Here is a 115,343-nt window from a genome sequence, read left to right on the forward strand (position 1 = left end):
AATGCCTGGTCGGTGATGGTGACACCGTCCACAACATACAGGTTCTCAAGACCGGAAGCGCCGCCGATGGACGGGTTGTTCGCGCCGGGACCAACCTGGTTCGCCGAAGCGTTCACCTGGCCGGACTGCACACCGGGAGCAGCGTAGAAGATCGCCGTCACGTTACGGGGCATGGGAATCGCGTTGTAGAAGGTGTCGGTCAGCGTCGCGGTGATGGCGGTGCTTTCCGTATCGACCGGCACAGCCTCAGACGTAACCTGAACCGTCGTGGCCTCAGAGCCAACGTTCATCTTCAGGTTCAGCGAAGAGGTCGTGGAAACGTTCACTTCGTTGTGAACGGCGGTGGTCGTGCTGAAACCAGCCTGCTCAACCTTGACGTCATAGTAGCCGGGGCGCAGAGTGGTGGCGCCGAAGCGGCCGTTCTTGTCGGTCGTGGTCGTGATCGAACCCTGCGGACCCGTGATGGTCACCTTGGCGCCGACGATGGCCGCGCCGCTGGGGTCAGTCACGCTGCCGTTCAGGCCGCCGGTAACGGCGGACTGATCCTGCGCGAAGGCAGAGGAGGTGCAGAACACCGTTGGTGCAGAGATCAGGCAGGCTGCAAGCGCCAACCGTACGAATTGCTTGTTCATCAATGGGGTCCTCAGAAAGAACGGATTGGTCGTGAGCGAAAGGGGGAACAACGTGGGCTCCCATCAATTGCTTCAAAAGTCAGTACCTTCGCTATATGCAAGGCCCCTGCCAAACCGAGAATCGGACCCAAATGGCGGCATCTGACATTCAAAACGACCCAATTGGGGCCTATGGACGTTCTGTCTCTACCGTTTTTCATAGAATTTCGCTGGCGGATACTGAAATCTGTTGGCCGTCACTTCACTATTGATTCACTGAGGTTTCATCGATGGCCCTGAAGGTTTCGCTGCTGGCGGTGCGGAATGGCTCCGCGGAGAAGGCGGTTGAGGCGCTTGCGCTTGACTACCTGAAGCGCTGCGGCAAGACGCTGCCTGCTGTCAGCCGCACCTATCGCACCGAGGCGGCTCTGCTGGCCGCAGTGGCCGACGAACGGAAGTCCGGGGCGACGCAGTTCTTCATGGCTGATCTGGGCGGAGCATCACTGGACAGTCTGCAGTTCGCCGAGAAGCTTCGATCCGCTCGCGACGGCGGCGTTCGTCACGTGGTGCTGGCCATTGGACCGGCCAGCGGATGGAGCGAGGAGGCGCGATCGATGGCGGATCTGCGCCTGGCACTGGGCGCCATGACACTGCCGCATGAGCTGGCATGGCTGGTGCTGGCCGAGCAGATCTATCGCGCGAGCACCATTCTGCAGGGCCACCCGTACCACCTGGGCCATTGAGATTGGCTAGAACTCGATGCCGCGCTGGGCGAGGATGCCCCTGGTGTAGGCGTGCTTCACCTCGCGCATCTCGGTCACGGTGTCGGCGAGTTCTACCAGCAGCGGGTGCGCGTTTCGCCCGGTGAGGATGACGTGCAACATCGGCGGACGCGCTTCGAGGGCCGCACCGACCACCGCGGGGTCCAGCATGCCGTAGCCGATGGCGTAGTTGATCTCGTCCAGGATAAGAAGGTCCCACTCGCCGGATTGCATGGCCGCAACGGCATCGTCCCACGCGGCCTGGACCATCCTCAGATCCTCAGGATCGGTTTCGGCACCGCCAACCTTTACGAAACCACGGCCCATCTGCCGGATGACCAGATCGCCACCGAAGCGTTCCGCCGCGTCCAGTTCCCCGTAGTGCCATGATCCCTTGAGGAACTGCAGCACCAGGACGCGCATGCCGTTGCCGGCCGCACGCATGGCGGTGCCCAGGGCTGCAGTGGTCTTGCCCTTGCCCGCGCCGGTGTGGATCAGCAGCAGGCCGCGTCGCTGTGTGCCTGTGGAATCTTCGATTGTCATAAGGGAAGCTTACGGCTGGAGGTCATCCGACGGCAGTGGCAGGAAGACATCGAACAGCGTGCCGTGGTATTTCCCGCCCGTACGGGTTCGGACGCGGACGCTGCCGCGGTGCTTCCCAATCACCTCAGCACTGAGCCACAGGCCGACGCCCGAACCCTTCGAATCCTTCGTGGTGTAGAAGGCCTCGAAGATACGCGGCAGGACTTCCGTGGGGATACCCGGGCCGTTGTCACTGAACAGGAATCGCACCCCCCGGCGCCCTGTTCCCTCTTCCGTGGACGTGATGCACCGCGTTTGCAGCCTGCAGCCGTGACCACCGCCCATGGCATCCAGCGCGTTGGAGACGATGTTGCTAAGCACCTGCCGAATCTCACCGGGATGCAGCATCACGGGTATGTTGCAGTCGGTCTTCATCTCCAGCTCCACCCGCCCGTGGATAAACATGGTCCGGAAGAGCGCGAGGACGCTCTCAAGAATCTCGTCCGAGCGGGTAAGGACAGGCTGCGGAGACCCGCGGTGATAGGCCAGCACCTGCTTGGTGATCTGGCTGATGCGGGTAAGTTCCTCAGACGCCTGGTGAAGATACGCCTCAACATCCCCTGGCGGCGTGGTTTCCATCTGCGCCAGGTACAACAGGTTTTGCATGGCTTCCAGAGGGTTATTGATCTCATGCGCGATCACATGGGCCAACCGGCCCGTTGCCGCCAGCCGCTCGCTCAGCTTCAGCGTCTCCTGCAGCTTCTTCTGGTCGGTGATGTCTGCGATCAGCAGGATCAGGCCACTCTCAACATTGGCATCGTTCAGGATGCGGTCGTAGCGCACACGCAGCCAGCGGTCGCGGTAGACCATCTCCGCCGGCGCGCCGGACCCAGCCTCACGCAGAAACTCGGCAAACGGCTGCCCGAACTTCTCTTCAAAGATCACCGCCAGCGATTTCCCTTCTGCGTCGGAGGAGACCATGTCCATCAGCGACAGGAAGGTGCTGTTCACACGCACAAGAACGCCGTCCGCATTGGCCAGTGCCACGCCGTCGCTCAGCGCGTCGAAGGTCGTCTTCCATTGCAGTGCGGATAGCGAGGAGAGACTTTCAGCCCGGCGCATCCGCAGCAGCGCATTGACCTGCGCGACCAGGACCGTCGGATCGACCGGCTGCGTCAGATAACTGTCTGCACCGCCGTCCAGCGCCTGCACGCGGCTCTCATCGCTAAAGAATGCCGCCGAGACCTGCAGGACCGGGATGTTCAACGTAAGGGGATTCGACTTCAGCCTGCGACTCACGTCATAGCCCAGCATGTCCGGCAGGTTGACGTCGCAGATCACCAGGTCCGGAAGCATCATGGCCTTGGCCAGGCCTTCGCGCCCCGTCTGAGCCTCATCGACCACATATCCAGCACGGCTCAGGATGCGGTGAAAGATGTAGCGCGTGGACTCCTGGTCATCGATGAGCAGGATGCGGCCGACGCCGCGATCGTTAGACATGGCTGCCGTTCGCATGGATGTAGTGGGCGGTGACCGTGCGAATCAGTTCTTCCACGCGCGACGCTGCGTCCGGCGCGGTCAGCATCTGCTTCGGAAAAACCGTAACTCCCTGCGAACGGAAGAACTCCAGCTCGGTGGGTTCGAGGATCTTGGTGGAATGCAATACCACCGGGATGCTCTTCAGCGCTTCATTGCTGCGCAGATCCTTCAACACTTCCATGCCATTCAGGCCCGGCATGTAGAAGTCCAGGAAGATCATCGCCGGACGCACCGTAGCAGCCATGCGGATGCCCTCGCGGCCATCCCTCGCCTCGTGCACGGCGTACTCCGTATCCGCAATCTGACCTCGCAGAACGTACCGTGAGACCTCGTTGTCATCGATCATCAGGATCGGCACGCGGTCTGCAGGCGAGGTCAGGCGCGAGATGACGGCGATCATCTCATCGGGCGTAAACGGCTTGTTCAGATAGGCATCCGCGCCGGCTCCGAAGATGCGTCGCTCGTCATCCACCACGCTGATCACCAGCACCGGCACCGGATTGGGAGCGGACTTCAGCTCCCGCAGGAAGTCCCAGGTCGTTTCCGCTCGCAGCATCACGTCCAGGATGACGGCCGCTGGCTTCACCTTCTCCATGACATTCTTCGCATACTGCACGGAAGGTGCGGCGAAGGGATGGAAGCCGGCGTTGGAGAGGTATCGCGCATAGATGAACGATGTCTCAACATTGTCCTCAACGATCAGGACGACCTTCTTGTCTGAATCGATGCCTGGCAGATCCACTTCGAGCTCCGGCTCCGGAGCGTGGCCTCCGTAGACACCTGGAACCGTCAGCGTGAAGACGGACCCCTCGCCCACGGAGCTCTGCACATCGACCGATCCACCCAGCAGTTCTGCCAGCTTGCGGGACAGTGGCAGGCCCAGGCCTGTGCCCTTCACGCGCTTTTGCAGACTGCTGTCGATCTGACCGAACTCTTCAAAGATGATGTTGAGATCGGTGCGCGAGATACCGATACCCGTATCGGCCACGGCGAACTCGATGTTGCCGTCAGCACCTGCTCGCGCGGACACGCGCACCTCGCCACGGGGCGTGAACTTAATGGCGTTGGAGATGAAGTTACGCAGGATCTGCGAGACCTTCTGTTCATCCGTAAACAGGACCGGCAGTTCTTCCGGTTCCTGAAAGACCAGGTTCAGCGAACTGTCTACCAGCAGCGGCCGCAGCATGCCACGGAGCGCTCCGAATAACTCATCCACGCGAAAGCTTCTGGGCTTCACTTCCAGGCGGCCAGCCTCGACCTTGGCAAGATCGAGCAGATCGTCCACCATCTCACTCAGCTCCTGTGCCGAGCGCTGAACGAAGCGCACCTGCTGCTCCTGGTCGCTGTTCAGTTCGCCATCCATGCGGTCCAGCAGCATGCGCGTCAGCGCAATGATGGAATTCAGCGGCGTGCGGAACTCATGCGACATGTTCGACAGGAAGCTGGTCTTCAACTCAGAGGCACGGCGCAGGTAATCCGCGCGTTCATCGAGCTCAGCGTAGAGCGCCACCACACCGCGGTTGGTGTCCTGCAGCTCCGCATTCAGTTCCAGCAGTTCTTCCTTGCGTTCGCGAAGTTCATTCAACGTCCGCATCAATTCGCGGTTCTGTGTCTGCAGCTCTTCGATGGGTGTGGCCGGATGCTGTCGCGCCAGAATACCCTGCAGCCGCTGCAGCTCGGCACCATCCATGTTGCGTCGATGCGCTGGCAGCGCCTTTGCAAACTGCACTGACGTTCCCGCCGTCGTGGTTTCGATGGTGAATTCATCCATCAGGCGCTTGGTGCCAAGCAGCCCCATGCCCATGCCGGTGGTGGATTTGTAGCTGCCGCCCAGCACCTTGTCCAGATGTGGAATGCCGCCGCCGGTGTCTGTTACACCGATGCGAAACATGCTCGCGTCGGCGTCCACGGCGAATTCCACGGCGCCACCCTTCGCGTAGCGGAAGGCATTGCGCGCGATCTCGCTGACGGCCGTGGCAATGCGGATCTGGTCGTGATGATCGAAGCCAAGCGCTTCGGCAATGGAGCGTCCACGCTGCCGTGCACTGACCACATCACGCTCGTCCGCCAGCATCAGCCGATGCAGTTGCAGGGTCATGCGAATGGAACCTCCGGAGCCCTGCCCACAGGGGCTACCATCACCGTTGCATCGTCGCGGCGGCGGGTGAAATCCCGGTACAACAAACCAGCCATCATCATGGGATGACGATGCTGCACACCGGCATAGCTGCCGAGTTCCGAACGGGTGTTCAGGCCGTCAGAGAACATCAGCAGCAGGGTGTTGGGTTCGACCGGGTAGGTGTACTCCTGCACGTTGCGTGGCAGCACCGCGCCCAGCGTGCCGTTCTGCGAAACCATCGTGCGGCTTGATGATCCCGCGATCAGCACGCCGGTCACATTGCCCACGCCCGCATAGGTGCAGATCTTGCGTTCGTGATCCACGATCGCCACGGACATCGCTGCGCCCCGTGTCTTCTTCAGCGCTTCGTGGGACCGCAGCAGAAGCTCGGCCGCCGTGTCGCCGGAATACTGCCGGACAGTCGCCATCGCTTCCAGCGCCGCTTCGTTCGCGCCGGCGCCGTGGCCGAGACCGTCGACGACCATATAGAGCGAACGTCTGCCGTCCAGATGCAGAACATAGCCGTCACCGCACTTCGTCTCGCCCTTGACGGGAATGCTGACCACGCCGACCTGCGACGCGACGGGCAGGGAACCGAGGTGGAAGCGTGCCCAGTTCACCGTGCCCTTCCCTTCAATGGAGAAGAGCGAAGTCTCATCCGCCAGTCGCTTGACCGCACCCAGGCCCTGCCCGGCGGTGCCTGCAGTGGAGAAGCCATCCTCCATCGCTCGCGCCATGTCACGGATGCCCTGCCCCGCATCGAGCGCCAGGACGTCGAGCCATGAGGGTCCATTCAGTTCGCCGGAGGGACACAAAAGAATCTCGCCACCCTGCCCGTGGATGAGAGCGTTCGTGGCCATCTCTGTAACGGCAATGCCAATGTTGCTGCGGCGCTCCTCATCGAAGCCCAGCGCCAGCGCATGCTGCAACGCCGTGCGGCGAGCCTCACCCACGGAGCTTTGATCGGTGATCGCCGTGGAGCTATGTATCTGCGACAAAAATTCTCTCTCTTACTTCCAACGAATAATCGTCACCGTCGTACCGCGTCCCGGTTCACTCGAAATATCGAATTCGTTCACAAGACGCTTGCTGCCGCTTAGCCCGAGACCCATGCCGCCGCCCGTGGTGTAGCCATCGCGCAGAGCAAGTTCCATGTTCGGGATGCCCGGACCTTCGTCGTGAAAGACCAGCCTGATGCCCTTCTTCGGGCCGTTCTCAACCATGGATGCAGTCATGGTGCCGCCGCCGCCGTGTTCCAGCGTGTTGCGCGCCAGTTCGCTGGTGGCTGTGACGAACTTCGTCATGTCCACCAGGCTGAACTTCAGTTCGGCAGTCCACGACCGCACGATCTGGCGGACGCGAACCACATCATCCGACGTCCTTACCGGAAACGTCTCAGACTTCAACGCCATCAGCTTCTTCCAGCTCGCGATTGTCGCCGATGTACTCAGCCAGCAGCTGCATGCCGCGCTCCACGTTCAGTGCGGTCTTGATGCCTGGCAAAGACATGCCAAGTTCCACCAGTGTGATGGCCACCGCCGGCTGCATGCCGGTGAGGACGGTCTGCGCATCCAGCACGCGGGACATGGCTGCGATGTTCGCCAGCATGCGCCCGATAAAGGAATCGACGATCTCAAGCGACGAGATATCGATCAGGACACCACGGGATGCGTACCTGGAGATCTGCGACGTCAAGTCTTGCTGCAGGCTCATCGCCAGTTCGTCGTGCATGTCTACCTGGATGGTGACCAGCAGACAATCTCCAACCTTGAGGATCGGGATGCGGTCCATGGACTAGGCTTCCTTTTCCTTTGACTTGGCGAGTGATTTCACGGAAACAACTGCCTTGCCAACGCGCTGCAGCGCTACGGCGAAGGCGTCCGAGAGTTTCGCCTTCGTCTGGATGTCCGCCAGGTCGATGCCAAGGTGAACAATTGTTTGCGCGATGGCCGGACGAATGCCGCTCAGGAAGCAATCCGCACCCATCAGGCGAGCCGCCGTGATGGTCTTAATGAGGTGCTGCGCAACCAGCGTGTCAACGGTAGGAACGCCCGTAATGTCGATGATGGCTACCTGGCTGTTGGTCTCTACAATGGCCGACAGCAGCGACTCCATGACGACCTGGGTGCGCGCGGAATCCAGCGTGCCGATCAGCGGCAGCGCCAGAACTCCGTCCCACAGCTTGACCACCGGGGTCGACAGCTCCAGCATCTCTTCCTGCTGGCGGGCAATCGTCTGTTCGCGGTAGCCGATGGCAGTGTCCACCGTCAGCATCGACAGCTTGTCCAGCAGATTGCCTACGGCCCAGTTCTCATCCAGCAACTCCGCCGGGTTCGCTTTCAGCGCATCCCGCAGCGCGTGGAAGATGGGCTGCTTCAGCGACAGCACAAACATCGCTGTCTCAGCCGGAGTGAAGCCACGTTCCATGCGCGACTTCGCAATGTCCTGCAGGAAGGACCGGATCGGCGCAAACGCCTCGGACTGCACGTCCTGGCTTGTGGTCGAGGCCTCGGCAAACAGTTTCAGCAACTCAGCAGCCTGGCTTTTGAGCTCCGTGTTGTTCATCAGGTCGCCGCGCCGGGTAGCCCCGGCCATCTCATCCAACCAGCCGGAAAGGATGGCGGATTCATTCTTCTGGATCACCTGCTGAAAAGCGCTCACTTATGTCATGCCTCTGAAATATCTTTGAGATTGCCTCCGTATTGTAGCGCCGGGAAATCTCATCCCTCCTGAATACCTTTGTCCTCTATCCGCTGCGCTATGGGCTCACAAGCGGGATGAGATGACGGCACAACGTAGCGCCATGCCCTTGTGATCCTCCCCCCACGGCGGGTAAAGTCCGGCTATGCGACGTATCTTCACCCTGGCCACCGCGGCCCTCCTTCTCGCGACTCTTCCCGCACCCGCACAGAAACAAGCCGACGCATCGTTGGCCGCACACGTCCGGGCAGACATGGACTTTCTCGCCTCGGACGAGCTCCACGGTCGCGGCTCGATCACGCGTGATGAGCACCTGGCGGCACAGTATTGCGCTGCCGTCTTCGAAGGCCTTGGCCTGAAGCCTGCCGGAGATGACGGCACCTATCTCCAGAAGATTCCCGTCGACCTGTCCGGCATGAGTGCTCGCGGCAAGCAGCGCCTGGCCGTCTACGAAGACGCGCCACGCAACGAGACGTGGAACGCTGTCGCGATCCTTCCCGGCACCGACCCCAGGCTGAAGGATGAGGTCATCCTGCTGACCGCACACCTGGACCACCTGGGTGTGCTGAAAACGCCGGTGAACGGCGATGCCATCAACAACGGCGCAGACGATGACGCCAGCGGCACGACGGCGGTCCTGAACCTGGCACGCACGCTCGCCGCCGGCAAGGCGCCGAAGCGCACCGTGGTCTTCGCTCTCTTCGGCAGTGAAGAGATGGGCGGGTACGGCGCCAAAGGCTTCCTCGCAAAGCCTCCCGTGCCACTCCAAAACCTCGTCGCCAATCTTGAGTTCGAGATGATCGGCCGCCCCGACCCATTGGTCCCGAACGGCACACTGTGGCTCACCGGCTACGAACGCAGCAACCTTGGCCCGGAGCTCGCAAAGCACGGCGCCAAGCTTGTCGCGGATCCGCACCCGAAGGAAAACTTCTTCATGCGCAGCGATAACATCGCGCTCGCACGCAAGGGCATTGTGGCGCAGACCGTCTCCAGCTTTGGTCTGCACACCGACTACCACCACGTCACCGACGAATTGAGGACGATCGACTTCCCCTACATGACCAGCGCTATCGCGGGCATGGAGACGAGCGTTCGCTGGCTTACCGACACCAGCTGGAGACCCGAATGGCTTCCCGGCGGCAAGCCCGATCCCAACCCGGCACCACCCGCAGCCGCGCCTCCAGTCACGAAGTAAGGCGATGATTCGACCACGGACCGGTGCCCATAGCCTGGCCCCTGAGCCTATTGAGGGGTCTCGCTGCTGGGACGTGGGATCCAGACCGCATTTGCAATGCGTGAAGGCAGAAACGGGTGGTATACCTTTCACATCCCCTGTTTCTGTTGTGCATCTTCGCTTCCCTGGAGTGACGTATGCCGTTCCGGTTCGCCCGCGCCGCTGCTGCCGTCGCCGTTGTTGCCGCAGCTGTTGGGCTGATGGGCCAATACGGCGGTGCGCCCATCTGGTGGGAGGCGGGCAGCAATGAACGGATGCCCTTCTCCTCGGTCTTCAAAAGCGGCTCCGGTGATCTGCTGGTCTATAACGCAGGCGGCGAGACGACGGCAGGCACCCACCCTTTCTTCACGCCCATGGGTTCTAACGGACGTGGATGCATCACCTGCCATCAACTCTCAAACGCGATGAGCGTCTCGACTGATCGCCTGCAGGAACGCTGGGCCACTACGGGTGGTCGCGATGCGGTCTTCGACACGATCGACGGCGCTAACTGTCCCGATCTGCCGCAGCGCAATCGTGCGTCGCACTCGCTGCTGCTGGAGCGGGGTGTCTTCCGCATTGACCAGCGCTGGCCTGCGCGGGGTGTCACGCCGGAGTTCACCATCGAAGTCGTGCGCGATCCCACGGGCTGCAACAGCGGCGCAAAGTACGGCCTGCACGCGACAACGCCGACCATCAGCGTCTATCGCAGGCCACGCATTACCGGCAACCTGAAGTACCTGGACGCGGGCGCAGCCTTCACCGCGGACAACCGCGCCACCACGCTGGAGGCGCAGGTGCTGGACGCGATCCAGAAGCATGAACAGGGAGGGTCCATTGCGCCGGAAGATGTGAAGCGCATCGTCGACTTCGAACGCGAGATCTACGTTGCGCAGGGCCACGACGAGACCGCGGGGGACCTGAGCAGCTTTGGTGCGCCTCCGCTGCTGGGCGCATGGAGCCTTGGTCGCGGCAAGCCGGATGCTTCGTCCACGGGCATGATGACCGTCACGAACTGGGCCGGGAAATCGCCCTCGGCAGAGACGGACTTTCGTCGCTCCGTCGAGCGTGGCAGCGTCCTCTTCAGCACACGCACCTTCGCCATCACGGAGACAGCGAACCTGCACCGAGGCAACGGAAAAGCGCCCGTGGAAGGCACCTGCGCCACCTGCCACAGTGAACGCATGACCGGTGCGAACACGCAGGGTACCGCGATGGACATCGGCACGGCATCGCTCCCGTGGGCGGGCGATCAAAAGGATCTGCCGCTCTTCAAAGTCACATGCTCTGCGCACGCTGCGCCTCACCCATATCTCGGCCGCGTGATCTATACGAACGATCCGGGTCGCGCCCTGGTGACCGGCAAGTGTGCGGATGTGGGTTCATTCGTGATGCAGCAGTTGCGCGGCCTGTCCGCACGCGCACCCTACTTCACCGGCGGATCCGCAAAAGACCTGCGCGCCGTCGTGGACTTCTACGACCGCCGCTTCCACGCACAGTACACCGAGCAGGAGAAGCAGGACCTGGTGAACTTCATGAGCGTGCTCTAGAGCAGCGGCCTAAGAATCCTTCAGTCCACGCAATCGCGAGCAGGCATCATCCAGATCGACATCACGCTTGGCGTAGCAGAAGCGCAGCAGGTTCTCGCCGCCGCCCTTGCGGAAGAACGCCGACCCCGCGACTGCGGCAACGCCAGTGCGCCGGAGGAGATCGCGCGCCTTTTCCGCTGCGGTCGTTCCGTTCAACGGTGTCGCATCAGCCAGGATGTAATACGCACCATCGGGTGTGTGCGGCGTCAGGCCGGCATCGGTGAGTGCAGCGAGCGTCTTTGCGCGCTTTGCCTCATGATCGCTCGCCAGGCCGGTGTAGAAGCTGGGCGGCAGTTGCTCGAGTCCGGCGGCGCAACCATGCTGGAACGGCGCGGGCGCGCAGACGTAGGTCAGATCGTGAAAGTAGCCGATCGAAGGTGTCCACTTCGCGTCCGCCACCAGCGATCCAACACGCCAGCCGGTGACGCTGAAAGTCTTGGAGAAGCCCGAGAGCGTGATGGTTCGACTGCGCATGCCCGGTAGCGTGGCGATGCTGATGTGCTCGTGGCCGGGATAGACGAAGTGTTCGTAGATCTCGTCGGAAAAGACGAACAGGTCATGCTCGATGGCGAGTTCGGCGAGCGCCTGCAGCTCCGTTCGCGTGAAGACCTTACCGGCAGGATTGGAGGGCGTGTTGATGACGATGAGCCGCGTCTTCGGCGTGATGGCCGCGCGGACGACGTCGATGTCGAGCGCCCAGCTTCCATAGGTCAGCGGCACGATGACCGGCGTAACGCTCATGCTGCGCAGCGTACCCGCGTGATAGCCGTAGAGAGGCTCAAACAGGATCGCCTCATCGCCCGCATCCAGCAGCGCCAGCGCGGCGGAGTAGAAGGCGCCCGTCGCACCACTGGTCACCATCACCTCGCGCTCCGGATCGAGCGTGATCGCGTTCCGCCGCTGCCAGTCCGCGGCAATGGCCTTCCGCAGCCGCAGGATGCCGTCCTGTCGCGTGTAGATGTTGTGGCCCTCATCGATGGCTGACTCCGCGGCCTCCCGCACGACGAGTGGAACTTCGGTATCGCAGATGCCCTGCGCCATGTTGATGCCGCCGACCTCGTCGGCCAGCAGACTCATCGCCCGGATCTCGCTCTGCACCGACCCCGGCGCAAGCGCACTGGTTCGCAGCTTACTCATGCAGAGCATCTTACTTGCGGCAGCGCGTTTGGTGAATGGATGGAACTACAACGCGACCGTTTGCGTAAGGGCAGGCATGACCTTCCCGCAAGCTTCTCCTGCAGGCGTCCCGCGCTGGCTTCTCTTGCTCTTCGCTCTGCTGCTTTGCGGCACAGGTATCACCCCTGCACAAACAGTCCCGGCAAACGTTGTGCTGCGGGACCCGGCTCCGAAGACGGCACTCACAAAGTGGGTCAGCAACGGCACCTCTGAACCCATTGCACTGAACCTGGACGGTGGGACCATGCGCGGCTGGAGCTTTCCAGCTGTGCGACCCAATCCTGACATGCCCACGTTGCTCTTCTTCTACGGGAGTGCAACGATCCTGCACGACGAACCCATCTTTGCGGCCATTGCGCGAGAGGGCGCCAACGTCATCGTCTTCGATTACCGCGGCTATGGTTTCAGCAGCGGCACAGCCGACGTCATGCACTTCCGGAAGGACGCGCTGGCGGAGTACGACTATGCCGCCAAGAGAGCAGGTGGCCCCGTCGTCGTCTACGGCTACTCGCTCGGAACCACTATGGCAACCTATGTTGCATCGAAGAGGCCGGTCGCGGGCATCATCCTTGCCGGGGCCATTGCATCCGCGGTCGAAGAGTTCCCGGTCTTCCTGAAGGCCCAGGGACCGGCTGCAACAGATGCTTCTCGCGTTCCATCCGATGAGGCTGTGGAAGCCTTCGATGGAGTCGGCATGGTGAAGAACGCCACCGCGCCGCTCCTGGTGCTGCATGGCGAAGCGGATGAGGTCGTGTCAATCAAGCAGGGCCGCGAGGTCTTTGAGTCCAGCGCCGCCGGTGAAAAGCGCTTTATGGCCTTGCAAGGGATCGGCCACTTCGACATCATCTCCAATGACCAGGCACAGACTGCCGTCGCAGAGTTCCTGCATCGCCTTACGGGCGACTGAGCGACGGACCGGCATTCATCGCAACGCCTGCGTCATCTGCTGGAGCGCGTGCTGTGAGGGAGCGGCGGAGGCGCCGAGCATCTCTAGCGATGCGTTATGCGCAGCCTGCCACAGCGGCAGAGCCTTCGCCAGGCGCTGTCGTCCCTTCGTCGCGAGCACGTAGAGAGTCTGTCGCGCATCTTCGTCACCTTGCCGTGCGGAGATCAGGCCCGCATCAATCAGCGGCTTCACATTGCGAGACAGCGTCGTTTTGCTGAGCAGCAGCCTTTCCGCCAGGACGCGACCGGTACTGGTACCAACTGCCTGCAGCAGTGACAGTGTTTCGAATTGCGCGGCGGTAAGGTCTGCGGGAGCCAGCGCCATGTCATAGCGGGCGGTCAGGACGCGCGCCAACCGGCGTGCCTGTGCGCAATAGCAGAACATTGGTTTCTCGTTTCCCCTTCCCTTGGAAGCTTCTCATTGCGAAGGTTGTCACCCCTGAACGCAGTCGAGGGATGACAGCCATAAGGTTATTTCGCAGCGGGCAGCAGGTAATTCAGTGGACTCAAAGGGCCAATCGGGATGAGGTCGAACTTTATGAGGCCCGCAACACCCAGCGGCAGTTTCTCCAGCAGATCGTGTGCTTCTTCCACGGTAGATACATTCATCAGGAAGACGACACCGCGCGTGTCCTTACGCACATACCAGGAGTCGATCTTGCCTGCGAGATACAGGCGTACGGTCGCCGGAACCTCCTGCGGCATCAGCTTTGTCGCGGCCGGTGCAGCATCCGCGCTGGTCATGCTGCCGATGGCGAGCACCTTGGTGGTGGGCACAGGAGACATACCGGGGAGCGTTGTGGCGGGCGCCTGGGCGTGTGCCGCGGCAGTGGTCCATGCAAGTGAACCTGCAAGCAGTATGTTGAACAAACGCATCGATAGCTCCTTGAATTCCTTGGTAGTTGTATATGCAACTGATTCCACCAGAAGAGACTATCCCGCGACGCGTATCGACTCAAAGAATTATTCGAATTCGAGACCAACTTCGTCGACGTAGCACCAGCCCCAGCTTTCGCCGGGCTCAATCGACTGCATGATCGGATGGTCGGTCGCGCGAAAGTGCTTGGTCGCGTGCTTGCCAATGGACGCGTCGCAGCAGCCCACATGGCCGCATGAGAGGCACAGCCGCAGATGAACCCAGGAGCCGCCGATCTTCAGGCATTCTTCGCAGCCGATGGTGTTCGGCGATACATCCTGGATCTGGTCGGTATGCGTGCAGCGTGCCATGGCGTCTCCTCTCAATCCACTCTAGCGGAAGGACGCCTGCTGGTGTAAGGCGATCATCTGCGTTGCAGCGCAGATAGATTTCGCTTGGCTGGAACACAAAACCGGGCAATAATTGGCCGCTAATTTTTCTTCCGTTTCTGCGTTACAAACGCCTGGAGGCCCCCAAATGGCAAAGAAGATCATCCTGTGTGCGGACGGTACATGGAACGCTCCTGCGGGAGTGGACGACAAAAGCGGCGGGACAAACGTCTGGAAGCTCTACTGCGCTATACCCGACACGCCGGATCAGCTGAAGTTCTACGACAGCGGCGTCGGAACCATGGGCAGTCCTATCGATCACATCACCGGCGGAGCCATGGGCCAGGGTCTGTTTGAGAAGGTGCAGGATTGCTATTCTTACCTCTCTCACGTCCACGATCCTGGCGACAGGATCTACCTCTTCGGCTTCAGTCGCGGCGCCTATACCGCACGCAGCGTCGGCGGCATGATTGCTGGCTTCGGTGTCCCCACCAAAAACCTGTCCAATGCCACCACGCCAGAGATCTTCGCGGCGTACCGCGAGCGCGATCCGCAGAAGCGCGCCGCCCTGAAGGCCAAGGTAACCACGGACTACGGTCTGCAGCCGGTCACCATCGCAATGGTTGGCGTGTGGGATACCGTTGGCGCTCTCGGCATTCCAGGCGCGATATTCCACTTCTTGAACGAGAACGAGTACGGCTTTCTGGATACAAAGCTCAGCGACTGTGTCTCGAAGGCTTACCACGCCATCAGCATTGATGAACGCCGCTCAGCCTTCCAGCCCACACTATGGACTGACCCTGAAGGCGGCTTCCTGAAGAACAGCGAACGTGTCGAGCAGGTATGGTTTACCGGCGTTCACTGCGATGTCGGCGGCAGCTACCCGGAGGCGCAGCTCGCCGACATCACACTGGGATGGATGATGCACAAGGCCATCGAGAACGGCATCGAGCTACTTCCAAGCGCAAACAAATACCTGGAGGTCGATGTCCCGCATCATGCCGGTCCCGCGCACGATGAGTGGAAACTGGTGCCCTGGGGCCTCGCGAAACACCGCGAGATTCCTGCGGGATCGCACCTTGCGAACAGCGTCTATCTGCGTTGCAACGACCCGGCCGATCCGAAGTATCGTCCCAGCAATCTAACGTGGGATGCCGATTCCCTGAAGGGCTACGAGACCACCCAGGTGCTGCCCTACAAGAAACCGGTGTGGAGTTAGTTCCGTAGCTCCACCAGCGTCGCACCCTGGCCGCCTTCGTTATACGGCGGCTCGGTGACGCCGATGACGTGCGGATGCTTCTTCAGATATTCGCGCAGGCTGCGGCGCAGGATGCCCATACCGGTACCATGAACGACACGCACCGAGGGCCGGCCCGCCAGGAACGCCTGGTCCAGAAAGCGTTCGACCTCGTCACGCGCTTCGTCTGCCGTGCGGCCGATCACGTTGATTTCACCCGGCACCATGTCGGGCTCGCGTGCGACGACGTTGATGCCGCGCTTGCTTGCTGCCTGGATCGGGGACTGCTTTGGCGCGGGTACGGTGACGTGTGAGATATCGTCCTTCGGCACACGCATCTTCATGGGACCGATGGAGACCTCGAAGGTCTTCGCGTCGATCACGCGATCCACCTTTGCCTCGCGGCCCATGGACTTCAGCATGACCGTGTCCCCCACCGAAACTTCGCGCACCACGTGAGGCTGCGCGGAGGGAAGCTTCCTGTCAGCGCCGGAGACGTGCGAGACGACGACCTGGTTGAAGCTCTCCTGGAACTCGCGCTTCAGGCGAGCAATGCGGCGATCCGACTCGGCGCTTGCCTTGCGCTGCGCAGTCTTGTCCTCGATGCCCTTCACGCTCTCGCGCATCTGAGCTTCGAACTCCTTCATCAGGGAGCCGAGCTTCACCTCAAGCTCACGCGCACGCTGACGCTGCTCCACCTTGCCTTCGGATTCCAGGCGCTGACGTTCGCGCTCCACCGCGATCTCGCGTGCACGAATCTCCGCGCGTTCCTTGCCGACAGCAGTCAGCTGTGTGTGGAGTTCGTCGAGAAAACGGGCGATGTCTGCGGACTGTGTTGTCACTGAAGCGCGCGCGGCACGGATCATGCCGGCGTCGAGACCGAGACGTTCCGCGATGTTGATGCCGCTCGACGCGCCAGGCACGCCCATGCGCAGTTCGTAGGTCGGCGCCAGCGTGCGTTCGTCGAAGCCCACGGCGGCATTCACCACACCATCATGCTTTGCGGCATAGATTTTCAGCGACGTAAGGTGCGTGGTGATCATGCTCCACGCGCCCATGGTCAGGAAGCGTTCGCTGATGGCCACGGCCAGTGCCGCGCCCTCTTCCGGGTCGGTCGCGGAGCCGAGTTCGTCCAGCAGCACCAGCGAACGCGGATCGGCCTCCCGAGCGATCTGGTTGACGTGGGAGATGTGCGCGGAGAACGTGGACAGGTTGCGCTCGATCGACTGAGCATCACCGATGTCCGCATAGACTGCGGCAAATATTGGCAGACGTGCCACGCGTGCCGGGACAGGCAGACCAGCCTGCGCCATCAGCGCCAGCAGCCCTACGGTCTTCAGCGCGACGGTCTTACCGCCGGTGTTGGGTCCGCTGATGATGAGTTGCTTTGCGATGCCGGGCAGGCCAAGCGTCAGCGGCACGATCTTCGATGGCGAGGAACCGTGGGCCTTCTCCGACCGCATGCGCAGCTCCAGCATGGGGTGTCGCGCGGCTTCAAAGCTCAACGCAGCATCGTCGCTGTGCGGTTTGCCATCGGTAAAGACTGGTCGAACACAATCCAGATCCTGCGCGAATTTGGCATACGCAAAGTGTGCTTCCACCTCCGCCAGCACCTCGGTACCGCGCGAGAGCGAACCTGCCTGCTCGCCGACGGCCTGCGTCATCGCGATGAGGATCCGATGGATCTCGGATTGTTCCTCATCCATCAGCCGGACGAGTTCGTTGTTGAACTCGATGGTTTCCATCGGCTCAACGAAGACGGTCTGGCCGGACGATGAGGAGCCGTGAACAACGCCAGGAACTTTGCGACGGAACTCTGCCTTGACGGGTATGACGAAGCGCTCGCCACGGATGGTGATCAGGTCTTCCTGCGTCCCGCCGGCATCGCTGACAGCACGCAACTGGCGGCGCAAACTCTCCTCAATGGCCTTGTGCTGGCGGTCCATCGCCTTACGAATCCGCGCGAGTTCGGGCGATGCGGAGTCCGCGAGCGTGCCATCCGCCTCGATTTTGCCGCTTATCGCCTGCAGCAGCTTGTAGTAGTTCGCCATCATCACGGGATGCGACAGCGCGGTGATCGTCGGCCACTTGCCTGCGATGTAGTCGGGTGGCTCCGTGACGATGTTGCGCCAGTCGGCGATCAGTTCGGCCAGTTCGGCAATCCGGCGCAGTTCCAGCGGCTCCAGCGCGGCATTGGGGATGCGTGCCTTGTCGAGCAGAACGTCCGCGTCGAAGAGTCCCTGAAAGCCAAGGGTGCCGCCACCGCCCAGGTAGACGCGGAGTTCTGCGGTCAGGTTCTGGGCACGCTCAATGCCATGGATGTCGCGCGAGGGCTCCAGCGCCATGACACGGGCGCGGCCAAGCGGTGATTGGGTGCGACCAGCCAGATGGTCGCGAAGGCGAGTCCATTCCAGCGCGGCGGCGCTGGTCTCGCGCAATGGAGTGATATCCGCCATCACTCCATTGTAGTTCTCGGCCCTCCAATCGCCTGAAAAGGGTGGTGTAAGGGAGAGAAGCATATGACAGATTCGCCTTCTTGCAAAGGGGCAAGAAACCTAAATTCACGGGAACTTTACCGGTAACTAAGCCAGGCGGACAAAGGGACGAAACGCCTTGACACATGGTTTCGCCAACGCGTAGAACTCCCACGGCTAGGAAACGCCATTTCACGACGTTCCGAAAGTCTGAACCTTGTTTGTTTCGCCCTCTTGGAGGCAGTATGTATAGCTCACGATTCCTCGCGAAGTCGCTGTTTGCGGCTTCGATCACTATCCCGCTCGCGCTCAGTGCGGTGGCCCAATCGGATAGCGCGTCGCTGTCCGGTACGGTCACGGATGCTTCCGGCGCCCTTGTCCCGAATGCGAAGGCGACGATTCACAGCGACGCCACCGGTGCGGACAGCGTCGTTACCACGAACGCCAGCGGTAACTTCACTGTTCCAAATGTCCGTCCGGGTTCCTACACGATCAAGATTGAAGTCCCGGGCTTCCAGACAACTACTCTGAACGCCGTCAACGTTGACCCGAGCATCGGTAAGCACGTTGACATCAGCATGAAGGTCGGCGACGCCGGCACCTCGGTGAGCGTCGAAGCCAATATCAACACCGTTCAAACCGAGAGCGCCGTTGTTGGTCAGCTGGTCACGCAGGAACAGGTCAAGAGCATCCAGCTCAATGGCCGTAATCCGCTGTACCTCGCCCAGTTGGAACCTGGCGTCGTACGGAACTCTCCGATGGCATCCTTCTCGTTCGGGCTGGACAATGGGCTGAACATCGGCGGATCGCGCAGCCAGGAAAGCATCATCACACTGGACGGAGCACCGATGGTGCGTACCCGTTCGAACGGTACCAGCGTCGGTGTTGCAGACGTTGACTCCACGTCCCAGGTGCAGATCCTTTCCAGCAGCTACCAGGCTGAGTATGGCCGCACGGCGGGTGGTCAGGTGCGTATGGTGCCCAAGAGCGGCACACAGCAGTTTCACGCGACGGCCTATGAATACCTGCGTAACAACTTCTTCAACGCAAACACCTGGCAGCGCAAACTGCCAACGAACGCGCTGAATATTCAGCAGCATCCTGCGGCCTTCCGCTACAACCAGTTCGGTTACAACATCAACGGACCGCTATTCATTCCCAAGGTCTTCAACAAGAGCAAAGAGCACCTGTTCTTCCTGTTCGCGCAGGAGTTCGTCAAGTACAACAACGCGGACACTGTCTTCCGCAAAGTACCGACTCTGCTGATGAGGCAAGGCGACTATAGCGAGTTGCTTGGACAGAACATCTTCTACGGCACGCCGCAGCAGATCTACGATCCGAACACGGGGACAAACTACACGGGCAACAAGATCCCGACCGCGCAGCTCAGCGCGAACGGTACGGGTCTGCTGAATGCCTTCCCCACTCCTAATGCGAGTGGCAGCAACTATAACTGGGTCGACGCCGACACAGAACGACAGACGCAACGCAAGGACACGCTCGTGGTGGACTATGTACCGGCCGAAGCGCACCGTTTGCGTCTATCGATCCTGAACTACAACTACTACGACTACTCGCCGCACTACGGCAACTTCAACCGCAACCCACGCATCTTCACCCGTCCGAATCAGATCGGTGTCTTCCATTACCAGTGGACGATTTCACCATCCATGGTGAACGAAGCTGTTGTGTCGGCTGCATCGGATCACGTGACGATCGATATCGATAAGTCATCCGGACTGTATGACCGCACACGCTACGGCATCAATTATCCGTTCCTGTATTCTGCCGCGACCAAGACCATTCCAAACAAGATCCCGACAGTTCAGTTGACCGGATTCGATCTGTTGGATGGCGGCCCCTATCCGTCGCGGTCCGGCGGCATCGTGTACAGCTTTGCTGACAACCTGACGAAGGTCTGGGGAAATCACACCACGAAGTTTGGCTTTGTTGCGGAGTACGCGGGTGAGAACAATTTCGATCAGATCACCGTTTCGAACACGCCAGGATCAACGAACAATCAGAACGGTAAATTTACGTTCACTGATTTGCGTGGTCTGAGCGGAACGCGTCCTCGCGGTGAGGCGGGTGTTGCCGCTGCGAACGCTTCGCTCGGCCTGTTCGATTCTTACGGCGAAATAGGCCAGCGCTCTTACACCCTGTATCGCGCCTGGATGTATGAAGGCTTCGCTCAGGATGCATGGCATGTCTCTCCCAACCTGGTCATCGAAGCAGGCGTTCGTTACAGCTTCTACAACCCCTACTACGCTAAGTGGGGCAATCAGTCGGTCTTCAGCCAGACGGATTACAACGCGGGCAATGCGGCATCTGTGAACCGGCTTACCGGTGTTGTTACCGGTACGGACCAGCAGAGACTCAACGGCGTTGTGATTCCCGGCAGTGGCTTTCCATCGAGCGCGAATGGTCACGTCGCACCTGAAATCCTTGCAAACGGGTATGCCTATCTGTTCCGCGGCTATAGCAGCCAGTACTCACCCACGGTAAAGACCAACATCCAGCCGCGCTTCGGCATCACCTACCAGGCACATCCGGGTACAGTGATTCGGGCAGGTGGCGGTCGGTATGTGCAGCGCCTCGGCATCACGGACAATGTCTTCACGGGGGGCAACACCCCCTTCCAGCCATCGTCCACGGTGCAGTTGGGATCGGCGGATGCACCTGGCGGCGTGGGAACGAATAACTTCCCGTTGAACTACTCTTCGCAGGCCTACAACTATCCCAGCCCCGAAGCCTACAACTGGAACCTGACGCTCGAGCAGGAACTCCCCGTGGGTATTCTTACGGTCGCGTATGCCGGCCGCAAGGGCATCCACCTGGAAGAAATCCTCAACGTAAATCAGCTGCAGCCTGGAACTGTGCAGGCAAACCCTGGCGTCAACCAGGATGCCCTGCGCCCCTATAAGGGCTTCAGCAATATCAACCAGGCAACGAATGGTGGCGCATCCAACTATCACTCGCTGCAAGTAAACCTCCGCCGCCGGCTCACCAAGGGTCTGCTGTTCGGCGTGGCGTACACCTGGTCGAAGGCGATGGATTTCGGCTCCGCGAACGGTACCAACCTGCCAAACGCGTATGACAAGAATGGCTTCTACGGCCTCAGCGACTTTGATCGCCGTCATGTCTTTCTTGCCAACCTGGTCTACAACATCGACCAGTTCAACCACAGCACTCACTTCATAAACCGCGCGGCTTTTGGCCACTGGCAGTTCTCCGGCACAGCCCAGGCCCAGACGGGAGCTCCGCTGAGCGTTACCACGACGACCGATTTCGCAGGTGTGGGACCGGGTTCCGGCAATCAGCTTGTACCGCTTGTCCACCGGATGCAAACCTTGAAGTCCTTTGCGGGACAATCAGGGTCCTCGCCTTGGTTTGATACATCGGCCTACCCGGCAACGCGAACGAACGCGTTCCTGTTGTCGAACTATGCCGGACAGTTCGCACCACGTGGAAGCCGCAACCAGATCGTCGGACCCGGCTTTCAGAGCTACAGCGCAGCTCTGAACAAGAGCTGGACCCTCGCCCCGGGACACGAAAACGCACAACTGACCTTCCGTGCTGAATCGTTCAACTTCCTGAACAAACCAAGCGCTGACAACCCTGACCTGACGTTCACGTCCGGAACGTTTGGACAAAGCAAGACCAAAGGCGGCACCTACGATCTGGCGCGTCAGTTCCAGTTCAGCCTCCGGGTCAGCTTCTAACCTCATCAACCCAATGCTCCATCTACCGGGTTCCGCCTTCGTGGCGGAACCCGGTTTCTTTTGCCCGAGTCTTTGCACTGACTTCGTACAATGGACTCATGCACTTTCCTGTTACCCGGATGCGCCGTCTTCGCCGTACCTCAGCCATGCGGTCGCTGGTGCAGGAGACCTTCCTACAGCCTTCGCAACTGATCTACCCCCTGTTCTTGTGCCCGGGCGAGGGTGTGCGGAAGCCCATCAGCAGCATGCCGGGCGTCTTCAACCTGTCGATCGATCAGGCGCTGAAAGAAGCGGCTGAGTGCGCTGCGCTTGGCATTGGCGGGCTGCTGCTCTTTGGCCTGCCCGAGAGCAAGGATGCGGAAGGCAGCGGCGCGTGGGTTGAGGACGGCATCGTGCAGCAGGGCCTGCGCGCACTGAAAGCGGATGCATCCCTGAGTTCGCTGGTGCTGATCGCCGACACCTGTCTGTGCGAGTACACCAGCCATGGTCATTGCGGTCCGCTGGAAGGCGAGGGCGCTGCCTGCACCGTAAATAATGATGCGACCCTGCCCTTGCTGGCGAAGGCGGCTGTCTCCCAGGCTCGAGCCGGCGCCGACATCGTCGCTCCGAGCGACATGATGGATGGACGTGTGGCCGCGATCCGGGAAGCCCTGGATCAGTCAGGCTTTGCCGAAACGCCCATCATGAGCTACGCCGCGAAGTTTGCCAGCGCCTTCTACGGCCCCTTCCGCGAAGCAGCCGATTCGACTCCGCAGGCGGGCGATCGTCGCGGCTACCAGATGCAGAGCGCGAACATTCGCGAAGCGATGCGCGAGATCGAGCTCGACGTGGCCGAGGGCGCGGACATGCTGCTGGCCAAGCCTGCCGGGCCTTACCTGGATGTAATCCGCGCGACGCGCGAACGGTTTGATCTGCCCCTGGGCGCCTACCAGGTCAGCGGCGAATACAGCATGATGCATGCTGCGTTCGAGCGTGGCTGGCTGGACCGCGATCGCACGATGCTCGAGAGTCTACTCGCAATCCGCCGTGCCGGCGCGGACTTCATCGTGACGTACTTCGCGAAGGATGCCGCGATGCTCCTGGGCTAACGGAAACAGGTACACTCGGTCTTTCCGATCCGGCAAGCGCCAACTGGGAGCCAACGCACGTTCGCATGCTGTGCGAGCCGCAAGCTGCTGGCAAAGTCTTCGGCTGCTCCCCCTGACGTGGGATGCTGCGAACAGCTTTTGACGCCTAAGCTGGTTGGGAACTTTATGTATGCCGTGAACCCATCGTGGCCACGGCAACATTTCTCCTTGATAGTTTCCTGAGGTTGGCGCAATTGCAAGCGAACCTTTTTGATCTGGCGCTACTTTCTGTCTTGATCCTTTTCTTTGGGATTCTGCAGGCACACCGTCCCCAGCGTGGGTATCGGATGTGGCTGTGCGCCTGGGTTCTGGTGATGTGCAGCCTGCTCGTCTACCTGCCGAAGGATCTACCGGCAGGATGGCAACTTGCGCAGGAGTGCATTCGCGTTGACCTGCTTGTGCTTGGCGGCCTGATCTTCCTGTTCTCGTTCCTGGGTCGCAAGACAAGCCGTAAGCGCCTGGAGCGGGACATCGCCCTTCTCAGTGCACCCGCATTCCTCATCCTGAACACGCTTTGGATCTCCCCACAACACGTCTGGCTCTGCATGACTGTGATTCTGCTGGGGGAAGGCGTCGTGGTGGCGCTGATCGAACAGCTGCTCGACAAGGGACTGCACAAAAAGATCATCCGGCTGGTGTGTCTCCTGGGCACCTTGGCCCTGATGGAGGCTGTCTGGCATGCGAGTTCGGGCCTGGCGCTTGTCGTCATGCTGGCTGAAATCTTTATCAGCTGCGCGATCCTGCTGGCGATGAATCGCAGCGGTAACCGGGCCGGCAAATGGACAGCGCTGACCGCTTTCCTTGCCTGGGGAATGTTCTACGTTGTGTACCAGGCGTCTGACATCTTTCCGGTGATAAGCGTCGTGCTGGACCGTATTTGGAATCTGCCGAAATACCTGGTCGGCTTCGGCATGATCCTGATGGTTCTGGAAGACGACACCGACCGTATCTCAACCCTGAGCGAAGAGTATCGGCTGCTGTACGAGAACAACCCCCACCCCATGTGGATCTTTGATCCCATCACGGGCCGTTTTCTGTCCGTCAATGATGCATCGACTGAGACCTACGGCTACAGCCGCGCGGAGTTCCTCACGATGTCGCTGTACGACATCCGGCCGGAGGAAGATCGGGAACGCCTGTCGCAGGGACTGACCCAGTTGCAGAGCAGCAAGCAGATTTGGCGGCATCGCCGGAAGAGCGGCGATGTCTTCGACGTAGAGGTTTCGGGCCACAACGTCTTCTTCGGTGGCATGGAGGCACGTTTTGCCATGTGCATCGACATCACCGAGCGGCAGCGGCTGAACGAGGAACTGGTGTACCGCGCGCAGCACGACACCCTGACCGGCCTTGCCAACCGCATGTTGCTGGAGGAGCGCGCACAGCAAACACTGGCACGCACCGCTCGCGACGGCACCAAGATGGCGATCCTGACGATTGACGTCGATCGCTTCAAACAGGTCAACGATACCTACGGTCACCTGGTGGGTGACGAGTGCCTGAAGGGCATTGCGGAGCGCCTGGCAACCTCCGTGCGCGAGGCGGATACGCTGGCCCGCACCGGTGGCGAAGAGTTTACGGTGTTGATCGGCGGTCTCTCCTCCGCACGGGGCGCCCAGGCGGCAGCCGCTTCCCTGCTGAAGACGCTCAACAAGCCTCTGACCTTATCCATAAATGAGATTGCCGTCTCTGTCAGCATCGGGATTGCGGTGTATCCCGATGACGGAGCAGACCTCGAGACGATCCGCACGCGCTCCGACAAGGCACTGTATGAGGCGAAGCGGATGGGGGGCGGCCATGCCGTCCTGACCACGGACGAGCTGGCCGGTGAGGCGCAGTCCGCAATCAACATCGAGTCGGCCCTGCGTGAAGCTCTGCAGACGAATGGGCTTGAACTCTTCTACCAACCCATCTTTGACGCCTTCGGGCGACTGGCGCGTGTGGAAGCCCTGGTCCGCGGCAAGTCGGAGTTTCTTCGCAAAGTCGGTCCGGCAGGTTTCATCCCGGTCGCCGAAGAGAGCGGCCTGATCGTCTCATTGGGCCGGTGGGTTCTGGAAGAGTCATGCCGCCAGATGGCCGAGTGGAGAAACCGCAACCTGCCGCCCTTTGAGCTGGCCGTGAATATTTCCGCTCGCCAGCTGGTGCAGGCCGACTATACCGACCTGGTCCTGCTCGCCCTGGAACGCCACGGCATTGCACCCACACTGTTGCATCTGGAATTGACGGAGACCACGCTGATGCGTGACTTCAGCGCCATGGCTCGCATCATGACGCGACTTTCCGAAGCGGGCGTGCTCTTCTCCATCGACGATTTCGGCACCGGCTACTCGTCACTCGCCCGTCTTAGCGAACTCCCGATCTCAACGCTGAAGATCGACCGGTCCTTCGTCACGAAGCTGCAGGAGAGCGACGCCGCAGTCGGCATCGTGCGCGCTATCATTAATATGTCGCGACATCTGCGGCTGGAAGTTGTGGCAGAAGGCGTCGAACGGGCGGAACACATTAAGCTCCTCCTCGAGCTGGGGTGCCACATGTTCCAGGGCTATTACCTGAGCAGCCCGCTACCGCCGGACGACCTTGAGGCGGCCTTGCAGACGGGTGCCCTTGCCTTTGACTTCGCGCCACTCCATGATTCCGTCCAGCAGGAAGAGCTGGATGCAATCATCCCGGCCTGACCTCGCCACGGCGCTCGTGGTGGGATGCGGATGCATCGTTCGATAATCGCAAGCATCTTGACTCTGGGCGTATTCTTTAGGGGATGCGTGGGCCACGGCCCGCGCCCGCAGGCCGGCCCCGTCAGATCAAGCCCGGCTTGTGATTGGAAAGGGTGTTGTGGCAGATACGATCTTTGATGTGGCCGTCGTCGGCGGCGGCCCGGCCGGTTATTCCTGCGCCTTCCGCGCAGCACAGTATGGGCTGAAAGTAGCCCTGGTTGAGATCAGCGACAAGCTGGGTGGCACCTGTCTGCACGTGGGCTGCGTGCCCACGAAGGCGATGCTGCACTCCGCCGATATCTTCGACCACGCGAATGAAGCGACGATGTACGGTATCGACGGCATCGGTGGCGGCACCGTCAACTGGCCCCAGGTATTGAACCGCAAGAACGACATCATCAACAAGCACGTGGGCGGCCTGAACTACCTGGTCAAGAAGAACAAGGTGACCCTGGTCCGCGGTACCGGCAAGCTCACTGGCCCTGCAAAGAACGGCGTTCACACGCTGGACGTCGCCGGCGTCGACGGCAAGACATCGCAGGTGCAGGCGAAGAAGATCGTCCTTGCAACCGGCAGCGATGCCCGCATGATCCCGGGCTACAAGGCCGGCGAGAAGATCCTGACCAACATCGAGATCCTGTCCCTCGACAAGATGCCGAAATCCCTCATCGTCATCGGTTCTGGTGCGGTTGGTGTCGAGTTTGCGAATGTCTTCAACAGCTTCAAGGCAAAGGTCACCATCATCGAGATGGCAGACCGCATGGTGCCTGCGGAAGATGCGGACATCTCCAAGGAGTTCCTGCGCCAGTACAAGAAGAAGGGCATCGACTGCCACCTCTCCGCGAAGATGGACAAGATCGAGGAGACCAAGGACGGCGTGAAGGTCCACTTCAAGACCAGCGACGGCAAGGACAACATCCTGGAAGCGGACAAGGTGCTCATTGCCATCGGCCGCGCACCGCGTACCGCCGGCCTGAATCTGGAGTCGACGAAGGTCGAGCTGGACCGCACCTCCATCAAGGTGGACGAGTACCAGCAGACCGCAGAGCCGGGCATATACGCCGTCGGAGACATCGTTGCGGGCCTGCCCCTGCTGGCACACAGCGGTTCCATGTGCGGCGCCATTGCAGCAGCCCACATCGCCGGTAAGTACGCCAAGCCGATTCAACGCAACCTGATTCCGGGCTGTACCTACTGCGAGCCGCAGATCGGCTCCGTCGGTCTGACAGAAGCCATGGCGCGCGAAAAGGGCCTGAAGATCAAGGTGGGCAAGTTCCCACTGGCCGGCAACAGCAAGGCGACGATCCTGAACGCGCATGACGGCTTCGTAAAGGTCATCGCGGACGAGCAGTACGGCGAGATCCTAGGCGTCCACATCATCGGACCGCAGGCAACGGAGCTGATCTCCGCCGCCGTTGTCGCCATGCAGGGCGAGATGACCGTGGAAGAGATGATGTACACCGTCCACGCCCATCCCACACTGTCGGAAAGCCTGCTCGACGGCTACTCCGCGGTCTACGGCATGGCACTGAACGCATAGCTCCTTATCGCTTTAAAGAAGACAGCCTCCGCATCGTCATGGTGCGGAGGCTGTTCTCTTGAGGCGCTAGTCCACCGGGTGATACCGCTTTTCCCCCGCAGGGATCGCGATCGGCAGGCGGTTCTCCGGCGGTGCGATGGGACAGTGCGTGTTCGGGTTATAGGCGCAGGCGGGGTTCACCGCCTGGTTGAAATCCAGCGCCATCTTCGTCCGCTTCGAGGGGTCGAATGGATGCGACGGATCGAAGGCACGCGAGTCGAACAGTATTTCCAGGAACCGTGCGGACGGATACGTCTCGGTCTTTGACGTCTGGTCGCGGAAGACGATGTAAAGCATTCCCTCTTCCAACGTGGCGTACAGCCGATAGCGCTTGCCATCGAGCAAGAACTCCACATAGCCCGGTGCCGTCTCCGCCAGGTCGCTGCCGCCGTTCGTACGGTGATACGTCAGGCCATAGCCACCGGCAAGCGGCACCCACTCCGCTGCGACGCGATAGCGCGGCGACGGCGGATAGAAATTCAACGCATGCAGCGTCTGAAGCGGCTCGGACTTCGCATCCAACACCTGCAGCCAGCGCTCCTGCTTGTGTTTCGTCATGCGGATGCTGATAGGGCCATTAGTGATCCAGTGCTGCTGCCCCTTCTCGGCCGGCGGGATCACTTCGCCATCCGTCATCGGCCGTCCGTCGAGCAGCGCATCGCCGCTGACTTTTGTGACGACGATGTCCTTCCCATTGACCGCAAGCTCCATCGGCTGGCCCGGCCAGTGCTCCAGCTTGACGCGCTCAGGACCGTTGCCGACGCTCGTCGTGCCCTCGATGACCTGGTTGCGAAGCTGCGCGAGATCCCCGCGTGGCCCCGAAAGGTCCTTCCTCTCGTCCGCACGAAACTTCAACTCCTCAGCTTCGCTATACGGCGGGACGTGTACCCGGTTGCAGCCAAGGCCCGACCATAATCCGGCACTCAAGAGCAGGTAGGCAATGACACGAATGCCGCGATTGGATGAGGAGCCCATGGAACGAGACTAACGAAGGCAGGCTCGGCCCAAAGCATTATCCTTGAAGTCAGCGCTATGTTCTTCCATCTTCTCCAACTCGGCCGCGTCTCTTACACCGAAGGTCTGCGCGTCCAGGCAGAACTGATCGCCGCGCGCAAGGCAGGCATCATTGCGGACACGCTCGTACTGCTGGAGCACCCGCCCGTCCTCACGCTCGGTCGCAATGCGCGGCGCGACAATATCCTCGCTACCGATGAGTTCCTGGCGAGCAAGGGCGTCGAAATCCACGAGGTGAACCGCGGCGGCGACGTGACGTATCACGGCCCCGGCCAGCTCGTTGGCTACCCGATCGTCGATCTGCGGGGAGATCTGCCCGGCAAGAAGGGGCCGCACCTGGGCCCGGTCGACTTCGTCCGGCTGATGGAAGAGGCGATCATCCGTACGTGCCGCAACTTCGGTGTGCAGGCGCAACGCATTTGCGGTCGCACTGGCGTCTGGACGCTCGCGGGCGGCTCCGTGCTGGAGAAGAAGGTCGCTGCCATCGGCGTGCATGTCTCGCAGGGCGTCACCTCGCACGGCTTCGCTCTGAACGTGACGACCGACCTGCGCGACTTCGACTGGATCGTACCGTGCGGCATCACCGACCGCGCCGCGACGTCGCTGGAACTGGAAGTCGACGACCCGCCTGTGCTGGCGCCCACCATGGAGAACGCGCGGAACAGCATCGCCCGGAACTTCGGCACCGTCTTCGAGCGGCAGATGCTCCACGCGGAATCACTGGATGCAATCCTTCATCCGGCGATACTCGATGCGACTGTGCGATAACCGTTCTCCTTACCTCGGGTTACGCCAAGCGCTCTATAATCTTCTGGTCTGCAACCGGCCCGTTTTCGCCGCCCTGAACCGGTGCGCACGGGCCTGAACGACGGCGGAACACAGCCGGCCAAGCTTCACAAACCTCTGCGCGAAGGAATTTCATGGCAACCGAAGTCGTCATGCCCCAGATGGGCGAATCCATCACCGAAGGCACCCTTACCAAGTGGTTGAAGCAGGTCGGCGACACCGTTGCGCGCGACGAGCCTTTGTTTGAAATCTCCACCGATAAGGTCGACGCGGAGATTCCGTCGCCCGCCGCCGGCGTCCTGACCGAGATCAAGGTTCAGGAAGGCGCGACCGTCTCCATCAATGCCGTCGTTGCCGTCCTGGGTGGCGAGGCTGGTGGTTCCGCCGCGGCTCCTGCCGCTGCTGCCGCACCCGCCGCGGAGGCTCCCAAGGTTGAGGCAGCACCGGCTCCGGCTGCCGCTGCTACTCCAGCCGCAAGCTCGACCGACGTGCCAATGCCGCAGATGGGCGAGTCCATCACGGAAGGCACCATCACCAAGTGGCTGAAGAAGGTGGGCGATACCGTCCAGCGCGACGAGCCCCTCTTCGAGATCTCCACCGACAAGGTCGACGCAGAGATTCCCTCGCCGGCGACCGGCGTACTCACCGAGATCAAGGCCGCGGAGGGCACCACCGTCAGCATCAACACCATCGTCGCTGTCATCGGCGGTACCGCAGCCGGATCGTCGCCCACACCGGGCGCACCCGCCGCTGCTGCACCCGCTGCCGGCGCTCCTGCTGCGGCTCCCACTGCGTCTGGCGGAGCAGCTACCGAAGTGCTGATGCCGCAGATGGGCGAGTCCATCACGGAAGGCACCATCACCAAGTGGCTGAAGAAGGTTGGCGACACCGTCCAGCGTGACGAGCCCATCTTCGAAATCTCCACCGACAAGGTCGACGCGGAGATTCCGTCGCCCGTCGCCGGCACACTCACCGAGATCAAGGCCGCGGAAGGCACCACCGTTGCCATCAATACTGTTGTTGCAATGATTGGCGGCGCTGCTGGCTCGACCGGTGCATCCGCTCCGGCTGCTGCTCCCGCTGCTTCGGCACCTGCCGCTGCTGCTCCTGCCGCAACTACCGGTGAAACCCCACGCTCCTCGCCGCTTGTCCGCAAGATGGCCAGCGATAACGGCATCGACCTCGCCGCAGCCGGTATCTCCGGCTCCGGTTCGGCTGGCCGCATCACCAAGAACGACATGATCGGCTACATCCAGGGTGGCGCCAAGCCTGCCGCTGAGGCTCCGATCGCAGCAGCCGCTCCCGCTCCTGCGGCGGCACCCGCCGCTGCACCGGCCAAGGCTGCGGCTCCGGCTGCACCCGCTCCGGTACTGGGCGAGCTGGTTCCCATGACCAAGATGCGCGCAATCATCGCGAAGCGCATGGTGGAATCGAAGGCGACCTCGCCGCACGTTCACTCCACCTTCCGCATCGACATGACCCGCATCGTGAAGCTGCGCGAGAAGGAAAAGAACAAGTACGAGCAGCGCAACGGCGTGAAGCTCACCTTCATGCCCTTCATCACCCGCGCGACGATCGAGGCACTGCGCAAGCACCCCGTCGTCAATGCCGCCGTCAAGGGCGATGCCATCCAGTACAACAAGAACATCAACATCGGCATTGCCGTCTCGCTCGACTGGGGCCTGATCGTCCCCGTGATCAAGCAGACCGAGGAGAAGAACTTCCTCGGCGTGGCACGCGGCATCGTCGACATCGCCAACCGCGCACGCAACAAGAAGCTCGCTCCGGACGACACCGCCGGTGGCACCTTCACCATCACCAACGCGGGTATCTTCGGCGGCGTCTTCGGCACGCCCATCATCAACCAGCCGCAGTCGGCCATCCTCAGCATCGGCGGCCTGACCAAGGAAGCCCTGGTCATCCCGGACTCGGACGGCAACGACGTCATCGCCATTCGCTCGGTACAGTGGTTCACCCTCGGCTACGATCACCGCATCATCGACGGTTCCGACGCAGGCAAGTTCATGAGCGACTTCAAGAACATCCTGGAAAACTGGACCGAAGACATCGGCTAAGCCGACAGCTTCCGACACGAAAAAGCGGCAGACTCGTTCGGGTCTGCCGCTTTTCTTGCGCTCGGTTCCCGCTATCTAAGAACCCATGCTGTGCTGCAACCGCTCCATGCTCTGCTGGTGCACGCGGATCAACCCGGACCGCGGGCTGTCCAGGTCGTAGACCAGTGCCAGCGCCGCCGTCAGGACGACCGGCAGCAGGATGCGCAGCACGATGGACTTGGCCTGCAGCCCGGTGCCGACGATCAGGCTTGCGACCGCTCCCAGGAACAACAGCATCGCCCACGCCGTTGAGGGAATGCGATTCTCGAGTGCTGCCGTTCGCTTTTCCGTGTCGTCGATACTGTCATTCAGCACGCTGAGGAATAAGGCTGTCTCCGGATCGCGACGCACGTTCGCTTCCGCGCTGGCCACGCGCCACATCTCCGTCTGCAGGGCGCCGGTCTGCTGCTGATCCTGCTTCAGCAGTCGCTCGTCCGTACCATCCGTGAGAAACGAGATGCGGATGGGTACGTAGCGCCGCAGCAAACCCTGCTCGGCGACGCGGCCACCGTCGCTGAGCAGCGACGTCCGCAGCCACAGCGTGCCAAGGTCGTTCGCCTCGGCGATCTCAAGCTGCTTGCGCAGGTCGTACCGCGAAACCGCCATGGAGAACGTAAAGCCGAGCAGCAGGCCGAGCAGCGCCAGCACCGCTCCCTCCAGCGTCTTGAGGGACGTACCCTCGCGCTCCACCGAGGCCTGGTACCGCACGCGAAGCCACAGCCCCGCGAACGTCGCAGCGATCAACAGGCACAGCACCAGCGCGAAGAAGGGACCGGGAGTTATGCGGGACATGGAGGCAGTGTAGCGTTCGTGTCGCGAGAACAGACAGGAGATCTTCCCCTGAGGCCCGCCGCCTGTCGCGGTGCCACGATTCCCCGGTGCGATCAGAAGACTCTTCTGTGCAGAACAACAAAGTACTGTTCATGCGGCGCAACGTCACGGAAGATTCACAGCGAATTCGCCATTTGCCTCAAACAATAAGATCACAACTTCCGCCGCAGACCATCCAACCGACCAGCCTTTGAAACGACAGCAAGAGGAGCCAGAGACAGCCATGATGACCGATACCGAAGAGACGAAGGCAGTGCCGATGAACCTGCTGCAAGACGACGAAGACAACATGCTGCCCGAAGCGGCAGTGGGTCAGGCCGAAGACCTCGAGGACGATGAGGATCTCGAAGATGACGAGGACGAATTCGAGGACGACGACGAGGAAGAAGAGGACGACGACGAAGACATCGACGAATCGGACGACGAGGATGTCACCGACGATGAGATGGATGATGCCGAGGAGGGCGAGGAAGAGGAAGAGGACTAAAACACGGATTCCCCGTGCCGCCGCTCTTAGCGCGTCTCTAAGGGCGGCTTGTTAGCTGAGGCGTGAAGCATCGCGTCAGCCGAGCAGCCTATTGCGCGGCCATGAGTGCCAGGCCATGGGCGACGGACGTGAAGGCCTCGCCACCGATGACGCGCTCTTCGCCGAACCGCTCCGTAAACACCTGCCGCACGGCTGGGACCAGGGAGGTGCCGCCGGTGAGAAAGACTCGGTCGACGGCGCCGGTTGGGGTCTTTGTCTTGTCGAGCAGATCGTCCAGGCTGACGCGGATGCGCTGCAGTTCCGGCGCGATCCAGCCTTCGAACTCTGCCCGCGTGACCGGCGCGCGCAGGTGGACCGTTTCCGCGTTCAACACGAATTCTGTCTCCATCGCGGACGACAGGTCGATCTTTACCCGCTGAACCGACTGGTGCAGTCGGTATCCCAGGTCGTGTTCGACGACAGCCTGCAGCAGTGCAATCTTCTCCGGCTCGACGGCGCGCTTCAGGGCTGTCCGCAGCAGCTCCGTCACGTTGCGCGTGCGCAGGAAGGACAGCGTGTGCCAGCGCTCGAGGTTCGCATAGATCCACGCGGGCAGCGCAGGCAGCAGCTTGTTCAACTCGCGCCCCATGGTCTCCGCGCCCAGCGCCGGCGAGATAAGGTACCGCACAATCTTCGCGTCAAACGCATCGCCCGCCAGGCCGACGCCCGTGGTGCCCAGCACCGTTCGTTCGCCCGGTCCCAGCCGCAGCAGCGAGAAGTCCGTAGTGCCGCCACCGAAGTCGCCGATGAGCACATTCTGCGGCTCAGTCACATCCGCGGCGTAGGCATAGGCCGCAGCGACGGGCTCCATGGCAAAGGTCACATCGGTAAACCCGGCCTGCAGAAACGACGCACGCAGACGCGCCTCGGCAAAGTCATTGTCGGCATCGTTATCCGCTCCGACAAATTGAACCGGCCTGCCCGCAACGGCACGGGTGATCTCCACGCCCAACGACGCGCTGGCACGCGTCCGCAGATCTAGCAGCATCTTCGCAACCAGGTCTTCCACGCGGTAGTTGCGGCCGAAGATCTCTGTCCCCGTGAAGGTACGCGAGGAGAGGTAGCTCTTGAGCGACTGGATCAACCGGCCCTGGACCTCGTCTTCGTGTGAATCGGTATCCAGGTAGCGGTCGATCGCCTCCGGACCGCTCCACACCGCCGCGGGCTTGCGAGACTCTACCTTGCGCTGCAGATACAGCACGGACCGCGAGGACCGTGTCGTACCGCCGGCAAAAGGAAATTCGGCCAGACGCACGGAACCGTCCGGCAGCCGCAGGGCTACCGAACTGTTCGTCGTTCCAAAGTCGATGCCGACTACCGGTGTTTGCTGTGCATCCGCCACGTTCGTTACAGCCGCGCCTTCGCGGCCAGCACGCGTTCGCGCGCCTCGTCCGCGGTTGCGCCCACTGCGCTCAGGTGTCCCATCTTGCGGCCCTTGCGCGGCTTCAGCTTCTCATACAGGATCAATTTCACGCCGGGGATGGCAAGCGCCTGGTCGAACGCCGGCTGCTTCTCCGTGCCGTCATCGTTCAACCAGACATCGCCCAGAAGGTTCGCAATCGCCGTGGGCTGCACCATGGAGACATCGCCCAGCGGCAGGTCGCATGCGGCGCGAATCGCCTGTTCGAACTGGCCCGTGGTGCAGGCCCGTTCGCTGCCGTGATAACTATTGTGCGGCCGTGGAGCGAGTTCGTTCACCAGCAACTGGCCATCGGTGGTGATGAACATCTCCACAGCCAGCAGACCTTCCAGTGCAAACGTATCCGCAATCTCGCCGGCGATCTTCTGTGCCTTTCCGGCAAGCTCCACCGGGACGCTGGCAGGGATCACGCTCCAGCTGAGGATCTGATTTTCATGGAAGTTTTCTGCCGGCGGATAGACCTTCACCTCGCCGTTGGGCGCACGCGCCACCATCACACTGATCTCTTTCGCCAGACTCAGGGCGCGCTCCGCCACGCAGTCCGCGGCGCCCACGTCCTGCCACGCCTGGCGGATCGCAGCGTCATCCACGGCATCGCCGCCAAAGCCCAGCTTTGCCTGTCCGCGGCCGTCATACCCACCACGCGCAGACTTCACAAACACGGGACCGTCGAGTGCCTTCACCGCTTCCGCAAGCTGCGCTTCCGAACGCACGGCGCGATACGGCCCCGTCGGAAAGCCGTGCTTGTTGAGCCAGTCCTTCTGTTCCACACGATCCTGAATCACGGCAAGCATCGCCGCACCGGGACGCATGGGCGCCCATCGAGCCGCTTCATCCAGGCTGAGGATGGAGACCTGTTCGATCTCAAGCGTGACCGTTGAGGACTCACGCGCGAGGTTCGCAGCAGCCCAACGATCGTTCCAGCCAGCCTCGATGACCTTGTCTGCGATGTAGCCGGCCGAGCACGCAGGGTCAGGGTCGAGCACATGCACCTTGTAGCCCATGGAACGCGCGGCAATGCCCATCATGCGACCAAGCTGGCCGCCGCCAAAGATGCCGATGGTGCCGCCCGGCAGGACCGGCCCGCTCAGTTTTTCCAGCAGATCTGCAGGTGTTTCACTCACTTCGTCACACTCTCATCATCCAGCGTCTCGGCCAGCACGACCTTCTCGCGCGCCGCACGCCATTGTTCCAGCCTGTCCCCGAGCGCAGGGTCCGTCGTTGCCAGCACTGCAATCGCCAGCAGGGCAGCGTTCACTGCGCCCGCCTCGCCAATCGCAAGTGTGCCTACGGGGATGCCCTTGGGCATTTGCACGATCGACAGCAGAGAATCCATTCCGTTCAAAGACGTGGCATTCACCGGCACGCCGAAGACCGGCACAATCGTCTTCGCAGCCAGCATGCCCGGCAGGTGCGCCGCGCCGCCTGCGCCCGCGATGATGCAGCGCAGTCCGCGTCCACGGGCCTCCGTGGCGTACTGAAACAGCAGATCCGGCGTGCGATGTGCGGAGACCACACGCGCCTCATACGCAACACCGAACTCCTGCAACATGCGCACCGCCGCGCCCATGCAACTGTAGTCGCTCTTCGAACCCATCACTACGCCCACTAGGGGAGACGTCGCCATAAGGTTTCGATTATATCGGCCACTTATGACGACACCCCTCACCTCAACCTACGACTTTGCCCAAAGGCTGGCGTTCAAACACGCCACAACACCGTCGATGATGGTGCTCAGGCCGAGGCTGAAGCCATCCGCATCCACAATCGTCTTGTTCGCAATGGCGTCCGCCATTTTGACCGCAGCGGACACAATCTCCAGCGCGGCCGACTTCTTTTGGTCGCCCGTCTTCGCGCCGTAGATGGATTCAACGCCCTGGATCAGGCTGGGCAGGATGGCAATACCACGCAGAAACAGCTTCAAGAAATTCATTCCTTCTCCTAAATCGTTAGGAGCCGCGCCTGTCGGCGCGGCTCCTTGTTCTTTTTGTCATGCGGTAGAGACAGCGAGGGATACACTTGGCGCCCATGTCGGCGTGCCAGCGGAAGGAAAGCAGATCCCTCCGTTTCACTGCGGAATGCAGACGCGCCGATGCTCCCGGGCAAGGCAGGAATCGTAAGAGCACGGCTAAAGCCGTGCCCTTACGAACCTTCGCGCAAGCGACGATCTCTCTGCACGCCCCGCGTGAAGACTTGCGTGCCCCGCGATCAGCGCCTTACAAAATCCAGCGCTACATGAAACAACGTCAGCAGAACACTAAGTCCGCCGCCGACCCCCTTCAGCCGTTGCACCGTGTGCTCATGCCGTTCCACGCGCTCTTCCAGCAGGTGCAACCGGCCCGGCTGCCCGACACCCAGCAGCGAGTTCATCTGGCTCTTCAGCGCGCCCAGTTCGCTCAATACCTGGGCTTCAAAATCCGTCATACTTCCCTCCTTCGGTGTGGCCACGCCTAGGAGCCGTACGGCAGGCTGGTCAACACCACACTTGATACCGGCGAATACTTCGCCGGCAGATTTCCGTCATACATGCGCACATAGAAGCGCTCTGCAAATGCGGCTCGCGGTACCGAAAAGCTTCGGACGGGGCTCCGCAGTACAAAGTCCGCCGTGTTCGCCGACCCGAAGTTTGCGTCACTGGCCCGTACCTCGAAGCCACCGCCACTCGGGGCGTCCACACCGCTGTCGATCTGCAACGCGGTTCCCGTGGCAATCGTCACCTGCAGGCCCTGCAGACTCGCGGGCAACGAAGACGTGTCGGTGACGGCAATGGGTTGCCGCACATCGTCTGCGAGGCCGTTGCCCACCGTAAATGTCAACGAGTCCGCGTGGCTTTGTCTGAAGGTGGCTGTGTAGTGCAGCAACTCCGGCGCACAGTTTCCATCGACGAGAGTCACGGATTGCACAGGCAACGTCTGCGCACCGTCGCTGCCCTGCAACAGCAGCGTGTCCCCCGGAGACACATCGTCTGCCAAGGCGAGTCCGCGCTGCCACGTTACGCTGCCGCTTACGCCCGTCGCGCTGCCTCCGGCGAGAGCAAGAAGAGCCTTCGCGGCCGCAAGACAATCCGCGGAGCTGCGCGCCGCAGGCTTCAATACCCGCATGCTGGCCTGCGGCAGCCCCGGCAATGCGAGATCACGACGCAGCGCGTCCGCAGCAGCATCCTTGCTCCGCGCGGCCGACCGCTGCGAGCGACGATAGTGCACGGCAAGCAGCTCGCCTGGCTGTGGCACACGGCCCGCATCGAAGGTGAACGTCCCCGTCGATGTCATCGCATAGTCCGCACCGGTCCCAACAGCTCCCTCGCGACGCGTGCTGCGCGAGCCATCGGCCGACGTACTCACCACCCATGACGAGCCGGTCTGCAGCAGGCTGACACTCGCCATACTGCCCATCATCGACGTGCTGTTGACCGGCGCGAAGATGCACTGTGCCGGCGACGTTGCGATCGCACCGTCGTACAGCACCATGGGCAGCACGCTCGAAGCCAGTCCCATATCGACAACTTCGATCACCACCTGCAGCGGCGCGTCGACGGCGCCACCACCAAACTGCTGCAATACGCCGTCCACCAGTGCGCCGTACGTTGCGCGGATGCGTTGCACTTCCGCGCAGTGCAGGCGCACGCGCAAGGTGTAGTTGTGACCATCCGCGAAGCTGAGGCTCGCAGGCTGATCGACACCGTTGATCACGGCCACAAGCGTGTGCGCGCCTGCCGCTCCCTGCACGCGTACACCTGCGACGCAGCTCGCATGCCCGACGGACGTGTCATAGAAGCCCATCAGCAAACCATCGCTGCCCGCGGACAGCATGAGGCCCTTCGCTTCCGCGACCAGCGTACCGCCCATCTCAACAGCCTTCGCAAAGGCAAGGACTGTTGTCCCGTCATAGCCGGTGCCAGAGCCCATGCGCAGACCGCCGCTGCCCAGCGACAGGAAGACGCCCGTGTCCGTTCGAGTCCACACCGCACTGTTCCAGGCACTGTCATCGAACTGATCCTTCACAAGCGTGCCGCTGCCGCCCTCATGAAATGGAGCGTGCGAGAGGTTGAACGCAGTCGTCGTGCCATCGCCACGAAACAGCTCTGTGACATATGCTGCGGCCTCGCCCTCTCCGGTCAGCGTGACATCGGTGGCGAGATCCGCCGTGGACGAGGTCGCCGTGGACTTCAAGACAACATTGTGCAGCGCCATCGTGTGCTGCGTGGCCGTCACAGGTTGTAGCGAATCGTCCGGCGCAGCATGTGTGAGCCAGTTGGATTCGAGCGCATGAAATGTTGGCTGAACCTCTGCCGCAGTCGTCGATGCATCAGATCCAGCCGCACGCGAATCCCCTTGCGTGAAGCCCTGGAAGAGCACGCCGGCCGCAGCATCCAGCACCAGGACGCGCGCTCGTTGAGAGGGCGCTGGCAAACCCGAGCCCACAAGATCAAGACCGGCCGAGCAAGTGGTCCACGCGCCGCGTTGCCGCTTGATCGTCAGTGGCACATCGCGCAGGATCGCCTGCGTGTAGTCCACGCCGCCACTTCCATCATTGTTGTCAATGAAGAGATTCATAGGCCTCCTTAAACCGCACGCATCGGCGCGGGGAGATACGTGCGAAAGCACACGGCAGCATCACCACCATTCGGGTCAGTCACGGGCAACGCACGGAACTTCGCCTGCGGCCGCCAGCGATCTACGCCCGGCGCGAGTTGTGTTGCACTTTCAGCCGAGCTGCCGCCAACCGGCTGCAGCCGTGGATAATGCACCAACAGGCGGTCACCCTGCACCCCCTCGGTCATCAGCAAGGCCGACCACTCCGGGACGAAGCCACCCGCAGCGCGATCCACAAAACCACGCACCAGGTCGACCTTCATCGCGCTCGTGGGCACACCCGCGAGCAACGGTTGAGCCAGCGTGATCGCTCCCCCGGTAACATCCGCAACCAGCCCGACGTTGAAGCTCATACGTCGCGTGTAATGCGGATCAGGCACCTCAGGGGCTGTCTGTACATAGAACCCCGGCGCGCCGCTGCCCAGGTAGCCAGTGCTGCCCATGTAGTCGACATCAACCACCACGACATCCCCCACGCCGATGGCGGCAGACACGCCGACCTGCAACACCGATGCGGTTGACCCGGCAAGGAGCGGGATGGACGGCACGGCAGTGCCACCAGATGGGCTCTCGATTGCACCTGCCGCGGTCTGCAGCAGGTTCATGGTCTGCGCGCCGGAGGAAAGAGCCATGGCGATGCGTGTCCACGAGGGAAACGTCCACTGCACGGTCTCCTGCAGCGTGCTGCGCACCTGGGTCTTTACGGCTGCGGGCGCGCCACTCAGGACGGGCACAAGCCCCTGATCGCTCAGTCGTTCCAGACCGAGGACAGCACCGCCGTCCAGCCAGCCTGCGGGAGGCGCATCGAGAGGGAAGCGCCCCATCGAGGCTGGATCGAACGACATGGGAAATGAGTTCGCGCGATCGACCGGTGCGACGTATAAGCGGGTAGCGCTGGCAAAAAGTGATCCTGCAGCAAATGCGATAGCGCTCACGCTTCCCCCGCTTCCTGCAACGCAAAGAGTGTCACGGTTGCCGTTCTTCGAATGCGATTCGCATCGAGGTTTGCGGCGTTGAACGTCGGCGCAGACCAGAAGATCTGCGTCGCCATCGCAATGGAGGGACTCGCGTCGAAGCGACGCTTCAGGACGTTACCGGGCTGCAGGATCGACCGCAGTTCCGCGTCCATTGCATCCAGCACGCGGCCGCGATCCAAGCCGGAACTCTCCGGTGTGCCGCGCGTCGCATAGCCGATCTCGCAGACGGCAGCGCACAGCCCCCTGGGCTCCGTACTATCGATGGTCGTGATCTTCCACGTGAGCACGAACGCCTCGAGGAGCGCAGCGTCGTCCTGTTCCAGCTCGTTCTCTGCAACAACGATCGCGGGACGCAGCGCACCTCGGACCTGTACGGTTCGCCCGGGATTCAACGCTGCAAGACGATCGCGCAACGTGAGGTAAAACGTATCTTTCGCGTTTTGCATGGTCACACCACCTCCGTTGGCGGCATCTGCAGCACCAGCCGGTAGAGGCAAACCTGGCCCATTGACACTACTGCATGCGTTGCCATGAGCACATACGCCTCATCGCCAAGAAGCACTGTCGCAACGGACCGCATGGCCATCGCAATCGCACCGGCACCCGAAATCCCCAGCAACGTTTCGAGCGCCGCTGCAGGCGCAAGTACTTCAATGCCATTCCCCTTCGGCTGCACTGCAACAGGCGTCAAGATCAGGCGCTGAAACTCCGGGGAACGTAGCCCAAGTTCCTCTCCTGCATCGCCTGCAACCGGCGGCGCCGGCATCCTCAGGATGGCGGTGGAGGCTCCCACGCAGCGCACCATCGCATCCGTTCCCCGGCGAGCCGCTTTTCCAAGATCGCTCAACATGTCAGCCCATCCTCTCGGCCACGTAAGGCGCCAGCAGCCGCTTTACCTCGTCATCCAGCAGAGCTCCACGGAAGTACTCCATGGCCATGCTGTCCAGCGCCTGGCGCTTCACATTCAAAGCGGGCATCGCCTGCGCGTTGCGCACAATCTGCGCGCACGCCACCTTCACCGGGACCGGGATCTCCGCAAAGCCAGCTGTGTAGGTCACTTCTGCTTCGTCAAACGGCACACCCAGCAGATGCGTCGCGAATGCGATGGAACCGGCCGGCGACACATCGAGCGTTGAGACATCCATCGCGATCCACGTGCCCTGCGGTGCGAAGGTCAACGCCTCCCGCATCAGTGGGTTCTCCGAGCCATGACGCCCAAGCCGCACGCGTACCGCGACAAGGGACGGAGCACCCTCGGTCGCCGGCGCCAGAGGTCGATTGCTGAGCTGAATCTCCTGCCGGCGCGACGAGATTCGGAGCCGCTCAACATACTGCGTGACTGCGAGAGTCGGCCGCCGGCAGAAGGCATCGATCATGGCAGACGCCGCTATCATCAGGTCGTCGCCCGTCTCTTCCCCCAACCCGAACCGCATGTATTCCGCTGCGTTCAGATACTGCATCTTCGAACCTCCTTAAACATTTCCATGTCCATCGAAATGAACACGGAACACTTTCGCGTCCATGAAAGTGATCTGCGCGAACAACAAGGGGCAGCCCAATCGGCCGCCCCCTTGTTGCTGCGATACGGGACCAGGTTGTTGCTCTCCGGGACTAGCGGTCGACCAGTACCTGATAATGCGCGTAGCCCGCACCCTTGACCACGAGTCCGCCAAACTTGCAGACAACGTACTGGGAAGCCAGCGAACCGGGCGTTCCCAGCTGGAAGACGCGGGGGTTGGGGTCGGTCAGCCAGTGATACTCGATCATGTCTTCCGTCACGATGTACGCCGGCAGTACCGCATTACCACTGCCCGGCGTGCCGGTGTAGCCCAGCGTCCACTCCGGAATCAGCGGCAGGTCGCCTGCCTGCGTGGAGAGCGTCTTAACGGTCACGCCGCCCTGCACCTCGCGACTGTTCAGCACCACGTTGAACTCCGCCTTCATCTCGCGGTCGATCAGGTCCAGCAGCACCGGGTTGGCGTAGATGGCGGTCGGCCGCACGCCGTAGTTGCTGTTCGCAACCATCTGCGCGATGGCAGACTTCAGGCCGTCCACGATGCTCGCCGTCGAAGCGATCGTCGTGGTGTTGCCGCCTGCAGCGATCTGCGCCGCAGCACCAAAGTATTGCGTGCTTGTGGGCGTGCTCAGGCTGGTGTCCGCACCGTTCCAAAGCGCCACGTCATGCGTGCGCATGACGCCTTCCACCGTGTCTGCAAGGTCCTTCGCCTGCAGATAGGCGAACTGGCTCTGCTGCGCACCAATCTCCATATCAAACAGGTTGTAGTTCAACTGGGCGACCAGCGCCTTCAGCGGCACCGAACGTTCCACACGCGTGGGCGCAACCACCGGCGCCACGATGTTGCGCGGGTCTACAAATCCAGCGGCGGCCGAGGGTGCCGGGATACCCGTCTCCTCAAAGAAGCGCGACGGATGACCCGTGGCCGGCACCTGCTTGATACGCTGACCAAAGACGCCGCGACGGCGAACGATATCGGTGATCTCCGACTGGTACTGCGGCACTTCGATGGCGCCAGGTCCGATGTAATCCGCTGCGGCGTGAATGTCCTTAAATTGTGCGATCATGCTTTCTTTCTCCCTTATTCCAACAAAAAAGGGCGCTGCTGCTAGCCGCGCCCCGTAACGCATTCAACTCATCCAACCGGGTGCCCCGTCCCTGCGCAAAAGCAGATGTGCAGGCTTCGCACAAAGCGAAACCGAACCCCAACCGGGTGCCCCATTCTTTGCGAAGCAAAGGGTGGGCTATCGTGCAGCGCGCGACCTACAACAGGAACCCGGCCCGTATCAAACCACTCTTCACAGCAATCCGCTGCTCCAGGCTCAGGCTGCGCAATGCATCATCCACAGAGCTGCCATGAGCCTCCGCCCCCTTCACAGTCAGGGACGCAGCAACCGTCTTGCGACCAGCGGGTGCTTCCTGCGCCTTCACCGAGCGCAGATCTCCGATGGATGCTTCTATCGCACGAATGCGGCGATCAAGCTCCGCGATCGCCTCCTCTGCTGGCGACGATGCCGTCGCCACGATCACCCCAGGATTATCCAAACCAATCTCCTCTTCCATCTCTGTTGTCCCTTTCATCTCACTGTTTCCACTTCACGCCTTCGTGCCGGCATAGGCCGCATCGCCGGCGCGCGATCTTCGCGTGGCCGCTGCCGACGCGTTGAGCAGGACGCCGCCACTGACCCCGCACGCGCCACACGAAAGCTGGTGTTGCGATACGCTGCCTTGGTACGCAGCAGGATTGCCGCGCCGGTAAAGGTTGCGCGTGTCAGCCGCCATGTGTCGGCACGCATGTTCTCCACATGAGCATCCGCCAACTCGTAGCTCATACCCAGTGCCTCATCGCCGTGCGCATGCATCTCCGCCATCATCTCGGCGAAGTCGCGCGCGAAGAGATAGCCGCTCACATGCACCGCGTTGTCTTCAATGCGAGCCGCCGTGATGATGCCGCACTTCTGCTTCGCGTCATGACCATCCCAGCCTGTCTTGAAATCCACGGCCATGCCCAGCAGGCTGGGCAGTGCGGCCTCCGCCGCATCCCGCGTCAGCACCACGCGATGCCCGCGGGCACCGCTGGGCGCCTTGTCACTCGGCGAATCCACCAGCGTCAAAACCCCCTCAAACGGCACTCGGTTCGGATGGTTGTGCACCGCCGGAAACTCCACTGCCATCGCGTTTAGTTGCACTGCTGCTCCCTTCTCCTAACGTTTTAGGACCTTCGGACGCTGGTTCCAGCCCGCGCATCGCACGGACTTCTGCCACGCTGAGCACACCAGCCTCCAACAGTCGAATCTGCAGGTCGGCTTCCTCTGCGGCATCGCGCGTCAGCAGATCGCTGAAGACGAACTCAAGGTCATCCCAGCCAAGCGCCTTGCCGATGACGTCGCGCGTGATGTGTTCCGCTACCAGTTTCGCGACCGGCACGATGGCGGATTGGAATGCCTGCTCCGCCATCTCGCCTGCGGTGGAGCGATTCACATCGCTCTCAAGACCCAGCAGCATCGGCGGCAGGTCGAACGCATTCGCGACGATGCGCAGCAGGAACTCCTGCCACTGCAGACGCAGGTCCGCATCCGTGCCACCCGCGAAGCGCAGCACCTCCGGCTTGTTCGCCGTCGAAAGGATCGGCACCTGGCCGGTACCTTCGATCTCGTCCTGCCACCAGTGGATCAGCCGCTCATGCTGCTGCGGCGTCGCCTCGTCGAGCCACAGCGCATACTGCACCACACTGTTGCTCGCAAGTTTTCCCGCATAGCGATTCGCCGACAGGAACTGGTTCAGCGTTTCAAACGCAACCTCCAGCCGGCCCAGGCCGAACGGCGTATGGGTGCGTGGATTGAGCCGCACATACATCAGCTCGCGATCCAGCAACGGCACACCAGCCGCAGCGCCGAGCTGCGTCTGCAGGTAACGCGGAGCATCTGCGGCGCCACACCAGGTCGCATCCATCGCAACGGTCGCACCGTCCACCGGCCACAGCCTCACGGGCTGCTGCGAGTCGCCTGTGGTCTCCACCTCCACCGCGCCAAAGCCGCCAACGATAATGTCTTCCAGTACCGGCTCCAGCAGGGTTCGAAAGCTGTCCTGCGGATTTGGCTGCTCCAGCGCGTGCCGCAGCGCTTTCATGCGAGCCGTTAGTTCTACGGTGACCTCGGCATCGCGCTTCGGCCGCACCTGCCAGTCCATGCTGCTGATGCGATCCTTGACCACATTGATGGCGCGCCGCGCCATCGGCATCTCCGCAAAGCGACGAAGATTCTGCGGCGTCGCCTTCGGCATGGCATGCATGCTGCCCGCAGGCCGCCACGGACTCAGCACCGACGGCAACATCGCCGTCTTGCGCGTGTTGTCCGCTGCAGCCGTCATCGATCGGTCACTCCAACCGCGCCACGCACCGCGCATTCGATCCACTACCCTCACACGAACCTCCCTTCCAAAACGAAAAGGCGCAGCCAGAATGGCCACGCCTCGTACAAAATCTCTGATCCGCCATCGAAGGCGGATGCCCCCATTTTCGCGAAGCGAAGGGTGGGACATCGCGCGAAGCGCGACCCTACACCCGCAACTCCCTGCGAGCCGTCTCCGCCACGCCTGGCAACTGCGCCACCGTCAACACCCGCAACCCCTGCTCCTCCATCGTCTCGACGCCGAAGCGGTAACGATCTTCCGCCTCCCCGCTATCACCTGCGACGGTACGCCATGGCTCGACAATCGCGGCCAGGTCCAGCGACGCCTGCTCCACACGTTGCACACCCTCACGCAGGCGATCGGCAGAGTAGGCAAGCACCTTCGCCGCCTCCAGGTCGCCCTCCAGCGACACCGCCTGGAAGATCCGGATCACCCCATTCGGGCGATAGCCGCAGTCCAGCTTCAGCGGATCGCCCGGCCTCGTGTACTGGCTGGCCGGGATGCGCTTGCGCATCAGATCCCACACGCCCGCTCGCTCAAGGGTACTGCGCATCTGCGCGGCGATACCGGCACGACCCGACCTGCGACGCACCACCTTCTCTCGCATCGGCTCGACATACAGTCGCATCAGCAGCTCCATCTCGACGGGCACGCTCTCGGCCAGCGCGCCGCGACTCTCCGTGATCTGCACAGAGGTCGACAGCGACTCCTCCAGCATCTGCATCACCGGCTTCGATCCGGTGCCGCCATCCCGTACCCGCGTGGCAAGCTCGCCCTCCATGGCTTCCAGCAGCGACGTATCCGCGTCGGGATCCATGCAGCGCACGCGTGACCAGTCCCGCGTGAAACGGACGCGGGTCGTATCGACCCGGCCTGCCTCCCGCAGCATCACGCCGATGTTCACGAACTCGTTCTTCACCGCATCCGGCACATAGCGGAGGAGGTGGAACTCGCATTGGATCCGATCCGGCATTGGCTCCCTGGTCGCCCGTTGCTGTCGTTGTTCGGCGTTGCCGTCGTTCTTCGCGTTGCCGTAGTCCATCGCGACCTTGCACGGAGGACAAAAGGAACGATCCACGAGAGTAACGATCAACGAGAACAACGCGAACGTTACATCACAAACTTAGTCGCCAGACTCGCCATCGGGAACGTTGTCGGCACAACCGATCGCACCATCGAGCCCCAATTCGGGAATGGCACGCGGGAAGAGTCGCGAAAGGCCGTAATCAACTCCCGTACGCGACTGCGGCGTTTCAACATCTGCTCCATCAGCTGTTCCAGATCCGATGGATCTCCTCCGTACCACTCCGGTGGCACCGCCTCTGCGATGCTCCACAGCACCTCGGGCCGCATCTCTTCCACACGCGTGATCCATGGCTCGAAGCTCTCCCACCCCGTCACCGCTTCGTAGACAGCATTCAGCGCGTACACGCCACGCATCGGCGAGTCGGGAAAGCGCCACTCGTTCGCATGAAAGCAATATCCCTGATCGATGAAGACCGCGCGATACTTCCTCTCGCGAGGCCCGCGTGCGAACACTGCCTGCCTGCCGTTACTGTTTCCGGTCCACTTGTCCAGGCACAGCATCCCTGCGAACTCCCGCACGTTGCGCAGGTCGGCCACCTTTTCTGCCGGCAGATAATCCACCACCTGCCCGGGCATCAGTCCGCCTACGAACTGCGATCCGAAGGCTAGTCCCTCCGCACACAAGGATCGTTCGCCGCGGCCAATGTCTACCCACATCTCCGGTGAGTTGCGTATAAGCCAGCCGCTTACGTCGATCACATCGCATGCCGGCACCGACAGCCCGACGGCTTCAGACAGGCGCGTTGCGATCAGTTCGTTCGCCAGCACCCGCGATCCCTGCGGGTTGTTGCGCACCTTCACCACCCACAGCTTGCCATCCGCGCCCAGCATCAGGTGGCTCTGCGCACCGCCGCGCATCCTGCGTATCGCCTGCACTGCCTGGACCGCCAAATCGTAATTCCTCCCCGGCAGCATACCAACGGCCGCGCGATTCATCTGCCCTCTGTCCCGCTTCCGGCGCTTACGTCGCGATCAATCCGCGTACGGCGTGCGCGATGGCCATACTCATCACCAGGTCATCATGTGATCCGCGAGCCGCAGCAGCGCGCCCATGCTCATCCGTAACAAAACTGCGGCATTCGCCCAGCAGTCGTTCGCTGCGGAAGAGTTCCGGACGCTGCGACAGCAGCACAGCCATGTCGCTCAGCATGCGCGGCCTGGATGCAACATCAGTCATCCGTCCCGGCAGGCCATCGCGACCCGTGTAGATATTCGCGCCCGTTTCCTGTTCCAGGTATGCCAGCACCGCCGTGCCGTGGTTGTTCCGTTCGACCACCAGCATGGCGCCGTTGTACTCTCGCGCCAGCTCGGCCGCGGCTCTGGCCAGGTCCCGAGGAGACAGCCGAGCCTGCAGCTCCGCACACTGCACTCCCGTCGCAACATCGATCAGCTGCACTGCGCTGAAGTCGCCCTCGCTGCCACCACCCGCCGAGTCCACGCCCGCGAGGTAGCTCCTGCCCGGTACTGCCGGCAACCACACCTGCAGTGACTTGTCGCGCCGCACTTCCAGTGGCCTGGTGACTTCCTTCGTTCGCATCGCCAATACCTCCCGATCAAAAAAGCACGCACCACTTTCGCGGAAGCAGCTCACCGCATCCTCCGCAAATTCCTGGGACCGCATGGCTCCGAATCGCCGTGCCAGCTCCCGGCGGAATCCAAGCTGCTCCGCCGAAAGCCGGTGACGCGCGGCCAATGCGGCCTCCTCCGCGGTGGTCTTCACAACCGGCATACCCACATACGCCGGTTCCCACCACCACGGAAAGAAGTGCCGCACCATGCCGCTCGCCTCCGCCTGCTGCCACTGTTCGTAGAAACATCCGTACGCGCCGTTCGGCGTACTTTCCAGCACCAGTTCGCCGCCGGGCGCCAGCGCCGCACGCAGTCCCGCCAGCGTCTCCGCCGGATCGCCGCCCCAACGTGCCACCTCACTGCAGTGCAGGTTGTGCACCGTCAGACCGCGCCCCGCATTCGGCTCCGCCGCGCTGGCAATGCGGAACTCCGAATCAATCTCAGGAAACGTGAACTGCCCCAGACGTGCCCGGCCCGGCGAGCCGACGCTGTCGCGCAGATCCGTGGGCAGGTTCTCCCACATCCGCGCGACCACCGCAAACAGCGACTCCGCGCTCTCCCGCGTGTGAGCCACCATCAACGTCGTCGTGCCAGGCACCAGCAGCGTACGCAGCAAGAAGCGCGCCGCAACCCACGTGCTGATGCCCATCTGCCGCGCCTTCAGCACGATGTTTTCCGTGCCTCGACGTTCAGCAAACGACTGCTGCGCGCGGTTGGCATGCAACGGCACGAGGCCTCCGCCTTTATCCCTCACCACGATGCACCGTTCCGGCGCCAGGACAGCGCCGATCGGGGTGTCGAGCATCGCGCGCAATTGCGTCCAATCCTCGTTTTTCCCCATGTTCGCTCCTAGAAGGCAGCCAGGCCGACGCGCTTGATGGTGTCCGTCGCAGTGCAGACAGAGTGGCAGTTCGTGTCATCACCAACCACCGACGGCGATGCGAGCGCTGTCGCGATACGCGTCACCGGCAGGTTTCCGGTGGCAATGTTCCCTGCGTTGGTCGCATCCACCGTCACCGACGCGGCAAACGCCGTACCCGCCGTCTTCGTACAGGTCACCTCACCGGCCGCAATCATGCTGCAACCGCCGGAGATCGCTGGCGGCAGTCCTGTCGTCTGCCCCGCTGCCGGATGCGTCGCTGCGAGAAAAGACATGGCTGCTCCAAAGCAAAAGGGCAGCCACAGGGCTGCCCTTTGCATCGCGCCGAGACCGCGCATGGTTCGCTTACTCATTGATTGCTCCTGGATTCAGAAGTGTTATTCCGTCAGTGTCCACCACCAGCTGCTGTACCAGGTACTTGCCCGCAAGCGTGTAGCCCGCGGCTCCGCTGGTGCTGCTGGTAAGAAAGCCGCCATGAACATTCGCGCTCCAGCTCACCGTGTACCCCGGAGTGGCGCCCACTTGAAAGATCAGCGTGATGTGTTCTCCGGCAGCCAGCCCGGTGAAACTCTCTGAGGTGATGTTGCCGTTCAACGGCACATGGAAGGTCGCATTGGCACACGTCACCGCAAAGACCGGTGTCGCACTGTAAGGGAGGTTGGTCGCACATACGCCGCTGCTGTACCCCGGAGGCAGCCGCGCCGGATCGAGCGTACCGCGGGTGATGTTTGAGGCATTTGTCGTATCCACGGTCGCGGAGGCCGCGAGCCCTGTGAGATCTGCCGCGCTGCCACTGGTGGCCACGTTCGATAAGACCGATGCCGTTGCCGCCGGCCCGAGTGTGACACCGCCGATGCTGCCGGACGTCGCGGCCTGCATGCCATTGATCCGTGCGACATTCAGTGTCGTCGCATTGATCGTTCCAGCAGACAGAGCCGTTGGTGACAGCGTATACAGCGCACCATTCATGTTGAACGTCATGGTCGACGTCGATGGCGTGTAGTTCACCGTGTCATACCGCGGCCCATTTGATTGCAGCGCGAACAGGTTATAGGCAGAGTTCCAGCGATTGCAGCCATGCGAGTTGCAGCGCATCAGGATGCCCGTCTGGTCGCCCGCCTGCAGATCCATGGAGGAGATCCATGGGCCTTTCACCGCCATGCCCGCCGTCGGCGGCACGTGCGTCCCGCCGTTGCCGTAGTACTGGCTGGCCGGAGAGTTGTTGTACACCTGCCAGCCCGTTATGCCGAGACTTGTTGTGCCGTTATAGGAAATGCCAGCGCTCATGGCACTGCTGCCGCGTGGCATGTACTGGGTCACGTAGGTCGTGTCAGCTCGAACGCGCTGGGAGTAGAAGTGCGGCTCTTCCACGGGGTCGCCCGCAGACCAGGCCACATTATTCGGCGCAAGCGTCATCGTGCCGTCCACCTGGTTTGTCGACGTATTCAGAACACTCCGCACCTCCACCATGGGGTACAGCACGAAGCTGCCCGTCAGCACACCTGCAGTACCGCCGGCTGTGGTGGCGTCGGCGCCCGTCTGCGAAAACGTGAACTGGTTTGCCGAATTCGTGGTCACCGGGAATGTCCCGTTGAAGCTGGCATCCGTCGCGCCACTGATCGTCACCTGCAGACCGTTCACATCACCCGACAGATCACTGGCCAGGTTCACCGTAACCACGTTGCCCGCTCGCTGCATCGTCGTAATCCTGGACGACAGGTTGGAGTAGGCACTGGTCTGAAGCGACATACCCAGAACGGTCGACAACAGCGACGAGTAATACAGGGACGTCGGCGATGTGGAGGCGATGACAGGGAACACCTCACGGATTCCGTTGACCGTGTCCACCGTCTGCTCCACGCCATAGCCGCACAGGCCGCCGATCGCAACCGTCGCGCCCAGCGTATGCGGCTTGTACAAAGTGAACTGGATGTGACTGCCGTCCACAATGGTGTACGGCGCGGTCTCAAAATAATCCCCGGCGCCCTGCGAATTGGCGATGCATGCGATGCCGGATGTCGCCGGAGCACTGGCCGTGTTGGTCGAGAAGCCATTCGGCACATCGCTGGTTGCAATCGCCAGCGTCACCGTACCCGGAGCCATGATCGTCTTCTGCGGAACTGCCAGCGAAGCCGTGCGAAACAACGTGCTTACCGGGAATGACGTTCCCGCAAACTGTGCGCTCGCATGCACGCCCGCAATGCTGCCACCCGTGATGGCTCCGGTGGCGATCGTCTTGGAGGGCGCCGTATCAATCAGGTAACGCCCCTCACCCTGCGTCGCCGCGCCCGATGTCGCCGTCACCGTTACCTGTGTCGATCCTGTGCTGCATCCCGTTGTACAGGTTCCCTGGAAGACGGCGGTATCCTCCGAGACCGAGATGTCGTACGGATGCGCTCCCTCATCCGCGTTGTCGCGATTCCCGCCGGAGCTGTAGATGAACTGCCCACCCAGCAGGCAGTCGCCCACGCCGTAGCAGTGTTGCATCAACCCTGTCAGGACGTGCTGTCCCGGCGTGTAGTTCAATCCGCGAATGTCCTCCGCGGTGTACGTCGTCTTGAAGTAAGGAAAGGTCGCGCCGAGATCCTGCGGAAACAGGTTGTTTCCTCCAGCGAGCGCGACCTGCGTCACCGAGCTCGCCGTCGCGTGCGCAGTCGGCAGAAGATTCGCAGGAGTGCTGACATAACTCACCAGGCTCTGTGACGGACCACCCTTCCACGGATTGAAGACCGTGACCGCGTTGTTCCCCCCGCGCTGATCCGTCAGCAAAGTCTTCCCCGCGTGGAAAGAGAATGCTTCGTTGCCCGGATAGGTCCGGTCCGCAACCACGTTGCAACCGGCGGCACAGTCACCGCTGGTCAGCGCGTTTGTGATGCCGTCGTTGCCCGCCTGCGAGAGATACTCTTTCGCATACAGCTGGCCGTTCAGGAAATTCGTCTGCAATTTCGTGCCTGCCGGCTGCAATACAGTCTGGGTCGCCTGCGCAGTTGCCTGGTCCACAGGCTGCTTTGTTACCGTCTGCATAGTAACGCTGGATGGCAGAACACTGGTACGAACTGCCGCCAGCGTCACACTAACCGCGCTCACCGGCACCGTCCAGAACTCGCGGCTCACCGTGCCGTCATCCAGGTGATACACCGCCGTGTAGTAGGTGCCGGCCGGTGTGGCTCCAGCGTTCGATGTTAGCGATACGGTGAAACGGCCGCCAGCTCCCAGCGTTACAGACGTGCTACCCCTGGAAATCGTCCGACCGCTGGCCGACGTGAATGCCGGCCAGCTGATCAGCACAGTCCCCGCGGCAGCGGTTCCATTCGCATGAAAGACCGTGTCACTCACGGACGTTGTGGCCACCTGCGCCTCTGCCGGCAGGCTCACGCCAAGGCACAGTGCGGCCACCAGCCACAGCAGCAGACCGGCCGCCAGAGGCATCGGTTCGCAACCTGCCCCGCTCGCTCTCATGCGCACTCCTTCACTTTGTTTCCTCAAATCCCTGCCCCCTCCGGCGCGCTCCGCGACAGCCGTCTTCCAAACTTGAACTTCACCGCAGCCCGACTCAGATCTCGGAGGGCAATGCCGCCTGCCCTGCCGCTGTGGCAGTGGCAGCCGCCTCAGCCTTTGCGCTGCGCTGCCGGAACTCGCCGAGCATGCGTCGTGCGAATCCCGCATTCGCCGTCCGAGATGCCCTCGTTGCAGCGGCCCGTGTCGGCGCGCCGCCGTACAGCACCACCAGATGCAACAGCAGCTTCAGCGCCGCCAGGTTTTTATGTTCCGTAGTCTCACTCAGGAGCATCGCCCAGATCTCCGGCAACGCGCGCGACATCTCGCGCTGAATATACTTCGCACATTTTTCCGGAGACCTGGACCGCGCCCGGCGCAGTTGCAGCGGAGGCAGCATCTGCGGCTCTAACGGTTCCGGCATCGCGCGGGCCTCTGCGCACCGTCGCAACACCCCGCCAACCGACCGGTCGTAATCCGCCGCGATGCCCGTCTCCTCCCGCATCGTTCCCGGTTTCGCCCGGGATCGCCTGGAAGGCACTGTCACCCCGTCGATCGTCTTTGCCTTCATACGCTCCCGTCTCTCACTCGTCCTTCTCTGCCGCAAACGCGAACACGGGAGACGCTTGCGCGCCTCCCGTGCCGTTTCTGCTTATCGTCCGAGCCGTTCGTCCGGGGCCAGAACCCCGTCTTTCTCAACTCGCCTATTCAGGATAACAATTGGCGCGGAAGTCACCGGCCAACTTTCTTTGGTGCGTAAGCCATTTAAGGTGTATAACTTACCAGCTTAACCGAGCCCGCACCCTCTTGACAGCGATTTCCATCGATACGCTCCATCAGGCGACGGTCCAGAAAGGCGCCGGTCAATTCGTCCAGTGCCTGCATGTACCGGCGACGGGTCGAACGGAGGCTTAGCCGCAGCATCGCGGCGGTCTCCTCCAGGGTGTACTCCTGCACCGCAATCCGCAGGATCAGCCGCTGCTGCTCCGGCGCAAGCTGCTGGATGCAGCGCTCCACGTCGTGAACGAAGATCACCACGTCGTCAAACGCATGCACCCGGTAGCTGGTGACCTTGCCGCGGAACATCTCCCGCCCCAGCAGCGACGGCACACGTCCGCTTTCAAGCGACAGCACGCCATACCGCCGAAGCATGGCCTCGGTGTACGTACGATAGAAGGCCGTTCCCGGCGCCAGCACCGTACGGAAGACCGTCGCGGCGCGCTCGCGCTCGGCGCTGGCCCCTGCCGGTTTCACCGCCGGCGTCAGGACCGGCGAAAGAACGGGCTGAGGGCCGGCAGAGGCGCTATCCGCCTCGGCATGGATGAGAAGTACCGCATGTGCCAGGTTTCCCTCGGTGGCCCACACCTGCGACAGGACACCACCCTGACCGTCTGTATGGGAAACTTCTGCGTTCGCGACGTTCCGGATTGGCATCTGCAAAATCTTCATTCCGCACCTCCCTGGCTCTGCTGCTGGTTCGCTGTCATCGGTTCTTTCGCTGCCGTCTGCCGGATGCCTCGGCACGGTCTGCCGGTCCGCAACCTGCGGCGCGGTGGCAGGTCCGCCATCCGCGGTCCGCAGTGTCGGCAATAGATACCGGCGGCTGCTCCGGTGCGGACCCACAAGCCGCCGCACCCTTCACACACCTTCAAGTCCCTTCGCAAGTACTCCATGTTCGTTTCACCTCTTGCCGTCGGTGCCCGCCCGGTCCGCCCCCAGCCTGGATGGGAGCTCTGCCGGGTCGGTCTCCGACTGGTTGTGCCCACCGGTGGATCGGCTCTGCGGCCTCTCATCCGGAAGGGCGTTGCCCCGGTTGCACGGCTCCCGCGCGACTCGAAAATGGCATAAGAGTCCTTATGCCCGCGCTGGATCCGCAGGTCAGTCCGCACCGCGTGCGGGGTCTTGGCCGTCGTCTTGAGTGCCCCGAAACTAGACGGGCAGAAATCTCAAGTCAACGCGATTTTTATGAAATTTCACCCCAAAAGTCTTGGGCCCATCGGCAAAGGGCGGCGGTGGTATAGCTCATAGTCTAGCCTCGCTTTATTCGCCTTATCTTCGCTTTTAAGAAGTTCCTTTGGCAAGCTATTTCCGCTTGCCCGATGAGGATTTCCCTTATCGGCACCATAAGTTGTGCAGGCTACAAAGTGCAGCGGATGGAAAGACAAAGATCGCCTCTGGACTACAAACGCCGTCCTTCTCCCGGGATTGGAAATGCATCGACTCGACCGGTGAACCTGTCGCCGGAAGACGATGCCCCCACCCAACTGAGGCAGCCAGCGCCCGATGCGCAAGAAGGCGTGACCCCCACCTGCCTGTCGCCTGTTTCCGGCTCTCGTCCTGTGAGAGATTGTCTCTGTGAAGTTCCTTGGCGTCCTGCTCCTCCTGATCCTCATCGCTGCCGGCGCGGTCGGCTTCCTGGTCTATGCACCGGACACACCGCCCGGCGAGGTCTTCATCGACCTGCCCACTGGCACCAGCTCCACTGAGATGGCGCAGAGGCTGCAGGATGGCCACGTCCTTCGCAGCCGGTATGCCTTTCTTCTGCTGCGCGTCTGGAAGGGCGGCAGCCTGAAGGCCGGGGAGTACCGCTTTGCCGACCCGGCAAGTGCCGCTGCCATCTACGCGCGCATCGCCCGGGGCGACGTGTACACCCGCGCCGTGACGATCCCCGAAGGCTTCAATCTGTACGACATTGCCGCAGCCGTTGAGGCCGCCGGCCTGGGCAGCCACGAGGTCTTCCTCAAGACAGCCCATACCAACGCCGACCTCGTCAGCGCCTTCGCCCCGACCGCGACATCGCTCGAGGGCTATCTGTATCCCGACACCTATCGCTTCAGCCGCCACACCACGGTCCGCACCATGCAGGACACCATGGTCCGGCGCTTCCGAAAGGAGGCGGCAACCCTGGGGCTGCTGACCACACCAGACATCGCGCGCACCGTCATCCTCGCCTCGCTGGTGGAGAAGGAGGTCCACTTTGACAACGAACGCACCGAGGCCGCGGGCGTCTTCACCAACCGGCTGGACCGCAAGATGCCCCTGCAGACCGACCCCACCGTCATCTACGCGGCGCTGCAGGCTGGCCGTTGGACCGGCGTCATCCATCGCAGCGACCTCGATTTCGATTCGCCCTACAACACCTATCGCCACACCGGCCTGCCGCCCGGGCCCATCTGCTCGCCGGGTGCCGCTGCCCTGCGTGCCGCCATGCAGCCTGCAACAACGGAAAATCTGTACTTCGTCGCGGACGCGACCGGCCACACGCAGTTTTCTGCCGGCCTGAAGGAGCATGCCGACCAGGTCGAAAGCTATCGGAAGGGCATCCGCTAGCGCCCGGCCTTGGAAGAGCTAAGCTCCCTCCCGGTCTCCGGGTGGAAGATGTTACAAACTCTGAACATCGACCCCCAAGAAAATCCATCGCGAGGGCGGTTACCACCATCTGACCCTGTGAGCCCTTGGACGGCGCAGATTGCCGCGCCCCCGCCGGGACGACCTCACGGATAGACTGGAAGTTTGGAAAAGACACTCAAGCATCGAGCGAAGGCGTTTGTCCTGCTCTGCCTTTTGCCGGCACTTGGCGGCTGCCTCCGCACCACCCGGTCGGTGATGCAGACCCATCCCCCGGCGAAGGTCCTCTCGTCGTCCCTGGACGAGATCGTCAAGTCCACGACGGAGCGATTCGACCATATCCAGACGTTGAAGGCGTCGGTCGAGATGACAGCTTCCACCGGCGGTGGCAAGGAAGGCAAGGTGGTCACGTACACCTCCTTCACCGGCTACATCCTCATGCGCAAGCCGGGCGACTTCCACTTCATCGGCCTGGCGCCCGCCATCCGCACCAAGATGGTGGATATGGTGACGGACGGCAAGACCTTCACCCTTGCGATTCCACCCATCAGCCAGGCGACCATTGGATCGAACGACTCGCCCGGAACTTCAACGAACGCGCTCAAGAATCTGCGACCGCAGTTCTTCACGGACTCGCTGCTGATCCGCAGTGCGAAGCCCGATGAGATGGTGTCACTCGTCTCCGACGACCGCATCTACCAGCCGGACCCGACCAAAAAGTACGTCGTGGATGAGCCGGAGTACGACCTGGGCATCTACCGCTCCGTTGCCAACAGCACCGAGCTCAAGACGCAGCGCGTCATCCACATCGGTCGCGCAACGCTTTTGCCTTACCAGCAGGACGTCTATGACGAAAAGGGCCAGCTCGTCACCGTCGTCAACTACGACGACTACAAGCTCTTCGGCGAGAACACCTTCGCCTCGAAGATCACCATCCGTCGTCCAATCGACGGGTTGACGCTGCGCGTCACCATCACGCAGCTCGCATTGAATTCGCAGCTCGATGACGAGCAGTTTGAAGCCCCGCACATACCCTCCACCTACAAGGTGGAAAGGCTGCCCTGACAATTTCGCATGTATGTCGGCTGAACTACACAGCGGATAGTCGACCCGTGTAAGTCTGATACAACACAGACCGCATCGGTCTGATATCTGACATACGTATGCGTTCAGTCGCCTCTACGACGAATTGAAGGAGCCGATGCTCCCAACCGGCAATCTCCTGCTTGATAGTCTTTCTGCGCCTCTCCGCACCCTGATTCTTACGAATGCTCGACCTTGCGAACTGGATCTGAAGACGGTCCTGGTGCGGCCGGGCAGGGCACCTCTCAGTCTCATCTTCCTTACCTCAGGCATGGCGTCGCTGGTAGTCACCATGATGGACGGAGCGGCCTCTGAGGTCGGTATGCTGGGCCGGGAAGGCTTTACCGGCTCCTCCACACTGATTGGTCCAGACCTGAATCACCCGGAGTGCATCGTCCAGATTCCCGGCCGCGGGCTCCAGGTATCCCGGCAGTGGCTGCAGTCACTCTTCGCCACATCAAACGAGTTCCAGGGGAAAGTGCTTGAGGTCGTACAGAGGCAGCTCAACATCTCGGCGCAGCTCTCTGCGTGCAATCTCCGTCACGAGGCCGAGGGCCGGTTCTGCCGGTGGCTCCTGATGGCATCGGACCTGATCGATTCGCCAACGCTGTTGATGACCCAGGAGTTCCTCTCCGAGATGCTGGGGACGCGGCGCACAACCATCTCCGCGATCGTTCAGCCGCTGCGGTCCAGTGGCCTGATCAGCGTGACGCGGGGGACCGTCCGCATTCTCGACCGCGCGGGCCTGATGGCGAAGGCCTGCGAGTGTTATGAGATCTGCAGTCGGTCCATGCATCCGGAGATGCTCAAGGCCATGGAACCTGACCGGCCCATGCGTCGCAACTGAGAACGCTGCGTGGGAGGTGGAACGGCCCTAAGGCCGCTCCGCCACGCCCACCACCTGCGGAAGATTCGAGCGGCCGCCGCGCCGCAACGCACCGGCAAGACGAACCAGCGTAGACACAGCACTCAGCAGCAGAACAGCACCCGCGCCCAGCGCCGTGATGCCGGAGACCTGCGCGCGGGACAGCGTCGCCAGGCAAGCCAACGGCCACAGGATCAACAGAGTGCCCGTGACGTAGTGCTGCCGGTTGCGAAAGGTGCTCGCCAATGGGAACAGGTGCAGGCCGACGATGATGGCGATCGCCGTCACAACATACTCGCTCAGGTGCAGGATGCCCAGGATCGTCGCAGCCGTCGCGACCGAGACCCACTGAATGATGTTCACGGCCCGGAACATGCGCCGCGAACGCTCCTCCGCCTCAGCGTCGGGTGCAGCGGCGGGCAGCAGCTTCCCGCGTTGCAGCAAGACAAGGGACAAGGCGAGGGATGCCACGCCGGCAGCAGCAACAAGCACCTGCGCTGCCCGATGCGAACCAGCTACTGCACCCAGTCCAAGCAACAGCCACAACTCGCCGAAGCCAAGAAGAAACAGGGCCCCAACGGTCCGTCCCCGGGCCTGCTCGGCCGTTACGATGCTGCGAATGCTGGGCATAGGGAATGTCCAAAGCTTACACCGCTGACGATGTGGACGGAGGTCAGCGACCGCTTCCGACGCCTGGGCAACTGCAAGCGCATGAATGACCGACCATCAGTTCCACCGCGGGTCCCGTGTGATCTCGAGAAAGTCCAGCGGTGCTTCGCCGCCGGTGCCACGCAGTTCGACGACATCGCCGGGCTTCAGCCGAATGCCATTGATCACGAACCGCTCCGCCAGCGCTCCGTCTGGTGTCCACTCAGAGTCCCCTCCGGGGCGGCGCATGTTGCTCCAGTGGGCCCGTGTCTTCCCGTTCAAGCGCAGCTCAAATTGCGATGTCGCAGAGGTCTCGTCGAAATAGCCGACCTCGATACGGTAGACATTCTCCTCACCACGGAAGTGCGTGGACACGGAGCACTCTGCCGCGTCGTGACACACCGAGGCGGCACCGCCTGACGCATCCTCGGGCACCTTCGCACGCCGCGCAGCGTAGCGGATGCTCTCCATCGACTCCGCCTCCGTGCGTGCGGGGTGGCTGCCGACGAAGCCTGAGGCATCGGGTACGCCGCTCACACGCAGCAGCCACTCTGTCGCACTCTCACGCCAGATCTCCGCACGTCGTGTCGCTCCTTCCAACAGCGCGTGCATGACAGCGTAGCGCTCTCCGTCCAGCAATCCGCGCTCCACCAGCTCCTGCGTGCCCTCCCACGCATCGAGAGCGTTTGCCGCCTCCGAGGCGCCGGCAAAGTGGGCGTCGTAGAAACTCTGTACGACCGTCTTACCGCTATGCAGCGTGGCCCGGTACGGCACGCGATGCACTCCCAGCAGCAAGCGGTCCGGCACCTGCGCCGGGTCGCGCAACTCCGCGGCAAAGCTATCCGGATAGCCCTCCAGCGCCTCGGCGCGCTCGACGCCAATGCCGTGCTCGTCGGCAAGCGCAGCGGCATCGGCCATGCGCGGCCCTTCTCCCCTATCGTTCAATAGCGGGGGCAGACCCATGGGCGATACCAGGTCGACATACGCGGCAGCGCTGTTTAATACGATCCCCTTGGCAACAGCGAAGACACGCGCATCGTTACCCCACGTCTGCCGCGCCCACTCGTCCACCACACGGTCAGCGGTGAGTGAGGGATCCCATGCCGTACGGCCGAAGGCGTACAGGTTGGCCTGCAGCAGCGGATTGGTCGGAAGGGCTTCCGCAGCTTCTGGCTCCAGACGCGCCAGGATCCCAGTTGCTGCGACCGCATCCAGCAGTGTTCCTGCCGGCCTTTCCGGCGTGCGCAGTGCCTGCTGCCAGGCCTCCATCGGCAGGGCTGGCATGGTCACTCCGCCGGGCGCAAGCGCAAACTCCACAAGCTGAGGGCCGCCTCCCGCAGGCAGGGATGATCCAAGCCCAGCCATCTGCTCGCCCGCGACCATTCCCTCGCGGATGGGGAGTGCATCTCGCGCGCCTGTCGCCGATCCCGATGGGACCAGCGTCCGTTGGCTTCCCGCATCCTCACGCCACGTGCGAATGCCGAAACTGCGAAGGGTCCTGGTCAGATCCTGAAATGCTGAAGGAGGTAGCGAGCCACGCACGGCCAGGCCGTTCAACCCGACCGAGGCCATCAGTCGTGCCGTGTCGCGCACGTCGCCGGCCATGCTTCCGTCACGCCAGTCGATCCCGAGGACGCGATTCGCGATCTTCGGTGATTCGATCAGCTCATCCGGCAACTGCTGGTCTGCCGCGACCAGCGCGGCAAAGCGATACGCCGCCCACAACTCGGCACGCGGCGAACCACCCTGCAGGATCCACCAGTGCCGAATGCCGCGCCGCAGATGGACGATGCGAAAGCCCTCTTCAGGGAGGGCCTTCTCAGTCCAACCGGGCAAACGCGCGAGCCGCGCCCGATGCACCGCGTCGGTAGTGCCAAGCACGATAGCGTCGAGCCGAGGGTCAAACCGGTGAAGCAGCATGTCCGTACCGGCGACCATGTGACCCAGGCCGCGGTCAAGTTCCTCCGCCGCCTCATTCTCTTCCGGTGCGTCGCCCAGCAAGACCACAGCGTGTGGCATGTCGTGATAACGCGGCGGGTCTGGCGGGATGGCATAGCGGAGCCACCCCACGGGGGCGGACGGCAACGAGGCCTGCGCGGTCGTCTGCGCGCCCTGCCCGGAGCAAAGCGGCACGACGATCGCATACGCCATGCAAAACGCCGCTACTTGCAGACTTCGGCCCGACCAGTGCATCCGCTTCCTCTACCACTCCCCACATTGGACTCCCGTCCCGACAGCACGCTCGCCCCGGTTAGGAAACTCTTGCGATGGTATGCGGTTTCCGAATCCCGTGCGCGTACCTGAGGGAGCAACCCGATAAGAAGAAAACTCCCCGACAATCCCCACGCAAACATACAATTGGCTGAAACTGGCATAGCGGCGTATGCTCGGCTGACACCAAAGATGGAGACGGGTTCGAGCATGGAAGCTCTGCAACATGCCGCATCAAAACCAGGGCACGAGGAGCATTCCACTTTCCCCGCATATCGCGGCGAGGAACGTCATGCGGTATCCGCCTGGACAAGCAGTAAAGCCAAGCGATGCTTCGACTTCCTGGCGGCCCTGGTAGGCCTGATCCTCCTGTCTCCCCTGCTCCTGGTCGCTGCGCTGGCAATCGTCTGCACGTCCGAAGGAGACGCCCTGTTTACCCAGGAGCGTGTCGGGCGAGGCGAACAGACCTTCACTATCTATAAGTTCCGCACCATGTGCGAGGGCGCGGAGTTCTGCGGACCGTCCGTTACCTGCGAGGGCGACCCACGCATCACAACCGTCGGCCGCTGGCTGCGCTCGATCAAACTGGACGAGCTGCCACAGCTCTACAACGTCGTCCGCGGCGACATGAGCTTTGTAGGACCGCGGCCCAAACTGGTTAGCCATGAGTGCGGACCGCTGCCCTGCCGCCCCGGCATCACGGGCGCCGCGACCCTCCTGTTCACCCGTGAGGAAGAGCTGCTGGTGAAGATCCCCGCCGACCTGGTGGAGCGCTTTACTGTGATGGTGCTGAACCCGGTCAAAGCGAAATTGGACGCCCGGTACGCAGAACATGCAAGCTTCAGTTCCGATTTGGGACTGATCTCCGCGACCATCTTCCGACTGCAGTGGGATAAGCGTATGGCCGACCTGTCAGACCTGGTCGAGGCCCATCCGGAAGACCTTGTGAAGCGCGCGATTGCCATGCCGGCTCCCAAGTCCGACCCCTTTTCCCATGCGGAAACGATCGCCGTCAACCAAGTAGCTTAGTCCGCCTGTCCAGGCTCGCCCGGGACGTACATCGGGACTCGCACGGCACGCATACCCGCCCGGGCCGCAGCCTCCATCCCCTCTTCAGAATCCTCAAAGACGACGCAGTCCTCCGGACTAACACCGATCTTGCGCGCGGCAGCGAGGAAGAGGTCTGGAGCAGGCTTGCCCTCCTTCACGTCCTCAATGGCCGCCACCGCGTCGAACAGAGACAGAAGACCGACGGCATGCAGCGTCGCTTCGACATTGCTGCGCTGACCATTAGAAGCCACCGCCATGGGCACTCGGCCACGCCACTGCCGTGCGATATCGCATACGGGCGTGATCTGCTCCAGCAGGTGCAGATTTCGCCCGTAGTTCATCGCCCAGGTCCGAAGGACTTCGCGATGCGGCACCGGGATCCTGCCCACTTCATTGTCCAGCGCAAGCAGCACGGTAGCCGGCGTCTGCCCGTACTTTGATCGAGCCCACTCAATGGTCGGCCGCAGGCCGAAGGGCTCCAGCGCGTCCTTCAGAGCCTGCACGTGAGCTGGCAGCGTCTCCACCAGCGTGCCATCGCAATCGAAAATCAGACCGCGAAAGCCTTCGGGCAGCGGAGGAAGATTCATAGCGTTGATCGTAAGCCAGAGGTCGTCTGCACAAGTTTCAGTGCGGCCATCAATGCGTTTCAAAACGCGTTGCGGATGACGCAACACCCCTGCGTTCGCGGCTTCGAACGAGTATTGACACGTGCGCCGCCCATCCCATACGCTTCCCTGACTGAGACGTCTCAACGGAAGTGGCGCCGACCGGTTTACCCTTCGCTTCCCGACGGGTTCCGCCCCGCAACTCACGCAATTCGAGACACAGTAAGAGGACGGTACATGGCATTGGATCGTACGAAAGTCCAGCAGGCAATCGAAGCTGGCAATGGCATTCTCAAGCTTGCTCCCTCCTGGGTTCCGCGCTCCTTCATGATCCCGGGACGCCGGCTGAAGCTTCATCCCGATGACATCTACGCTTTTGGCGGGTCGCGCGGCGGCATCAACGAACGCTGGTTCTCTTCGACCACCAAGGCCGCAAACGGCCCGGACACCACGGAGTTCGAAGGCCTCTCCTTCGTCGTCACAACCAACGGAGAAAAGTTCCTGCTGAAGGATGCCGTCGAAGTGGCCGGCGACCTGCTGCTGAGCAAGGAAGTCTTTGATCGCGAGCAGGGCTGGAATATCCTCTGCAAGTTCTTCGACAACGAAGGCCCCATTCCGCACCACATGCACCAGAACGACGAGCATGCATCCGCGGTCGGCTTCAAGGGCAAGCCGGAGGCATACTACTTCCCGCCGCAGTACAACCAGACCTTTAATAACTTCCCCTTCACCTTCATGGGCCTGACGCCCGGCACCACGAAGGAACAGATTCGCGCATGCCTCGAGAAGTGGGAGCAGGGCGACAACGGCATCACCTTCCTGACCAGCGCCTATCGCCTGGAGCCGGGCGCCGGCTGGCAGATCAACCCCGGCATCCTGCATGCACCGGGCTCGCTCTGCACCTATGAGCCACAGGTAAACTCCGATGTCTTCGGCATGTTCCAGTCGGAGGTCGAAGGCCGCATCGTGCCGTGGGAACTGCTGGTCAAGGACGTACCCGAAGGCAAGAAGCACGACATCGACTACATCATCTCCATGCTCGACTGGGACGCGAACCTCGATCCCAACTTCGCCGAGAACAACAAGGTTTTCCCCATCGTTGCCAGCAGCGGCGAAGGCTATGAAGAGAAGTGGATCGTCTACGGTACGAAGTTCTACTCTGCAAAAGAGCTGACCGTGAAGCCGGGCGCAACCGTCACCATCAAGGACGCGGAAGCCTACGGCCTCATCGTCGTGCAGGGTTACGGCGACTTCGGCGGTACACCTGTCTCAACACCCAGCATGATCCGCTTCGGCGACCTGACAGAGGACGAACTCTTCGTCACAGCCGCGGCCGCGCAGAAGGGTGTCGTCATCAAGAACCCCAGCACGACCGATCCACTGGTTATCCTGAAGCACTTCGGCCCCGGCAATCCGGATGCGAAGCCGCTCATCAAGGAAAAGACCGGCCCTTCAAGCTGGAAAAAGTAAGTACGCATCGCGTAGAGTGGGCCGGCTTGTAGAGCGGCCCATTCTTACGCCGTGTAACTAGTTTTTGGTTTCGTAGTTTCTGGTTTCTTGTTGCGCTGTCAAACGACGCGCAATAACTAGCAACAAGAAACGGGAAACAAGAAGCTCGCAACACCACTCGAGGGACACCATGGCAACCACACACACCAAGCCCCGCCTTCACAATGCGATGTGGCCGGGCATCGTCGGCAAAGGTCCGGACACGCCCGAGCCATTCATCGATCTCGACACCATGCTCGACCTGACCGCTGCCGCGGAAGTCGATGGCGTGAAGTTCGATGGCGTCGATCTCTTCATGTCCGCGCCGCACACCTCGATTGACTCCACCGACGACGACCTGAAGGTGCTCGCCGAAAAGCTCGCAGCACGCAACCTCGTCTGCGGCTCGTTCGTTGCACCGGTGTGGGCGCCCCTCGGCGGTGGCTCTGCCATGGGCGGCGAGATGGAAGTCCGCAGATTTCTGGAGCAGGTGCGCAAGGCCTCGGTCATCGGCCGCAAGATGACCGCGCTTGGCGTGCGTCCGTCTGGTGTCATTCGTATCGACTCGGCAGTCGGTCCGGACGAATGGTACAAAGACCCCAAGGCAGGCACGGCAAAGATCGCGAAGACCTTCCGCGAAGCTGGCGAGATCGCCGCCGGTGAAGGTCAGCGACTAGCCGCAGAGGGAGAAATCTGTTGGGCCGGCATGCATGGCTGGGACCACATGGTTCACCTGCTGGAAGCAGTGAATATGCCGAACGTTGTTGGCTTCCAGGCGGACATGGCACACACCATGCTCTACACACTCGGCTATAACTCGCCCGAGAGCCGCCTTGCAAAAGAGACGGACAAGGCCCAGATCTTCGAAGCACTCAAGAAGGTGACAAACGCTCTGCGTCCGTGGACCTTCGACTTCCATGTTGCGCAGAATGATGGCACCGTGAAGGGCCAGGGCTCACACGATAAGACGGGTCGCCACTGCGCTGCGGACGATCCCAACGGACTGATGAACATTGTGGAAGTCGCCGGCCTGTGGATGCGCGACGAGAAGGGTGAACCCACCCGCAAGTTCGAGCACATCTGCTGGGACGGCTGCATGTTCAGCAATGAGACCATGACCAGCCCGCAGACGTGGAACAAGATCCTCGCAACCATGATCGAAGTCCGCAACGCGCACGGCTGGAATTAAGTAAGTCGACTTAGTAGGTCGTCAGGCTGGAAAGAGCCGAGTTGGTTCGTCGAATCGAGATGCTGCCACGTCGGCAGATCCGAATGGCAACAAAGGGTTATTGATCGGAAGGGCACAGCTTCAGCTGTGCCGACAACCGAAAGAATCGCGAAACGGCTTTAGCCACTGAGGTTAGTTCGCCATCTGACCCCAGCCGCAAGAGCCAGAAGCAATATCGGCACGGCTAAGGCCATGCCCTTTCGAATCGCAGTCTCCACAAGGAGATCGGTTCCCAGGAGAGATCAGATCGTGTCCAAGAAAGAACTCAACATCGGCCTGGTTGGTTACGGCTTTATGGGCCGCACCCACTCCAACGCCTTCCGCCAGGCGCCGCAATTCTTTGAGCTGCCCTACAAGCCCGTCATGAAAGCCGTCTCCGCGCGCAACGCGGACAAGGCGCAGAAGTTCGCGGACAACTGGGGATGGGAGACCGTCGAGACCGATTGGAAGAAGCTGATCGAGCGCGACGACATCGACCTGATCGACATTGCCAGCCCCAATGACACGCACGCCGAGATTGCCATCGCCGCTGCGAAGGCCGGCAAGATGGTCATGTGCGAAAAGCCACTGGGCCGCACCGCCGAAGAAGCGAAGAAGATGGTCGACGCCGTGGAAGACGCCGGTGTGGCCAACATGGTCTGGTACAACTACCGCCGCGTGCCCGCGGTCACCATGCTGAAGGACCTGATCGACGAAGGTCGCTTCGGCCGCATCTTCCACTACCGTTCCCAGTTCCTGCAGGACTGGACCATCTCGACCGAGCTGCCCGTGGGCGGTGAAGGCCTGTGGCGTCTTGATGCTGCGATATCGGGTTCGGGAGTAACGGGTGATCTGCTGGCGCACAACATCGACATGGCGCTATGGCTCAACGGTCCCATTGTCGAAGTCAGCGCGGCGACTGAGACTTTTATCAAGGAGCGCAAGGACACCGCGACCGGCGAGAAGAAGACCATCACCATCGACGATGCCAGCGCCTTCATTGGCCGGTTTGAGAATGGCTCGCTCGCACTCTTTGAAGCGACGCGTTACGCCCGTGGACACAAGGCTCTCTTCACGCTGGAGATCAACGGCGAGAAGGCCTCCGCATCCTGGGATCTGCATGACCTGCATCACCTGCAGTACTTCGACTACAAGACCGAAGGCAAGCTGCGCGGGTGGACTGACATCCACATGACCGACGGCGACCACCCCTACATGAAGAACTGGTGGGTGCCCGGCCTGCAGATCGGCTACGAGCACACCTTCATTCACCAGGTAGCCGACTTCCTTACGGGTCTCGGCACCGGCACACCCGCGGCACCCAGCTTCCGCGACGGACTCGCAACGGAGTATGTCACCGACGCCGTGCTGAAGTCGGCACAGACGAAGAAGTGGGAACCGGTCGCAACGGCATAGCAACACGATATTTCTGGAGGCACGCACGATGTTCCGCAAGAACCGCATCACCTTCGCACTCTCCGCTGCCCTGCTCGCGACCTCTGCCGCCGCAGTGGCACAGGCGCCGCCCGCCGCGGCCGCTCCCAACCCGTTGCAGGCTGGCTTCCAGCGCATTGGCACGCCGCCGCCAATGAACAATTTCGCGGACAACACTGGCTTCACACCGCTCTTCGACGGCACGTTGAAGGGTTGGAGCTACGACGCAAATCTATGGAACATTGCGGATGGCTCCATTCACCTCACCGCGACGTGCGAGAAGCCTACGGGCACCGTCTATGCCGTATCGACCGCCGGTGAGTTCGGCGACTTCGTTCTGAAGTATGAGATGAAGGGCACCGGCAACATCAACGGCGGCATGCAGTTTCGCAGCTACGTTACATCGGACTCCAATGTGACGGGCGGCCCCAAGATGGTGCCGGCACCGCGTCCTGCGATGCCTCCCCGGCCGCCATCTGCAGCAGGAGCCGCGGCAACACCGCGTCCGCCGCGCCCCGCAGCATGCGCCAGTCCCGGCACAGCCCCAAGCAAGGAATCCCAGGCCAAGTGGGACATGGCCGGCCCGCAGGCTGACTTCGACGAGGCGAATCACTACAGCGGCATGTTTTATGAGCAGAGCGGTCGCGCCGTCATTGCAACACCGGGCTACAGCATGTACGCCGACGCAACGGGGAGCTGGGCCCTGGCGCAGATCGCGGACAAGGCAACACATGACTCCTGGTTCCACAAGGATGACTGGAACCAGTTCGTCGTCGTCGCCATCGGTCACTCGGTATCGATCTACATGAACAATCACCTTGTCACCCAGATCGTCGATACTGACCCGAAGTACTTCCGCAGCGCCGGCAAGATCGGCGTTGAGTCCGAGTCACTCGGCGATCTGTGGGTTCGCAACATCTCGATCAAGAAGCTGTAGCGACTTCGTGCACCGAATGGATCGACATGGATAGGATGGGCCGGGCCAAAGTTGGTTCGGCCCATCGTCTGTAACTCGCACGGGAGAAGCATCATGATCCGCAACCCACGCAAGATGATCTTCGCTGCAGCGATGGCTGCGGCAACAACACTCGCAACGTCCGCGCAGCAACCGACGCCCACAGGTGCCCCTCGCACGGGCGGCGGGGGCTTCGGCTTCACCCATCCGGCAATGGTGGACTGGAACGACCACACAGGCTGGACGCCGATCTTCGATGGCAAGACACTCAACGGATGGAACTACATTCCGGACCACTGGAAGGTTGAAGACGGCGCGATCGTCGGTTACTCCAGCGATGCCGATCCGGCAGGCACGACGAACATCATCTGGCGCGGCGGTACGCCCGCGAACTTCCGCATCCGCTTCGAGTTCAAGCTGGAGGGCGCAGCAGCTAACGGCGGCTTCCAGTACCGCGGCAGGAACGAGCCGCTGCCCGCGCGCACCATGGATCCCGCTCGCCTGGCAGCCATGACGCCTGAGATGAAGGAGCGTATGGCCAAAGCGCAGGAGTTGAACAGGAAGAATGAGAAGTGGGCCATGGTGGGCTATCAAGCCGACTTCGATGCGGCCAATCGCTATACCGGTCAGCTCTACGATGCAGGCAGCACCCGCGGCATCGTGGCATGGCGCGGCGATGCGGTGGAAGCAGGCGACGGCAAAGTCACGAAGCTGGCCAGCCTGGGCGACTCTGAAGCGATGAAGTCCTTCATCAAGCCACTCGGCGAATGGAACCAGATGGAAGTCATCGCTGATGGCAACGTGATGACGCACCTCCTCAACGGCCACGTCATGTCCGTCACGGTCGACACAGACCCGAGGCGTTTTGCCGCGAAGGGTGTCATTGCCTTTGAGCTTGAGGGAACCGGCGATGTGAAGATCAGCCACCGCAACATCTACCTGAAGGCGCTCCCGTAAACCTCCGAAGCCCTGCAGCGATAAGGAAAGCTAGACTCAACGCATGCCAAAGACGACCTACCTGAACCGCAAAGCATTCTGCATCGAGAATGACGATCTCCGCGTCACCGTCTCTGTTGAAGGCGGCCACATCGCCGAAGTTTTCAGCAAAGCTGCGGGTGTAAATCCGCTGTGGACGCCACACTGGACAAGTAGCGAGCCGAGCGAGTTTGGACCCGCGCAGGCAGCGCTCTTCGGCAACGGCGTAGAAGCCAGGCTGCTCTGCGGCATACTCGGCCAAAACCTTTGTCTCGACCTCTTCGGAGGCCCCAGCGAGGCAGAAGCCGCCGCTGGCATGACCGCCCACGGAGAAGGCTCGGTGCTGCCGTACGAGATCACGGAATACGGCAATTCCCTGCACTGCCGCCTTCACATGCCGCTGGCACAGCTGGATTTCGAGCGGACCATCACGCTGCACGGCGCGGATGTTCAAGTACACGAGAAGGTGACCAACCTTACGGCAATGGAGCGACCACTGGCATGGACGCAACACGTCACTCTGAGCCCTCCCTTCCTCGATCCAGCGACCACGCAGTTCCGCATGAACGCAGATCGTGGCATGGTCATCGAAGCCGATCTTGGTGAGGCACCATACCTCGAGGCGGGCAAGAAGTTCGCGTACCCCCATGCTCCGATGGCTGACGGCAAGGGCACACAAAATCTGCAGAGCATGAAGCCGGACGCCCCGGCCAGCAGCTACACGGCTCTGCGCATGATCCCGACCGCCAGGGCCGTAGGGTGGACGGCATGGTCGCCTGCGTGGAACCTGGCATTCTCGTATGTCTGGCAGCCCGCGGACTTCCCATGGCTCGGCATCTGGGAAGAAAATCGCAGCCGGTCGTTCTCCCCATGGAACAACGCCGGCGTGGCGCGCGGTATGGAGTTCGGGACATCGCCCTTCCCCGAGTCGCGACGCGCGATGGTCGAACGCGGACGCCTGCTGGACACGCCCACCTTCAAGTGGCTCCCTGCCCGCGGCAAGCTCACAGCGACGTACTGGATCCGCACGGCCGTAACGGAGAGCATTCCGGAGACGGTCCCGCTCCCGTCACACTGACGCCTCTCCATGCCCGTCAGCATAGACGCAAGACAAAGCGGATGCATCGAAATGCATCCGCTTCGTTGACTCGTTGACTCGTTGACTCGCTACGAGAAGAGCAGATCGTCCTTCTTCGCGTCGAACTTCTTCGCATCGACATTCGGCACCTTCTTCAGGTCGTCGATGGTCTTGTAGTCGCCGTTCTTTTCGCGATAGCTCACCACGGCCTTTGCCTCGTCGTCGGTCAGGCCCAGATCGGTAGTGAGCTGCGCGGCAGTCTCCTTGTTGACGACGATCTTCGCGTGCGCATCCGCAGCGCCGGCAGCCGGTGCAGCCGGCGGCGAATCGAGGCCGAAGTTCTTCGTCACATAGTCCAGGATCAGGCCGAAATCGTCATCGGTACCCGTCGCGCCATAGCCGACCATCTTCGTGATCGTGGCGGTCCATCCGTCGCGATCCTTGTGCTGGCCGGTGACATTGCTGATGGCGTGGCACTTGGTGCAGGTGGCCAGCGTGACGTCGCGGCCAGGGCCGGGCGGCAGCTCCGGGTGCGCATCCTGCGCATAGGCTGCGGGAGCAGCTGCGGCGACCGCGCTACCTGCCGAAACACCCCAGACCAGCATGGGGAGACCAATCGTAAGAGAAGCCAGAAGCTGTTTTGCGTGTCTCATGTGCTCTTTCGTCACCCGTGGTGTGCGCCTGTCGAATAAGACCCTGGAGAGCGGCGGTAGTTGCTGCACCCTGAGGTCGAACGAAGGCTGCGATTCCGGCCGCTGCAGCGTAGCACTCTGCCTGTGCGCACGGTCAAAACCACGCGTCGGCGGAAGCGGCGTCCGTACCAAAGTATATCGTGTCAGGTTCGCTTTTTTGCTCGGGGCCGTGCGGTATGCGACCCTGCGGAAACTGGCTCACTCGACGATTCACGCACCACAAGTGTCGCTGGAAGACGTACCGTTTCCAGGGGTGCCGCGTCACTTTTACCCCGGATGCGCCGCAGCAGAACCTGCACTGCGCGCGACCCGATCTCGAACGCCGGTTGCACCACCGTGGTGATGCCGGGCCGGAAGAATTCCTCGCCATTCAGCTCATCGAAGCAGACGACGGCAACGTCACGCGGCGTCTCAAGCCCAAGGGCATACAAACTCTTCAACATGTGCAGGCCGGTGACACCGTTGGTGGCGAACACGGCCGTAGGACGATCGCGACCGCCCAGCATGCCTTCCTGGCAGACACGCGCAATCTCTGCCGGCTGGAAGCCCGCCTGCCACACCAGCCGCTCGCGAACCTGCAGACCATGGTGCTGCATTGCAGTGCGATACCCGCGAAGCCGTGCCTGCTCATTGCGCAGGGTCAGCGGACCGGTCACAACGGCAATCTCGCGATGACCGCGCTCAACCAGATGCGACACGGCCATTGCCGCAGCCCGTGGATCATCCACGCACACTGAATCCACTGCAAGTCCTTCGGGCAGCCGATCAAGACACACCAGCGGCGCCTGTGCCGTCACAGAAGCGGCACTCTCTTTCGTCCAGCCGTGGCCGCCGGCAGCGACCAGCAGCGTGCCTTCGCTGCGTTGCGAGCGAAGGAGTTCCAGCATGGCGGCCTCGCGGCTCTGGTCGTTCTCACTGTCGAGAACCATCAGGTAGTAGCCGGCCTCACGTGCCGCCGACTCCGCACCGCGAATGATCTTGGGGAAGAACGGAACGGTGATGTCCGGCACGACAATGCCCAGTGTCTGCGTGCGATTCGTGCGAAGGCTGCGTGCGATCAGGTTCGGCTGATAGTTCAAGGTGCGGATTGCCGTCAGCACCTTCTGCCGCGCGGCATCGCTCACGCCCGGTACGCCGTTCACAACATTCGACACCGTACCCGCAGAGACGCCGGCGAGTTTCGCGAGTTCTTTCTGGGTTGGTGCCATGGTGCAGATGATTGTAGCGGCAAGCAGCAGTAAACCCGCAACTCACCCCTTTCCATCCTGCGCCTGAGGCAGGTAAGAGGAACAGGGTGCCCCATTCTTTGCGAAGCAAAGGGCGGGCTATCGCGCGCAGCGCGACCCTCCGCGTCTATTGCGTTTAGCGTTGGCGATGGTTCGCCGTTTCTGCGAATGCCCACCTTATGCGAGGAAGCGGCGAAAGAATGGGCATCCGATCCTGTGGCGATCGCGGTTCAATCCCAATCAACCCTAGAATGCCGAGCGCAGCGCTCCGGCCCACTCCGCAATCGTCTCGGCATCGGCGCTGCTCTCCACCGCCGCCATCTGCACGGCGAAGTTGCCGAGCGTCGATGACTCCGTCGCACCGCACACCACTTCAAGTCCGGTGGCCTTTGCAGTCAGCCGGTTCAAGACCTCGTTGCGGCTGCCGCCACCCACGATGTACAGCTTCTTGAGCCGCTTTCCCGTGATATCCGCAATCGCACCCAGCACCTGAGCATAACGCGCGGCCAGGCTGTGAAGGATCAACGCGGTCATCGCGGGAGCATCTTCCGGCTTTGTTGAGAGCTCTCCGAAGCCACGCTCCAGCAACTGGCGGTTGATGCGATTGGGCATGTCGCCCGGCAGCAGAAGATCCGGGTCATCCACATCGAGCAGATGATGGGGCGTATGCTGCGCATCGGCCAGCGGCAACAGCTCTTCGAAGCTCCAATCCTTGCCCGCCGCTCGCCACACATCCAGGCAGCCGCGCAGCAGCCACATGCCGTTGACGTTCTTGTGGAAGAGGATGCGGCCGCCCGCGCCGCCAAAGTTCGTCAGGTTCTCTTCGCGCGCCGGCTGCGTGTTGATCGCTTCCGTCAGCAACGTACCCACCAGCGACCACGTACCGCTGCTGATATAAGCCCAGTCGTCCGCAGCGTCGGGAATACCAGCGATGGCTGATGCCGTGTCATGGCAGCACGGCGCAACAAGTTGCGTATCTGCGAAGGCCGGCAGCTTCGCAAGCTCGCCCGTTACCTTACCAACAATGGAACCCGGCAGCACCAGCGGCGCGGCCATTTCAGGATCAAGCTCCAGCCGCTCGAAGATGCCTGTCGCCCACGTTCCCGTATGCATATCGATCAGCTGCGTGTGCGTGGCGTTCGTATACTCACTGACGCGGCGACCGCCGAGGCGTTCCAGGATGTATTCCGGCAGATTCAGCCAAGGCGCCTGCGGCCGTCCTGCGAGCTTGTCCGCATAGAGCTGGTAGAGCGTGTTGATCCGCATGATGCCGATGGCGGTCAGTACGCGCATCTGCGCGGCAGGGATGATCTCGTGCACACGCTCTTCGCTGGTGATGTTGCGCACATCGCGATAGCAGTACGGATCTTCAATAGCCTTGCCGCTCTCGTCCAGGCGAGCGTAATCGACAGCCCAGCCATCCACGGCGATGGAGCGAATGCCCTCGGTCGCAATCTCCGCACACTTGTGCAGACCTTCCGTCAGGCCGGCTTCGATGCTGACGATGGGCCAGCGAAGACCATTCTCTGTCTCCGCGGCGTTGTTCAGAAAGCGATACACCAGCGTGCAATGCGGGCCAGTGGGCAACCAGCGCAGCAGCGAGACGCGGCAGCTCTCCGCACCCAGATCGATGGCTACCAGCGCGCGTGTGTCAGTCGGTGTCAAAGCTTGTTTCTCCCTCGTTGATGCAGGCTGGTGTTCAGCCTTCGATTCTGTAAGTCTGGAACTCACAGCCAGCCTTTGATTCGGTCCCGATCTCTGGAACCGATGTTTCGCTATGGTCCTGTAAATCTCAGCCTTCGATTCTGCAAGTCTCAAATCAAGATCAGGAGCTTTCGGAGGTACATGGCTTCAGCCATGTACCTCACCGCACCCGCCAGAATTCCGGCCTTAGCCTCTGAGAAATTTCCTCTCGAACTGCATGGCAAAAGATGTGCCTCTCCGGAAGACCAACCCTATGCGCCTGACGACGGCCGGCTAAGTGAAGATGCCGGTTGATCGGAAGGGCACAGCTTCAGCTGTGCCGATAAAGCGTCACCTCTGGCTTGCGGCTTTAGCCGCTGAGGTCAGCTCTCTTCTCAGCAATCGAGAAAGCTGACCCCAGGGTCTAAAGCCCAGTTGTTACCGAACAGGTTTGGCCCAGCTAAAGCTGTGCCCTTCCTCTCCGTCTGACTTCGTGCACACTCTCTATCTGGCTTCGTACAAGCTCTCTATCTGCGTTCATGCAAGTTCAGGGAAAAGGCCGATCGCATCGATCAATCCCGCTCTTACGACTCACCGGCATAACAAACCGCAGTGAGGACTCTTGCGCCGTCATGAATCAACGATGGGCGCAGCTTGCGCCGCGCCCATCGCCGAATGGTTAACCGGCAACCTACCGGAGATACGCCTCGGGCAAACCACCGTCCACCGGGATCAGATGGCCGCTGGTGACCGGCGCCTTCGGTCCACCGATAAACAGGATGGCCTCCGCGTTGTCTTTCGGATCGATGGGAATGTGCGTCAGCGTGCGCTTCGCGTAGAAGTGCGCCAGCTTGTTGCGCAGCTCGTCGTCCGTCTCGCTCTCTTCGAATGCCAGGTTGTACTTGCTCAGCGAAGCCTTCACGCGGTCGCGCGGGAACATCGTCGAACCCTTGACCACGGTCGCCGGGCTGATGCCGTTGACACGCACATCGGGCGAGAAGGTGATGGCAAGTTCGCGCACCAGGTGGCTGAGCGCCGCCTTCGAGATGTCGTATACCTCGGTGCCCTTCTTGGGCACAACGGCGTTCGCAGAACTCGTCAGCACAATGGACGAACCAGGCAACGCCTGAGCGGCGAAGATCTTGTTCGCTTCATCGCTCAGGAGCCAGTTGGCCGTCACGTTGATCTCAAGCGTGGTGCCCCACTGTGCGTCGCTGATCTCGCCGGTTGGCGACGTCGGGAAGATGGCAGCCGTGTTGATCAGGATGTCGAGACCACCAAAGGCCGCAACACACTTATCAAGAGCAGCCTTGATCTTCTCGCGGCTACGGATGTCGATGGAAGTGCCGACCGCGCACTCCTTGCCACCGATCGCCTGCGCCTCGGCGACAACACCATCGATCGCGGCCTGGTTGAGATCGGCGACCACGATGTGCGCGCCGCGGTGGGCAGCCAGCAGGACGGTCTCACGACCGATGCCAGAGGCTCCACCGACGACCATGACGATGCGGCGGCTCAGCTCCTTCTCAGGCGGCTGACGCTGAATCTTGGCCTCTTCAAGAGCCCAGTACTCAATGCGGAATGCTTCGGATGGCGGCAATGCAACGTAGTTCTCTTCTGTCGCGAATGCTGAGGTCGGAGCAGCGGGACCAGCCTGCGGCAGCTCTGCCGGGCAGGTGCCTTCGCCGAGCTGGCCGGCGCCATTCATCACGTGGATCGCGTTCGTGTAGAACTCGCCCGTGATGCGGCTCTCTGCCTTGTTCTTGCCGAACGAGAACATGCCGACGCCGGGGATTAGAACGACGGTCGGGTTTGCATCGCGCATCTTCGGCGAAGCCGGTAGTGCGTGGTTGCCGTAGTAGGTCGCGTACTCCTCGCGATAGGTTTTGAGCGAGGACGTGATCGCCGCCTTCAGCGCTGAGACATCGGTCTTCGGATCCCACTCGACATACATGGGGCGAATCTTGGTACGGATGAAATGATCCGGGCAGCTGGTGCCCAGGTGCGCCAGCTTCTTCGCATACTGGGAGTTCACGAACTCGAGCACGTCCTCGTGATCGCTGAAGGTGCCTATCAGGCGCTGCTTCTGCGACACGCCGCCGCGAATAACGGGCATCAGTTGTGCTGCCAGCGTCTCGCGCTCCGCGTGGTTCGTATGTTTCACACCACCGAAGGCAGGCAGAGCCTTCTTCAGGTTGTGCGCTTCAATGAATTGACCGATCTGGTCGATGATGGTGACGGTGTTCAGGTAGCTCTCGCGCTGCGTCTCGCCCCACGTGAAGAGGCCGTGGCCGCCGAGGACGATGCCATCGCAACCGGGGTTCGCTGCCACTGCGCGCTGCAACATCATGCCGAGCTCAAAACCGGGACGCTGCCACGGAACCCAGACAATCTTGTGTCCGAACTCCTTGTTGAATTGCTCCATCTTCTCCAGGCCATTGGCCGAGGCAGCCAAAGCAATGCCCCAGTCCGGGTGGAGGTGGTCGACGTGAGGGAAGGGCAGGTAGCCGTGCAGCGGCGTGTCGATCGAGGCAGCCGTCGGGTTGTTGTTGAACGTGCAGAGAGGGTACATGGCGACCATCTCGTCTTCGTTCTCAACACCGCGGTAACGCTTGGTCAGCGACAGCACCTTGTCGAGGTACAGCGTCGCAAAACCACTGCGCTTGATAGAACCCAGATCGCCGCCCGAACCTTTGACCCACAGCACCTTGACGGTCTCGCCGGTGAGGGGATCGATCTCGTCGAGCTTGGAGGAGGTGTTGCCGCCGCCGAAGTTGGTCAGACGCAGGTCCGAACCCAGCAGGTTCGAGCGGTAACGGAGCAGCTCCGGAGCGTCCAGCTTGGAGGCGACAGCGTCGTCCCAGCGATCTTCCAGAAACTTGAGCTTTGCAGTGCTTGCCATGGAATCCCTTCTGAATTGGAGCCAGCCGGCGCGAAGACTTGCCGAGCGGGTCGGGTTTTGCCTCGGGTACGGTTCGCCGGAATTATTGCATAGCAACCATGCGTCTGGCCGCGCCGCGGGACGAAATTATGAGACGTCTCATTCTAAGCGCAAAACCGCCGCTGTGGCTCCCCGCAACAAACACTTAATTGTTTGTTCGCGACAGGTCGCTTAGCAACGGAAAAGTCGCGCCCAGAGCGGACGCGCGGCCCCCCTGGCGCGCTACAGTGGTGACGAGATTGATCTGCCAGATTCAGGGAGGATTTCAACTGTGAAACTGTTTCGATATGGACCAACAGGCGGGGAGCGACCCGGTTTAGTGGCTGCCGACGGCACTCTCCGCGACCTGTCCGGCATCGTGCCGGACATCGCCGGCGCCACCCTCCTGCCGGAGTCGCTGGCAATGATCGCCGCTCTGGATCACAAGGCCCTGCCTGCCGCCCCGGAAGGCACGCGCATCGGCGCGTGTGTCGGCGGTGTGGGCAAGGTGATCTGCATCGGCCTGAACTATGCCGACCATGCCGCAGAGGCTGGTGCGTCCGTGCCGGTGGAGCCCATCGTCTTTATGAAGGCCACCTCCGCACTCTGCGGCCCGAACGACGGCATCATCATCCCGAAGAACTCCCAGAAGACCGACTGGGAGGTGGAACTGGCCGTAGTCATCGGTCGCGAAGCGCGCTACGTGGATGAGGCCAGTGCCATGGACCACGTGGCAGGCTATTGCGTGACCAATGACGTCTCCGAGCGTGCCTTCCAGATGGAGGGTACGGGCCAGTGGGTCAAGGGTAAGAGCGCGGACAGCTTCGGCCCGATCGGACCATGGATGGTCACGAAGGACGAGGTGCCTGACCCGCAGAATCTGCGACTGTGGCTGGAAGTCGATGGCCACCGCTATCAGGACGGATCCACGAAGACGATGGTCTTCGGCGTCGCCTATCTCGTCGCCTATCTCAGCAAGTTCATGACGCTGCAGCCCGGCGATATCATCAGCACCGGCACACCGCCGGGTGTAGGCCTGGGCCAGAAGCCACCTGTCTACCTGAAGCCCGGGCAGGTCGTCCGCCTCGGCATCGATGGTCTCGGCGAGCAGACGCAGAAGGTTGTCGCCTACGAAAGCACTCTCTAACAGGAGCCACGCCGATGCCCTATCGTCTCGACGGCAAGACCGCAGTCATCACCGGAGCGGCACAGGCATCGGCCGCGCCTCCGCACTTCTCTTTGCTGAAGCAGGCGCAACCGTCTGGGCCACCGACCGCAATCCAGCGACGAGTCACGCTTCGCGACCGCACGTGCGTTCTCATCAACGGTGGTATGAGCCTATGAGCGAATCAGAATAAGCTTGACACGCTCAAGCACCCCTCCCTAAGCTCGTCGACACACGATCAGGATCGGTTGGGACATCAGATTCCACCGCTCGGAACGTGCCTTTTACGGCCCTTGCTGAAAGCCACAGGCTTCCCTCACCGAGGCATGCTCCGGCTTTCAGCAAGGGCTAAATGAAGAAGCGCATGCTGCGCGGACCTCAATGGTTGTTGTATCCCCGGCGGGGTAAAAATAATGCTGGTCGTCTTTCAGATACCTCTGGCAGATTTGCGGGCGTTTCGAGCTACGTCGTCGCGACGAGATCGGCCACACTGGCCGACACCAGATGCAGGCGTTGAGTTCATCCGTTTCTTCGGCCCGGTGCGCGAGCGCAGAACGGGTAAACGAACGCCACTGGCATGGGCGGATGAGATGTACTTCGTCGATGCCTCACGCGCTCTTCGTGTTCAACCGTTTCCACACACTCAAAAGCGATGGACCTGCGCGTTTCGCCGTATCCTCAGCGATGGCGGAGCAGTCGTCCGCTTTGAGATCGGCTTTCATATTCCGCCAAGCAGCGTTGACCCGCCAACTCCGCTGCTTGAGACCATCGGCAAGATCCTTGACCTGCCCTGTACGGTTCGCGGTGAGAAGACCGCGATCAAGCTTCTCCTTGTGGGGAAGAGGCTCGCCACGCTCTACGCGAAGTCAACGGCACCTCGCGGAACAGAACTTAGAGGTGACGAGGTTGTCGCGGGACAGCCGACTGTTCTTGTCCAATTAGACGATCTTGATCGACCGGGCATGCCAAGGTTTGTCGACTTCGATAGCGACCATCTTGCCTTCCTAAAGACCACGCGGAATGGCATCCCGATGAATGTGTGGATGACTAATTCAGGTTTCGGTGATCCTCGGAACACTCGCGCCGCCCTGTTGCGCCTGAGTGCGGAACATCAATCGTTGAAGTACGTTCTTCGGGATATCACCAGCGGCAACGTTGTGCTGGAGGGCGAAACCCCGCAAACAGCGGCACTACAGACATACCTGAACAATGCGAGCCGCACACTCAGTAAGGAGAGCCGCTTCGGCATTGACCAGACTGCCCTCATCGGACTCACGCAAAAATACGAAACGCTATGCGGTGGCGCGGAACTCCAGATGTTACGAAATAACCTCGACCAGATCCGTCCGCAGATCAGGACGAAAGTAATGGTTCTGGTGAACGCTGCCAACAGCAATCAAGCGCCGTTGAATTCCAACGGTCCCGAGTTCCAGTGGCAGGGAGGCTTTGACCAAGTTGAACTGCAGGCATTCTTACGGAGTCCACGGCCCCTCATCAACGTAGCGTGGATGGCCGACGTAACGGCTCGACTTTGCCCGGCGGTGTGCCGAATTGATTTCCCTGCGATCGGTCGGAAAGCCACTGGCTTTCTTGTCGCGAAAGACCTCATCCTGACGAACTGGCATGTGATCGAAGAGTTTCCCGGCGACCCACGCGACGCAAACCTGGCCGGCATGGAACTCTGCTTCACACAAAGCTCGCAGCCCACCCGCGTCTTCAAGCTTGTAAGGAACAGCCCGGGACAGGCTCTTATCAAGGGCAGCGCCGTCGCCCAACAGGATTACGTTCTGCTGCGGGTCAGCGAGGACGTGGCTGCCGTGCTGGGCGTGACGCCCTTCGGCTGCAAGGCAAACTCTCAGCCAGTGGTTCGCCAGCCGATCCACATGATCCAGCACCCGGGTGGCGGTGCCTTGCAGATCTCAGTGGATGAGGACGGCGTGACAGGCATCTACCCGGATTCCGGCAAGGTTCAATACATCTCGACGGCCCATGCGGGCTCCAGCGGATCGCCCTGTATCGATGGCAACAAAGACCTGGTAGCAATCCATCATGCGGAGGTTCAGCGTGCATTCGGCGCAATCCGCGAAGGCATTTTATTGAGTTCGATCTTCCCGGATATCTCGCCGTATTTGTAGTCGAAGGTTTCGGCATAAGCAAGTTCAAGGAGAGTTCTCACATGGCCCGAAGGATCAACACAGTCTCATTGCAGGCAGCCGGCGGCGGTGGCGAAAAGCCGGATGATTACACCGACCGAATGGTTAAGTTCATCCCGGCGGACGTGGTGGCTGCCTGGATCGCCGTGACATCTGCCATCCGATCCGCGGCGAACCCGCCCAGTGTGCGAATGCTCTGGATCATCTTTGCGATTGGTGCGGTCTTCGCCGCATTGTGGACCTGGCGCAAAGCCTCAGAGCCCGGTAAACCTCCGCCCTATATTCAGACAGTTGTATCGACCGTCGCCTTCTTCGTCTGGGCCTACGCAACGGGCGGTGTCTTACCGCAGTGGCCAGGCAGTCTGTACCAGCCGCTGAACGCCACGCTTCTGCTTGTTGGCTTCTCGTTGCTGAGCGGCCTGATCACCAAACCCTAGGGCAGGGGCAGCTCCGTCTGTCGTATTGACTTCCTATCCCTCCGATCAGATCGGGTACCCCATTCTTTGCGAAGCAATGGTGGGGTATAGCGCTGAGCACGACTTGTGAAGATCGCCTCAGAGATCGGAAGGCCACACGCAGCGAGAACGATCGTGCCCTGCGCGAAGACCCCACCATTTCGCACATAGCCGTGAAAATGGGACATCCCATCACAACACGTGAGTTCTGCGCCTGCTGAATTAGAACGCGAATTGCAGCGAGCTTGCGATCGTTCGCGGTGCGCCGAAGTGAGCAGTGTTTGCGCTTGCGTTTGTGCCGGTGATGTCGCCGGCCGCAATGGTGGAGTAGTAATGCGTGTTCGATAAGTTGTTCGTCGTGAAGCGTAGCGTCGCCAGCTTATCGAAAAATACTCGCGAATATCGGAAGCCCAGGTTATAGACGTCGTAACCCGGCGTGCTGTGAAGGTTCTCGTCATCCTGCGGGCGTCGCCCGACGAACTGCCAGTCACCTGTGATCACAAGTGCCTTCACATGCGGCACGCGATATTCGCTGTACAGGTTTGACTTATAGCCTGGAATACCAACGAAGCGTTTGCCGTTGGTCGCGGCGATGCCCGTGTCATTCAGGCGCGCATTCAGTGCGGTAAATCCACCATTGATCAAAATTCGATGGAAGAGCGTTCCCTGACCGGAGAGCTCCGCGCCATAGTTCACCTGCTTACCGATGATCTGGTAAACATTCTGCGTCGAGTTCAGCGCAACCGTCTCCGCGAAGGGACGTTGCAGGCGGAAGAGTGAAGCGGTAAAGGTCACCGGCTTCATCGCCGACTTGAAGCCTGTCTCCCACTCCTTGCTGCGGTACGGTGCGAGTGCCTGTCCGGAATTGACCAGCGTTGCATTCACTGGCGCGATGTCGCCCTGCTGCAGGCTGCTGGCATAGGTTGCATAAACCGTTGTGCCGGAAGTCGGCTTATACAGAACACTTGCTGATGGGCTGATACCGTTCTTGTTCGACCCACCAGTGCGCGCCGTTGCCGTGTAGTTGTCCACGCCGATCCAGTCCTGGCTTGTAGCGACGCGAAATCCGAAGCCCCTTGGCAGCATGACAAAGTCACCGAGATTGAAGCCCTGCTGATGCACGACCGCGGACTGGTAAAGGCCCTTGTTCTGCGGCAGTCCGGCAGCGGGCGGAGCATAGAGCACCGGCGCACCCATGCTTGCCTTCCCCAGCACCAGGCTTGCCGCGGCAGGTGCCGTGTAGGCGTACTGGTTAAAACGATAGCCCTCGCTGGCCGCAACGATGTCCTGATGGATCTTCCACTTATTCAAAACGCCGGTGATATAGCCCAGATCACTCTCAACACCAAAGCGTGGAGCAAAGCCGGAAGCGAGTGACGTGGAGTAACTGCCAGTGTTGTTCGTCAGCGTGTTGACCGGGGTATCGATGAAGCGATCGAGCCGCTGTGCCGTGCCGCCCATCATGGCGTGCCAGTTGGGTGAGACGTCATGCAGCAGACGCGTACTCGCGCTTTGTGTTGTCAGGTTCACACCGGCATACGGCTGACCATAGCCAGGGCGTGTGGGATCCGGCGCATCGGGCAACAGCAGCGTGCGCTTCGGCCGCTGCGCGGTCGATGTTGTATCGGTCGGGTCCGCGCCATAACTGAACCAGCCGGGGTAGCCGCGCTGCACCACGTCGTACGCGCTGTAGTGCGCGTCCAGCGTCGTGCGATTGGTGATGCGAAGGTCGGGTGCGAACTCTGCAAGACGGCGGCGCAGGCGGCTTTTATCGACAAACGCGGTGCCATCGCCGAAGAGCAGATTTGTGCGGTAGCCAAAGATCTTGTGCGGTCCAAGGCGTCCGCCCGCGTCGACATACACGGTGCCGATGGAACTGCTGTCCTGTTCGAGATAGAGGTTGGTGGTGCGGCTCTCCGTGGGGCGCTTCAGCACAAAGTCGAACATGCCCGAGGGATTCGCCGGACCGTAGAGGGCGGCGCCAAGACCGCTCTGCACCTGCAGCTCCTGATACTGCTCCATGGGGTTCGCGCCTGTCACGGCCATTGCCATACCGTCGATGCGCGTGTTCTGCGCTATGCTGCCCTGCACGCCACGCGTTGCGGGTCGCAGAATCTCGCTTCCCTGCTGCTCCGTGAACGTGACGAGTGGAAGGAAGGTGAAGGCGTCGCGCAGGCTCTTGACCTGCGTGTTCTGGATGAGATCCGCAGGCATAACAGCGATGGTGAACGGCTGATCCACGATAGGCGCACTCCCCAGCACGCCCTGCTCCACGTTGGCAACGTTGTAGCCATTGGCCGCAGTGCCGGAGATGCCCGCCGTAACCGTGACAGAGGTATTCCCACCCTCAAGCGCAAGCGACACATCCATTGCGGCGCTTCGTCCGTTCGGACCGACAACGACCTGCGTTGTCGATGCCGCAAAGCCAGCCTTTGTCACCACCAGCGTATAGCTGCCCGGCGTTACACCGGGAAGGGTGTACTGCCCCGCATCATCGGTCATGGTGCGAAAGGATGTACGCGCCGCATTCGAGAGCGTCACGCCAGCACCGCTGACCGCGGAGTGATCGGTTGCTCGAACCGTACCGGCTACCTGCGCGGTCTGGGCTGCAGCGGCACACGATGCCAGGAGAACAGCGGCAACTGCAAGCGAAGCTTTGCCGCAGCCTGCGGGGCGCAGGCGGGAGGCATACATCAAAGTTTGAAACATGGATTTCCTTATCTGGTTCGCCTGGTCCGAGTGAAGCGTGGCCAGATCTTTCGAGAGAATGCAGAGAGACACGCGCGCTGTCCGCGTCAGACGGAGGCCCCAAGGGTTTGTGCGACATTCACCAGCGGCTTCTACGAATTTATACAAATTGAACCGTAATTCATGAAAACGCGACGCAGGCGGTTCAAGATGGCGTCACCTTCGCTTTGAGTCACTGAGACTTATTCGTCGAGGAAAGCTTTCGAGCCACCACGTCATCGTGACGTAGTGGCTGCGGACCGTGAATCGTCGGAGGCGTGGCCACTACTCAGCCTGGCGTTCTTGATTTTCGGTGTCAGTCACCGCGGCTGCGCGCGGTGGCCATAGGAGCAGCCTTCGGATTCTCCAATTCGACGGCGGTCGATCTCATCGTGGAAGAGGGCCCGGCGAGACGAGAGACATCGCGGCTATTTCTACGGCAATTGCTCTGTGCTCTGAACTTCACCCCCGGAGACACTCTTCACGGGGAGGTTCACCGTAATCTGTCGCAGACACATTCCGAAAAGCGGCGTTTCGGAAACTGGCAGGAGATCAGGAACGAGAAGTCGCTCTGTCGCCAGTGGTCGGCTTCCATAGAGCAGCGCTTTCCGACTACGGCTGCTGGCTGCCAGCCATGACACGCCGGCAGCCAGACGCCTCAGGACAGACTTACTTCTTTGGAACCGAGATGGTGATGTTGCGGTACTGGATGACGCCGTGATGATCGCCCTGCAGGAAGAATGGTCCGGGCTCGGCCTCGTTGCTATCCAGAGCACCACCCGTCGGGCCGGGGATCTCGACGTTGTCGTGATACACCTTGCCGTCGCGCAGCACAGTGACGTGGCGTCCGACGAAGGTGACGTCAAAGGTCGTCCACTTACCAAGACCCAGTTCGGAACCTGCGGGCGGCGGGTAGTGGCTGTAGATCGCGCCCATCTCATGGGTTGGCAGCTTGCCACCTTCCGTGCCGACCTGTAGCTCGTAGCGGCCGCGCAGATAGATGCCGCTGTTGCCGCCTTCCGGGCAGTTCACTTCGATGTGCAGTTTGAAGTCCTGGAACTTTTCCGTGGTCTTGATGTTCGCGGCGCCGGGTCCCCGCTTGCCGGGTGTTTCGGGATTGTCATTGACCAGCTCGCCATTGCGGGCGATCCACTTGTTGTTCTCGACATTGCCAATCGGCTCCCAGCCGTTGAGATCCTTGCCGTCGAAGATCGGCCTTGGCTTGGTCCACGCCTTCGGCATCGGCCGATCCAGCGAAGGTGCCTTCGCACCGGCAATGGTCAGGCCGTCAGCCGCGTCGCCACGCTTTTCGATGCCCGTGAGCTTTCCGGCGACCGGGGTGGTGAGCTCCCAGACGGTTGCCGGCCCCGTGCCTTCTCCCAGGTCCACGATCAGCTTGCCCGACTCCACGTGGGCGCCTGCGATGGGGTGCCATGCGCCGCCGCGCGGCTGGACGCGGCCTTCCACCTTGCCGCCGTTCTCTGTCAGCTCAAGCCACTGTGGATAGGGTTTGCCGGTGGCGGGGGTGGAGGTCAGATCCCAACGACCGAGGAATGCTTTGGTGTCTTGCGCGGTGACGGTCGAGACAAACGCGGCGGCCAGGAGCGATGCGAACACGATCTTATTTTTCACGCGTTGAGTGTACCGGTTTTACCCCACGCTGGACGAGTGCGGGATCGTGAAGAATTCACTCAACAGGATGGACGCCGCTGGCACTAGTTCTCTGAGGGCCGCTCGACGTGGTCGATGACAATCACTTCGATCAAGCTCTTGCCGGGTACGAGTCGGAGTCCGGTCTGCTCTTGCAACGCGGCGAAGAAGAATCGACACCTTCCGGGATAAGGCGACTCAATCGGAGAAAGCGTATCACGCGGATTTCGGGCTTGCCTTGCCGATCGGAAGATCCTGCTCAGGCGATCTCCTGTGCTGCGGACTCATCCTCACCCACTACTTCGCTGAGGCTCTGGAGGGTCTGTCCAAGGAGGATGCCCTTCGCAAGCGTTTCATGGTCTTCCGTCGCACTCTGACTACTGGCTTCGTTGGCAGCCTGCTCCTGCAATTTGCGATCATTGATGTCTTCCACGCTGCCGTACCAACGGGTGATCTCACCGTTGTCTGCGAAGCGCGCGGTTCCTCTGGAACGCATCCAGCGCCAGCCACCCTCCACGCCCTCAATTCGATACTCCACATCGATGGGTTTGCCGGTCTGGAGCGCGTGTTTCATCGCTCGGATGGTCGGCTCCAGATCCAGAGTGTTGAGAGCTTCGAGCCAATGAAGATTGCGTGTGCGGTCCTTGCCGAGCGGTGTGGTCTGCACCCAGCGCGAGCTGACCTGCAGGTCATTGCCTTCACTGTCCATCACCCATGGAACTTCGGGATTGACCTCAAAGGATGGCGCCTGCGAGGTCGCTCCGCGATGCCGCGCCTCGTCGACACGCCTGTGTTCCGTTACATCCAGCAAGGAGACGGAGATGCCAATGACTTCATCGGCCTCGTCCCATGCAGGCTGGTAGGAGGCGATGAGCTCCCGGTTGATCTCGCCGGGCATCAGGTTTGGGATATGCACTTCAACCCCTGAGATTGCTTCGCCCTGCAGTGCGCGCCTTAGATAAGGTTCCGAGAGCAGGAACCATTCCGGAAACATCTCGCGCACGGTGCGTCCCAGGTGAGACTTGAGGTCGATGCCGTTCATCTCCGCGAGACGGCGGTTCAGGTTCACGTATCGGAAGTTCCTGTCGAGAAAACACAGACCAACCGGAGCGCCGTCATAGACGGCCTGCAACTGCGCCAGGCGCAGCGTGGGCAGCGCCTCCAGGCTGGAACTCGCCCAGTCGTTGCCGGGAGTCGTGAGGCCTGGCAGTGGCGTGATGGGCGGGGCAGTGATCGTTCTGGGGATCGCCTCCGCTGCTTCCGCCTTCCCATAGCGCCAGCCCTGGGCCAGTTCGCAGCCGAGCCAGATGAGCATGTCCGCCTGCTCTTCCGTCTCGACACCTTCTGCGACGGTCTCCAGTCCCAGGCTCTGGCCCAGGCCAACAATGGCTGCCACAATCTTCCGGCAGTTGCGGTCGGTGGTCATCTCCCGCACGAAGCTCTGATCGATCTTGATCTCGTCGAAGTGCATCGACTGCAGATGTCGCAGGCTCGAATAGCCCGTGCCGAAGTCATCCAGGGCGAGTCTGCAACCCATGGTTTTCAGGTCTGCGGCCACGGTTTGCGCCTGCTTCAAATCGCGGTGGAGGGCGCTCTCCGTGATCTCCACGACCAATCGCGATAACGGGAAACGGGTCTCTTCCGTATCGCGCAGGATCTGCGCTGGCAGATTTTCATCCTGCATCTGAATGGGCGAGACGTTCACGGCGAGCGTCAGATCGTCCGGCAGCAGATGCGCCGCCAGGAAAGCCTTGCGGAAGATCTGATGGGTCAGTTCGCCAATGAGGCCATTTGCCTCAGCAAGCGCAATAAAGTTGCTGGGCAAGGTCAGACCGTGTTCCGGATGATGCCAGCGGGCAAGCACCTCGAAGCCCCTGAGTCGTCCGGTGCGCAGCTCTACAACCGGTTGGAAGAACGGGACAAGCTGGTCTTTTTCCAGCGCAAGGCGAACGTCTGGCAACTCAATCAGCATGCTCGTACCATCCGTTCCGACTGACGCCTATGCTCGCTAGCATACACACAGCAGGTTTTCCATTTGATGGGCAGCATGCAATGGAATGCTGTGAGGAACCGAAAGAGACCTCGAGTGAAACAGTCATTCGGCCTCTTGGCACCACCCGCGGACTTACTTGCCGGACAGATGCGTAGCGACTGGGGCCATAGCTGTCGGGGTCTTCGCTTTTTGCACCGCTCGAAGACTTAAACTTGCGATCTCCGGCGGGTCGGAGTTCGGCCGCACATACAGCGTGCCAAGGACTTCATTGCCATCAGGCGTCTGATCGCGCAGCCGGAAGACAAGCAGGCCGGGCTGCACCTCTCGCGCGGAGAGCAGGTTGAAGCCGCCAGTCTGCGCCCTTAAAACCATCTGCGCCACGGCCGAGTCGACCGGCGCAACATTCGGCACCGCCTTCTCCAGGGCAGTGTCCACCCCCTGGTTGAACGCGGCAAGCCAGCCGTAGAGAAGCCGGCCGGAGGGCGTGTCCGGGATCAGGCCTGATTGCGCACCGAAGCGCGGCAGATGAACGATGATGGTCGCGTGCACGGGGCTGACATGGTCGCTTCTGCGGGCAGGCACGGGGGCATCCGCCGCATCGCCCAGCACGATCGTATCGACCTGCGACGGATCGTCGTCCTTGTCATCCTCGGCAGTGTGCGGCGTGGCCCCAGGCTTGCTATCAGGGTCGCGCGTTGCGCTTGGGCTGCCGTCTGCGAGACGTGCCGCTTTACTGTGATTCAGTCCGTAGGCCACTGCGGATGCAACAGCAGCAGCCATCACGATGGCAAGCAGAATGGCGGCGGGCCGAGGCGGCTTGCGCTCGATGACATGGAAGTTGGGAGCGCGTCGAGCAGGAGCGCCAGTGGCCACCGTCGGCTGCATAAGCGGGCTCCTTAGAAATGCGCGGAAGAACCGGGCGAAGGACGTACGGCGGCGGCGCCACCAGATCCAGTCTAGACGGGCTGTATGCGGACGCTCAAACAGGTGTTTTGAGCAGCAACAAATTTCGCCTTGTCAGTCGCCGGGGCAACAACGATCCATCCACACTTGAGAAACGTCGGGGCAGGCCTGCCAGATCTTAATTTTGCTTGAGCTTTTGCCAGATGACTTCCAGGAGTTTGGATGGGTGCATCGGCTTCGGAATGATGTGGAGATTCGCATCGATCCGCTCAGCATCTTCGTGGAAGTCGACGTTCGCAGCCTCTCCCGAAAACAAAAGGATCTTGCAGGTTGGGCATAACGCTTTGATCTGCAACGCGAGTTCGATTCCCGAAAGTGCCGGCATAACAATATCGGATACCAGGAGTTCGGGTGGTTCGGATAAGGCGCTCGCTAACGCCTCGGTTGGATCCGTAAAAGACTTCACCCAAAATCCGTGCAGGCGCAGGATTGCCGCTAAGGACGACGCAACGATCACGTCGTCATCCACGACGTAGGTTCGAATTCCCGAGAACTGCACTGTGGTTTCCTCACCCGATTCCTGCTGGTGGCGACACACGTCAGGCTACGCATGCACCACGAGAATAAGCGTTATGTATGCGCGGATTGGTCGCCAGGATGCCGTCCTATTGATGGCAATCGGCGAAACGCGACGCGTCCTGTTGCGAGGCTCGCCCGACACGTCCGCACCACACTGCGAAATGAAGTCGTGGCTGCATCGCGGGAACGCGCAAGCAGGTCACCTCGTCTGCGCTGCAGTTACCGCAGTGGCCTCCCGCTCCTGTCTGATAAGTCAGACCAGCATAGCCCTGCATTCCGGGAAAGAACCAACAAGCTGAGAACTTCGCGCATTGACTTCCCTGCCATAACAATCCGTTGTTGTGACACACCTTCCTCTCTCACTGGATCAAGCTGCTCGCCTTCCACGTTCCTCCACTTGACTAAGCCATTTCGTCCGTCCTGTCGGACCGACACCTTCAACGTTGCCGAGTAACAGGAAGCGAATGGGAGAGGCGCCCACCAGGCCAAGCACGTTTTTCTTCAGAGCCCGCAGGGCGTACGACCCAAACCACCATCGATAGACAAATGCCGGCATGCCCATGGTGACGATGACGAGTACTGATTTGCCTTTGAGTAGCTTCGGGAATTTTGCTGTTCTGGCTCCGGGTAACAGATCAGGCTGCAACACACGTTCCAGGAAGCCATGGAAGATGGCGGGCATCATGCCCATCCAAAGCGGAAAGATCATGACCAGCCGGTCTGCCGCCAGCATGGCATTGTGTGCTCTCTGCAGATCTGGCTCGAGCGCCTGCACCTGCTGGAATCCCTTGCGCAGGACGGGGTCGAAGTCCATCTTGCTGGTTACGAATAAATCCGCCTGGTGGCCGCCTGCATGGGCTCCACGCACATAGCTGTCGCCTAGTGCTTCGCAGTACGTGCAAGTGCGCGCATGTCCCACGATGACAGCGATTCGAGCCATACCCTATCTCCCGCAGAGTCATGAAGCGACTCTGCGAGAAACGATAGCCGTGACGAAAGACGCGGACCGTGACACCGATCACAAGAATTCAGAACTTTAGTTCGGTGTCGGCGTCTCTTCGATGTGGTCGATGACAAGCACGGAGACGGGACGTTTTTCTTTCACCATCTTGATGCCGATCTGCTTATCCATCGCGTCGTAGAGCGTCACGGCATCAGCCGGAATGGCCTCCTCCGGCTGGCCCGGCGGCGGCGGCGGACGCAGAACGGTTAGACTGGCCGAACTCCACGCTAGCGTCAGATCGTAGCTTCCCTGCAGGCCGGTGTCGTCCAGCACAGATGTGTAGATGTAACCGGTTGCGTACTGTGTGAGGAAGTCACCCAGCTGCTTCATTGTGATGTTCTGACAGGTAAGGAGTTGGGTGATCATTGGATTGGCCACCCGCGGATCTTTTCCGTCTGCACCGACACCCTGCTTGCAGCGTGTCCGCTTCGTCGGATCTGCCTTTGTCAGCTTCGGATGATCGGCCACCATGCGGTACGCGAAGATGGGACGCTCTTCCATGTGGACCTTCATCTGGAACCGGTCGATCACGAGCGCCTGCAGCATCTGGTGAAACTCAAAGTCGTCGATCTGTAGCGGCGGACGACCAGGGACTGGCTCCGGCATCGCAGTCTTCGCAAAGAAATCGAACTTGTCCTTATCCAGCCAGGCAGGGGCGTTTACCAGCATCTGAGGGTCGTTGCTATTGAAGTCCCAGATAAACGGGATCAGCATCTTCAGCGTTGCAGCGGTCAGGTTCATCTGGCCATTGGCCACGCGTCCGCTCATTTGTGCGTCGGGCTTGCTCGGCTTGATGGTGGACACTTCAAACTCTGCTGGTGGCGGCGGCGGTAGCTCCTTCGCGACTGCGGGCGAATTCGGTGTTGGCTTTTCCATCACGCTGTCCACAATCCACACCGGTCGTGGCGCGGTCTTCAGTTCCAGCTTCAGGCCAAGATCCTTCTCCACCGCACTGAAAATCGATACCGCTTCTGCTCCGGCTTTCGCGCGCTGCCGGGCGTCCGTCCACCGCAGGGTGAAGTCCCATCCCCCTTCCAGTCCCGTCTGGTTCAGAACAGGTTCCGTCAGATCACCGCTCGCCGCCTGGTTCAAGAAGGTCGCAAGCTCGTCTACAGGCATGTTCGTGCAGCTGACCGCCATCATCGGTATCGCGCCGGGGACCGGCGGTTCGCCCTTGCAGGTCTTCGCCACGCCGTCTTCGCTTTGCTTCATCTTCGACTTGGCGCCAGCGACCGTCAGCATGTAGGCCGGCATCGTGGCCTCACCCTTATGCATTACCAGCTTGAACCGGTCTGCCAGCAAAGCCTGCAGCATCTTCTTGAGATCTGCATCCGACGTCTTCGGATCGGCCTTTGCGATGATGTCGAAGCGCGGCAACTCCAGCCAGCTGGGGCCGCCCTGCACCATCTCCGGCTTCACTCCATAGGCCATCGCAATGATGTCCACCAGGGTGGATTGCCGAAGACTGTAGCGGTCACCGCGAAGCTGCCCACCGTTGGAGTAGGGGAAGGACACACGCGGACTGGCATGCACGTCCGTCAGGTTGAATGCGACCGCTGCTTTCGCGGACGACGGGGCTGCGGGCTGCTGTGCCCATGCTGCGGAACCCAGGACACAGAGAATGCTCAGCTTCGAAAGCAAGCGCTTCATGGCGAGGTCAGCCCTCTTGGAAAAGGATGTGCGGCAATCAGAGTGACGAACGTGGAGCGATTAGGTTCACTCTGGATCGATACTAAGTTGCCGCCAACCGACTTCGCTCAACGTTTCAGGAAAATCATCCGTGTCCGCCCGAAGCGATCAGTGAGCGTTGCCCTCGGACAGCGAACGCGCCTTCACATCCCACGCCAGTCCCAAAGCTCGCAGCGCGCAGATGCCGTACCAGTTGAAGTCGATCTCATACCAGGCTAGGCCGTGCCGCGACGACTGGGGATGCGCGTGGTGGTTGTTGTGCCAGCCCTCACCGAAGGTCAGCATGGCAACCCAGAAGCTATTCCGGGAGGTGTCGCCGGTAGCAAATCGGCGCGAACCCCACATGTGCGTCGCCGAATTGACCAGCCACGTGGAGTGCAGACCAAGCACCGTGCGGAAGAAAATACCCCACAGGATGAAGGGCCATCCGCCCACGGCGAGCAGGATCAATCCGAGCGTGGTCAGCGGCACCCAGTGCCAGCGGCTGATCCAGACATGAAACTTGTCCTTACGAAGGTCCGGGACGTACGGCAACAGCTCCGCAGCATCGTTGTGCATGGTCTTGCCGGTAACGAGCCAACCCACGTGCGACCAGAACCCACCCTCGTTCGGCGAATGCGGATCGCCTTCCTTGTCGGTGTTCTGGTGATGCTTGCGATGAGTAGCCACCCAGAAGATAGGCCCGCCCTCAAGCGTGAGCGTGGCGAAGATGGTCAGCAGATACTCCACCCACTTGGGCGTCTTGTAACCGCGGTGCGTCAGCAGACGGTGGTAACCCACGCCGATGCCAAGGCCGCCCGCCAGCCACCACAGCACCATCGCAACGAAGAATGCCTTCCAGGTAAAGAAGAACAGAGCCGCAACAGCACCGATGTGAAAGGCAACCAGCACGATCGTGGTGGGCCATGCGATGGGTTGCGAGAAGGTACGATCGCCGGTCGAAAGCTCGGATGCTGGCATGAAGTCCTCAGTGCGTAGGACGCTCGGGCCAGGGTCAATTCGATGGACGCTCCGTAATAGTTGTGTCAGAAGGACGACAAAAGTTTTGAAACAGCGGACTTACGGGCGGATCCCACCGCTCGATCCTTCGCCCTTCTGCGGAACGTCAAAGGGTCGGTTTTCCAGCGACATCCGCAGGTACTTCAAAGTCCATCAATACCCCCGTCGGCAGGATCATGCGCAGCGAGTTAAGGATAGACAGGAGATCAATACCCTCTTGAGCGATCGCGCCCTGAATCGGCGTAAGCAGACCGAGGGACGCGGCAGCCATCCCGATCACGCTCAGTCCCATGCCGCCAACAGCAGAGATCAGGGCGGTCCGCCGCATCCTTCGCCCGATGTGCAACAGCTCATCCACGCCGACCAGGGACGACTGGAGCACGATGGCGCCGGCCGCTTCCGAGGTAATGTCGCTGTTCACGCCCAACGCGATTCCAGCCGTCGCTGTCATCATCGCGGGCGCGTCGTTGATTCCATCGCCGATATAGAGCGTTCTTCGCTGAAGTGTCTCCTGGCGTACGAGTGCCACCTTTTCTTCGGGACTCTTACCGCCGTAGGCCTGGGAGATGCCCATACGCTTCGCGAAGACTGCGACCTCAGGGACACGGTCGCCGGAGAGCAGAATGATCTTGTCGATCAAGTGCTTCCGCCCGAGATGACTCAGAAAAGACTTGCTTTCGCTGCGCGGTTCGTCCTGAAAGTGGATTGCACCCGCCAGTTTGTCGTCGACGAGAAAGACGCACTCCAGACCGGGGGAAACGGGAGGCAAGGTACTTTGATCGGAACGGGAGAGTCTGCCGCGGCTCGTGATCGCGACCTTTCGACCATCAACCCTCCCCACAAGCCCGGCTCCAGGTGCCTCCGACACATGCTCCACGCGAAGCAGCTCCAGATGGTCTTTCGCCGCAGCGGCTAGTACAGCACTTGCAAGAGGATGCTTCGAGTAACGCTCGAGACTGGCCACATACTGCAAAGCCGCCTCGCGCGTCGTTTCGCCGAAACAATCCACGGAGGTGACCATCGGCTTGCCGTAGGTCAGCGTGCCGGTCTTGTCCACGATCAGTGTGCGGCAGGTATCCACCTTCTCGAGGATGGATGGATCCTTGATGATGATGCCAAGCCTCGCTCCCACGGAGATCGCTCCAATGATTGCGACCGGGATCGAGATCAGTAACGGACACGGTGTCGCGATGACCAGCACGGCCAGAAATCGCGCGGGCTGACCGCTGAAGTGCCAGCTTGCCAACGCGATGGAGATGGCGAGCGGTGTATACCAGGAGCCAAGCCTGTCGCCCATCCGCCGTATCTGTGGGCGATCCTCCTCCGACGCATGGAGTACCTCCACAATCTTTGCGTAGCGAGAGTCGCTCGCGACCCTGGTCGCACGAATCGTGAGAGCCACATCCCCGTTGATGGAACCCGAAAGAGCGGTCGCCCCGGGTACCTTCGCGATCAGAAAGGGCTCTCCGGTCAGATAGGACTCGTCCATGCTTCCCTGGCCTGTCACGACCATCCCATCGACCGGGCAGATCTCATGCGGATAGATGAGGAGATCATCGCCGACAGCGATGGACTCGATGGGAACATCCTTCACGGCGAGACCGGCTCGATGCGCCGTCTGCGGCATACGTTTTGCCAGGGCGTTCAGTACCGACGAGGCGCGACGCGTGGCAAAGCCTTCAAGCGCCTGCCCGCCGGAGAGCATCAACACCACGATGGCCGCGACCCAGTACTGATGAAGGAGCAGCGACGTCACGATCGAGAGCAACGCGAGAATATCGACGCTGAAATTTCCCCGGGAAATCTGTTGCAGGAGCGCAAGAAGCAGCGGGATACCGGCGACTGCGATGGCGATCGTCAACACAGCGTTGAGCATGCGCGGATCGTGCGACAGGAGATTGACCATCGCCGCCGCGATCATGCCTGTCACCATGAAACCGGCTGTCGCAATATGCGCGACGGGGGTATCGAACCACATCGACTTCGGAACATCTCTCTTCACTACGCGCACCCGCTTGGGCAGCGTAGAACCGTCGCTCCTTCGGAGATGTGATCTGAGACACCACTCACTGCGTCGACGGATTATCGCGACCGTAGCTATCGATAGCCGGACGCTTCCTCGCGATTAGACCCAGCCACCGTCGACCACGAAGCTTTGATTGCTGATGCCCGCGCTGTCATCTGCTGCAAGGAAGAGGATCATGCGCGCGACGTCAGCGGGTTGCAGCTCGATCTTCAGCGCCTGGCGCTCCATCATCTGCGCTGCGTATTCCGGCGTGAACCACAGCTTGCGCTGGCGCTCGGTCCAGATGCAGCCGGGTGAGACCGAGTTCACGCGCACGCCATCCATACCAACGCGATGCGCCAGGGCGCGCGTGAGGCCGATGATCGAGGACTTGGACGTGACGTAAGCCGGCAGGTCCGTCGATGGGATCATCCACGCAATCGAACTCAGGTTGATGATGGAGCCACGCTTCTGTGCTCGCATACCCGGCAGGAGCGCCTGTGCCAGAAAGAACTGGTGCCGCACGTTCAGGTTCAGCGTGCGGTCCCACATCTCTTCGGTGACGGCTTCCAGGTCGTGCCGCGTGTCATTGCCTGCGTTGTTCACCAGCACATCGACCGTGCCAAGCTCATCGACGATCTGCGCGCAGGCCTGCTTCACCGCGCCAATATCCAGCAGATCGCAGTGGTAGAACTTTACGGACTTGCCGGCGAGGCGCTCCACCAGCGCGTTCGCCGCGTCGTCCAGGATGTCGAGAAAGGCCACTCGCGCGCCCTGCTCTGCGAAGGCTTCCACGATACCTTCGCCGATGCCGCTGGCTCCCCCGCTGATGACCACCACGCGATCGCGCAGGCTTGGATACGTACCGAACTGCATGGGCTGACTCATGGCGAGGATTCTAAACCGGCCCGATGAGTCGGAGGTGCAAGGCCGTTTTGGCGATGTGATTTGCTCCCGTGAAAGCCGGGAATGGCGTTCGCCGGGAAGCCGGTAGTAGCATGGCAGGGACGAAAAGTTCCAGTATTGAATCGTCTCAATTCAAGAGGCACCGCTTGCGCATACATCTGTTCATTGCCTGTTATAACGACACGCTGTTCCCGCGCACGGGCATGGCTGTGGTGAACCTGCTGGAACGTCTCGGCCACGAGGTCGTCTTCCCCATGGCGCAAACCTGCTGCGGCCAGATGCACTACAACACCGGCTACCACCAGGAGGCGATGCCGCTGGTCAAGCGGCTGATGGATGAGTTCCGCGATGCCGAGACCATCGTCGTCCCCAGCGCAAGCTGCGTCGCCATGATGCGCGATCACTATGAACTGATGGCGCACAATGCCAACGACCTGCGCATGATGGAAGACGTCAAAGACTTCCTGCCGCGCGTCTTCGAGTTCAGTGAACTGATCACCGACAAGCTCGGTCTGACCGACGTCGGCGCGTACTTCCCGCACAAGGTCACGTATCACCCAAGCTGCCACTCGCTACGGCTGCTGCATGTGGGCGACCGTCCCATCCGCCTGCTGCAGGGCGTGGAAGGCCTGGACTACACACCTATGGAAGGCGCGGATCAATGCTGCGGCTTTGGTGGGACCTTTGCCGTGAAGAATGCAGAGGTGTCGTCGGCCATGCTTGCCGACAAGATCGGTTGTGTACGCAAGACCAGCGCAGAGTTTGTTGCTGCTCTTGATAACTCCTGTCTCATGCAGATTGATGGCGGTCTTCATCGTGAATCGAATGGCAAGGGCGCTGAGGGCCGCATCCGGCCGGTACATCTCGCGGAGATCCTGAACAGCACGAAGGCCAATCCGCTTACCGCCGAGTCCCTGGCGTGGGAAGAGGCGACAGCATGAGCGTTCGCGTAGGACACACGGCTGAGAAGGCTTCCTTCCCCATCCTGGCGCATGACATTCTGCAGGACGACCAGACGCGCCGCAACGTGCGCCACGCAACGAATGTCATCCGCAACAAGCGCGCGTTGCGCGTGGAAGAGATGCCGGACTGGCAGGACCTGCGCACGGCGGGCCACGCCATCAAGACGCATACCCTGCTGCATCTGCCGCACTACCTCGAGATGTTTGAGCGCAACTGCATCGCTGCTGGCGGGCAGGTGCATTGGGCTCGCGATGCCGATGAAGCGAACGCCATCGCCATCAAACTGATCAATGCTGCGGCGAAGCAGCAGGCGAACGCCCATCCCGAGGTCATCAAGGTCAAGACGATGACCAGTGATGAGATCGGCATGAACGCCGCGCTGGAAAAGAACAACATCACGCCGTGGGAGACCGATCTCGCGGACATGATTGTGCAGATGGGCAACGACGAGCCATCGCACATCGTTGTTCCCGCGCTGCACAAAAACCGGCACCAGGTGCGCGAGCTGTTCCTTGAGAACATGAAGCTCACCGAGTTGGGCACCGAGGCCGAAGACCTTACGCAGGCAGCTCGTCACTATCTCCGTAAGAAGTTTCTGGAAGTCAGCATCGGCGTCAGTGGTGCAAATTTCGCCATCGCAGAGACAGGCGGCGTGGTCGTCGTGGAGTCCGAAGGCAATGGCCGCATGTGTGTCACCATGCCGAAGACGCTCATCACGCTTGTTGGCATTGAGAAGGTCATCCCAAAGTTCGACGACCTGGAAGTCTTCCTGCAACTGCTTCCCCGCTCTGCCACCGGCGAGCGCATGAATCCGTACAACAGCATCTGGACGGGCACCACGGCGAACGATGGCCCGGAAGAGTTCCACGTGATCCTGCTGGATAACGGCCGCACACGCATGATGGCCAACGTCCGCGAGCGCGAGACACTCAACTGCATTCGCTGCGGCGCATGCCTCAACGCATGCCCCGTCTATCGCGAGACCGGCGGTCATGCCTACGGTTCCATTTACAGCGGCCCCATCGGCGCGATCCTTTCGCCGCAGTTGAACGGTATGAAGCATTCGCGGTCGCTGCCGTATGCGTCGTCGCTGTGCGGTGCATGTTATGAGGTCTGCCCGGTGAAGATCAACATTCCGGAGACACTGATTCACCTGCGCGGCAAGATTGTTGCAGCCGACCAGAACAGCATCACCGGCAAGTTCTCGCAGGAGAGCATGGGCATGAAGATGGCCGCACACCTCTTCGAACACCCACGCCAGTACGAGGCCGCGCAGCGCATGGCGCGCACCGGTCAGGGCATCTTTGAGAAGGACGGCAAGCTGGTCAACCTGCCCGGCATGGCCGGCGGATGGACGCAGTTCCGCGACCTGCGCGCGCTGCCGCATCAGACCTTCCGCGAATGGTGGAAGAAGAACCGCGCGAACGGCAAGAAAGGTGGGGACGCATGAGCGACGCTCGCTTCACAGTGCTCGACACCGTTCGCCGCCAGCTCGCAGCCGATCCCGACATCAAGGACCTGCTCGCCGAATCGCCGGAAGCTGCGTATGCCAGGATTCCGCGTACGTACCAGCGCACGGCCCAACTCCATCGTGAAGAGATCCTGGAGCTCTTCTACGATCGTCTGCGTGACTATGACTCGGAGTTGATCTTCACGGACGAAGCTGGCATAGCGAACGCTGTGCTGCAAGCGATGAACGAGGCGAACGAGACTTTGCTGCTGGTGCCGACCGGCGTGCCGCACGCGTGGCTTCCCTCCACCGGCATCGGCATCCTGCGCGACGAGCAGCTCACCACACCGGCGCTCGATCAACCGCGTGTGGTCCTCACGGGCTGCACGGCGTGCGTCGCGATGAGTGGCACTATTATCCTCGAACACGGCGACGAGCAGGGCCGGCGCGCTGCGACGCTGCTACCTGATCATCACCTGTGCGTGCTGTGGCGCGACCAGGTCGTTGAGACGCTGAGCGAAGCCATGCAACGCATCACCAGGCGCACCGCGCCCATTACGACCATCGCCGGCCCATCGGCTACCAGCGACATCGAGATGACCCGCATCCGCGGCGTCCACGGGCCGCGAAGGCTTACGGCGATCATCCTGTAAGGTCGGATGCACTACCTGTCAAGGCCGCCTCTATGGGCGGCCATCGCTCGTACGTTCCTCAGGGACACGCGGCACCTTGCGTACGACGGGCAGCACACAGGCACCGGTGTCTGCGATCGTCGTCCGTGCGCCCGACAGAGATCATGCAAAGCTACCTTGCAGGTAGCCTTGGCGTGTAACCTGATCCCGCTTTCAACAGATCCTCATCTTCGTGTCGAAGGAAATACAAGCATGCTGTCTGGCAGGATCCGGACGCAGCCTGCGCGGTATTGCGCTTTTGCAGTTGTTCTTGCATTTGGCATGCGCGTCACGCATGCCCAGCAACCATCTCCGCAATACCGAACGCCAACTGCCGCAAATGATCCCAGCGCAGTGCAAACGGCGATCCGCGGTAATTTTGTGGAACGCCTTGCACGCTTCTATGTTGCAGACTGGCGGGGCACGCTGCCCGTCGGGCCTGCACCCACGCGGCGGGCGTTCGATGCGCCCATCGATAGCCCGCCGTTTCCCGCGGGAGACTGGATCTACGGTGGATCGCCGACAATTGGTGTGCCGGATACGACGGTCTATCCGCTGATGACGGCGCTGAAGATGGAGAACCGCCGCACGAAGATCTACGGCTGGGCAAAGGGAACGTACAACCAGAGCACGAGCCATGACAACAACTACCCGCTCGTCTTCGCTTCAAAGCCGAATACGGCCCGATTGCACCAGGTGGTCACCTTTATCGAGCGCCTTCCCGACACAGTACAGAACAAGCGATTTGACTGGGGATATCACGTTACTGCGCTGTACTACGGCATCGACTATCGCTTCACCACAACGAAGGGTGTTGTTAGCGGGCAGCTACTCGTGTCCAACCGCACGTACGGCTACGACCCACTGACGGAGTATGTCGATCTGTACTTTCCGGTGAAGGATGGTTTGAATCTTCGCGTCGGCCGCTTCCTGGAACTGCCAGGACTCGATTCGCCGCTGGCACCTGCCAACTACACGATGACGCGTTCCCTCGTTTACGCGGCCGAGCCTGTGACGGAGACAGGCGCGGTCGCGACGCTGAAGCTGAACAAACAGTGGCTTGTGCAGGTAGGTCTGACGGCCGGGCATGACGTGGCGCCCTGGTCGAGCGGTCATAAACCCTCATTGATCGCTTGCGTGGATTATTCGACTACTACGAATCACGACAACTTCTATGCCTGCGCCAACGGTATCAACGACGGGAAGTACGCGTACGACAACGTGCAGCAATACGACATGGTGTGGGCTCATAAGTTCAACGCGAAATGGCACATGGCAACGGAGGGCTGGGTGATGTATCAGCGCGGTGTGCCAAGCGTGGCGCAGAACCTTGCGAATCCCGTACCGACGGAGGATGGCACGCTGGGCGCCATGTGCGCTCCCGGCCAGCTTCGCTGTTTCGCACCGGAATACGCGATAGTCAGCTATCTGAACCGGGAAATCAGCCCCTCACTGACCGTGGGCTTCCGCGCCGATCTGCTGAATGACAAAAAGGGCCAACGCACCGGCACGGCTACGAAATACACGGAGAACACGCTGTACCTGAACCGCTACTTCGGCAGCACCTTCCTGGTGCAGACCGACCTCCGATTTGATCACTCGTGGGACAAGCGTGGCTACAACAATGGCAGGGCCCGCAACCAGTTGGTGGGCGGCATAAGCCTGGTGCACCGCTACTAGGAAGTCGAGGAACGGGACACGCGGCGGCTCTTTCTTCTCTCACCGCGAAGAAATCGATGTACAAACCATCCTGTTTTCTTCTATTGTGTGGAAGAAATGAGCGAACGTCTTCCGTTAAGCGACTCCGACCTTGTGACCCTGCTTGCAATCCTTCGCCTGGGCGAGGAGGCATACGGCGTCTCCCTGTGTAAGGAAATTGCGTCGATCACCGGGGGCAGCGCTGCTTTGGCTTCTGTCTACAAGGCTCTGGATCGACTTGAGCAATCCGGTCATGTTGCAAGTCGCATGGGTCAGCCAAGCGCCGAACGTGGCGGCCGCGCCAAGCGCTTTGTCCATGTGACTGCGAAGGGGCTGCGCGCTATTGACGAGACGAGAGCCGCGCTGAATCGCCTTTGGAAGGATGTTCCCGCTTACCGTGGCGGCCTGCGGAAGGAGAGATCGCGATGAGACAAAACCCGGTGTTGCGCGTCGCACTCTGGCTGGTGGATAAGAGTTCTTCTGGTCCGGACGCGGAAGCCTTTGCGGGCGATCTGCTGGAGTTGTTCCACGCGGGACACAGCCAATGGTGGTGCGTCACGCAGGCTCTTATGAAAAGCGCGTCTGCGACTCAGCAGGGTCTTCGGGCTTTGCTGCTTCCGCTCGGTTACAGTTTCGGTTTTGTCTTCCTGCATCCCCTGTGGCAGAAGCTCTACCTGCCCTCTGTTGCTGGTCTGCTCGCGCGGTCTCGCGGCGGAACGGTGCAGTGGCCAGGCTCAGCAGTGTTGCAGATCATTACCGGGCTGGTGCCTGCCATTCTCTTTGTATGGGTGGGCATCTTCCTTTACGCGATACTGCGTCGTCAATCCATTACAAATCATCCGGTCACGGCATTGCTTTCCTTGAACGTTGGCGTCGGTCTTCTCTTACTGACGATGCTTGCAAGGCTGGACGCCGTGCGACACGATCTTCGGCTTCTGTCCCGCGCAGATTTCTTTTATCCGGGCACTCACGCTCGCTTCAGCGTCCTGTTGTTTCTTAGTCTTTTGGGCGCGGTTGTAATACTCCCGCGCGGGCCCCGCCGAAAGCGTCCGAGCCACCGCGTGGCGAAACTTGTAGCACGTTGGAAACTAACCCAGGTTGCGCGGAACATAGGACGCATGGCCTTGCTGGCTCCGGAAACTCGCATGATGAAGGACTGCGGGCCAGCACCTGCCCGCTGGTGGTCCGGTGCGACAGCGATACGGCAAACACGGGTATTGCTCTTGTTGGGATCGATGATGATCGCGTGGCCGCGCAGCTCGCAGGCACAGTACACGACGCCGCGACTGATGGCATCGGACGGAAAGCCGTTGGAGTTTGAAGTGGTGTCCGTGAAGCCGAGCCAGCCCGGCGCCACCGGCATGAGGATCGGTGCGCCGCTGATGAGCGGTGGTCTCGAGATCACAAATATGCCGCCCGAAAATATCGTTCAGTGGGCCTTCGGTATCTTCCTGAGCGATCAGATTGTGGGTTTGCCGGACTGGGCGAAGCAGGAGCGCTTCGATGTGACGGCGAAGGTCGGTGACGCGGAGCTTGAGACCTATCGCAAGGTGACTGACCCCATTCGGCACGCGCCGATGTTACAGAAGATCTTGGCCGACCGCTTTGCGATGAAGTTCCACTACGAGACGAAGGAATTGCCGGTGTACGCCCTGGTGGTCGCAAAGGGCGGCAGCCGGATGACGGAGATCGAGCCCGCCATTGGTCCCAATGGCATGAAGGATGGCGGGGGCAGGGAAGTAAGGCGTGGCCAGATCCGGAGCATGGGCCAACCGATGTTGCCGTTGGTCAATCAACTGACCATCGAACTCAAGCGTGCCGTTGTCGACAGGACCGGGCTTACCGGCTTTTATAACTTCACGCTGCGATGGACACCGGATGAGGAGGCGGCACCAACCAATCATGCTTTGGAAGAGAATGCTGCGCCTTCCATCTTCACAGCGCTGCAGGAGCAGCTTGGATTGAAGCTGGAACGCACCAGGGCACCCATGCAGGTTCTTGTGATTGACCGTCTTGAGCGTCCCTCGGTTAATTGATCGGGAGGGCCCTTGGCGGTTATCAGCCGGGGAGGCGTTCGCCGCGAAGTTTCCGACTTCTGCGACGCGCCCGTTGTGGGGCGCATCTTCTACTGGTCTGAGCGGGAGCGCCGACTGCTCTTCGTCTCCAGGAGCAGAACTGATGCCCGTCGATCGTAAGAGGTTTTCATCGTGCCCGATTGAGCGCACTCTCGCCGTCTTGTCTGGGAGATGGAAGGCGGTTGTCGTTCTGAATCTGTTCTCGGGAAGCAAGCGATATTCCGACCTTCTTCGTCATGCCACAGGCGTCACCGAGCGCGTTCTTACGCAGGTTTTGCGTGAGTTAGAGGAGGACGGTGTTGTCCAAAAAACAGATGGGTTCTGGCGTCTGACGGAACTTGGGTTCAACCTTATCGCTGCCATGAATGGCTTGCTGGCCTGGGGCGTGCAACACGCGAATGCTCTGCCGGAGCGCTGAGAGCGGAGTTATTACTCCGTGGATTTCATTCCAGTCGTCAGGACATACTGCCCTTGAACGAGTGGAATGTGGATAGGCGCTGCAGCAAGTGCGGGCATGCCTCCCTTCCCAAGTTGCAGACAAGATGGAAGGCTCTTACTCATGATGACTGGTCAGCAGGTTGTGATTATCGGTGGCTCGGAAGGCATCGGACTCGCTGTTGCGAAATTGGCACGTGCCCTTGGCGCTCGTGTCATGGCTGTTTCCAGAACGAAGGAAAAGCTTGAGGACGCTCGGAAAACCGTAAGCGGCTTGGAGACTCGCGTCGCGGATATCAATGACGCCGCCGCGATGGAAGAAGTCTTCTCTGAGCTTTCAGCGGTTGACCATGTCTACATCGCGGCGGGCAGCACCAAGCTTGGCGGGCCGCTGGATAACCCATTGAGCGAGTTTCGTCACAAATTCGACGAGCGTCTCTGGGGCGCGATCGACGTGGTTCGCGCCGCACATCGTCACATGCGTCCGGGCGGTTCGTTTACCTTTACCGGCGGCCTGTCTTCCGACCGCCCGGTACCTGGCGCCTGGGTTTCCGGGATAGGAACGATGGCAACGGAGCAGTTGGCGCGCGTGCTTGCGTTGGAGCTTGCGCCCCTGCGCTTCAATGCCGTAGCGCCCGGGTACACCGATACGCCGATGTGGGACAGCATCTTTCCAGGGAGCGGTGCGCTGGCGCTGAGCGACGTGGCCAGGAAGAATCCTGTGGCCCGCCTCGTGACTGCAGACGAAGTCGCGCAGGCGGTATTGCTGCTGATGCAAAACGGCGCGATCACGGGTGAGACGATCCACGTGGATTGCGGAGCGCGGCTGGTGTAACTGCTGCGAGACCGATATCGAAGCTCGATCCCCCCGATCGTGCGACCTGTCGTGAACGATGATCGTCCGCCTTCCGTGCAGAGCGCAGGATTCGCCGCACTTCGCTAGAAGACGAAGGACACACCCATGGTGGCGCGTTGCTGGCGCATGACTCCGTCCATGACGGGTCCGACCACGGTCAGGCTGTAGCCGGGTAGATCGCCTGGGCTGAAGATATCGTCTTTCGACTTTGACCAGAAGTCCGGTTGCGCGGTGAGAGTTTCTTTGTAATCGGCCCGCAAAAGAATGCGGCGCGATGCGCGATATTTCACTCCGCCACCGTACTGCAGACCCACCTGAAAGATACCGCCACCTTCAAGCGGCGGGATGGAAGCGAATCGATAGGCTGCGGTGATGGCGCCGACGGTGCTGAGGCCCAGCTTGAACCACGGTGAGGCGCGGGTGATGGGTGCTTCGGTGAGGTGCATGAGTCGCAGTGATGGGCCTGCCGAAACATAGGGGCGCCAGCGCGACTCGCGACGCAGAGGCAGATATTGCAGGTTGTAAGCGACCTCTGTCGTGGAGAGCGTGGCCTCTTCGAAGGTAAAGTCTGATTGCGTTGTTGGATCGGTGTCCGGACCGGGCACCAGGTTCAGATCTGCGAATGCCAGCATGAAACCTGTGTGGTTGTAGTCGAACGAGAACTCGTGCGAAAGGTGCTCATGCGAGTCGAGCGTGACGGAACCACCGAGGTTGAAACCGCTGTGATGCTCGTTGCCGAGAACCAACAGGTAGGGCGGATTATTGGTCGGGTCGTCTGGGAGGGCCAGGTATCCTACTGCGCCACCGTTCCCGCCGGCATAGCCAGCGAAGCCACCGTGTACGCCGATCTCGACGGAGTAAGGCGGAAGCCGTTTGGGCGGGTTCAGGTTGATGTCTGCGGTGGTGCCGACTTTGGCTGTCTCGACAATATCGCGCTTAAGCAGCTCCGGCTTGTCCTCTGCGGTAGCCTCTGCCTTCCCGATGGCATAGCGATGCGCATTGATCTCTGACGAGACCTCCAGCGGCTGCTCAGGCGGCTTCGGATGCTTGAGTCCGAGTCCCATCCGGATGCCGCCGTACGCGGTAACTGCCAGGTTGTCACGCAGGATGGTATTGCGCAGGGTCAACGTTGTCTGCCGTGTGGCCTGGACGAACTTGTTCTGGTGGATCGGCATAGCGGCCGTCTGATTGACAGCCGGAACGTTGAGCGGTGCCTCGCAATCGTTCAGACGCACCACGGCCATGCGGTCGTCTGTAACAATCTCTTCGCCGGTGCCGTTCTTAATGTCCTTCGGTAGCCAGGATCGGGCGACCAGGTTCAAGCCTGTGACACAACCGGTCAACATGAGATCGTTCACGACCTTGGCGCGTTCGTGGTCGATGTTGTGGTCGATCTGGTGAATGAAGTTCTTCTGCGATGCGGAGAAGCCGATGCCGATGTCCTGGGTGGAAGACGACAGCCATACTCTCTGCCCCTGCCACTGATCCTGCGTCGCAAAGACGCGCAGATGATGGCGTTTTGAGAAGGTGTCGAGTGTCTTTGCCAGGCTGAGGGCCGGCTTTTGACCTTCGAGGAGCAGTGTTGACATGGGTGCAGTTCGGTAGGCCTGCACCTCAGAGATGGCTCGGACCGTACGATAGGCGGACATTGCGTCAAGGGCGTCGACCTCTAACCATCCAGCCGCTTCGAAGGCGCGCAGGATTGCAGACTGCTCGCCGATGAACATCAGGTTCGTCAGGTCGGACGGTATGTGCTTTGGATCGGTCACGGTGCGATAGGGCTGCCTGCGGACGAGGCCGGTCAGTGCTCGCTCTGACGCCGCGTCCTGGGCGAGTGGAGGTGCGGCAGACTCCGTGCCATGAGCGATGGAAAGGGGCTGAGTGGTCAGCAGGATCAGCTCCGTGTTTGCGGGGAGGGAGATCTCCGGATCCGAGAAGCGAAGCAGGGAAGCAGAGGACGCCGTCGTGAAGATCAAAGCGATGGGGTTGCTGAAGGCGAGTGTGCCCACCGCGCCCGAGGTCTTATGGCTCAACGTGGAAGTGGAGCGAACACCGGCGATGCGTCCCTGTTTGTTGATCACCTCACGCGAGTTCTCAATCTGTGCGACACGCGCTGCGAGCGGGATGATGGTGCCGTCGGGCAGAATGATGCGCTCCATGTCGAGGCCGATGGAAGAGGTCTCATGGGTGAAGCCGAGGCCCACGCTGTTGACGTGAACCACCCTGCCCTCTACCTTGCTGCCCATGGGCACCACGATGCCATCCCCTGCAAAGACGGGCGCAGCGATGACAGCGTGCACCACGGAACCCTTCTTCGAGAGATGTGTGGAGACCCGCTCGGTCAGGCGGACTTCTATCGGTGTCTGTGCCGGAAGGACAAGCTGTGCTGCTGCCAACGTAGATCCCAGTGCCAGGGCGCTGATAGCCACTGCTATTTGGAACGCTGAGAAAGTTTGCATTGGTTGCTCTGCCTGCGTGCTTATGGGTATGAGGCCATACTAGCGATTGCACACGAAGCTGGGGAATCACCCGATGAGGGGACCGTCAAAGAGTTCAACGCGAAGCACTTCTTTCGTGTTCACCGATGGCAGGGTTCCGGATGAGTCCCGTATCGGTGCAGTGTACGAATTCACCCCCTGCTATCGAGATTCGCTGGTGTAGCCTTTCTGAAACAGGGAGACACATGAAAGCGAATTGGATCGTTCTAGCGGGCACCTTGGTGCTGGCCTCGGCTTGTAGCGTCCTGATGGGACAGGAAAAAGAAGATCGAACGCTGTTATCGCAGCAGCAGATGACGGCCATCATCAATGAAGTGTCCGGCGAGCGAGCGATGCATCATGTGCAGGAGCTGGTGCCCTACCAGTTTGTTCGGCCGACGTCGGAGTACCAGTCGCATTTCCGCGAGGCGGAGGCGATGGCGCGCATGGCCAAGGAGTATGGTTTCAGCAACGTTGCCATCGAAGACTATCCGACCGGCCAGACGTGGCAGCCCACCGTCGGCGAACTGTGGACGTCGTCGCCGAAGAACTCGAAGATCTATGACATTCATGACATCCCCGAATCGCTTGCATCGACCAATGCCAACGGCGATATCAGCGGTGACCTGGTCAGCGTAGGCCAGGGCGCGGCTGCGGACTTCGCAGGTAAGGACGTGAAGGGCAAGTTCGTTCTGTCGCTGGCGCCCAGTGGTCTTGCCGCGATCTATGGCCGCGCGGCCGCTGCCGGCGCCATTGGCGTGGTGGGCATCAGCGCGATTGGCGCGGGCGACCGTGCAGTGGACTACCCGAACGCCGTTGTCTGGACAACCGTGGTTGCGCAGCCGAATACAGCAGCGTGGGCCGTCTCGCCAAAGGTCGCGCGTGAGTTGGAGACGATGCTGAACCGTGGCCAGAAGGTCACGATGCGCTCCATCACCAAGAGCGAGCAGGTACCCAACAAGCAGGAGATTGTTCACGCGGAAATCCCCGGCGATGGCAGCACCACGCAGGAAGTGGCGATTGGCGGACACCTGTTTGAGTCCTACATCAAGCAGGGCGCGAATGATGACAGCTCGGGATGTGCGCTGACGCTTGAGATCGGCCGTGCTTACCTGAAGCTGATCGCTGAGGGTAAGCTGCCGCGGCCAAAGCGCACGATCAACTTCCAATGGGTGCAGGAGATCAGCGGTACCAACGCCTGGTTCAATGCACACCCGGACAAGCAGAAGGTCATCATTGGCGATCTGAACTTTGATATGGAGGCGTTGCGCCTGAGCCAGAGCCGCAGCTTCTGGATCCTGCAGCGCACGCCCGACACCTTTCCGTCGTATATCAATGACATTGCGCAGAGCCCGATGGAGTACATCGCAGAAGTTTCGCGGGAGCGTGTTCGCTATCGCGCCACGGGCTATGGCGCATCGCAGCCGGTGGAGTCGCCCAACGGCAGCACCGATGCGTTCTACATCAAGGTCGATAAGCACTACGGCTCCAGCGATCACGTGACGTACATGCAGCATGGCATTCCTGCTGTCATGTTCATCACGTGGCCGGACATGTGGTATCACTCGTCGCAGGACACCCCGGACAAGCAGGATCCTACGCAGTACAAGCGTGCGGCTGCGGTTGGAACTGCGTCCCTCATGGCTCTCGCATCCGGCACGGATGAGATGGCGGCTCGCATTCTGAGTGAGAACATCGGCCGCGGCCTGGCGCGCATGGGCGAGTCCCATACGAAGGGCCTGGGCTACATGGCGGATGCCACGGACGCGGCCTCGCTGACCGATGGCTATAAGGAAGCGCGCATCGCCGTTCTTCACCAGGCCGAGGTCGAGAAGGGCGTCGTCACCTCTGCGAGCGTGCTATGGACGAACGCCGATAGCGGCAAGCAGAAGACGTCGGCCTTCCTGCCACTTATCGACCAGCGCGCCACAGAACTATTGAGCGAGGTGAAGGCAGCGTACCAACTGCAGGCTTTGCAGCGCGGCGTGCCCGCTGCAGAACCGGTCATGACGGCGCAGGAGAAGGAAGCAGCCAATCTTATGGTCGAAGGGGTCGCCCGCCCCGGCGGCCTGGGTGGACCCGGTGGGGGTGGTGGTGGCGGACAACGCGGCGCTGCGCCTACCGGTCCTCAACTGCCGCAGGAGATGAACGCGGAGTTCGCGATTCTGCTGGGGAAGCATAAGACAGCCCTGGAAATTCGAGACTTCCTATCCGGAGAATTCACGCCGCTGCCTCTCGCCGATCTGATGGCCGTGCTGCATGCGCGCGAGACCGCCGGTACAGTGAAGCTGACCGTGAAGGCAGAGACTCCTGCGAAGACAGGCAAGGCAGGGAAGAGGGCAAGCAAGTAAGACGCAGGTGTACCAGGCTCTTCGCTTTGTTTCAGGGCTCTCCTTCGTGGAGAGCCCTTTATTTTGCGTTCGATGCTTCGGCAGTTTCGAAGATCGGTCGTGTAACAAGCTGCGCCCCAATGGGGCCTGATGCATACCCTGCATGTCAAAAGTTATGCTGAAGGTGCGAAAAGGCGGTGGCATGACGGGCAGGCAAGAGAATTCAACAGCATACGGAGTGCTGGGCGCGGCCAGCCTCTGCCACATGCTGAATGACATGGTGCAGTCGCTGTTCATTGCGGCTTACCCGATTTTCAAAGGCAACTTCCATCTGTCATTCGGCCAGATTGGCGCGCTGACGCTGGTCTTCCAGATCACCGCGTCGCTGTTACAGCCGGTGGTGGGTCTGTATACGGATCGCAAACCGCTGCCGTACTCGCTGCCCTTTGGCATGACTATCTCTCTAGCCGGGCTGCTGACACTTGCATTCGCTCCCAGCTACGCCATGCTGCTACTGGGTGGAGCGCTGCTTGGCATTGGGTCTTCGATCTTTCATCCGGAGTCATCGCGGCTGGCGCGGCTCGCATCCGGTGGCGCGCACGGCATGGCGCAGTCAATCTTCCAGGTGGGCGGAAACTTCGGTTCGTCGCTGGGGCCGCTACTGATCGCGTTCGTGGTGCTGCCGCGTGGCCAGCAGAGCCTGGCGTGGTTCTCACTGGCGTCGCTGTTGGGCATTGTGTTGCTGTCGGGACTTGGCCGCTGGTACCAGTTGCATGGACGCACCATACACAAGAAGCAGATCGCTGCGAAGGTGCAGACCCTGACGCGCAGACAGGTGGGCCGCGCGCTCGCCGTGCTGATTGCGCTCACCATGTCGAAGTACTTTTATCTGGCAAGCATCACCAGCTACTACGTCTTTTACCTGATGCAGCACTTCCGTCTTTCGCAGAAGGACGCGCAGCTGGACCTGTTCCTGTTTCTGGCAGCAGTGGCCGCCGGTACAGTCATTGGCGGGCCGGTGGGAGATCGCATTGGTCGCAAGAAGGTGATCTGGATCTCGATTGCCGGCGTATTGCCGCTGACGCTACTGCTGCCGTATGTGTCGCTGCCGATAACGGTGGTGCTCAGTGTGTTGATCGGGCTGGTGCTTGCGTCGGCCTTCTCGGCCATCCTGGTCTACGCGCAGGAGCTGATGCCCGGGCGTGTGGGCATGGTTTCCGGACTCTTCTTTGGTCTGGCCTTCGGTCTTGGAGGGTTGGGCGCGGCGCTGCTGGGCACGCTGGCGGATCACACAAGTATTGTGTTTGTGTACAAGGTCTGCGCGTTCCTGCCGGCGCTTGGTTTGCTGACCGTGCTGCTACCGAATCTTGGCGGCGATGGCGGCGGTAGACCTTCGCCGACACCTTCGCTGGATGCAGAGGAATTACCCGCCTGAGAACTGTATGACCGCGCGGGTAGCGCAGTGCCTACCCGCGCGGCTCAGTTCCGCGGCTACTGTGGGAAGTCTGTGGACACGGAGACGCTGCGCCACTCCTCCACGTTCTTCGCGTCGCGCTGCAGACGGTCTTCCATCCACGCGATGGCGTCGCTGCCCATCAGTAGATGCAGTGGCTGTTCGGCACGACCTGCAAGATCGACCAGCACCTTCGCGAGCTTCGCCGGATCACCCTCCTGCTGGAGGCTTTTGCCGTTGAGCCACGCCTGCATCTGTTCCAGTCCCGGCCCGTACTCCGGGAGTTCATCCGCGGTGTATCGCACGGAGCCCGGTTCCAGAAACTCCGTCCGAAAGAAGCCTGGCTCCACTGCCGTCACCTGAATGCCCAGCGGCTGCAGTTCACCCGCGAGTGATTCCGACCAGCCCTCGAGCGCGAACTTGCTGGAGCAGTAGAGCGATGCCATGGGACCGCCCTTGAGACCGGCGATGGACGAGATGTTGAAGATGCGTCCGCTCTTCTGTTCGCGCATGCCGGGCAGGACGGCGCGCGTGACGTGCATGGCGCCGAAGACGTTCACGCGATACTGCGCTTCGACGTCGTCAGCCGATGCCTGCTCAAACGGGCCGAAGTGTCCGTAACCTGCGTTGTTGACGAGCAGGTCGATGCGGCCGAAGCGCTCGATGCCGGCCGCCACTGCTGCTGTTGCTTGTGCAGGCGCGGTCACGTCGAGCGCGACGCCCAGCAGGTGTTCCTGCGTACCCAGTGCCGACGCGATCTTTGCGGCATCGCGTGCGCCTGCGATCACCTGGTCGCCTGCTGCCAGTGCTGCCTTTGCGATCTCAAGACCCAGTCCGCGGCTTGCGCCTGTGATCATCCAAACCTTGCTCATTCCGTAGCTCCTTCTTGCTTACCCTGCTGAGGCTATGGGACTTCCAGAGGCAAGCGGTAGAACGAAGCATGCGAATGCTTGCCTGATCCGCTCAGGCACTGCAGCCGACGAGAACCCTGGGCGATGTTAGCGACGTCTGATGGTTATGACTTCCCTGCAAGAGTTGCAGCGCCGCATCGTGAACCACGCAACCGCGCCCACCACGGTAACAGCGGTGCCCGGCCTGTCGCTGTACCACGCAGACAGCGACGCGCCGCTGAGCGCGAAACTCATCTACACGCCCATGGTTTGCATCATGGCGCAGGGCGAAAAGAAAGTGCTGCTGGGCGATAACGTCTTCCGGTACACACCGGAGAGCTATCTGATCAGTTCCATCGATTTACCCGTGACCGGGCGGGTCTGCAATGCGGCACCGGGGCACCCGTACCTGGCTCTGAGTCTTGCGATCGACACGCGCCTGCTGTCCGAACTGTTGATGACATTGCCGCCCGCACCGACAGAGACGGAGCCACGCTGCGGGCTGGCCATCGGCAAGGTGGATGATGCGTTGCTGGATTGCTTTGTGCGGCTGACGCGTCTGCTGGAGGAGCCGGGGGCGATTGCGACGGTGGCGCCGCTGATCTCACGCGAGATCCTATATCGATTGCTGCAGGGCGACCAGGCCCAGATGCTACGGCAGATTGCCACGCAGGGGAGCCGCACCGTCCAGGTGGCGCGCGCGGTGCAATGGATCCGCGAACACTACGCCGAGCCGTTCTCTGCTCAGGCGCTGGCGCAGGTTGCCAACATGAGTCCGGCGTCGCTGCATCGCCACTTTCGTGCCATCACGGCAATGAGTCCGCTGCAGTACCAGAAGCAGGTGCGCCTGCAGGAGGCACGCCGGCTGCTGGTGACTCAGGGAGAAGATGCTGCGACTGCGGGCTTTCACGTTGGCTATGCCTCGCCGTCGCAGTTCAGCCGCGAGTACACGCGTACCTTCGGCAAACCGCCCCGGCAGGACGCAGCTTCCCTGCAGTCGAGGGCCGGTGCGGTTGCCGTCCCATAAAACCTACTTATCGAACTTGCGCCACCAGATGTCTTTCACACTGATCTTTGTGGGCTGTGATTCGATCTCGAAGCCGATCAATCCCATCTGGTTGTTGGCGTCGTTCGGGTCGTCATCGATGAAGGTAGCCATGAGCTGGCCGTTCATGATGTGCATCATGACGCCGCCGCGCGCGATGATCTCGTAATCGTTCCATTCGTTCGTTTTGACGTAGCCGCCGAGTGCCGCCTTGCTGCCGATATTGGCAACCAGCCGGTTGCCCTTACCGGGCAGTGCCTGCGTGACCTGGCCACGATACGCAAGGATGCCCTGCATGGTGTTCTCGGAGTACCACTGGCCCGTGTAGTCCGAAGCGGACTGACGCACAGGAAACCAGAAATCCGCTTGCGGACCTGTCAACAGCCACTTGGTCGGCGTGCCCGTGGGACCGGCGCCAGCGGGCTGCGGGCGCGTCCATGCTTCGCCGGTGTGCGAGCGATACTGGATGCCGCCACCGCCACCTTTTTCGATCTTCATTTGCAGCTTCAGGTCGAAGTCCTTCGCCTTGTCAGCGGTGTAGACGATGTAGCTGTTGCCTTTGCGGTCCTCTTCCTTCGTCTCGCCGATCATGACGCCGTCTTCAATGCGCCAGATCGCCGGGTCGCCATCCCAGCCCTTCATGGTCTTGCCATCAAAGAGTTGCGTGTAGCCAGCGTGGTCGTCGATGTCGTAGGGCAGCGGGTCATGGAACTTGGGCATGCCGGGCAGCATTTTGCCGCCGGGTCCGGCAGCGGGTGGACGGGCCGCTTCGGATTCGAGGGCGGGGGAGACGGCCTGTGCCGTCATGCTCGTAGGGGAGATGACCGCGAGGGCGGCGAAGATGATTGGCAGAGCGAGGAGCGTCTTGCGCATGGAGTTGAGGCCTTCCGTTTGAGACGATTCAAAGACGAGCCAGTCTAGAACCGCCGGGAGTGGTTTGGCGATTGGTTTGTGGGGAAATAAGTGAAGCACAGCGGTTCGCGCTTCGCGCAAATTCCCGTGTCTCAGAAGCGAGACATGGGCACCCGGTCTGGAGGCTGCGCTTGATGTTTGTGGTCGCAGTGGAACCCACCTTTTGCTTCGCATAGGATGGGGCGCCGGATTCGGTATTGCCTATGCGGGGGAGGCTGCGGATGGGTTTGGGGAGCGGGCCTGCACCTCGATAAGCATGTTGATCAGGGTCAGTGCGGCCGGTGTTACGCCTGGGATGCCGCTGGCCTGGCCGATGGTCTGGGGGCGGACGCGGTCGAGCTTTTCCTGGATTTCGCGGGAGAGGCCGCTGACGCCCTTGTACTGAAAGGATGCGGGGATCCGGCGGGACTCTGAGCGCTTGAGTTTTGCTATGGCGCGGAGTTGCTGGTCGAGGTAGCCGGCATACTTGAGCTCGGTTTCTACGGCGCGGAGTTCGTTGCGAACGCGTGAGGTCATGGGTTCGACTGCGTAACCTTCGAGGCCGGCCTTTGCGAGATGCTCGCGAAGCGCTGGGACAAGGCTTTCGATCTGGACTTCGGGACGCTTGAGGAGATGGGCGAAGGTTTGCCCCTTGAGATTGCTCAGGTCCCACATCTCAGACGCGAGACATTTCGACAGTTGTGCAACTGTTGAAATGTCGACTCTGGTTGCGTCAAGGAGCGCTGTCAGCCTGGCCATGCGAGCCTGCCGCGCTTCGTAGCCGGCCCATGCTTCGTCGTCGATGAGGCCCAGACGGCGACCATAGGGTGTCAGGCGGCGGTCGGCGTTGTCGATGCGGAGGTGCAGGCGGAACTCCGCACGGCTGGTGAACATGCGGTAGGGCTCGTTGGTGCCCTTGCTGATGAGGTCATCGATGAGGATGCCGGTGTAACCCTCGCTGCGGTCGAGCGTGAACGGCTCCTCGCCCTTCACGTTCAGTGCCGCATTAATGCCGGCCATCAGGCCCTGGCACGCCGCCTCTTCGTAGCCGCTGGTGCCATTGATCTGGCCTGCGAGATAGAGGCCGTCGATGCTTTTGACCTTCAGCGAACGATCGAGCTCCGTCGGGTCGATGGCGTCGTACTCGATGGCGTAGCCGGGCCGCAGCATGGTGGCATTCTCCAGACCGGGGATCGAGTGCACCATGTCGAGCTGCACTTCCGCGGGCAGCGAGGTGCTCATGCCGTTGACGTAGATCTCGTCCGTGTCGAGGCCTTCGGGTTCGAGGAAGAGCTGGTGCTGCAGCTTGTCCGGGAAGCGGACGATCTTGTCCTCGATGGACGGGCAGTAACGCGGGCCGATGGCTTCGATCTGGCCGCTGTACATCGGCGACCGATGCACGTTGTCGCGGATCAACTCGAGCGTGCGCGGCGTGGTGTTCGCGATGTGGCACGGAATCTGGCGGAGATACGGCACGTTCTGCGAGCGGAACGAGAAGGGTGTCGGATCGTCGTCGCCGGGCTGCACCTTGAACTCTGTCCAGTCGATGGTGCTTCCGTCGAGGCGCGGCGGCGTACCCGTCTTAAGGCGGCACTGGCGCAGGCCCAGCTTCTTGAGGTTCTCACCCAGATGAACGGAGGCAGGTTCGTGCGGTGTTCGGCCGGCGCTGGTCTTCTGTTCGCCGCAATGGATCAGGCCGTTGAGGAAGGTGCCGGTGGTGACGACAACGGCGCGTGCGTGGAGTTCGCGGCCATTGCGGAGTTTCAGCCCGACGCAGCGGCGCGGGGCTGCTGAAGTATTCGAATCAGACCTGGCGGCGCTGCGATCCCACACATCCGCTTCGCTTATGTATGGGGTCCCCGGATCTGTGTCAGCCGAAGGACTTGGGGGTTCGTCCCGCGATTCCAACAGGACATCCACAACCTCTGCCTGAACGAGCGTGAGGTTCGGAATGGTGTCGAGAAGTTCGCGCATGTGAACGCGGTAGAGCGCTTTGTCGCACTGGGCGCGGGGTGACCAGACGGCGGGGCCGCGCGAGGTGTTGAGCAGACGGAACTGGATGCCGCTCTTGTCCGCGACCAGACCCATGACACCGCCCAGCGCGTCGACCTCCCGAACGAGATGGCCCTTGGCGACGCCGCCGATGGCTGGGTTGCAGCTCATCTGTGCGACCAGATCGATGTTGAGCGTGAGCAGGGCCGTACGCAGACCCATGCGCGCGGAGGCCGCAGCGGCCTCGCAGCCGGCATGGCCTGCTCCGACGACGAGAACGTCGAAGTCCTGCGCGATCTGTCTCTGCGTATCGCTCACATCCTTATTTTACGGGCGTGGCAGAAGGGAACTCGCGCCGGCGTTAGGAATCGTGCTTACCGTGCCACGTCCACGGCAGGCGTGAACTCGGGTGCAAGCTGGTCCGGGTCGGGCGGCCGTGCAACCAGCGGACCATGCTGCACGCTGGGGTCAAGCTGTGTTGGATCGGCAAGCGGCATGGATGTGCCGGCGGCGCGGATGAAGTAACGGGGCTGACCGACGCCGATGGTAAGGATGTGTTGCCCTGCGGGCAGATTGATGGGGCGGTTGAACTCGACAATGTAGCGACCGCGGACCAGTGTGACGAAGTGGCCGAGCGTGGCCGGAAGTGCGCGGGGATCTGTCTCGAGCACCATGCCGCCGCTCATCTCGCTCAACATGGTCAGATCGCTGGGGGCTCGGACAGCAGGAATGGGCGTTGCGAGGCTGCCGAGCCCCCGCCGCCCGGTACCACCGCTGGTCATCGCAAAGGGTGGGGACAGGACGGCGCCGGGCGGCACCTTGCCGCGTTCCGCTACGGAGAAGATCGCGACGCCACCGTTCGTCGCAACGTTGCGTGCCTTGTCCGCGGTGAACTCGCGGTCCGCGTCGATGCCGTCCGTTAAAGCCAGCACGATGCGGCGTCCGGGCTGATTGGATAAGGAATTTGCGACGACCGCAGCCGACTTCCAAAGGCCCCAGCGAGGGTTGCAGGAGTCCATGGGACCATTGTGCGTCTCTGCAGCAACAACCGATTCCGCGTAGGCGCGAAAGAGGGAACGTTGCACGGGGAGCAGATCACCATGTCGTCGCAGGTGACAGCCGTCCGTGACATAGAAGACGACGCGATCTCGCGCGCCCAACGGACCAGGTGTGAGCGTCGTCAGCGCGTCGGCCAGGCTGGGCAGCAGGCTGTTGCGGTGACTTCGATCGATGAGGATTGCGAGCGTGATGGGGTCTTCGCCCTCCAGCCGCACCAGCCGCGGGCGAAAGGGTTTGAGGTCGTCAAATTGAACGGTGAACCGGGCTGGATCGATTGGCTTCACCGGCTCCAGGAGCGGATCGAGGATGAGGACGGGGATCTGCAGCAGGTTGGCATAGACGCGGATCAGTGGAGCGTCTGCGTCATGCTGCGAGATGGGTGTCTCCTGCGCGCGCATGACATCTGCGTCGCACCAAAGTGCGAGCACGGCGAGCGCTAGAAACCAGCGCATGCGGCCTGTGATTTGCGGGAGCAAGGGTGTCGTCCTGACGTTCCGAGGCCGGGTGAAGTCTCACACATGCCGGGTACCGCGGGCAAGAGCGCTGTTTGGCGCTACTCGAAGCGCGGCAGGTGCCGCAGTTCGCCTGCTGGAACCGGCTCCGTCGGACATCCGGACTTGACCCATGCGCGCAGGCCGCCTTCGATGACACGGACGCGGGTACCACGCGTCTCCATGGCGTGTGCAATGCGAATGCTGGTGGCGTCGCGCACGCAGGAACAATAGACGTAGATATCGCACTCCGGCGCCAGCGTTTCGCGCAATGCGTCCAGCTCCGCGCCCAGGCGGTTGGGTTCGACGCGGATGCTGTTCTTGATACGCTGCATGCCGGGGTCGTAGTAGCCGTGCGACCGGACGTCAGCGATAACGATGGGGCGCGATGGATCGGGGTTCGCCAGCCGCTCCACCACCTCGTCTGCGGAGACACGCTCCACGTTCCGGTAGCGGCGGTCGCGCATCTTGATGAAGGCCCACAGGGCTGCGTAGCCCGCGAGCGCGACGAGCACGAAACCCAACGCCACATGGCCGACAACGGCGAGCGCCTGCGTGACGAGCTTGATGTAATGGCTGAGGAAGTAGCCGACAGCAACCCATGTGCCTACGTGGAGCATGGCGCCGCAGAAATCCAGCGTCCAGAACTTGAGTGGGCGCATGTTGAGGCTGCCTGCGAGTGGAGGCGCCATGCTGTTGAGCCCGGGAATGAAGCGAGCGACGAGCAGCACACGCGGTCCGCGCTCATAGAAGAAGTCGGCCGAACGGAAGATGCAGACCTCAGGATCGATGGTCAGGCGGCAGAGACGGCCCAGCAGCCACCAGCCGGTCATACGTCCGCCGGTATACAGCACCGACGCTCCGATGTTCTCTGCGATCACACACAAAGGCAACAGGACGAAGAGGTTCAACGTGCCGCCGTGGGCTGCGGCGCCGCCCAGGATCAGTGCAAGGCCTGCCGGCAACGGTAATCCAAGGGCCGAAATAAGAAGTAGCCCAGCGACGGATAGATACCCATGCGCTGCCACCCATGCTGCCAGACTCATGGTTGTCCCTGCGTGCGTTCGAACACATTGGATGCGAAAACGGCCGTGGGTATGGCCGGGCAACGCACAATGGAGGGAGCGCCAAACGGGGATGAGTCCACGGCATCCACTTTGCTGCCCTGCGGCGGTTGGCCCATGCCTCGACGATACGTTGGATTCCCGTTTCTGCCCCCTACACCAAAGTCGGAGCGCAGAGCCTTGAGGATGTAGAGCCGACGCGTCACCATTCGTAGCGCAGACCGAACTGGAGGCGGCGCTCGCGCGTTGGGCTGGCGGCAGAACTGGTCAAGGTTCCAAAAGGTTTGCCGGTCAGGCCTTCCGAGGCGATGGTCCCGGCAT

Annotated in this window: 98 protein-coding genes (2 of these 98 cut by a window edge); 37 read left to right on the forward strand and 61 right to left on the reverse strand. The window is 61.3% G+C overall.

The genetic code is table 11. The features are described 5' to 3' along the window. On the reverse strand, positions 1-632 hold the beginning of the coding sequence (locus BLW03_RS10010) for a TonB-dependent receptor (protein ID WP_074655917.1). Its footprint begins 2,728 nt before the window's first position; 632 of the gene's 3,360 nt are visible here — the first part of the coding sequence; its start codon is at positions 630-632; its stop codon lies beyond the left edge, outside the window. Positions 633-901: 269 nt separating this feature from the next. Here BLW03_RS10010 and BLW03_RS10015 point away from each other — a divergent pair, with 269 nt between their 5' ends. Beyond that, positions 902-1,354 (forward strand): 23S rRNA (pseudouridine(1915)-N(3))-methyltransferase RlmH, encoded by a 453-nt coding sequence (locus BLW03_RS10015; protein WP_074653756.1) that lies wholly within the window; start codon positions 902-904, stop codon positions 1,352-1,354. Between the two features lie 6 nt (positions 1,355-1,360). On the opposite strand, the gene cobO is transcribed toward BLW03_RS10015, so the two are convergent. The 7 genes from cobO to BLW03_RS10050 are packed head-to-tail and all read right to left on the reverse strand — an operon-like array spanning position 1,361 to position 8,213. Then, complete coding sequence (gene cobO / locus BLW03_RS10020) at positions 1,361-1,915, reverse strand: cob(I)yrinic acid a,c-diamide adenosyltransferase (protein WP_074653758.1); 555 nt, start codon at positions 1,913-1,915, stop codon at positions 1,361-1,363. Between the two features lie 9 nt (positions 1,916-1,924). Further along, entirely contained in the window at positions 1,925-3,409 is a 1,485-nt protein-coding gene (locus tag BLW03_RS10025; protein ID WP_074653760.1) for an ATP-binding response regulator, read from the reverse strand. After that, positions 3,387-5,531 carry an ATP-binding protein gene (locus BLW03_RS10030; RefSeq protein ID WP_074653761.1) on the reverse strand — a complete coding sequence of 715 codons (2,145 nt, stop codon included), beginning with the start codon at positions 5,529-5,531 and terminating at the stop codon, positions 3,387-3,389. Before BLW03_RS10030 ends, BLW03_RS10025 begins: the two co-directional genes overlap by 23 nt. Next, positions 5,528-6,550 (reverse strand): SpoIIE family protein phosphatase, encoded by a 1,023-nt coding sequence (locus BLW03_RS10035; protein ID WP_074653763.1) that lies wholly within the window; start codon positions 6,548-6,550, stop codon positions 5,528-5,530. The genes BLW03_RS10030 and BLW03_RS10035 overlap by 4 nt, the downstream gene beginning before the upstream one ends. A gap of 12 nt (positions 6,551-6,562) precedes the next feature. Beyond that, positions 6,563-6,964 carry an anti-sigma regulatory factor gene (locus BLW03_RS10040; protein WP_074653764.1) on the reverse strand — a complete coding sequence of 134 codons (402 nt, stop codon included), beginning with the start codon at positions 6,962-6,964 and terminating at the stop codon, positions 6,563-6,565. Then, on the reverse strand, positions 6,948-7,343 hold the full coding sequence (locus tag BLW03_RS10045; protein ID WP_074653766.1) for an STAS domain-containing protein: 396 nt from the start codon (positions 7,341-7,343) through the stop codon (positions 6,948-6,950). The genes BLW03_RS10040 and BLW03_RS10045 overlap by 17 nt, the downstream gene beginning before the upstream one ends. 3 nt (positions 7,344-7,346) lie before the next feature. Continuing rightward, positions 7,347-8,213: an STAS domain-containing protein gene (locus BLW03_RS10050; protein ID WP_074653767.1), complete on the reverse strand. Its 867-nt coding sequence runs from the start codon at positions 8,211-8,213 to the stop codon at positions 7,347-7,349. Between the two features lie 184 nt (positions 8,214-8,397). On the opposite strand from BLW03_RS10050, the gene BLW03_RS10055 reads away from it, so the two are divergent. Further along, the gene (locus BLW03_RS10055; protein WP_074653769.1) at positions 8,398-9,447 is read left to right on the forward strand and encodes a M20/M25/M40 family metallo-hydrolase; all 1,050 of its coding nucleotides are present in this window, start codon (positions 8,398-8,400) and stop codon (positions 9,445-9,447) included. A 176-nt stretch (positions 9,448-9,623) separates the two neighbouring features. Continuing rightward, entirely contained in the window at positions 9,624-11,015 is a 1,392-nt protein-coding gene (locus tag BLW03_RS10060) for a hypothetical protein (protein ID WP_074653771.1), read from the forward strand. Between the two features lie 9 nt (positions 11,016-11,024). Here BLW03_RS10060 and BLW03_RS10065 read toward each other — a convergent pair whose 3' ends face one another. Then, entirely contained in the window at positions 11,025-12,191 is a 1,167-nt protein-coding gene (locus BLW03_RS10065) for a pyridoxal phosphate-dependent aminotransferase (RefSeq protein WP_074653772.1), read from the reverse strand. On the opposite strand from BLW03_RS10065, the gene BLW03_RS10070 reads away from it, so the two are divergent. Beyond that, complete coding sequence (locus tag BLW03_RS10070; protein ID WP_074653774.1) at positions 12,190-13,137, forward strand: alpha/beta hydrolase; 948 nt, start codon at positions 12,190-12,192, stop codon at positions 13,135-13,137. The two genes, BLW03_RS10065 and BLW03_RS10070, sit on opposite strands and share 2 nt — an antisense overlap. Positions 13,138-13,152: 15 nt before the next feature. Here the strand turns inward: BLW03_RS10070 and BLW03_RS10075 are convergent, their stop codons facing one another. The 3 genes from BLW03_RS10075 to BLW03_RS10085 all read right to left on the reverse strand — a co-directional run bounded on the left by BLW03_RS10075 (position 13,153) and on the right by BLW03_RS10085 (position 14,402). Beyond that, positions 13,153-13,560 carry a MarR family winged helix-turn-helix transcriptional regulator gene (locus BLW03_RS10075; protein WP_074653775.1) on the reverse strand — a complete coding sequence of 136 codons (408 nt, stop codon included), beginning with the start codon at positions 13,558-13,560 and terminating at the stop codon, positions 13,153-13,155. Positions 13,561-13,646: 86 nt separating this feature from the next. Beyond that, entirely contained in the window at positions 13,647-14,051 is a 405-nt protein-coding gene (locus tag BLW03_RS10080; RefSeq protein WP_083350450.1) for a hypothetical protein, read from the reverse strand. A gap of 87 nt (positions 14,052-14,138) precedes the next feature. After that, on the reverse strand, positions 14,139-14,402 hold the full coding sequence (locus BLW03_RS10085; protein ID WP_074653777.1) for a ubiquitin carboxyl-terminal hydrolase 14: 264 nt from the start codon (positions 14,400-14,402) through the stop codon (positions 14,139-14,141). A 166-nt stretch (positions 14,403-14,568) separates the two neighbouring features. Here BLW03_RS10085 and BLW03_RS10090 point away from each other — a divergent pair, with 166 nt between their 5' ends. Beyond that, on the forward strand, positions 14,569-15,639 hold the full coding sequence (locus BLW03_RS10090; protein ID WP_074653779.1) for a DUF2235 domain-containing protein: 1,071 nt from the start codon (positions 14,569-14,571) through the stop codon (positions 15,637-15,639). On the opposite strand, the gene BLW03_RS10095 is transcribed toward BLW03_RS10090, so the two are convergent. Further along, positions 15,636-18,113: an endonuclease MutS2 gene (locus BLW03_RS10095; protein ID WP_074653780.1), complete on the reverse strand. Its 2,478-nt coding sequence runs from the start codon at positions 18,111-18,113 to the stop codon at positions 15,636-15,638. The genes BLW03_RS10090 and BLW03_RS10095 overlap by 4 nt on opposite strands. 263 nt (positions 18,114-18,376) lie before the next feature. Between BLW03_RS10095 and BLW03_RS10100 the strand changes: the two genes are divergently transcribed. From BLW03_RS10100 to lpdA, 4 genes are all read left to right on the forward strand, one after another. Then, entirely contained in the window at positions 18,377-21,853 is a 3,477-nt protein-coding gene (locus tag BLW03_RS10100; RefSeq protein ID WP_074653782.1) for a TonB-dependent receptor, read from the forward strand. Between the two features lie 98 nt (positions 21,854-21,951). Beyond that, on the forward strand, positions 21,952-22,941 hold the full coding sequence (hemB, locus tag BLW03_RS10105) for a porphobilinogen synthase (RefSeq protein ID WP_074653784.1): 990 nt from the start codon (positions 21,952-21,954) through the stop codon (positions 22,939-22,941). A gap of 272 nt (positions 22,942-23,213) precedes the next feature. Continuing rightward, positions 23,214-25,652: a putative bifunctional diguanylate cyclase/phosphodiesterase gene (locus BLW03_RS10110; protein ID WP_212733173.1), complete on the forward strand. Its 2,439-nt coding sequence runs from the start codon at positions 23,214-23,216 to the stop codon at positions 25,650-25,652. Positions 25,653-25,809: 157 nt separating this feature from the next. Beyond that, positions 25,810-27,231: a dihydrolipoyl dehydrogenase gene (lpdA, locus tag BLW03_RS10115; protein ID WP_074655919.1), complete on the forward strand. Its 1,422-nt coding sequence runs from the start codon at positions 25,810-25,812 to the stop codon at positions 27,229-27,231. A 66-nt stretch (positions 27,232-27,297) separates the two neighbouring features. Here the strand turns inward: lpdA and BLW03_RS10120 are convergent, their stop codons facing one another. Continuing rightward, positions 27,298-28,245 carry a DUF1684 domain-containing protein gene (locus tag BLW03_RS10120; RefSeq protein ID WP_074653787.1) on the reverse strand — a complete coding sequence of 316 codons (948 nt, stop codon included), beginning with the start codon at positions 28,243-28,245 and terminating at the stop codon, positions 27,298-27,300. A gap of 57 nt (positions 28,246-28,302) precedes the next feature. Between BLW03_RS10120 and lipB the strand changes: the two genes are divergently transcribed. Then, positions 28,303-29,052 carry a lipoyl(octanoyl) transferase LipB gene (gene lipB, locus BLW03_RS10125; protein WP_074653788.1) on the forward strand — a complete coding sequence of 250 codons (750 nt, stop codon included), beginning with the start codon at positions 28,303-28,305 and terminating at the stop codon, positions 29,050-29,052. 152 nt (positions 29,053-29,204) lie between these two features. After that, positions 29,205-31,145 (forward strand): 2-oxo acid dehydrogenase subunit E2, encoded by a 1,941-nt coding sequence (locus BLW03_RS10130; RefSeq protein WP_074653790.1) that lies wholly within the window; start codon positions 29,205-29,207, stop codon positions 31,143-31,145. Positions 31,146-31,220: 75 nt separating this feature from the next. Here the strand turns inward: BLW03_RS10130 and BLW03_RS10135 are convergent, their stop codons facing one another. Beyond that, positions 31,221-31,976 carry a bestrophin-like domain gene (locus BLW03_RS10135; protein WP_074653791.1) on the reverse strand — a complete coding sequence of 252 codons (756 nt, stop codon included), beginning with the start codon at positions 31,974-31,976 and terminating at the stop codon, positions 31,221-31,223. 262 nt (positions 31,977-32,238) lie between these two features. On the opposite strand from BLW03_RS10135, the gene BLW03_RS20440 reads away from it, so the two are divergent. Next, a complete protein-coding gene (locus BLW03_RS20440; protein ID WP_139285168.1) occupies positions 32,239-32,502 on the forward strand; it encodes a hypothetical protein in 264 nt (87 codons plus the stop codon). An 88-nt stretch (positions 32,503-32,590) separates the two neighbouring features. Here the strand turns inward: BLW03_RS20440 and BLW03_RS10140 are convergent, their stop codons facing one another. From BLW03_RS10140 to BLW03_RS10240, 21 genes are all read right to left on the reverse strand, one after another. Next, the gene (locus BLW03_RS10140) at positions 32,591-33,883 is read right to left on the reverse strand and encodes an Hsp70 family protein (protein WP_074653793.1); all 1,293 of its coding nucleotides are present in this window, start codon (positions 33,881-33,883) and stop codon (positions 32,591-32,593) included. Positions 33,884-33,888: 5 nt separating this feature from the next. Further along, positions 33,889-35,085, reverse strand: a complete 1,197-nt coding sequence (gene purK / locus BLW03_RS10145) for a 5-(carboxyamino)imidazole ribonucleotide synthase (protein WP_083350451.1) — start codon at positions 35,083-35,085, stop codon at positions 33,889-33,891. Further along, the gene (purE, locus tag BLW03_RS10150; protein ID WP_074653794.1) at positions 35,082-35,588 is read right to left on the reverse strand and encodes a 5-(carboxyamino)imidazole ribonucleotide mutase; all 507 of its coding nucleotides are present in this window, start codon (positions 35,586-35,588) and stop codon (positions 35,082-35,084) included. Before purE ends, purK begins: the two co-directional genes overlap by 4 nt. A 48-nt stretch (positions 35,589-35,636) precedes the next feature. Continuing rightward, positions 35,637-35,894: a hypothetical protein gene (locus BLW03_RS10155; protein WP_074653796.1), complete on the reverse strand. Its 258-nt coding sequence runs from the start codon at positions 35,892-35,894 to the stop codon at positions 35,637-35,639. 275 nt (positions 35,895-36,169) lie between these two features. After that, entirely contained in the window at positions 36,170-36,385 is a 216-nt protein-coding gene (locus BLW03_RS10160) for a hypothetical protein (RefSeq protein ID WP_074653798.1), read from the reverse strand. Between the two features lie 26 nt (positions 36,386-36,411). Further along, entirely contained in the window at positions 36,412-38,514 is a 2,103-nt protein-coding gene (locus BLW03_RS10165) for a hypothetical protein (RefSeq protein ID WP_074653799.1), read from the reverse strand. 8 nt (positions 38,515-38,522) lie between these two features. Next, the gene (locus tag BLW03_RS10170; RefSeq protein WP_083350452.1) at positions 38,523-39,488 is read right to left on the reverse strand and encodes a hypothetical protein; all 966 of its coding nucleotides are present in this window, start codon (positions 39,486-39,488) and stop codon (positions 38,523-38,525) included. Continuing rightward, entirely contained in the window at positions 39,485-39,976 is a 492-nt protein-coding gene (locus BLW03_RS10175; protein ID WP_074653801.1) for a hypothetical protein, read from the reverse strand. The genes BLW03_RS10170 and BLW03_RS10175 overlap by 4 nt, the downstream gene beginning before the upstream one ends. 2 nt (positions 39,977-39,978) lie before the next feature. Beyond that, the gene (locus tag BLW03_RS10180) at positions 39,979-40,380 is read right to left on the reverse strand and encodes a hypothetical protein (protein ID WP_074653802.1); all 402 of its coding nucleotides are present in this window, start codon (positions 40,378-40,380) and stop codon (positions 39,979-39,981) included. Between the two features lies 1 nt (position 40,381). Beyond that, entirely contained in the window at positions 40,382-40,990 is a 609-nt protein-coding gene (locus BLW03_RS10185) for a hypothetical protein (protein WP_074653803.1), read from the reverse strand. 151 nt (positions 40,991-41,141) lie between these two features. Further along, on the reverse strand, positions 41,142-42,113 hold the full coding sequence (locus BLW03_RS10190) for a hypothetical protein (RefSeq protein WP_074653805.1): 972 nt from the start codon (positions 42,111-42,113) through the stop codon (positions 41,142-41,144). Between the two features lie 196 nt (positions 42,114-42,309). After that, positions 42,310-42,627, reverse strand: coding sequence for a hypothetical protein (locus tag BLW03_RS10195; RefSeq protein WP_074653806.1), 318 nt, complete (start codon positions 42,625-42,627; stop codon positions 42,310-42,312). Further along, on the reverse strand, positions 42,624-43,178 hold the full coding sequence (locus BLW03_RS10200; protein WP_244502035.1) for a hypothetical protein: 555 nt from the start codon (positions 43,176-43,178) through the stop codon (positions 42,624-42,626). The genes BLW03_RS10195 and BLW03_RS10200 overlap by 4 nt, the downstream gene beginning before the upstream one ends. Further along, positions 43,168-44,415, reverse strand: coding sequence for a phage portal protein (locus tag BLW03_RS10205; RefSeq protein WP_244502036.1), 1,248 nt, complete (start codon positions 44,413-44,415; stop codon positions 43,168-43,170). Before BLW03_RS10205 ends, BLW03_RS10200 begins: the two co-directional genes overlap by 11 nt. Before the next feature lie 187 nt (positions 44,416-44,602). Continuing rightward, complete coding sequence (locus BLW03_RS10210; protein ID WP_074655922.1) at positions 44,603-45,430, reverse strand: DUF3037 domain-containing protein; 828 nt, start codon at positions 45,428-45,430, stop codon at positions 44,603-44,605. A gap of 137 nt (positions 45,431-45,567) precedes the next feature. Continuing rightward, positions 45,568-46,434 (reverse strand): HipA family kinase, encoded by an 867-nt coding sequence (locus BLW03_RS10215; RefSeq protein ID WP_244502037.1) that lies wholly within the window; start codon positions 46,432-46,434, stop codon positions 45,568-45,570. A 70-nt stretch (positions 46,435-46,504) separates the two neighbouring features. Then, positions 46,505-47,953, reverse strand: a complete 1,449-nt coding sequence (locus BLW03_RS10220; protein ID WP_074653811.1) for a terminase large subunit — start codon at positions 47,951-47,953, stop codon at positions 46,505-46,507. A gap of 8 nt (positions 47,954-47,961) precedes the next feature. Further along, positions 47,962-48,345: a hypothetical protein gene (locus tag BLW03_RS10225; RefSeq protein ID WP_074653813.1), complete on the reverse strand. Its 384-nt coding sequence runs from the start codon at positions 48,343-48,345 to the stop codon at positions 47,962-47,964. Continuing rightward, on the reverse strand, positions 48,338-51,421 hold the full coding sequence (locus BLW03_RS10230) for a hypothetical protein (RefSeq protein ID WP_074653814.1): 3,084 nt from the start codon (positions 51,419-51,421) through the stop codon (positions 48,338-48,340). Before BLW03_RS10230 ends, BLW03_RS10225 begins: the two co-directional genes overlap by 8 nt. 124 nt (positions 51,422-51,545) lie before the next feature. After that, positions 51,546-52,058: a hypothetical protein gene (locus tag BLW03_RS10235; protein ID WP_074653816.1), complete on the reverse strand. Its 513-nt coding sequence runs from the start codon at positions 52,056-52,058 to the stop codon at positions 51,546-51,548. A gap of 194 nt (positions 52,059-52,252) precedes the next feature. Further along, positions 52,253-52,936, reverse strand: coding sequence for a sigma factor-like helix-turn-helix DNA-binding protein (locus BLW03_RS10240; RefSeq protein WP_244502038.1), 684 nt, complete (start codon positions 52,934-52,936; stop codon positions 52,253-52,255). 906 nt (positions 52,937-53,842) lie between these two features. Here BLW03_RS10240 and mltG point away from each other — a divergent pair. The 3 genes from mltG (at position 53,843) to BLW03_RS10255 (ending at position 56,765) form a co-directional block, all read left to right on the forward strand. Beyond that, a complete protein-coding gene (mltG, locus tag BLW03_RS10245) occupies positions 53,843-54,817 on the forward strand; it encodes an endolytic transglycosylase MltG (RefSeq protein WP_074653819.1) in 975 nt (324 codons plus the stop codon). 183 nt (positions 54,818-55,000) lie between these two features. Then, positions 55,001-55,900, forward strand: coding sequence for a hypothetical protein (locus BLW03_RS10250; RefSeq protein WP_074653821.1), 900 nt, complete (start codon positions 55,001-55,003; stop codon positions 55,898-55,900). 136 nt (positions 55,901-56,036) lie between these two features. Continuing rightward, a complete protein-coding gene (locus BLW03_RS10255) occupies positions 56,037-56,765 on the forward strand; it encodes a Crp/Fnr family transcriptional regulator (RefSeq protein WP_074653823.1) in 729 nt (242 codons plus the stop codon). Between the two features lie 27 nt (positions 56,766-56,792). Here the strand turns inward: BLW03_RS10255 and BLW03_RS10260 are convergent, their stop codons facing one another. Both BLW03_RS10260 and BLW03_RS10265 read right to left on the reverse strand, forming a co-directional pair. Further along, positions 56,793-57,413, reverse strand: coding sequence for a hypothetical protein (locus BLW03_RS10260; RefSeq protein ID WP_074653825.1), 621 nt, complete (start codon positions 57,411-57,413; stop codon positions 56,793-56,795). A 96-nt stretch (positions 57,414-57,509) separates the two neighbouring features. Next, a complete protein-coding gene (locus BLW03_RS10265; protein ID WP_074653827.1) occupies positions 57,510-59,582 on the reverse strand; it encodes an alpha-glucuronidase family glycosyl hydrolase in 2,073 nt (690 codons plus the stop codon). Positions 59,583-59,852: 270 nt separating this feature from the next. Between BLW03_RS10265 and BLW03_RS10270 the strand changes: the two genes are divergently transcribed. Next, positions 59,853-60,671 (forward strand): sugar transferase, encoded by an 819-nt coding sequence (locus tag BLW03_RS10270; protein WP_083350719.1) that lies wholly within the window; start codon positions 59,853-59,855, stop codon positions 60,669-60,671. On the opposite strand, the gene BLW03_RS10275 is transcribed toward BLW03_RS10270, so the two are convergent. Beyond that, on the reverse strand, positions 60,668-61,279 hold the full coding sequence (locus tag BLW03_RS10275; protein ID WP_074655924.1) for an HAD family hydrolase: 612 nt from the start codon (positions 61,277-61,279) through the stop codon (positions 60,668-60,670). The genes BLW03_RS10270 and BLW03_RS10275 overlap by 4 nt on opposite strands. Positions 61,280-61,534: 255 nt before the next feature. On the opposite strand from BLW03_RS10275, the gene BLW03_RS10280 reads away from it, so the two are divergent. The 6 genes from BLW03_RS10280 to BLW03_RS10305 all read left to right on the forward strand — a co-directional run bounded on the left by BLW03_RS10280 (position 61,535) and on the right by BLW03_RS10305 (position 68,434). Further along, positions 61,535-62,767, forward strand: coding sequence for a cupin domain-containing protein (locus BLW03_RS10280; RefSeq protein WP_074653830.1), 1,233 nt, complete (start codon positions 61,535-61,537; stop codon positions 62,765-62,767). A gap of 169 nt (positions 62,768-62,936) precedes the next feature. Next, positions 62,937-63,974 carry a sugar phosphate isomerase/epimerase family protein gene (locus tag BLW03_RS10285; protein WP_074653831.1) on the forward strand — a complete coding sequence of 346 codons (1,038 nt, stop codon included), beginning with the start codon at positions 62,937-62,939 and terminating at the stop codon, positions 63,972-63,974. Between the two features lie 288 nt (positions 63,975-64,262). Next, positions 64,263-65,408: a Gfo/Idh/MocA family protein gene (locus tag BLW03_RS10290; protein ID WP_170835013.1), complete on the forward strand. Its 1,146-nt coding sequence runs from the start codon at positions 64,263-64,265 to the stop codon at positions 65,406-65,408. 28 nt (positions 65,409-65,436) lie between these two features. Further along, positions 65,437-66,363 carry a 3-keto-disaccharide hydrolase gene (locus BLW03_RS10295; protein WP_074653833.1) on the forward strand — a complete coding sequence of 309 codons (927 nt, stop codon included), beginning with the start codon at positions 65,437-65,439 and terminating at the stop codon, positions 66,361-66,363. Between the two features lie 93 nt (positions 66,364-66,456). Continuing rightward, on the forward strand, positions 66,457-67,338 hold the full coding sequence (locus BLW03_RS10300; protein ID WP_074653835.1) for a 3-keto-disaccharide hydrolase: 882 nt from the start codon (positions 66,457-66,459) through the stop codon (positions 67,336-67,338). Between the two features lie 43 nt (positions 67,339-67,381). Then, positions 67,382-68,434 (forward strand): aldose epimerase family protein, encoded by a 1,053-nt coding sequence (locus BLW03_RS10305; RefSeq protein ID WP_074653836.1) that lies wholly within the window; start codon positions 67,382-67,384, stop codon positions 68,432-68,434. A gap of 89 nt (positions 68,435-68,523) precedes the next feature. Here BLW03_RS10305 and BLW03_RS10310 read toward each other — a convergent pair whose 3' ends face one another. From BLW03_RS10310 to BLW03_RS10325, 4 genes are all read right to left on the reverse strand, one after another. Further along, positions 68,524-69,087: a helix-hairpin-helix domain-containing protein gene (locus BLW03_RS10310; RefSeq protein WP_083350454.1), complete on the reverse strand. Its 564-nt coding sequence runs from the start codon at positions 69,085-69,087 to the stop codon at positions 68,524-68,526. Positions 69,088-69,269: 182 nt separating this feature from the next. Continuing rightward, entirely contained in the window at positions 69,270-70,334 is a 1,065-nt protein-coding gene (locus tag BLW03_RS10315; protein ID WP_074653840.1) for a LacI family DNA-binding transcriptional regulator, read from the reverse strand. A gap of 264 nt (positions 70,335-70,598) precedes the next feature. Then, positions 70,599-72,017 carry a rhamnulokinase gene (locus BLW03_RS10320; protein WP_074653841.1) on the reverse strand — a complete coding sequence of 473 codons (1,419 nt, stop codon included), beginning with the start codon at positions 72,015-72,017 and terminating at the stop codon, positions 70,599-70,601. Positions 72,018-72,726: 709 nt separating this feature from the next. Further along, a complete protein-coding gene (locus BLW03_RS10325) occupies positions 72,727-74,937 on the reverse strand; it encodes a bifunctional rhamnulose-1-phosphate aldolase/short-chain dehydrogenase (RefSeq protein ID WP_074653843.1) in 2,211 nt (736 codons plus the stop codon). Positions 74,938-75,247: 310 nt separating this feature from the next. On the opposite strand from BLW03_RS10325, the gene BLW03_RS10330 reads away from it, so the two are divergent. The 4 genes from BLW03_RS10330 to BLW03_RS10345 all read left to right on the forward strand — a co-directional run bounded on the left by BLW03_RS10330 (position 75,248) and on the right by BLW03_RS10345 (position 78,710). Further along, positions 75,248-76,102, forward strand: coding sequence for a fumarylacetoacetate hydrolase family protein (locus tag BLW03_RS10330; protein ID WP_074653844.1), 855 nt, complete (start codon positions 75,248-75,250; stop codon positions 76,100-76,102). Positions 76,103-76,116: 14 nt separating this feature from the next. Next, entirely contained in the window at positions 76,117-76,299 is a 183-nt protein-coding gene (locus tag BLW03_RS10335) for a hypothetical protein (protein WP_074653846.1), read from the forward strand. A 360-nt stretch (positions 76,300-76,659) separates the two neighbouring features. Beyond that, a complete protein-coding gene (locus tag BLW03_RS10340; protein WP_212733174.1) occupies positions 76,660-78,255 on the forward strand; it encodes a trypsin-like serine peptidase in 1,596 nt (531 codons plus the stop codon). 41 nt (positions 78,256-78,296) lie between these two features. Continuing rightward, complete coding sequence (locus BLW03_RS10345) at positions 78,297-78,710, forward strand: hypothetical protein (protein ID WP_074653849.1); 414 nt, start codon at positions 78,297-78,299, stop codon at positions 78,708-78,710. A gap of 240 nt (positions 78,711-78,950) precedes the next feature. Here the strand turns inward: BLW03_RS10345 and BLW03_RS10350 are convergent, their stop codons facing one another. The 11 genes from BLW03_RS10350 to BLW03_RS10400 form a co-directional block, all read right to left on the reverse strand. Beyond that, positions 78,951-81,437, reverse strand: a complete 2,487-nt coding sequence (locus tag BLW03_RS10350) for a TonB-dependent receptor (protein WP_139285169.1) — start codon at positions 81,435-81,437, stop codon at positions 78,951-78,953. Positions 81,438-82,124: 687 nt separating this feature from the next. After that, positions 82,125-83,087, reverse strand: coding sequence for a 3-keto-disaccharide hydrolase (locus BLW03_RS10355; RefSeq protein ID WP_074653852.1), 963 nt, complete (start codon positions 83,085-83,087; stop codon positions 82,125-82,127). An 83-nt stretch (positions 83,088-83,170) separates the two neighbouring features. After that, positions 83,171-83,263 (reverse strand): DUF3738 domain-containing protein, encoded by a 93-nt coding sequence (locus BLW03_RS21045; RefSeq protein ID WP_074653854.1) that lies wholly within the window; start codon positions 83,261-83,263, stop codon positions 83,171-83,173. A gap of 101 nt (positions 83,264-83,364) precedes the next feature. After that, a complete protein-coding gene (locus BLW03_RS10365; RefSeq protein WP_074653856.1) occupies positions 83,365-85,077 on the reverse strand; it encodes an EAL domain-containing protein in 1,713 nt (570 codons plus the stop codon). 153 nt (positions 85,078-85,230) lie between these two features. Further along, positions 85,231-85,983: a hypothetical protein gene (locus BLW03_RS10370; protein WP_074653857.1), complete on the reverse strand. Its 753-nt coding sequence runs from the start codon at positions 85,981-85,983 to the stop codon at positions 85,231-85,233. A gap of 196 nt (positions 85,984-86,179) precedes the next feature. Further along, the gene (locus BLW03_RS10375) at positions 86,180-86,560 is read right to left on the reverse strand and encodes a response regulator (RefSeq protein WP_074653859.1); all 381 of its coding nucleotides are present in this window, start codon (positions 86,558-86,560) and stop codon (positions 86,180-86,182) included. A 387-nt stretch (positions 86,561-86,947) separates the two neighbouring features. Next, positions 86,948-87,520: an NAD(P)H-dependent oxidoreductase gene (locus BLW03_RS10380; RefSeq protein ID WP_074653860.1), complete on the reverse strand. Its 573-nt coding sequence runs from the start codon at positions 87,518-87,520 to the stop codon at positions 86,948-86,950. A gap of 96 nt (positions 87,521-87,616) precedes the next feature. Further along, entirely contained in the window at positions 87,617-89,233 is a 1,617-nt protein-coding gene (locus tag BLW03_RS10385) for a TIGR03435 family protein (protein WP_074653862.1), read from the reverse strand. 147 nt (positions 89,234-89,380) lie between these two features. Beyond that, entirely contained in the window at positions 89,381-90,232 is an 852-nt protein-coding gene (locus BLW03_RS10390) for an acyl-CoA desaturase (protein WP_074653864.1), read from the reverse strand. A 145-nt stretch (positions 90,233-90,377) separates the two neighbouring features. After that, a complete protein-coding gene (locus BLW03_RS10395; RefSeq protein ID WP_244502039.1) occupies positions 90,378-92,273 on the reverse strand; it encodes a heavy metal translocating P-type ATPase in 1,896 nt (631 codons plus the stop codon). A 123-nt stretch (positions 92,274-92,396) separates the two neighbouring features. Continuing rightward, the gene (locus BLW03_RS10400) at positions 92,397-93,164 is read right to left on the reverse strand and encodes an SDR family NAD(P)-dependent oxidoreductase (protein WP_170835014.1); all 768 of its coding nucleotides are present in this window, start codon (positions 93,162-93,164) and stop codon (positions 92,397-92,399) included. A 164-nt stretch (positions 93,165-93,328) separates the two neighbouring features. Here BLW03_RS10400 and BLW03_RS10405 point away from each other — a divergent pair, with 164 nt between their 5' ends. From BLW03_RS10405 to BLW03_RS10440, 8 genes are all read left to right on the forward strand, one after another. Beyond that, positions 93,329-94,123, forward strand: coding sequence for a (Fe-S)-binding protein (locus tag BLW03_RS10405; RefSeq protein WP_074653867.1), 795 nt, complete (start codon positions 93,329-93,331; stop codon positions 94,121-94,123). After that, positions 94,120-95,595 carry a LutB/LldF family L-lactate oxidation iron-sulfur protein gene (locus BLW03_RS10410; protein ID WP_074653868.1) on the forward strand — a complete coding sequence of 492 codons (1,476 nt, stop codon included), beginning with the start codon at positions 94,120-94,122 and terminating at the stop codon, positions 95,593-95,595. The genes BLW03_RS10405 and BLW03_RS10410 overlap by 4 nt, the downstream gene beginning before the upstream one ends. Continuing rightward, the gene (locus BLW03_RS10415; RefSeq protein ID WP_074653870.1) at positions 95,592-96,248 is read left to right on the forward strand and encodes a LutC/YkgG family protein; all 657 of its coding nucleotides are present in this window, start codon (positions 95,592-95,594) and stop codon (positions 96,246-96,248) included. The genes BLW03_RS10410 and BLW03_RS10415 overlap by 4 nt, the downstream gene beginning before the upstream one ends. A gap of 231 nt (positions 96,249-96,479) precedes the next feature. Further along, positions 96,480-97,946, forward strand: coding sequence for an outer membrane beta-barrel protein (locus BLW03_RS10420; protein ID WP_074653871.1), 1,467 nt, complete (start codon positions 96,480-96,482; stop codon positions 97,944-97,946). Between the two features lie 96 nt (positions 97,947-98,042). Then, entirely contained in the window at positions 98,043-98,393 is a 351-nt protein-coding gene (locus BLW03_RS10425; RefSeq protein ID WP_074653873.1) for a PadR family transcriptional regulator, read from the forward strand. Further along, positions 98,390-100,000: a TIGR03435 family protein gene (locus BLW03_RS20180; protein WP_083350459.1), complete on the forward strand. Its 1,611-nt coding sequence runs from the start codon at positions 98,390-98,392 to the stop codon at positions 99,998-100,000. The genes BLW03_RS10425 and BLW03_RS20180 overlap by 4 nt, the downstream gene beginning before the upstream one ends. Before the next feature lie 199 nt (positions 100,001-100,199). Next, positions 100,200-100,457, forward strand: a complete 258-nt coding sequence (locus tag BLW03_RS10435) for a winged helix-turn-helix transcriptional regulator (protein WP_212733175.1) — start codon at positions 100,200-100,202, stop codon at positions 100,455-100,457. Between the two features lie 141 nt (positions 100,458-100,598). After that, positions 100,599-101,309, forward strand: a complete 711-nt coding sequence (locus BLW03_RS10440; protein ID WP_074653876.1) for an SDR family oxidoreductase — start codon at positions 100,599-100,601, stop codon at positions 101,307-101,309. A 104-nt stretch (positions 101,310-101,413) separates the two neighbouring features. Here BLW03_RS10440 and BLW03_RS10445 read toward each other — a convergent pair whose 3' ends face one another. After that, the gene (locus tag BLW03_RS10445; RefSeq protein WP_074653878.1) at positions 101,414-103,759 is read right to left on the reverse strand and encodes an LssY C-terminal domain-containing protein; all 2,346 of its coding nucleotides are present in this window, start codon (positions 103,757-103,759) and stop codon (positions 101,414-101,416) included. Positions 103,760-104,013: 254 nt separating this feature from the next. Between BLW03_RS10445 and BLW03_RS10450 the strand changes: the two genes are divergently transcribed. Beyond that, the gene (locus tag BLW03_RS10450) at positions 104,014-106,158 is read left to right on the forward strand and encodes a M28 family peptidase (protein ID WP_074653880.1); all 2,145 of its coding nucleotides are present in this window, start codon (positions 104,014-104,016) and stop codon (positions 106,156-106,158) included. 181 nt (positions 106,159-106,339) lie between these two features. Beyond that, the gene (locus tag BLW03_RS10455) at positions 106,340-107,572 is read left to right on the forward strand and encodes an MFS transporter (protein ID WP_074655928.1); all 1,233 of its coding nucleotides are present in this window, start codon (positions 106,340-106,342) and stop codon (positions 107,570-107,572) included. Between the two features lie 56 nt (positions 107,573-107,628). Here the strand turns inward: BLW03_RS10455 and BLW03_RS10460 are convergent, their stop codons facing one another. Continuing rightward, entirely contained in the window at positions 107,629-108,462 is an 834-nt protein-coding gene (locus BLW03_RS10460; RefSeq protein ID WP_074653881.1) for an SDR family NAD(P)-dependent oxidoreductase, read from the reverse strand. 145 nt (positions 108,463-108,607) lie between these two features. Between BLW03_RS10460 and BLW03_RS10465 the strand changes: the two genes are divergently transcribed. Next, complete coding sequence (locus tag BLW03_RS10465) at positions 108,608-109,507, forward strand: AraC family transcriptional regulator (protein WP_074655929.1); 900 nt, start codon at positions 108,608-108,610, stop codon at positions 109,505-109,507. A gap of 3 nt (positions 109,508-109,510) precedes the next feature. Here the strand turns inward: BLW03_RS10465 and BLW03_RS10470 are convergent, their stop codons facing one another. The 5 genes from BLW03_RS10470 to BLW03_RS10490 form a co-directional block, all read right to left on the reverse strand. Further along, positions 109,511-110,398: a 3-keto-disaccharide hydrolase gene (locus BLW03_RS10470; protein WP_074653882.1), complete on the reverse strand. Its 888-nt coding sequence runs from the start codon at positions 110,396-110,398 to the stop codon at positions 109,511-109,513. Positions 110,399-110,638: 240 nt separating this feature from the next. Further along, positions 110,639-112,726, reverse strand: coding sequence for a tRNA uridine-5-carboxymethylaminomethyl(34) synthesis enzyme MnmG (mnmG, locus tag BLW03_RS10475; RefSeq protein WP_074653884.1), 2,088 nt, complete (start codon positions 112,724-112,726; stop codon positions 110,639-110,641). 56 nt (positions 112,727-112,782) lie between these two features. Next, entirely contained in the window at positions 112,783-113,943 is a 1,161-nt protein-coding gene (locus BLW03_RS10480) for a vWA domain-containing protein (RefSeq protein ID WP_212733176.1), read from the reverse strand. Positions 113,944-114,020: 77 nt separating this feature from the next. Further along, positions 114,021-115,004 carry a rhodanese-like domain-containing protein gene (locus BLW03_RS10485; protein WP_074653887.1) on the reverse strand — a complete coding sequence of 328 codons (984 nt, stop codon included), beginning with the start codon at positions 115,002-115,004 and terminating at the stop codon, positions 114,021-114,023. A 220-nt stretch (positions 115,005-115,224) separates the two neighbouring features. Then, positions 115,225-115,343, reverse strand: the final stretch of a protein-coding gene (locus tag BLW03_RS10490) for a TonB-dependent receptor (protein WP_139285170.1). The gene runs 3,181 nt beyond the window's last position; the window shows 119 of its 3,300 coding nt (coding positions 3,182-3,300); the start codon falls outside the window, past its right edge; its stop codon occupies positions 115,225-115,227.

This window comes from Terriglobus roseus, from assembly GCF_900105625.1.
GTDB classification, from domain to species: Bacteria; Acidobacteriota; Terriglobia; order Terriglobales; family Acidobacteriaceae; genus Terriglobus; species Terriglobus roseus_B.

Coding starts and splice junctions, on each gene's coding strand:
- BLW03_RS10185 (WP_074653803.1), bottom strand. CDS start 40,990: ATGCAGTATCTGAACGCAGCGGAATACATGCGGTTCGGGTTGGGGGAA.
- hemB (WP_074653784.1), top strand. CDS start 21,952: ATGCACTTTCCTGTTACCCGGATGCGCCGTCTTCGCCGTACCTCAGCC.
- BLW03_RS10280 (WP_074653830.1), top strand. CDS start 61,535: ATGGCATTGGATCGTACGAAAGTCCAGCAGGCAATCGAAGCTGGCAAT.
- BLW03_RS10285 (WP_074653831.1), top strand. CDS start 62,937: ATGGCAACCACACACACCAAGCCCCGCCTTCACAATGCGATGTGGCCG.
- BLW03_RS10225 (WP_074653813.1), bottom strand. CDS start 48,345: ATGAGTAAGCGAACCATGCGCGGTCTCGGCGCGATGCAAAGGGCAGCC.
- BLW03_RS10350 (WP_139285169.1), bottom strand. CDS start 81,437: ATGTTTCAAACTTTGATGTATGCCTCCCGCCTGCGCCCCGCAGGCTGC.
- lipB (WP_074653788.1), top strand. CDS start 28,303: ATGTTCTTCCATCTTCTCCAACTCGGCCGCGTCTCTTACACCGAAGGT.
- BLW03_RS10155 (WP_074653796.1), bottom strand. CDS start 35,894: ATGAATTTCTTGAAGCTGTTTCTGCGTGGTATTGCCATCCTGCCCAGC.
- BLW03_RS10385 (WP_074653862.1), bottom strand. CDS start 89,233: ATGAAGCGCTTGCTTTCGAAGCTGAGCATTCTCTGTGTCCTGGGTTCC.
- BLW03_RS10400 (WP_170835014.1), bottom strand. CDS start 93,164: ATGAGTCAGCCCATGCAGTTCGGTACGTATCCAAGCCTGCGCGATCGC.
- BLW03_RS10270 (WP_083350719.1), top strand. CDS start 59,853: ATGGAAGCTCTGCAACATGCCGCATCAAAACCAGGGCACGAGGAGCAT.
- BLW03_RS10415 (WP_074653870.1), top strand. CDS start 95,592: ATGAGCGACGCTCGCTTCACAGTGCTCGACACCGTTCGCCGCCAGCTC.
- BLW03_RS10440 (WP_074653876.1), top strand. CDS start 100,599: ATGATGACTGGTCAGCAGGTTGTGATTATCGGTGGCTCGGAAGGCATC.
- BLW03_RS20440 (WP_139285168.1), top strand. CDS start 32,239: ATGATGACCGATACCGAAGAGACGAAGGCAGTGCCGATGAACCTGCTG.
- BLW03_RS10235 (WP_074653816.1), bottom strand. CDS start 52,058: ATGAAGGCAAAGACGATCGACGGGGTGACAGTGCCTTCCAGGCGATCC.
- BLW03_RS10370 (WP_074653857.1), bottom strand. CDS start 85,983: ATGCAGCCGACGGTGGCCACTGGCGCTCCTGCTCGACGCGCTCCCAAC.
- BLW03_RS10080 (WP_083350450.1), bottom strand. CDS start 14,051: ATGCGTTTGTTCAACATACTGCTTGCAGGTTCACTTGCATGGACCACT.
- BLW03_RS10410 (WP_074653868.1), top strand. CDS start 94,120: ATGAGCGTTCGCGTAGGACACACGGCTGAGAAGGCTTCCTTCCCCATC.
- BLW03_RS10380 (WP_074653860.1), bottom strand. CDS start 87,520: ATGGCTCGAATCGCTGTCATCGTGGGACATGCGCGCACTTGCACGTAC.
- BLW03_RS10090 (WP_074653779.1), top strand. CDS start 14,569: ATGGCAAAGAAGATCATCCTGTGTGCGGACGGTACATGGAACGCTCCT.
- BLW03_RS10335 (WP_074653846.1), top strand. CDS start 76,117: ATGCCCTATCGTCTCGACGGCAAGACCGCAGTCATCACCGGAGCGGCA.
- BLW03_RS10345 (WP_074653849.1), top strand. CDS start 78,297: ATGGCCCGAAGGATCAACACAGTCTCATTGCAGGCAGCCGGCGGCGGT.
- BLW03_RS10420 (WP_074653871.1), top strand. CDS start 96,480: ATGCTGTCTGGCAGGATCCGGACGCAGCCTGCGCGGTATTGCGCTTTT.
- BLW03_RS10165 (WP_074653799.1), bottom strand. CDS start 38,514: ATGAATCTCTTCATTGACAACAATGATGGAAGTGGCGGCGTGGACTAC.
- BLW03_RS10065 (WP_074653772.1), bottom strand. CDS start 12,191: ATGAGTAAGCTGCGAACCAGTGCGCTTGCGCCGGGGTCGGTGCAGAGC.
- BLW03_RS10390 (WP_074653864.1), bottom strand. CDS start 90,232: ATGCCAGCATCCGAGCTTTCGACCGGCGATCGTACCTTCTCGCAACCC.
- BLW03_RS10195 (WP_074653806.1), bottom strand. CDS start 42,627: ATGAAAGGGACAACAGAGATGGAAGAGGAGATTGGTTTGGATAATCCT.
- BLW03_RS10260 (WP_074653825.1), bottom strand. CDS start 57,413: ATGCCCAGCATTCGCAGCATCGTAACGGCCGAGCAGGCCCGGGGACGG.
- BLW03_RS10130 (WP_074653790.1), top strand. CDS start 29,205: ATGGCAACCGAAGTCGTCATGCCCCAGATGGGCGAATCCATCACCGAA.
- BLW03_RS20180 (WP_083350459.1), top strand. CDS start 98,390: ATGAGACAAAACCCGGTGTTGCGCGTCGCACTCTGGCTGGTGGATAAG.
- BLW03_RS10055 (WP_074653769.1), top strand. CDS start 8,398: ATGCGACGTATCTTCACCCTGGCCACCGCGGCCCTCCTTCTCGCGACT.
- BLW03_RS10325 (WP_074653843.1), bottom strand. CDS start 74,937: ATGGCAAGCACTGCAAAGCTCAAGTTTCTGGAAGATCGCTGGGACGAC.
- BLW03_RS10230 (WP_074653814.1), bottom strand. CDS start 51,421: ATGCCTCTGGCGGCCGGTCTGCTGCTGTGGCTGGTGGCCGCACTGTGC.
- BLW03_RS10190 (WP_074653805.1), bottom strand. CDS start 42,113: ATGATCGCACAATTTAAGGACATTCACGCCGCAGCGGATTACATCGGA.
- cobO (WP_074653758.1), bottom strand. CDS start 1,915: ATGACAATCGAAGATTCCACAGGCACACAGCGACGCGGCCTGCTGCTG.
- BLW03_RS10425 (WP_074653873.1), top strand. CDS start 98,043: ATGAGCGAACGTCTTCCGTTAAGCGACTCCGACCTTGTGACCCTGCTT.
- BLW03_RS10470 (WP_074653882.1), bottom strand. CDS start 110,398: ATGCGCAAGACGCTCCTCGCTCTGCCAATCATCTTCGCCGCCCTCGCG.
- BLW03_RS10095 (WP_074653780.1), bottom strand. CDS start 18,113: ATGGCGGATATCACTCCATTGCGCGAGACCAGCGCCGCCGCGCTGGAA.
- BLW03_RS10045 (WP_074653766.1), bottom strand. CDS start 7,343: ATGGACCGCATCCCGATCCTCAAGGTTGGAGATTGTCTGCTGGTCACC.
- BLW03_RS10315 (WP_074653840.1), bottom strand. CDS start 70,334: ATGGCACCAACCCAGAAAGAACTCGCGAAACTCGCCGGCGTCTCTGCG.
- BLW03_RS10255 (WP_074653823.1), top strand. CDS start 56,037: ATGCTCCCAACCGGCAATCTCCTGCTTGATAGTCTTTCTGCGCCTCTC.
- BLW03_RS10305 (WP_074653836.1), top strand. CDS start 67,382: ATGCCAAAGACGACCTACCTGAACCGCAAAGCATTCTGCATCGAGAAT.
- BLW03_RS10175 (WP_074653801.1), bottom strand. CDS start 39,976: ATGCAAAACGCGAAAGATACGTTTTACCTCACGTTGCGCGATCGTCTT.
- BLW03_RS10100 (WP_074653782.1), top strand. CDS start 18,377: ATGTATAGCTCACGATTCCTCGCGAAGTCGCTGTTTGCGGCTTCGATC.
- BLW03_RS10210 (WP_074655922.1), bottom strand. CDS start 45,430: ATGCCGGATCGGATCCAATGCGAGTTCCACCTCCTCCGCTATGTGCCG.
- BLW03_RS10365 (WP_074653856.1), bottom strand. CDS start 85,077: ATGCTGATTGAGTTGCCAGACGTTCGCCTTGCGCTGGAAAAAGACCAG.
- BLW03_RS10455 (WP_074655928.1), top strand. CDS start 106,340: ATGACGGGCAGGCAAGAGAATTCAACAGCATACGGAGTGCTGGGCGCG.
- BLW03_RS10220 (WP_074653811.1), bottom strand. CDS start 47,953: ATGGGGAAAAACGAGGATTGGACGCAATTGCGCGCGATGCTCGACACC.
- BLW03_RS10310 (WP_083350454.1), bottom strand. CDS start 69,087: ATGAGACACGCAAAACAGCTTCTGGCTTCTCTTACGATTGGTCTCCCC.
- BLW03_RS10030 (WP_074653761.1), bottom strand. CDS start 5,531: ATGACCCTGCAACTGCATCGGCTGATGCTGGCGGACGAGCGTGATGTG.
- BLW03_RS10485 (WP_074653887.1), bottom strand. CDS start 115,004: ATGAGTCTGGCAGCATGGGTGGCAGCGCATGGGTATCTATCCGTCGCT.
- BLW03_RS10085 (WP_074653777.1), bottom strand. CDS start 14,402: ATGGCACGCTGCACGCATACCGACCAGATCCAGGATGTATCGCCGAAC.
- BLW03_RS10025 (WP_074653760.1), bottom strand. CDS start 3,409: ATGCGAACGGCAGCCATGTCTAACGATCGCGGCGTCGGCCGCATCCTG.
- BLW03_RS10460 (WP_074653881.1), bottom strand. CDS start 108,462: ATGAGCAAGGTTTGGATGATCACAGGCGCAAGCCGCGGACTGGGTCTT.
- BLW03_RS10275 (WP_074655924.1), bottom strand. CDS start 61,279: ATGAATCTTCCTCCGCTGCCCGAAGGCTTTCGCGGTCTGATTTTCGAT.
- BLW03_RS10075 (WP_074653775.1), bottom strand. CDS start 13,560: ATGTTCTGCTATTGCGCACAGGCACGCCGGTTGGCGCGCGTCCTGACC.
- BLW03_RS10450 (WP_074653880.1), top strand. CDS start 104,014: ATGAAAGCGAATTGGATCGTTCTAGCGGGCACCTTGGTGCTGGCCTCG.
- BLW03_RS10240 (WP_244502038.1), bottom strand. CDS start 52,936: ATGAAGATTTTGCAGATGCCAATCCGGAACGTCGCGAACGCAGAAGTT.
- purE (WP_074653794.1), bottom strand. CDS start 35,588: ATGGCGACGTCTCCCCTAGTGGGCGTAGTGATGGGTTCGAAGAGCGAC.
- BLW03_RS10015 (WP_074653756.1), top strand. CDS start 902: ATGGCCCTGAAGGTTTCGCTGCTGGCGGTGCGGAATGGCTCCGCGGAG.
- BLW03_RS10295 (WP_074653833.1), top strand. CDS start 65,437: ATGTTCCGCAAGAACCGCATCACCTTCGCACTCTCCGCTGCCCTGCTC.
- BLW03_RS10300 (WP_074653835.1), top strand. CDS start 66,457: ATGATCCGCAACCCACGCAAGATGATCTTCGCTGCAGCGATGGCTGCG.
- BLW03_RS10180 (WP_074653802.1), bottom strand. CDS start 40,380: ATGTTGAGCGATCTTGGAAAAGCGGCTCGCCGGGGAACGGATGCGATG.
- BLW03_RS10265 (WP_074653827.1), bottom strand. CDS start 59,582: ATGGCGTATGCGATCGTCGTGCCGCTTTGCTCCGGGCAGGGCGCGCAG.
- BLW03_RS10040 (WP_074653764.1), bottom strand. CDS start 6,964: ATGGCGTTGAAGTCTGAGACGTTTCCGGTAAGGACGTCGGATGATGTG.
- BLW03_RS10135 (WP_074653791.1), bottom strand. CDS start 31,976: ATGTCCCGCATAACTCCCGGTCCCTTCTTCGCGCTGGTGCTGTGCCTG.
- BLW03_RS10160 (WP_074653798.1), bottom strand. CDS start 36,385: ATGACGGATTTTGAAGCCCAGGTATTGAGCGAACTGGGCGCGCTGAAG.
- BLW03_RS10465 (WP_074655929.1), top strand. CDS start 108,608: ATGACTTCCCTGCAAGAGTTGCAGCGCCGCATCGTGAACCACGCAACC.
- BLW03_RS10060 (WP_074653771.1), top strand. CDS start 9,624: ATGCCGTTCCGGTTCGCCCGCGCCGCTGCTGCCGTCGCCGTTGTTGCC.
- BLW03_RS10070 (WP_074653774.1), top strand. CDS start 12,190: ATGCAGAGCATCTTACTTGCGGCAGCGCGTTTGGTGAATGGATGGAAC.
- BLW03_RS10120 (WP_074653787.1), bottom strand. CDS start 28,245: ATGGGCTCCTCATCCAATCGCGGCATTCGTGTCATTGCCTACCTGCTC.
- BLW03_RS10205 (WP_244502036.1), bottom strand. CDS start 44,415: ATGACGGCTGCAGCGGACAACACGCGCAAGACGGCGATGTTGCCGTCG.